This is a genomic window from Rhodospirillum rubrum ATCC 11170 (assembly GCF_000013085.1).
In the GTDB taxonomy this organism is placed as follows: domain Bacteria; phylum Pseudomonadota; class Alphaproteobacteria; order Rhodospirillales; family Rhodospirillaceae; genus Rhodospirillum; species Rhodospirillum rubrum.
The window spans coordinates 3531818-3647160 of record NC_007643.1 but is presented as its reverse complement, the minus strand read 5'-3'; the positions used below and the strand labels follow the sequence as shown (position 1 = coordinate 3647160).

Below are 115343 nucleotides of genomic sequence, written 5' to 3'. Positions count from 1 at the left end.
CAACGCCCGAACCAACCCCGGCGCCGCCGGCCGCCGCGCCCGCCCCCCAACCCGATCCTTTGCCTGATCGCGCCGAGGGTTCGCCGCCGCCACCGGCCGAGGCGGCCCCCCCCGAGGTTAAACCCGAAGCGCCGCCGCCGGCTGCGCCAGCCAAGCCCAAACCGCCGATAACGGCGGCCAAGCCGCCGGCCAAGGTCGCGCCCCCCGCCCCGGCCCCAGCCGAACCGCCGGCCCAGCCCGCCTCGCGGGCGGCTTGCGAGCCGTCGTGGTCGCCGGGCCGCGAGCCGCGGATGATCTTCGTCGTCGATGGCTCGGGCAGCATGAGCGAGGGCATCGCCGGGGCGCCTTCGCGCATTTCGGCGGCCAAGCGCTCGATCCGCGATACGGTGAACGCCCTGCACAAGGATATCCGGGTGGGCATGGTATCGTTCAGCGATTGCATGGCGACCCAGAACAGCAAGTATTACTCGGCCGCCGAGCGCCCGGCCTTTCTCGCCGGGGTCGATGCCATCACCCCCGAACGCGCCACCTCGCTCGCCGCCTCGATCCGTCGCGGTGGCGCCCTGGCCACCCGGCGCTCGGAAACCGTGATGATGGTGGTCAGCGATGGCGAGGATACCTGTGGCGGCGATCCTTGCGCCGCCGCCCGCGCCGTCAAGGCCGAGAAATCCAATGTGATCATCCATGTCATCGATTTGAGCGGCGGCGGCAACAGTGGGGTCGCCCGCTGCATCGCTTCGGCCGGCGGCGGTCGGGTCTTCACCCCCGGCTCGGCCGCCCAGGTGACCAGCAGTCTGCGGACGGCGACGGGCCAACCCGACGCCAGCGGATGTCAGTAACGGCGACGCCGGGCGGGGGGACCTGCGGCCCGGCGTCCGACCATGGCCCAAAGCACGGATGAATGGCATGAAGCAAGGCAGGATCATTCTCGAGGCCAAAGGCGATCGCTATCGGCCGCTGGGCGTCTTCGGTCAGCCGGTCCACCGGGCCCATATCCAGTTGCGCGCCGCCATCGGTCAAAGGTTGGGTGCCCGCTACGCCGATTTTTTCGCCCGCCCGCAGTGGGACGAGGCCGGCGACACCGTGCGTTGGGTCGCCCCGATCCCCGGCGAGGTGCGCTCGTGGCAGGATCTGCCGCGCGAGGAACAGGCCGACCGCGCCCTTGATCTTCAGATCATGCGCGGCGAGTTCCAGGCCTATCTCAAGGAATTGCAATCCGATCCCGATCGCGGCAAGGGGCGGGGCGGCGGCGAGGCCTTTTCGTCGGTTCTCGAACAGGCCCTGCGCACGCCCAACGACGGCCATTTGCATTTCATCGGCACTCAGCCGATCGCCACCTTCTGGGGATTCACCGAACACGATGGATCGTCGTTCGATCCGCTGTCGGCCGCGCCGCCGCCCTTGCCCGCCGCCGGTCCGGGGGCGGTTCCGCCGCCGCCCGCAGCGCCGGTGATCGAAGAAAGGCGAGGGGGACGCTGGCCGTTGTGGCCCTGGTGGCTGTGGCTTCTGCCGCTGCTTGCCCTTTTGCTGCTGCTTTTGCTGCTGTGGTGGTTCTTCTGGCGCCCGGTACTGCCGCTGCCCTTCGGCCTTGATTTCGGGGCGGGGATCGAACAGCAGGACAAGACCGGCGAGCCCCCGCCCCTGACCGAGGAGCAAAGGCGCGGCTATCTTGAGCGTATCGACAGCCTGCGCATCGACCGCCTGGGGCGGGTGATCGGTCCCGATGGCGCGGTGATCGAGGGAGTGACGCCCCAGGATCTGGGATTGATCCCCGAAGAGGGCCCGGCCCGCCTGGACAAGGACGCGGCCCAGGCCGAGCCGCCCAAGCCGAGTGGGGAGACCGCGCCGCCGCCCGAGGCCCAAACCCCGCCCGAGGCCAAAACCCCGGAGGAGAAAGCGCCCGATCCGAGCAAGCCCGATCCCGCCAAGCCGGACACGGCCCCGCCCGATCCCAAGGCCGCCGAACCGCCCAAGCCGGAGCCGCCCAAGCCGGATGCGGCGACCCCGCCCAAACCGGATACGACGCAGGCGCCCGAGGAACCTTTGGCCCTGCCCGAAAGCGCCACGGCGCCGGGGGCCTCGGGCAAGGCCGATCTGGGCTTCCTTGCCGGCAAATGGCGCAGTTCCTCGGGACTGACCGATGAAAGCGGCAAGCCGGTGGATCAGACCTATGAATTCGACGCCAAGGGCCAAGGGCGTTCGGTGGTGCGCCGGGCCGATGGCGTCACTTGTTCGGCCCCGGCCCAGGGGACGATGGAGAACGGCAAATTGCGCGTCGTCGAACGCGAGGATCTGCGCTGCTCGGATGGTCAGGTTTTCGAGCGCTCGGAAACCGCCTGCGAACGCGACGCCAAGGGCGTGACGCGCTGTCAGGGCGTTTATAAGGAGGGGGGGCCGGGCTATGAGGTGAAGGTCAAGCGCGCCACCCCCGCGCCCTAATCCGATCGCGCCCCTCCAGCCCCCTTTCCAGGGCCTCCCTCCCGCGCCTCTCACGCCGCCATCGCTCAAGGACGACGCCGACCATGTCACTGGCTCCCCTTCTGAAATATCCCCCGGTCGTCTGGCTGACGCCGCGCAGCGGCATTCAGTTTCTTGATCTGGGCTTCCGTTTGGCGGGCGACCGCGAGAGGGTCAGCCAGTGGAGCTTCTATGACGGCCCCGACATGCCCGCGCCGCGCATCGTTGGCCGGGGCGGCGAGGCGGCCAGGGGGCGGGTGTCTTACGAGGTCGATTGGCGGGGCGTTCTGGAAACCTTCGGCCGGGTCTGGGTGCCCGTTCCCTTCTTCCGCCGCGAACAGGCCGGCGGCCATGCCGATGGCCCGATCAATTGGGCGCGGGCCCAGGTGATCGCGCTCGACCAGCCCGATGATCTTGGCAATGACCACCGGTTGGTTCTGGCCTTTGATACCAATCTTGGCGAACACCACGCCGACATGGCCTATCTGGCGCCGACTAACGAGGATACTCAGCGCGGCGCGCAATTCGGCTTCGCCGCCAATGAGCAGGCCGTTTTGTGGTATGCCGGGCGCGACTGGATCGGCCAATGGTGCCGCAAGGCCTTCACCGAAATGATCCTGGCCGAGGAGCGCAAGCGCAGCCGGGCCGAACCGGTGATCGATGCGGCGATGATCAATGAACGGCTGGCCGGCCCGCGCGAGGATGTGGCGCGCTATGTCGCCCTGCTCGATTTCATCGGCGCCTTGAAAATCACCCCCAATCTTGGGCTGATCGACCGCGTCAGCAAGCCGCGCGCCACGCCGATCGACGTCGATCTGGTGCTTGATCTTGGCAATTCGCGAACCTGCGGGCTGCTGATCGAAACCCATCCCGACGAGACCAGCGTCGATCTGGCCCAGGCGGTGCGCCTCAGCCTGCGCGATCTGGGGATGCCCGAGCGGCTTTACAGCGATCCCTTCGACAGCCGGATTGAATTCAACAAGGCGGCCATCGGCTGGGACGACATCTCGTTCCTGTCGGGCCGCGCCGATGCCTTCGGCTGGCCGACGGTGGCCCGCGTCGGCGTCGAGGCCCAGCGGCTGGCGGCGCTGCGCCGCGGATCGGAAGGCGCGACCGGCATGTCGAGCCCCAAGCGCTATCTGTGGGACGAGACCCAGCGCCGCGACGGCTGGCGCTTCAACACGCCGGGCTTGGTCGGGGCCAGCCCCTTCGCCATGGGGGTCGAGTTCACCACCCTGGTCAATGACGCCGGCGAGCCCTTGCACAGCGTGCCCGAGGGCGTGCCGATCAATGATGACGCGCGCTTCCCGTCGATCCGCGCCCTCTATGCGCGCTCGCATCTGATGACCTTCAGTCTGGCCGAGATCCTGCTGCAGGCCTTATGCATGATGAACGCCCCGGCCCATCGCCTGCGGCGGGGCAACGCCGATCTGCCGCGCCGCCTGCGCCGGGTCATCCTGACCGTTCCCACCGGCATGCCCCAGGCCGAGCGTCAGATCCTGGAGCAGCGGGCCCAGGCGGCGCGCGATCTGATCTATATCTGCCTGGGTCTGGGCGAGGTGGTCAGCGATGGCGAGGACGCGACGCAAAAGGTCCGCGCCACCGAGGACGATCATCCGCTGCCCGGCGTCATCATCAAATGGGACGAGGCCAGCGCCACCCAGGCGGCCTATCTGTACAGTCAGGTCGCCATCGCCTATGGCGGTGACGCCAAGGCCTGCTTCGCCCGTTTGCGCCGGCCCGGACGCCCGTCGCCCGACGAGGCGATCCGGCTGGCGACGCTCGATATCGGCGGCGGCACCACCGATCTGGTCATCACCGGCTACCGGGTTGACGGCCATGGCGCCAATGTCACGCTGTTTCCCAAGCAGATCCTGACCGAGGGCATTTCCCTGGCCGGCGACGACGTGGTCAAGGCCATCATCGCCGAGCATGTGCTGGGACCGATCCGCGCCGCGCTCAGCCTGCGCGCCTCGGAAGAGGCGGTCAAATCGGTCATGGCCCGCATGTTCGGCGGCAATCGCGGCGATATGGACGTGGAGGAGCAATTGCGCCGTCAGCAATTCGCCGCCCATATCGGCTATCCGCTGGCCCTGCGCATGATCGTCGCCTATGAGGGCTGGGACCGCCTGTCGGGCGATAACCGCCGCGATCCCCTGGTGCTCAAGGATGTGGTTGGCGAGGTCATCGACCGCTCGCTGGTGGCGCGGGTGGACGAGGACTTCCGTCGCCACGGCTTCACGGATTTCTCGCTGCGCGACCTGCGCTTCGAGATCGACCTCAAGGATATCGACCGCACCACCCGCAGCGTGTTGACCGATATGCTGCGCGGCTTCGCCGAGCTGGTTCACCGCAACGAGGCCGATGTGCTGATCTTGTCGGGCCGCCCCTCGCGCATGCCCGCCGTGCGCGATATCCTGACCGAGACCTGCGGCCTGCCACCTCACCGCATCGTGCCGCTGCATGAATTCCGCGTTGGCCAATGGTACCCCTTCCGCGACCACGAGGCCCATATCGCCGATCCCAAGACCACGGCGGCGGTCGGGGCGATGATCTGCGTTCTGGGCGAGGGCCGGCTGCGCAACTTCAATTTCCGCGCCGATCATCTGGTGCCGCGCTCGACCGCCCGCTTCTTTGGCAAGCTTGATTCCAACAACAAGCTGGCCGACCAGGACGTGTTCTATTCCGATCTCGATTTCGACGATCCCGACTACGAACTGCCCCAGCAGACCTTTGAATTCCGCACGCCGATGTCGCTTGGCACCCGCCAGTTCGCCGTCGATTGGTGGTCGGGAACCCGGCTTTATTCCATCGATTACGCCTCGCCCGAAGTCGCCGAAAGCCTGAACAAGCGCACGCCTTTGAAGGTCGAGCTTCAGCGTGTCCAGGGGCGCGGCGGCAAGGGCGTGATCGACGCCTTGAAGATCCGCAGGGTCGAGGATGCCGAGGGGCGCTCGCTGGCCTCCAACCAGATCCGCCTGTGGCTGCAAACCATCGAAAATCAGGACGGATACTGGCTCGACACCGGTATCTTGCAGGAGAATTAGGCCATGGCCGATACCACCAAGGATCTGGGACGGGCCATTGACGCTCTCGACAAGGGGGCCGAGAAGGCCCGGTTGTGGATCGACGCCCTGCGCGAAAGCGCGCCGTCGGTTTCCCTGCAGGCCGAAAGCCTGAGCAATGCGGCGCGCCGCGCCCGGCTGGCCTGTAAGCGGCTGGCCCATGCCGCCGACCGCAACAATTGCGTGGGCGTCTTTGGCCCCAGTCAGGCCGGAAAATCCTATCTGGTCTCGGCCCTGGCCCGCACCAAGGGCGGGCGGCTGACCATCCGCCTGGGCGCCGAGAGCCGGGATTTCCTGCGCGAGATCAATCCGCCGGGCGATCGCGAGTCCACCGGGCTGGTCACCCGGTTCACCATCCATGCCAATGACATCGACCCGGCCTATCCGGTGGAGCTGCGGCTGCTGAGCGAAACCGATGTGGTCAAGATCCTGGCCAACAGCTTCTTTCAGGATTTCGATCCCAACAGCATGACCATCGCGCCGCTGGAGGAAGACGATATCCGCGCCGCCCTGCGCGAGGCGGCGGCGGCGGCGACCGCCAAGCCGGCGGCCCATCTCACCGAGATCGCCCTGTTCGAACTCGATGAATATTTCCATCAGAACTTCAAGAAGCGCATCGGCGCCCTTGATCGCGCCGATTTCTGGGCCGGGCTGATCCGCCATGGCGGGCGCCTGCCGATCGCGGCGCGGGCCCGGCTATTCTCGGTGCTCTGGGGGCGGGTGGAGGCCTTCACCAAGCTGTATATCCATCTGGCCGGCGCCCTGGAGGCGATCGGCAATCCCGAAGAGGCGCGCGCCGCCATCAGCGGCCTGATCCCGCGCGAGATCGGCTCGCCGCCCAGGGCCAATTCGATCATCGATGTCGCCGTGCTCAACCGCCTGGGCACCAGCGAAGACGGCTCCGACCCCATCGCCCTGCTGCCGGTGGTGGCCGGCAAGTCCGGCGCCCCGGTCAGTCTGCCGCGCGCCACCCTGACGGCGCTGATCGCCGAAGTGCGGCTGGTCATCGAGCACCAGCCCTGGCCGTTTTTCGAGCATACCGACCTTCTGGACTTCCCCGGCGCCCGGTCGCGGCTGAAGCTTCTTCAGATGCCCAAGGAGGCCGAGGAAGAGGCCCGCCAGACCCGCGAACTGTATCTGCGCGGCAAGATCGCCTATCTGTTCCAGCGCTATACCGACGAATTGGAACTGACCTCGATGCTGCTGTGCATGCCGCCCAGCGTCGCCGAGGTCAAGGATCTGGCCATGATGGTAAGGTCGTGGATCAACGTGACCCACGGCGAAACCCCGGCCAAGCGCAAGGCGGTGCGCAACGCCTTGTTCCTGGTGCTGACCAAGCACGATCTGGAATTTCTGGAAAAGGGCGGTGAAACCCCGGACTCGCGCGCCGGCAAATGGGACCGCCGCCTTCACGCCTCGCTGCTGGAGCTTTATGGCAAGGACGACTGGCCCGGCGATTGGGACGGCAAGCCCTTTGACAACACGGTGTTCCTGCGCAATCCCAGCATGAAGCAGGTGCATCTGATGCGCTATCGCGACGAGGCGACGCTTGACGAGGAGGGGCCCGTCGATAGCCCGGTGTTTCGCGAATACCGCGACGCCTTCCTGGCCTCGGCCGACGTCGCCCGCCATTTCGCCGATAAGACGGCGGTGTGGGACGCGGCGATGACGGCCAATGACGGCGGCGTCGCTTATCTGGTCGACCGGCTGGTCGCCGTGCTTGATCCCGGCTTGAAGAGGCATCAGGCCTCGGAACGGCTGGCGACCACCGCCCGGGCGCTGGAAGAGCCCTTGCGCGCCTTCCATTACGCCGAGGGCGACGAGGCGAAGCGCGCCAAGGACGCCGCCCTGGTCGATCTGCGCCGCCGGTTGTTCAGCCAAATCCGCGAAAGCGACCATCGGTCCTTCGCCGCCCTTCTCGCCGGGCTGATGGCCGATCCGGCCCAAGTGCGCGGCCTCTACATGAATGTCGCGGAGATGCGCGAGGACGAGTTGAACGAGATCGCCGACGGGGCGGTTGCCGATGAGCCGGTGGTCGAGGACGACGACGATCCCTGGGCCGAGGCCGGCGCCGACCCGGTTCCGGCCAAAAAGGCCGCTCCCCCCCGCCGCAAGGACCGCCCCGAGGTCTTCGCCAGTCAGGTGATGAACCAGTGGGCTGGCGGCTTGCGGGCCTTTCAGCGCAACGAGGTCGCCCTGGCGGTTCTCGGCCTGAGCGCCGCCACCGTCGGCCCGATCATCGACGAGATGCTGGTCGGGGCCAATCGCCTGGGGCTGCAAGAGCGCATCGCCGAGGCGGCGCGCGAGGAAACCCGGGCGGTGGGAACGCGTTGGAGCAGTGTCGCCGACCGGGTCACCGGGATCGCCGCCAATACCATCAACGATTTCGTCGCCTATCTCGATTATGCCGCCCTGCCGGTCGATCAGCGCCCGGGGGTTCCCGAACCGCCGAAGGAGCGCAAGCGCGGGATCTTCACCACCGCGTCGTTGAAGCACCCGGGGCCGGTCTTGGGCGACGAGCCCGAAGAGATCGAGAAGGCCTTTTTCCTTGATTGGGGCGTGGCCCTGCGCGCCTTTGGATGCGATAACGTGGGCCATGCCGCCGGACGGGAAATTTCCGATGAGAAGAACCGGGAATTGGGGGCCATCCTCGACATGATCGACGTGTCATGGCTGGTTGCGGCCGAATAGGGATTTTCGGGAAAAGGATGGGGTGATGCGGGTAATCGTCGAACAGCCGGCGGAGATGCGGGCGGGCCATGTCCGCCTGCTGTGCCATGGCGTTTCGGGGATGGAGACCGGGGCGCTCAAGGTCAGCCTTGCCACCCTCGATCCCGGCGGCGCCCGCTATCTTGATCCGACGGGCGAGGGCGCCACCAGTTGGACGGCGGGCGAACACTGGTTCGCCCCGCGCGTCGTCGCCGCCATGGACGGTGGGGTGAGCATCGAGCTTGGCCCCGAGGCGACTTGGCATCTGCGCCCCCATACCCCTTATGTGCTGCGCGTCGGCGGCGGCGCCGGCGGTCCCGAGGAAACGCGGTTGAGCTGGCCGGTGGTGCGTTTGCCCTCGCAAGCCCCCGCGCCGCTGCCCGTCGTCGCCCCCGCCAAAGAAGACCCCGTCGTCGAGCCGACGCCCGAGGCCCCGGTGATTGATGACGACCGGCTGACCATTCGCCCCGAGCGTCCCCCGCTTTACGAAGCCGATCCGCCCAAACCCCGGCGCTGGGGGGCGCTGATCGCCGCCCTGGTGGTGGTGGGGCTGGCCGGCGGCGGCGTGTGGTGGTGGTTCCTGGGCGGCTTGCCGGCCCTGCTGGAAACGGCGGCGGAACCGGCGAAACTGGAAACCACCTTGCCCGCCGCCCGCGACTATCTGCGCAAGCAACCCGCCGCCGCCGATGCCCTGGGCGAGGCCAAGCGCTTTGACGCGGCGGGGGTCGCCGATGGAGCCTTCCTGCTGCGCTCCTATGCCGCCCGCGAAGGCAGCGCCGAGGCGGCCGCCGATCTGGGCAGGCTTTACGATCCCGATGGTTTCCAGCCCGGGCCGGTGGTCAAAATGGCCGATGGCGATCGTGCCGCCAATTACTATGAACTGGCCGCCAAGCGCGGCGATGTCGAGGCCATGACGCGCTTGGCCAAGGTGCTGCGCTCGGGCCGGACCTCGCGGGCCGATGGCCCGGAAGCCGCGGTGTTTTGGGAAAACGCCGCCGCCAATGCGCCCACCGCCCCCGTCGGAGCCGCCAAGCCATGACCTCCCTTGCCCGTAGCCTCGCCCTGATCGTCTTTGGCCTGGGGGTGGCGCTGTCGCTGCCCGAGGCCCACGCCGAGGCCCGCCATCCGCTGCTGATCGAGGGCAAGACCGAGCTGTTCCAGCGCGTATTGACCCGTCCGGGCGCCCAACTGACCCCGGTGGCCGGCGCGCCCTCCAAGCTTGATCCCTTCACCCCGCTGTTCGTCTATGGCCGGCAGCCCAAGGACGGCGGCGCCGCCCTGCTGGAAGTCGGCACCGACGCCAAGGGCACGGTGATCGGTTTTCTGCCCGAAACCGACGCGGTGGAATGGTCCCACGCCCTGGTCCTGGCCTTTTCCCAGCCGATCGGCCGCGAGCGCACCTTGTTCTTCAAGGACAAGGCCGGGCTGGAGTCTTGGCAGGATTCGCCCGAGCTTCTGGTCAAGGCCCGCGAGGCGCGAAGCCTGATCGATGCCGGAACCCTGCCCGCCGGTAGCCCGGTTGTTTCGATCGAACCCAAGGAATTCATCGACTTCGAGAAGAATTTCTACATGCTGCCGATCCTTCAGGCCGAGCGCAAACGCCTGAACACCGGCTTTCGCGTGCGTAATGTCGAAGTCGCCAGCGTGACCAGCGAGGAAACCAGCGAAAGCCGCGAGCGGCCGCTCAAGCGGCGGATGAATGTCGCCGCCATGGCCGATTTCCGCGCCGGGGTGGTCTTTGTCATCGACGCCTCCAGCTCGATGGATCCCTATATCGACAAGACCCGTCAGGTAATGGACGACGTGCTCAAGCGCGTTCAGGCCGAAGGTCTGGCCGACAAGGTGCGCTTCGGTCTGGTCGCCTTCCGCGACGACCCCAAGAAGGTCAAGGGTGTCGAATATCTGACGCGCACCTTCGCCGATCCCAATTCCACGGCTGATGCCAAGGCTTTTTCCAAGGCGATCGCGCCGCTGAAGGCCACGCCGATTTCCACCCGGGCCTTCGCCGAGGATTCCTTCGCCGCCATCGATACGGCGCTCAACACCATCGACTGGAGCGGCTTCGCCGCCCGCTATCTGATCTTGGTCACCGACGCCAGTTCGCGCGGCGCCCGCGCAGAGATCGTCGATGGCAAAACGGTGCCACCCTCGGCCACCTTGCTGGATGTCGAGGGGATGAACCAGCTTGTGCGCGGCAAGAAGGCCGCCCTTTACGCTTTCCATCTGAAGACCCCGGCGGGGGCTGCCGATCATGCGCGGGCCGAGGCCCAATACCGCATCCTCAGCCGCTATGAGAATGCGCCGTCGCTGTATTATCCGGTTCCCGCCGGCGACGAGGCCGCCTTTGGCGCCGCCGTCACCACCCTGGCCGATGCCCTGGTCGCCCAGGTGCGCGACGCCGAGAAGACCCTAGCCGAACCCGACGCGGCGCAAGATCCCAAGCCTGTCGCCAAAGGGCCCCTTGATCTGACCCAATCGGCGCGCATGGTCGGCCGCGCCATGGCCCTGGCCCATCTCGGCCGGGCCGAGGGGGTGGCCGCGCCGTCGATGTTCCGCGCCTGGGCCTCGGATCGCGATTTCGCCAATCCCGACACGGCCAATTTCTCGGTCCGCGTTCTGCTCTCGAAGAACCAGTTGTCCGATCTGCAAAAGACCCTGCAGCTGACCGTCGAGGCTTTGGAGAAAGGCCAGATCGATCCGGGTGATTTTTTCAATCAGCTGCGCTCGGCGGCGCTGTCGGCGGGGCGTGACCCGTCGAAGGTTGGCCAGGGCACGGCGCGCAATATGGAAAGCGCCGGACTGGTTTCCGAATATCTTGACGGGCTGCCTTATCAAAGCCGGCTGATGGGGCTGTCGCAAGACGACTGGATCGCCATGGGCGTGGCCGAGCAGCAGGCGATCATCGACGCCACCTATGCCAAGGTTCAGCTTTATCAGAAATACCATGATGATAACGACCACTGGATCGCGCTGACCCCCGGGGCCGAGCCGGGCGATACGGTGTTTCCCGTTCCCATCGATTCCCTGCCCTAAGCCATGGATCGGGTGGTTCTGCTTGATGGGGTGGTCGCCGGCAAGGGCGAGCGCTTCCGCGTGCGCATGAGCGGTTTTCGCGTCGGCGCCGGTGAAACCGTGGCGATCGTCGGCAAAAGCGGCTCGGGCAAAAGTACCATCCTTGACACCATCGCTGGCATCTTGCGGCCGATCGAGGTCAGGGCCTTCCGGCTGATGAGCGGGGCGGCGAGCGTTGATATGGGCAAGCTGTGGGCGGCCGATGACCAACGCGCCCTGCGCGCCGCCCGCGCCCGCCATATCGGTTATGTGCTGCAAACCGGCGGCCTCGCCCCCTTTCTCAGCATCGAGCAGAACATCGCGTTGCCGCTGTGGCGCGACGGCGGACAGGATCCGGGCTGGACCCGCCATCTGATGGAAAAGCTGGGCATCGCCGGGCTGGCGCGACGGCTGCCCCGCGACGTTTCGGTGGGCGAGCGCCAGCGCGCCGCCATCGCCCGCGCCCTGGCGGGCAAGCCCGATCTCGTGCTGGCCGACGAACCCACCGCCTCGCTCGACAGCGCCCAGGCCGAAGCGACCATGGCCCTGTTGACGGCGCTCGCCCGCGAAACCGGGGTGGCCCTGCTGATGGTCACCCATGACCGCGCTTTGGTCGAGCGCCACGGCTTTCGCATGGCGATCTGCCAATCCGCCGACAACGGTCAATCCGATCTGCTTTCCGATCCGGCTGCCGAGGGGGTGCCATGACAGCGGGAGCCTGGCGTTATCTGCCGCGCATCGCCTTTGCCGAATTGCGCGGCGAATGGCCGGTCGCCATCGCCATCTGTCTGGCGATCATGGCGGTTACCGCGCCCTTGCTGGTGCTGGGCGGCCTGCACAACGGCGTGATCGGCGGCATTCTTAGCGGCCTGCGCAACGATCCCGGCGCCCGGCTGATCCGCTTGCAGGCCACCGGCGCCTCGCGCTTCGACGCGGCGTGGTTCGCCGAGGTCGGCTCGTTGCCCGAGGTCGGCTTCATCGCCCCGGCCACCCGCTGGGCGGCGACCCAGGCGGCGATTCTCGATGTTACCGGCGCCAAGGAACAACAGGCCTCGCTGCTGCCGACGGCCGGCGCCGATCCGGTGTTCGACGCTTCGACCCCGCCGCTTGCCGGGCCCTTGCAAGCCCGCCTGAGCGCCGATCTCGCCCGGGATCTTGGGGTGGGGACGGGCGATGGCGTTCTGATCGAGATTACCCGCAAGATCAAGGACCGCGAGGAGCGGGCGAGCGTGACCCTGGAGGTTACCGCCGTCGCGCCGCCGGCCAATTTCGCCCGCAACGCCGCCTTCATCTCGCTTGATCTGCTGGGCCAGATCGAGGACTTCAAGGATGGTTTCGCCGCCCCCTTGTTGGGAAAAACCGGCACGGCGGCCAAGCCGCGTGCCCATTATCCCGATTTCCGCCTTTACGCCCGCACGGTCGAAGAGGTGCGACCGCTGATGGCCCGGCTGGCCGCTCCGCCCTATGGCCTGAGCCTGCAGGCCGAGACCGACCGCATTGATTTCGCCCTCGCCCTGGACCGCGATCTCGCCCTGGTGGTTTCGGCGGTCGGAGGCTTGGGGGCCTTTGGCCTAATGGGCGGGGTGGCGGCGATCCAATGGAGCATGGCGGCGCGGCGGCGGCGGACCATCGCCATCCTCGGCCTGATCGGCTTTGGCAAATCGACGTTGATCGGCCTGCCGGTCGTTCAGGCCGCCCTGGTCGGCCTGATGGGGGCGATCGCCAGCCTGGGCGCCGCCCTGGCCTTTCAGGCGCTGATCAATCACAAGCTGGCCGCCACCGTCTTCGCCCATGCTCAGGGCGTGCCCTGCGTCATAACCCTTCCCCTGGCCCTGGCCGCCATCGGCGGCATCCTTGTTTTGTCCATCGTCCCCGCTCTGGGGATCGGCATTCACTATGCGGCCCTGGAGCCCGCCAATGAAATTCGTGAAACCTGACCCTCTGGCGCTGGCGCTGGTTCTGTCTCTTGCCCTGGTCCTTCCCGGCGTCGCCCCGGCGGCGACCCCGACCGCGGGGGCCGGCGACTGGCCGGTGGACGCCTTCAACCGCAAGCCGGCCGAGGGCGATCTGGCCCTGCCCATGCCCTGCGGCGGCACCATGGTCTTTCGCCCCGTCGATGTGCCGGGCGGGGCGGTTTTCGCCGATCAGAAGATCACTTTGGGCGGAGGCTCGCCCGACCGCGCCTTCATTGAAAACGCCCATCCCGATTACCTGAGCGGGTCCTTCGCCGAGAAGAACGCTTGGCGCTACTACATCGCCAAATACGAACTGACGGCCGCCCAATACGCCGCCATCGCCGGGCCCTGTCCCGATGCCAGCAAGATGGACCTGTGGCTGCCCAAGGTCGGCATCACCCCGGGCGAGGCGACGGTGGCGGCCGAAAGCTATTCGGCCTGGCTGTTTGCCAATGCCCGCAAGTCCCTGCCCGGAGACGGCAAGGCCCCGGGCTTCGTCCGCCTGCCGACCGAGGCCGAGTGGGAATACGCCGCGCGCGGCGGCGCCAAGGTTGGGCCGTCGGATTTCGACGCCCGCCACCCGCCGATGGATGGACCCGAGTCCGGCGCCATCTGGTATGACGGTCCCGAGTCCGCCGACAAGGAATTGCAGCTTGTCGGACTGCTGGCGGCCAATCCGCTGGGCCTGCACGATATGCTGGGCAATGCCGCCGAACTGGTCCAGGACCTGTTCCGGCTGAACCGGGTGGGTCGCCCGCATGGGCGGGCCGGGGCCTTCGTCAAGCGCGGCGGCGATTACCGCACGCCCTTGGCCGAGATCCATTCCGGCCTGCGCCAGGAATTCGACCTGTTCGACGCCAAGGGCCTGCGCCGCGAGGCGACGACGGGAACCCGCTTCGTTCTGGCCGCCGCCGCCTTGCCCTCGCGCGATCGGCTGGAGGCCCTGCGCCAAGGCTGGACGGCGCTGACCGAACAGAGCCACAGCCCCTTGGCCGAACAGCAGTCCGATCCGCGCGCCGAGCTGAAAACGCTTTCCGAGTTCACCAGCCAGCTCGATTTCCCCGAAAAGGCCGAGGTCAAGCGCCGCCTGCTCAATTTGGCCGGAGTGATCGACGCCAATATCGCCAGCCGCAACGAGGAACGCGACCGCGCCGCCCGCGAAATGCTGCGCGTCGCCGTGTTCGCCGCCGGCCAATTGCCCACAGCCCTGGACAACGCCGAACGCTGCGGCAAGCTGATGGCGCTCAACGCCGCCCAGTACAAGGAACGCTGCGATCGCGTGCAAGCCGATTCAAAATTCGATTCCCAGTATTATCTTGATCACGTCACCCGCATGCTCGCCGAGTTTCCCGTGCCGATCCTGGAGGGCCAGTTGGGCACCCTGGGCTCGGACCTTCACGCCCAGGGCATGCTTGACGCCGAGGGTCGGGTTGATCATGTCTTTTCTGACCTGAAGACGCTTCAGGCCAAGGGCGCGACCGCCCATAAAGGCATTCTCGGCGGCTGGAAAGGGCGCTGATACCGTCAAAAGGAGAGGGGTATTCGCTCTCTTTAGGACTTGCCTTGAGTGTTCCGCAATCGATAGGTTTAGCCGATACTTGGCCCGGGGAAGGATTTCCCCGGGGCGTAATCGCCGATCCTCGGAGGGGCAGGGATGTTCATAGCCAAAAGCATGCGTGTTGTCGTTGTGGCGTCCTTTGCCCTCAGCCTCGCCGCCTGCCAGACGACGGGCGATCGCAACCGCTTTGGGTCGAACGGTCCGGCGGGGTCGGCCACGTCGGCCGATTACCCGATGACTTCGGCGGAAAAGCAGCTTGCCGAAGACAACCAGATCTATAACGAGACCATCTTCGGCGGCGCCGCCACCGGCGCCGTGGCCGGGGCGTTGCTTGGCGCCCTGGTCGGCTTCGCCACCGGCGATGCCAAGAACGCCGCGATCTACGCCGGGGTCGGCGCGGTCGGCGGCGGTCTGGTCGGTGGTCTTGATGGCTATATGGTGGCCAAGAAGCAGGAGGCGGCGCGGGCCAAGGTGCGCGAAATCCAGTTGGTCACCCGCGATGTCGAAGCCGAGAACGACCGCATCGCCAAATCGATCGCCAATATGGATCTGGTAATCGGCCAGACCCGCACCAGCCTGGAGCAGGGCCGCAAGGACTTCAAAAACGGCAAGATCAATGCCGTCCAGGCCAAAAAGACCGAGGATCGCGCCAAGCGCAATCTGACGGCGGTGGATGGCCTGATCAGCGGCATGGAAACCCGCAATAAGGAATACACCGACGTGTCCAAGCAGCTTAAGGCCCAGGGCGAGAATACCGCCCAGCTCGACAAGCAGATCGCCGACGCCAGGACGCAGATCGAGCGCAAGAAGAAGGAACGCGATTTGTTGGCGCAGGATCTGGAACAGGGCCGCATCGGCTGAGTTTAGCCTTTTCGCGGCACGCGCCCCCCAAACAATCAAAGGCAGGACCCATGATCAGGACGTTACTCGTCGCCGCCATCGCCCTTTCCGTTGCCGGCTGCTCGACCTATCAGCGCGAAAAGGCCGATCTGACGATGGGCGGCGGCCAGTCCTATCGCCAGCAGCAGGCCCAGGAACGCCTGGACGAGGCGCGGGCCAAGAACACCTCGATGCGCGAGGAAGAGGAAATGGCGCGGACCGAGCTGGCCGACGTTCAGGCCAAGCTCAAGGAAGTCCAGCGCGACGCGGCGGCGCAGCAGAAAACCCTGCTGGCGGCGCGCAAGTCATCGAAGATCACGGCGGCGCGCCACGATCAGCTTAGCCGCAAGCTCGATGACACCACCTCGGATTACTACGCGACCGCCCTGGAACTGCAGTCGGCCGAGGCCGCCGGATCGACCGCGACCTCGGCAAAGAAGAAGCGGGAACTGGCCGAGCTGGAAAAAGAGCTTAAGAAAATCGACGCCGAGATTTCGATCCTGGCGAAATAAGATCGGCCTTGGGGAGCGTCACGCTCCCCAAGGCGCTGTTCTTAAAACGGATGGTACTGATAGACCCAGCTTTCGCTGAGCGTCTTATCGCCGTTGCGCAGGAACAGCCGCATCTCGACCGGTTCGCTGCCCGAAACGGTCAGGTCGAACTGGGCGCGCCAGTGGCCGGGAACGTCATCGGGAACGGCTTCGGTGAAGATATACGAGAACGTGCCGCGCGACGACCACAGCACCGCTTCGGGCATCACGCCATAGGGCAAATCGGCCAGCGGCGCGCCCTGGAATTCAACCATGAACTTGCGCACGCCCTTGGGCCGGGGCTGGCCGGGCTGGCCGCCGTTGCCCATGCGCGTGGCGACGCAGCGCGCCAGATCGGTCGGCGTCGGCTCGTCGGCCTGCCAGTGCAGGCGATAGGCGAGATCAAGGGACTCGCCGGCCTTGATCGGCTTTTCGGGCACCCACATCGCGACGATGTTGTCGTGGATTTCATCGTCGGTCGGGATCTCGACCAGCTGCAGCGTGCCCTTGCCCCATTGGCCCTTGGGTTCGACCCACAGGCTGGGGCGGCGGTCGTAGTAAACGCCATCGAGATAGTGGTCGAAAACACGATCGCGCTGGAGCAGGCCGAAGCCGCGCGGATTGGTGTCGGAAAAGGCCGAGGCCATGGTGCGCGGCGGATTGTTGAGCGGCCGCCACAGCCGTTCGCCCTCGCCCGTCCACATCGCCAGACCATCGGAATCATGGATTTCCGGGCGCCAGTCGATGGCCGTCGCCTTGCGGGTTTCCGAGAACCAATACATCGAGGTTAGCGGCGCGATGCCAAAGCGCGTGATATCAGCGCGCAGGAACAGCGCCTGCTCGATGTCCATGATCACGCCGGCGCCGCGCGTCATGACGAATTTGGTGGCGCCGACGATCGACGGCCCTTCCAGCAGGGCATAGACCGTCAGGCCGTTTTCGGGCGCCGAGTTGTCGATATAGAACTTGGTGAAATCGGGGAATTCCTCGGCCTTGTCGGGCAGGGCCACATCCAAGGCCACCGCCCGGGCCGAAAGCCCGTATTGGTGCAAGGCGCCGATCGAGCGGAAATAGGCCGCGCCCAGGAAGGCGACCCAGTCGTTCTTGCGCCAGTCCAGCGCCCCGTCCTTGGCTTCCTGGATGCGCAGGCCGGCGAAGCCCGCGCCATTGGCCAAGCGATGGGCCGGGGAATCGGCGGGCATGTCGAACAGGGCGGGATCATAGATGATCTCGCGGGCGGCGCCGCCCTCGACCACATGCATCTCGACCGCCTTGGCAAAGAACTTGCCCAGGTGGAAGAAGCTGACGGGGAACCGCCCCGGGCCATCGGCATAGAGCGCCTTGTCGAGATCGAATTTGATCTTGCCCCAGGCGTCGTAATCGATTTGCTCGACAACCTCGGGAGCGGGCTTGGCCGGCCCGACATAGGGCTCGTGAACCATGCGCCGGGCGGTTTCCTTCAGAAGCTCGAAGGAGAACGGCTGCGCGGGGCCGAAGGTGAGGCCGGGCACGCCATCTTGCGCCCGGGCCGCGGGGATTGCCGTGTTCAACAGGCCAAGCGCCGCGGCGGCTGCCGTAGCCTTGAGCATCGACCGTCGGTTTAAAAGTGTCATTTGGGGAGGGGGCCGAGCGCCAGAGGAAGGGAAGAGTGCGGGTGAGCCGGCCGCAGCGGGCCGGGGCCTCAAAATAATTCTGCTCTTCCTTAGCGTAAAGGGCGAAATGACGGCGCCTCCCATACCGGTGGATTGGCGGTGGCGAAAGGAAAAAACGCTTTTTAACGAGACCAACTATTATCCCAGGCTATTGTTTTTTAGAAAATCCCGCTATGGATCAGATCCCCGAGTGAACAAGTGGGATACCGATGCGGCGCATCAGGCGGATCATCGCGGACAGGCTGAGCGGCGGCGCCCTGGGCGTTCTGCTGGCCTATGCGCTGGTGATCGCGCCGCTGCTGGCGGGTTGGGCGGCCGAGGTCCGGGCCGGGCCGGCGATGGGTCTCGCCCATGCGATCTGCGTCACTCCTACCGCCGCCCCCGATGGTCCGCCGGCTGATCACCCCGCTCCGCCGTGTCCTTGCGGCGTGCTGTGCGCCCAGGGGGCGGGCGGGCCGCTGCCCGTTTCGCCGGATCTGGGCGCCGCCCCGCTCGGCCCCCGCGCCCTTGGTGGCCAGCCGCCCGTCGGCCGCGAGGGGATCCTTCTTCCCCCCCGGGCGCGCGGGGTTCGCCCCGATGGCCGCGCTCCCCCCCTGGACGGTGATCTGACCCGCCGTCACCCATCGTTGTCCATCAGCCCCATCGTCCGCCTTCGCCTTGGGCGCGGCGGAAGGGGCCAGGGGGTTTTCCATCATGACACGCGCTTTTTCCCAACCGTCGGCCGCGCCGCCGGCCAAACCCGCATCCGGCGATCTTTATCGCGCCGTCTGGCGCTGGCATTTCTATGCCGGGCTGCTGGTGCTGCCGTTCCTTATCTTGTTGGCCGTCACCGGCGCGCTCTATCTGTTCCGCGACGAGATCGATACCGCCGTCCATGCCGATCTCAAGCGTGTCCCTTATGAAAGCGGGGCGGTTCTTGCCAGTCCTTCGGCCCTGGTCGCTGCCGCCCTGGCGAATACGCCGGGAACGGCGGTGAAATACACCACCCCCGCCCAGCCCGATCTTTCGGCGGAAGTCACGATAAAGACGGCGGCGGGCGACAAGCGGGCGGTCTATGTCGATCCCTACCGCGCCCAGGTGCTGGGCACGCTGCCCGATCGCGGCACGGTGATGTGGACGGTGCGCCATCTCCATAGCCTGCGCCTGTTCGGCCCGGTCACCCGCGGCCTGATCGAAATCACCGGCGGCTGGACGATCCTGCTGATCATGACCGGGATTTATCTATGGTGGCCGCGCGGCCAGGGGGGCGGCGTGGTGAGCCTGCGCGGCACGCCCAAGGCCCGGGTGTTCTGGCGCGATCTGCACGCGGTCACCGGGCTGACCATCGGCGCGATCTTGCTGTTTCTGGCGGTGACCGGCCTGCCGTGGTCGGGGGTCTGGGGGGCGAAGGTCAACGAATGGGCCAATGGCAATAATTTCGGCTATCCGGCCGGGGTGCGCGTCGCCGTGCCGATGTCCGACGAGCACCTGAACCATCTTGGCCATACGACATGGTCGCTCGATCAGGCGAAGGTTCCCCAATCGAGCGCTTCGCCGACCCAGACGACGGCGATCGGTCTGGACAACGCCGTGGCGATCTTTGACGGGCTTGGCCTTTATCCCGGTTACGCCGTGGCCCTGCCGACCACGCCCACCGGCGTCTATAGCGGTTCGGTCTATCCCGATGATCTGTCCCGCCAGCGGGTGGTCCATCTTGACCAGTACTCGGGCAAGCCGCTGATCGATATGAGCTATGCCGATTACGGCCCGTTGGGCAAGACCCTCGAGTTCGGCATCAACGTTCACATGGGCCAGCAATTCGGGCTGGCGAACCAGCTGATCTTGCTCGTCGTCTGCGCCGGGATCGTCGTGCTCGCCGTTTCGGCCGGTGTGATGTGGTGGAAGCGCCGGCCGCGGGGATCTTTGGGCGTGCCGCCGCTGCCCGCCGATAAACGGGTGCTGCGCGGATTGGTCGGCCTTCTGGTTCTCGGCGGCCTCGCCTTTCCGCTGACCGGGCTCAGCTTGCTGGTGATGCTGGGCCTGGATTGGCTGATCACCCGTCGCCCGCGCCGACGGCTGGCCTAAGCCATTCCCTAGTGCGGAAGCAGGGCGGCGACCTGATCGGGGGTCAGGGTGCGAACGGGCTTGCCGGCCAGCAGCAGGGCAAGCTTCGCCGCCTCTTCCAGTTCCTCGGCGGCATTGACGGCATCGACCAGGGTGGCGGCTGAGACCACCGGTCCATGGTTGGACAGCAAGACGGCCCGGGCGGTCGGGGCCTCGGCGCAGATGGCGGCTTCCATCGCCGGATCGCCGGGGCGGAAATAGGGAATGACCGGCAGGCGGGCGCCGATGCGCATGAAGAAGTAAGGGGTCAGGGCGGCGATCGGCTGGTTGGCATCGGCCTCGGCCAGACAGGCGATCGCCGTCGCCATGGTCGAATGCAGATGAACCACGGCGCCGGCTTCGGGGCGGCCCTCATAGAAGGCGCGGTGCATGACCACCTCCTTGGACGGCGGGTCGCCGCTGACGGGGCGGAAGGCGCTATCGAGCTTTGACAGCCGCCCGGCGGCCAAGCGGCCCAGGCTGGAATTGGTCGGGGTGATCAAATAGCCGCCGTCGGCGGTGCGGGCGCTGATATTGCCCGCACTTCCCACCGAAAAGCCGCGCTCGAACAAACTGCGGGCAAGGGCGACCATCTGGTCGCGCAATAGGGCTTCATCCATCGCTGTGATTTTCCGCTGCGGTTAAAGGGGCAGCCCAAGGGCTTCAAGAAAGAAGGTGGCGCTACCGAAGTTCCCCGATTTTAGGGCAAGGCGCAGCGGGCCTGCGGGATGATCGGCCAGCGTCCACGGCACCCCTGGGGCGATCTCGGCGCCAACGCGCAAGCTGGTGATGCCCAGGCGCGAGACCACCGCGCCCGAGGTCTCGCCCCCGGCCACCACCAAGCTGCGGATGCCGCGCTCCACCAGATCCTCGGCCAGTCCGGCCAGGACGGTTTCGATCAACGCCCCGGCCGGGCCGGCGCCCAGGCGCTTTTGCAAGGCGGCGACGGCCTCGGGCGCGGCCGAGCCGACGATCATCAGTGGCGCGCCAGCCGGTTGGGCGTCGATCCAGGCGCGGGCGATGGCCATCAGCGCTCCGGCTTCGGGCGTGGCCAAAGGATCAAGGATCAGGGTCGGCAAATGGGGGCGGGCTTGCGCCACTTGCTGACGGGTGGCTTGCGAACACGATCCGACCAGCACCGCTGCACCGCCATCGACCTTGGGCAGGCTGGCCGAATCATCGCGGAAAGGCAAAAGCCCCTGACGGCGGAAGTTTTCGGGCAGACCCATGGCCACCCCCGAGCCGCCGGTGATCAGCCGGTGTCCGGCCGCCGCCGCGCCGATGGTGCGCAGATGGTCGTCGGTGAGCGCATCGATCACGCCATAGCGGACGCCTGTGGCGCGCAGGGCTCGCAGGGCCTCATCGATAGCCGGAACGCCAGCCTCGACCACCGGCAAGGCGATCAAGCCGACGCGATGGGGCGTTTGGGCGGCAAGCAGGCGGACGACGCTGGCATCGCGCATCGGTGTTAGCGGATGGTCGCGCATGCCGCTTTCGTTCAACAAGTGATCGCCGACGAAAAGATGTCCCTGATACACCGTGCGGCCATTGGCCGGAAAGGCCGGGCAAACCAGGGCGAAATCGGTCTCCAGGGCCTCGGCCAGGGCATCGGCGACCGGACCGATATTACCCTGCGCGGTGCTGTCGAAGGTCGAGCAGTATTTGAAGACGATCTGCCGCGCCCCCGCCGCGCGCAGCCATGTCAAGGCGTCCAGGCTGTCGCTTACGGCCTGAGCGGCGGGGGTGGTGCGCGACTTCAGGGCCACCACCACGGCATCGGCCTTGGGACTCTCGGTCGCCGCCTTTGGCCGGCCCAGCATCAAGACGGTGCGCATGCCATTGCCGACCAGCATCGCGGCAAGATCGGTGGCGCCGGTGAAATCATCGGCGATACAGCCAAGAAGGGGCATCGGGCGGGCTCCTTGAAAGGGGAGCGTCCGCCCCGTTTAGAGGACAATAAACGGGGCGGACGGAGGGCTCTGGCGAGCCGGTGATCGCGGGGACCGATCAGACGGGAGAGCGCCAGAGGTCATAAAGGGCCGATCCTTCGAGATCGAGCATCGCCGGCGTAATCAGGGTGCCGGCGGCGACATCGGTCACCAAGGTGCGGTTGGCGGCCAGATAGAAGGGCGCCAGCGCGGTGCTTTGCGGATCGGCGGGCAGCAACAAGGCGGTGACATCGGCCACCGTGTGGTGGTGGCCGCCCATCGCCAGCCGTTCGCCGGCGCGAAAGGCCCGGTCGGTGCGCATGGCCATCACCGCATGGCGGACGATCTTCATTCCGCCGGACGGCCGGCCGTGGAGCACGGCCGAGAACAGGCTGATCGGCGTTTCCAGGCCCATGATGTGATAGGGCAGATAAAGGCAGGCGTATTTGCCGTTGCGGCTGACCACATGGCCCTTCTGGCGCAGCACCTCCCAGGAGTCGGCATCTTTGACGCGAACGACGACGAAGACGCCGCCGCCGAAGCTGGCTTCATCGGGGCGACGCAGGCAGTTGAAGACGTCAACCACGCCGCTGCGGTCGAGCAGGCCGCCATCGGCACGGGGGGCGAAGACATCGGCCAGTTCATCGGCGCGGCACAGCGGATAGCTGAGGGCGTCGCAGGCCGGGGTAAGCCCGGTGGAATCGGCGACCACGTTCATTTCGCAGTAATCGGGAACGGCGCTTTGCGGCAAGCGGGCGATGGCGGCGGAACGCGCCTTCATCAGGGCCGGCACGTCATCGCCCAGCGTCCACAGATCGCGGAGGGCCGGAACATCGATGGTCTGGCCCGAATAGGTCAGTTGGGCGCTTTTGGGATCGAAGACATAGTCGTATTCGCTCGATTTGCCGGCGGCGACGATCTCGAAGCCCAGGATGCGCGCCCAGGTGACGAGACCGATCAGATTGCTCGGCTGGTCGCCGTCGGCGGTGGTGTAAACGACGCCATTGTCGCGGGCGATCTTGAAAAGCTGCGGGCCGACGACCGAATCGGTCTCCTTCGAGACCATGGCGACATGGACTTGGCGGCGGAGGGCGGCCAGGGCGATCTGCATGCTGATCTCGGGATTGCCCGTCGCCTCGACGACGATATCAAGGGCCAGACCATCAAGCAGACGATAATCGGCGACCAGGGCGATGCGCCCTGACGCGGCGGCGGCGGTGACTTCGATCGGGGTGGCGCAGATGGCATGGCTGTCGGCGGGAAAGCCCAACGACTCCAGCAGGGCGGCGGTGCCCGCGACATCCAGGTCGCACAGCGCCGACAGGGTGATCTGCGGGATCATCTTGCATTGGGCCAACAGGGTGCGCGAGAAGCCGCCCTTGGCCCCGGTCAAGGCGATATGGATGCGGCGGTCTTGGAGGTCGGCGAACAGGTGTTCGTAGTTCATCGGGATCTCGATTCTCGAACAAAAGGGGGATTTAGCGGATCACCGCGTCGATCAGCAGAACACCGGCCAGACCAAGCGCCGACTGGACCGAGACCATCAACGTCCAGCTTTTCAGCGTCTGGGCGACGGTGAGTTGGAAGTATTCCTTGAACAGCCAGAAGCCGCTGTCGTTGAGGTGGGAGAGCATCAGCCCGCCGGTGGCGACCGAGATGGTCATCAATTCGGGGCTGATTTCGGGGTGGAGCGCCTGCACCGGCGCCATCAACCCGGCGGCGGTGACCGTGGCGACGGTGGCCGAGCCGACGGCGATGCGCATCAGGGCGGCGATCACCCAGGCCAGCACCAGGGGCGAGATCGCCCATTGCGCCGCGCCGCTGGCGATCATGTCGCCGATATGGGTGCCGAGCAGCATTTCCTTGAGACCGCCACCGGCGCCGACGATCAGGATCACCCCGGCGGCCGGGGCCAGGCTTTTGCCGAGCAGCTTCTGGATCTCGCCCAGCGAACGGCCCGAGCGCACCCCAAGGGCCCAGATGGCAAACAACACGGCGATGGCCAGCGAGACGATGGGATTGCCGATGCCATCGAGAAAGGCCCGGGCGGCGCCTTCGGGAACATGGTCGGCCAACAGGGTGCGCAACAGCATCAAACCGGGCGGCAGCAGGACGGTCAGCAGAACCACCGGCAGTCGGGGGGCGTTATCAAGCGTGGTGACATCGCTCCGTCCGGCCGCCGTCATGATCGGGCTATGGGTGATGTCGATCGGATCCTTGAACCAACGCATGGCAAAGGAGGTGAGCAGCGGGCCCGAGAGGATGGCCGTCGGGATCGCCAGCAGGAAACCAAAGAGGATCGCCCGCCCGGCGTCGCCATGATAGATGGCCAAAGCCAAGGTCGGCGAGGGATGGGGCAGCAAGAAGCCGTGCGAGACGTAAAGCCCCGCCGCCATCGGCAGGCCGACACGCATCAGATGGCTGCCGGTGCGCTTGGCGATGGCGAAGACCAGCGGCACCAGCATGACGAAGCTGACATCAAACAGATGGGGCATGCCGATCAGCAAGGCCGCCGCGCAGATCGATGTGGGCAGCCACACCGTCGAACCGCGACCGACGAAGGCGTTGGCGATGCGATCGGCACCCCCGGTGTTGAGCAACAGGCCGCCCAACATGCTGCCAAGGCCGACGACCAGGCCGACCGAGCCCAGGATATTGCCAAAGCCCTTCTGGAAGGTCTTGACCGCATCGGTCGGCGCGAGGCCGCTGGCCAGCCCAAGAAAGGCGGCGGCGACCATCAGGGCCAAAAAGGGGTGAAGCTTCAGGCGGGTAACCAGCAGCACCAGAAGAACGATCGAGGCGGCTGCGATAAGGATCAGCGTTGTATCGGGGTGCATCTTGGCACCTCTCCCTAATGCGACAGGCGCGGCGGAAAGCCGGCGGCTGCGGAGTCGCGGCGACACGGGCGGGGAAGGAAGCGGGCAAGCCTCTCCCTTCCGACGGCACGGCGTCGGCGATCCAATCCTAAGGGGTCACGGAAGACGGAGAAAGCGGCGGCTAGCGTCGCGGCGTCGTTTGGTATGCCAAAATACCCTCGACTCGGCGGCGGGGGCTCGCAGGGATGGAGAGGGGCATTTGTGGTTTCCTCCTGCCGAATATCCGGCTTTTTTATGGGGTTTCGTTGGGGCTCGCGGGTGTTTTTCCCCCGCTTGGTTCAGCCTCGGCGAAAGGCGTGATTAATTTGGTATGCCAAATTTCACCCATAATCAAGCAATCCACGCAGGAGTTCGCCTCTTCTTCCGGCTCTGGCCTCGGGTCGAACGAAATGGCATATCAACGGCGATAGCAAACGGATGGGGCATGGCGGTGATCAAGACGGGCGATGATGGGGACCTTGGCGAGGACGCGCGGTCCGGAGCGGCGGGGGAGGCGGGATCCGAGGCGGCTTGGGCTCCGGCCCTGTTGTCGCGGCAGATCGCCCAAACCCTGCGGACAATGATCGCCACCGATGACCTTCCCCCCGGGGCCCGTCTGCGGGAAAGGACCCTGGCCGAGCGGTTGCAGGTCTCGCGGACCCCGCTGCGCGAGGCGCTCAACATCCTGCGCGGCGATGGGCTGGTGACGCTCACTCCCAATCGCGGCGCGGTGGTGACCGTGCTTTCAAGCGCCCAGGTCCAGGAAAAATTGGCGGTTCTGGGATTGATCGAGGGGTTTGGCGGCGAACTGGCCTGTCAGAACGCCAGCGAGGACGAAATCGCCGAGATCCGCGCCCTGCATTATGATATGGCCGCCGCCTTCGAGCGCCGCGACCGCGCCGTGTATTTTCGGACCAATCAGGCGATTCACCGCGCCATTCAGGTCGCCGCCCACAATACGACCCTTCTTGAGGTCTTCGAGCAGATCAACCGACAGATTTATCGCTACCGCTATCAGGGTAGTCTAAACGCCCAAACGTGGCATACCGCCCTGGCCGAGCACGAGGAGATCATCCGCCTGCTCAGCGCCCGGGCGGCCGAGGCGCTGGGCGCGCTGTTGCGCGCCCATGTCCATAGCACCTGGGACAAGATCGATTGGGCCGCCCTCACTCCTGCGGTAAAGTAGGGGCCTGATTCGGGAGTGCTGGCCATCGCTGGCTCGGGCTCGCTGGGGTGCTGGGCAACCGGTGCGCGCCTGCGGCGTTGACGGCGGGTCGGGGCGGACTCGATCGATCCCCGCGCCCGTGGGGGTGGGGCAGGAAAGGACGGGGATATGGGGTGGGATGGTTTGTCGCTGGGGCGGCGCCGGATGGTGGCCGGCCTCGTCGTCGCCGGACTGGCGCTCGCCGCTTGTGCGCCGCGTTTTCCCTCCTCGGCTCCCCCGCCTCCTGGCCCCCCACCGGCTCGGGCGGAGGGGAGCGGCGCCGAACGCCATCCTCCGGCCGATGGGCCCTTGACCGTCGCCCTGCTGCTGCCGCTGTCGGGCAAGGCCGGGGCGGTCGGCGGTCGCTTGCGGACGGCGGCCGAAACCATGGCCGAGACGACGCCAAACCGGCTGCGGCTGATCGCCTTTGACACCCAAGGTCCGCAAGGCGCGGTCACGGCGGCGCGGGCGGCGATCGCGGCCCATGCCGATCTGATCGTTGGTCCGCTGTTTGGCGGCGACGCCCAGGCGGTGCGGCCGATCGTCGAGGAGGCGGGCCTGACCGCCCTCGCCCTGACCAACAACGCCTCGGCCGGCGGGGCGCGGTTGTGGGCCCTGGGCCATGCCCCCGAACCCCAGGTCCGCCGGGTGCTCGCCCTGGCGGCCGGTCGGGGCGAGGGGCGGGTCATGATCATCGGCCCCGATACCGCCTATGCCCGCCTCGCCCTGGCGCAGGCGCGGGCGATGGCGGCGGAGGCGGGCGGCGTCACGGTGGTCGGCGCCAGTCTCTATCCCCCGGGGACCCCTTATGGAGCCCTGGCCGAAAGCCTGCGCGGCATGGTTCGCACCCCGGCCGATGTGGTGCTGATCCCGGCCGGCGGCCTTGATCTGATCGCGGTATCCTCGGTCTTGGCCTATTACGGCGAGACGACGGGCCATCGACCGGTCGGCACCGATTTGTGGGAGGGCCCAAGGCCGCTGTCGCGCGAGGCCAGCTTGCGCGGCGGCTGGTTCACCTCGGCCAATCCCCTTTCCGCGGTCCCGCCCTCCGCCGAGACCGTCGCCGGGCCGCCAGACGGCGGCACGCCGCAACGGCGCGATCCCGATAAGCTGGAAGCCCTGGTGATGGACGGGGTGGCGGTGGCCCAGGCCTGGGACCGCGTCACGCCCCTGGCCGAATTTCTTGAACGCCCGGGCGGGTTCTCCGGGGCCAGCGGAGTGTTTCGCCTGGGCCCCCAGGGGGACGTCGAGCGCGCCTATGGGGTGATGGAAATCGGCTCGGGCGAAACCGCCGTCCTTGATCCGCCGCCCGCCGTGTTTCCGGCGGCGGGGGCACCGCTCGGCCTGGGGCGCGCGACCTTGCCACCCGAAGAGTCGCCCGCCAGCGAAGTGCCGCCGCCCAACGCCCCCATCCCCGGCGTCTGAGGGCGGGGCGCCGGCCCCTTACGGCCCGGGCGCGATACTGGGAACCAGGTCCGGGGGCGTCGCCGTCTCGAGTTTGGCGGTGCGCAGGAACGTGGTGAATTCCGCCGGGGGAAGGGGGCGCGAGTACAAGAACCCCTGGAAATTCTGGCAATCGCGCGAGCCGAGGAATTCGGCCTGCTCGATCTCCTCCACCCCTTCGGCGACGACGCTGAAGCCGAGATTGCGCGCCAGGGCGATGATGGTCGAGACGATGGCGGCGTCCTTGCCGCTATGGAGCACGTCGCGCACGAAGGTCTGGTCGATCTTGAGGGTGTCGATGGGAAAGGTCTTGAGGTAATTCAGCGACGAGTAACCGGTGCCAAAATCATCGATCGACAGGGTCACCCCCAGATCCTTGAGGGCGCGCAGGGTGCCCACCGCATGTTCCACATCGCCCGTCATCACCGTTTCGGTGATTTCCAGATCAAGGGCTTCGGGTTCGAGACCGGTTTCCACCAGGATCTGGCGCACGGTTTCCACCAGGGTCTGATCCTGGAATTGGCGGGGGCTGACATTGACCGAAACGCTGGGGATGGTCAGTCCCTCGGCCCGCCAGCTCATCACCCGGTCGCAGGCTTCGCGCAGGGTCCAGCGGCCGATGGGCAGGATCAGCCCGGATTCCTCGGCCAAGGGAATGAAATCCCCGGGATTGATCAGGCCCTTTTCCGGGTGGCGCCAGCGGATGAGCGCCTCGGCGCCGATCAGCGTCAGGTCGGCGCGGACCTTGGGCTGGAAGTGCAGTTCGAATTCGTCGCGCGCCAGGGCATGGCGCAGGTCGCTTTCCATGGTCAGCAGGGCCAGCGAGCGCCGGGCCATATCGGGGGTGAAGATGGCATAGCGCCGCTCGCCGCCCTGCTTGGCGTGGTACATCGCCACATCGGCGTTGCGCAGCAGATCGGGCGCGGTTTCGCCGTGGTCGGGGAAATAGGTGATGCCGACCGAGGGAATGCAGAAAACCTCGGTGCCGCCGATGGGAAAGGGCTCCGACAGCGAATAGAGGATCTTTTCGGCGATATAGGCCCCAGCGTGTTGGTCTTCGACATTGGACAAGATGACGATGAATTCATCGCCGCCCAGCCTGCCGACCGAATCGGAGATGCGGACGCAATTGCGCAGGCGCCTGGCCGTCAGCTTCAACACCTCGTCGCCGGCCGAATGGCCATAGGAATCATTGATCTGCTTGAAGCGGTCGAGATCGAGGAACATCACGCAGACTTGGCGGCCGGTCCGCTGGGCCTGATGCATCGCCTGCTCCAGCCGGTCCATGATCAGATGGCGGTTGGGCAGATGGGTCAGCATGTCGAAATTGGCCTGGAAGCGGATGTGCTCCTCATCGCGCTTGCGCTTGGTGATATCGGTGATCGCGGCGACGTAATGGGTGGTCTCGCCGGCGCGGGTGCGCACGGCGGTCACCGTCATCTCGCCGCTATAGGGCGGCCCCTCGCGGCGCTCTCCCCAGATTTCCCCGCGCCACAGCCCGGCGCGGTCGACCTCGGCGGCGACGGTGGCCAGGAAGTCGTTCTCGTGCAGCCCCGAGGCGAACAGGCGGGCGGGGCGGCCTTCCATGTCCTGGCGCAAAAGGCCGGTCATCGCTTCGAAAGCCGGGTTGACGGTGCGCACGGTGAGATCGCGTTCCAGCAGCACGATGCCCTCGGCGATCGAGGTGAACACCTTGCCGAGCAGCCGCATGGTTTCTTGCGACTGGCGCTGGGCGGTGATGTCTTCGACCGTGCCCTCGTAGTAGAGAACCTCGTTGTCGGGGCCACGCACACAGCGGGCGTTTTCGGTGATCCAGATGGTATGGCCGTCGCAGCGCCAGACCTCGGCGGTGAAATCGCGAACCTCGCCGGTCTCGCGCATCAGCCGCTGGAACTCGCCGCGCTTGGTCCCGTCGACATAAAGCTGGCTGGCGATATCGGTGAAATGGGCGATCAACTCGGCCGGCGAGGCATAGCCATAGATCCGCGCCAGGGCCGGATTGACATCGAGATAGGTGCCGTCGGGGGTGGATTGATAGATGCCCTCGACGGCGTTTTCGAAAATCGCCCGGTATTTGCCTTCGGCGGCGCGCAGGGCGTTCTCGGCGGCGACCTGGGCGGTCATATCGCGGGTGATAACGACCAACAACGGATGGGGGCCGTTATCAAGGGGGGAAAAGCGCAAGCTGTAAACCCGCTCGCTTCCCGATATATGGCGGATATGGGCGATCCGGCGCACCGGTACCCCGCCGTGCAGGGCGATGGCCCCCTCAACGACCTTCTGTACCGCCAGGGCGTCGGCCGGGGTCAGATAGCTGGTCAGCGGGCTGCCGATCAGGGTGTCGATCGTCTCGCCGATCTGGCCGGCCAGGGTGGCGTTGGCATGGACGATGACGCCGTCGCGCAGCAGCGCCGTGCCCACCGGCAGGGCTTCGACCACGGATTGGAACAGCGCCGCCGAAAGCCCCTCGGCGATCGACGGCGCGGGCCCGTCGCCCGCCTCGCGGTCCTCGGCGGCGGAGGCGTGGTCGGCAAAGCCTGTCGGAGGGGGCGGGGGGACCTGAACCATCAAAAAGCGGACCTCGGGAGCGACCGGGCGGGAGCCGGGTCTGCTGGCAGTATAGTGTAGACCGAGGGCCCGGAGGGTCGCAACCGCCGCCGGGGGGCCGCGTCGGGTCGGCGTCGCTTCCCCGATGGGAAAGGGGACGCGGGCGCCGTGGTATCGGGGATGACACGACGACGCGGCTGGCCCATACTTCGCCCATGTTCGTCGTCGCCGTCGCCAATACCAAGGGCGGATGTGGCAAGACCACCCTTGCCACCCATCTTGCCGCAAGCTTCGCCTGTCGGGGGTATGCCACGGGCTTGGCCGACCTTGACCGCCAGAAAAGCGCGCTGGGCTGGCTAAAACGCCGGCCCGAGGGAGCGGCGCCGATCCAGGGGATCAATCTCGCCCGCGAAGAGGACATCCCCGAGGGCATCGAGCGGCTGGTCGTCGATGCCGCCGCGGCGATGGACAAGGACGTGGTCAAGGATATCGTGCGCCGCGCCGATCTGGTGGTGGTGCCCGTTCTGCCCGGAGTCTTCGACGAAGATGGAACGGCGCGCTTCGTTGGCCATCTCGAATCGCTGAAATCCATCCGCAAGAACCGCCGCGACGTGGCTTTCGTCGCCAATCGGGTGCGCCTCAACACCCGGGCGCTGACCCGTTTGGGCGGCTTCCTTGAAGAGCTGAGCTTTCCGGTGATCGCCCGCCTGCGCGACACCCAGCATTATACGGCCGCCGCCGCCGAAGGGCTGAGCCTGTTCGATCTGCCCGGCGGCCGCGCCGCCGATTATCGCGCGGAATGGACGCCGTTGCTTGATTTCATCGAAATCCGCGTGCGCGGGTAGAGCGCTACCCTTTGGGATAAACTCCCCGGAAATCCCGCTCGCTTCTCCCCTTACCCACAAAGTTATCCACAGGGTTCTCCCCCGGGAGATCGGCGGATTTCCTTGATTTCGGATCCGAACGACCTGGGGGCGGTGGATTTTTTCCCGAATTATGGGGATAGCTTGAAAAAGGGCAGTGAAATGAACGGTCTCGACCCATCGAGGCCGGGGGAATAACCCGGCCGGGGGCGGCCGTTGGCTTACACCAGCAGTTCAACCGCCGGGGGATGCCCGAGAAAGGCGCTCGGGCTAGCGCTGGCCCCATAGGCGCCAGATTGGAAGATCGCCACCAGATCGCCCTCGGCCGCCGCCGGGATCGCCAAAGCCTCGGCGAAGACATCGAGCGGGGTGCACAGGCAGCCGGTGATCGTCGCCCGCTCGCTTACGGGCTCGCCCATCCTGGTGGCGATGACCAGGGGATAGGGCCGTCGCACCACCTGACCGAAATTACCGGTGGCCGCCTGATTGTGGTGCAGCCCGCCATCGGTCACCAAAAACAGGTTCCCGCGCGAGCGCTTGCTTTCACGGATGGCGCAAACATATACGCCGGCCTCGCCGACCAGGAACCGGCCCAACTCGAGGCCCAGGCTCACCCCCGGCAGGTGGTCGCCAAGCAGGCCGGCGGTCTCGGCGACGGCGGCCCCGGCGCGCGCCAGATCAAGCGGCGCGCTGGTCGGCGTGTAAGGGATGCCAAAGCCGCCGCCGATGACGATCTGGCGTGGCGGCCGCGGGCCGGCGAGGTCGAGCAGGGTCTGGCCGACCACGGCGAAGGCGCGGGCGATGCGTTCGGCGTCCAGCGCCTGCGAGCCCCAGAAACAATGCAGGCCCTGATAGTCGAGATCATGGGCGGCGATGGCGGCCAGCACCCCGGGCACCTGATCGGCGTCGATGCCAAAGGGACGGGCGCCGCCACCCATGCGCAAGCCCGCGCCCTGGATCTCGGCCTCGGGGTTGACGCGGACCAGGACGCGCGGGCGCAGGCCGCTGGCGTTTCCGGCCTGGGCGACCCGTCCGACCTCGGCCAGGCTTTCCACGACCACCAGCGCCCCCGCCGCCACGGCGCTAAGAATATCGGCCGGGCTTTTTCCCGGGCCGGCGATCGACAGCGCCGCCGGGGCCATGCCCACGGCCAAACCGGCGCGCAGTTCGCCGGCCGAGGCGGCATCGAAGCCATCGACTAGCGGCGCCATATGGGCGAGCAGGGCCGCCATCGGATTGGCCTTGAGGGAATAGCGGATCGCCATCCCGGCCGGCAGCGCCGCGCGCAGGGCGGCGATGCGCGCGCTCACCGCGCCCCGGTCATAGGCGTAAAACGGCGTGCCCCCGGCGATCCGCGCCAGGTGCGACACCCTTTGGCCGCCGATTGTCAAGTCGCTTCCGCTCACGCCGAAGCCGGGGGGCGGGGAGGCGGTCATGGCGGAGACTCCTGGTCCTTGAGCATCCTCGCCCGCGCCGCCGCCCGATCGGCCTTGCCGCTGGCCGTGCGCGGCAGGCTGTCCACCTGGGTCAGCAGGGCCGGTACCAGATAGGCTGGCAACTGGGCGCGCAGATGGCGGCGCAAGGCGTCGAGGTCGACGGGCGCGCCGCCGGGCGGGGCGGTGACCACCAGGGCCAGCCGCTCGCCCAGAAGCGGGTCGGGCAGGCCGAAGGCCACGGCGTCTTCGATCAGGCCGCTGGCATGGGCCGGCGCCTCGATCTCGGTCGGGCTGACCCGATAGCCCGAGGTCTTGATCAGCCCTTCCGAGCGGCCGACGATGGTCAAATCGCCCTCGTCGTCTTGCCAGCCCAAATCCCCCGACCAGACGGCCAGGCCCGGGCGCGACGGCTCGCCGGGGTGGGGGGGGATCGGGCGGAAGCGCCGCGCCGTGCCCTCGGGATCGTTCCAATAGCCCTTGGCGACGAAGGCGCCGCGATGGACGATCTCGCCGATCTCGTTCGGGGCGCAGCGGCCGCCATCGGGGTGCAGCACCAGAACCTCGGCATTGGCGACCGCCCGGCCGACCGAGCCGGGTTTGCGGCCAACGCGCTCTGGATCGAGCGTCGTCGAGCGGAAAGCCTCGGTCAGGCCATACATCAGATGGATGCGCGCCAGGGGCGCCAGGGCGCGCAGGCGGGCCAGCACCGCTGCGGGCATCGCTCCGCCGGTGCTGGCGAGAAAACGCAAGGAGGCGGTGGCGGCGGGCGGCCAGTCGAGGCGGGCGAGTTGGGCCCAGAGCGGCGGAACCCCGGTCAGCCCGGTGATGCGGTGGTGGGCGCAGGCGGTGATCACATCCTGGGGCAGCAGGTAGTCATGCAAAACGGCCTCGGCGCCGACGGCGAAGGCGGTGGTCAGTTGACTGAAGCCGGCGTCAAAGCCCAGGGGCAGGGCGGCGAGCAGGCGGTCATCGGGGCGGTTGTCCAGGCGGCTGGCGACGCTTTGCGCCCCGGCGATCAGGTTGCGGTGGGTGACGACCACCGCCTTGGGCAGGCCGGTGGAGCCCGAGGTATAGAAAAAGCAGGCCGGATCGTCATCGACGACGGGGTGGGCGGCGATCGGATCGCCAGCCCCGGCCAGCGCGTCGAGATCAAGGCTCTCCCCCCCGGGGGGCGGATCGGGGGAGGCGGGCGCCGGGTCGCCGAAGCGGAGGAGGGTGGTGAGCGAGGGCGGCGGCGTATGGTCGAGCAAGGCCAGCCGCAGAGCCGGGGCGACCAGGATTTTCGCTGCCGAATCGGCCAGGATATGGACGATCTGCGGGCTTTTCAGCACCGGGTTGATCGGAACGAAAACGCCCCCGGCATGGGCGACGGCAAACATCGCCGCCACCGCGTCAAAGCGTTTTTCGGCGATCACCGCCACCCGCTCGCCCGGCCTCAGCCCCAAGGCTTTGAAGCCGGAGGCCAAACGGCACACCCGGTTGAACAACCCTTCATAGGTCAGGCAGGGCGGCGCTGAGCGGCTGATCGCGCCGGCTTGTGACAGGGCGGTGGCCGCCGGGGTGTGGTCGCAGGCGCGGGCGAGAAGATCGCTCAGACCAAAAAGCGCTCTCACGGGTGGCCAACCCCTCCGGCGCCGGGGCGGGTCGGGCGGCGCGGCGGGAGGGAGCGGGGCTTGTCGTCCCTGTCGGCGGAAGGCTCGTCCACGGCGCGCATGCGCAGCAGACCGGTTTCGTCGCCAGGGGTCGGGGCGCCATCGTTTTTGACGGCCCAGTAAACGATGTAAACGATCGCCATCAGCGCGATCAGGAAGAAGATCGAAAACACCGGGCGGTTTCCCTTGACGGCTGAAAAGGAGCGGGCCTGTCGGGTCGTTGCCCCATAGAACTATTTTTTTGCCCGGTTGTCCCGGGAAATGGCGGACTGTCGGCCTTCCGTATCGTGGCAGATCTGATTGCGTCCCCGCTTCTTGGCCCCGTAAAGCGCCCGGTCGGCCCGCCGCAGAGCTTCGCTCAGGGCGAACTTCGGATCCTCGAAGGGGCAGGGGTGGGCGATGCCGATGCTGATGGTGATCTTCACCACCACCGAGGAGTGTTCCCAAGACGGCGCGGTGACCGCCATTTCGCGCACCGCCTGACACAGGCGGTCGGCCACCGCATAGGCTTCGGGCCCGTCCATTTGCAAAAGAACGGCGAATTCCTCGCCGCCGAGCCGACCGATCAGATCGCCATCGCGCAACACCGAGCGGCCGACGATGGCGAGGTGGCGCAAGACCTCATCGCCGGCGGCATGGCCGAAGCAGTCGTTGATATGCTTGAACAGGTCGATATCGATCACAAGCAGCGTGCCCGATCCCGGTTTGTTTTCCAGCAGGCGGGTCGCCAGGGCTTCGAAGGAGCGGCGGTTGGCCAAGCCGGTCAGAGGATCGGTCGCCGCGGTCCGCGCCAGTTCCAGTTCCTGGGTCTTGCGGTCGTTGACTTCGAGGACGATGCCGGTCATCCGCAAGGGAAAGCCGTCGAGGGGGCGGGTTTCGGTAACATCGATGATCAATTCCCACCACAAAAGCGTTCTATCGTGGCGCCAAGCGCGGACATCCAGACGGAAAGCCGGCAGGCCCTCGCGCATGCAGCGGCGCGCCGAGGCCATCACAAGCGCCCGGTCCTCGGGCAGGATGTGGCGCAGCAGGCGGCGGATGGTCAGGCGGGCGCAGGGCGGGGGATAGCCAAGCAGATGGAACAGCGTTTCCGAACACCAGACATCGCCGCGCAGAACGTCAAGCTCCCAAAGACCGCCCCCGGTGGTGCGCTCCATGACGGCGACTTGCTGGCTGCGCACCCTTTGGCGCTCGCGGTGGATCGAACCGGCGATCAAGCCGGCGATAGTCTGGAGGAATTTGATGGTGGTCGCGTTCCAGTCCGCCCCGCCCTGACAATCGTCCAGGCCGATGGTTCCCCACCACTGGCCCTCGACCAGGATCGGCGCGCTCAGCATGGCGGCGGTCTTTTGGCGTTCGAGCGAGGCCTTGAGGAAGCCCGGGGCAATCTCCGCCGTCACCAGCAGCGACGGCAGGCCCCTTTGACGGTCGCGGACCAGATCATGATAGTCGGGCGCGGACAAGGCGGTGCGGAAAAGCCGGAAGCGCTTGCGCAGCTGAAGTTGCCAGCAGTCCTCGCTGATATGTTCGAACAGGTGATCTTGGATGACATGCTGATCGGTTAGCGTGATCGTCTGGAAAACCCAGGTCCTGGTCGCTCCGCTCGCCTCCCCGACCAAGGCCAGGATCTGCTTCATCAATACCGGCCAGGTGTCCGCTCCATCAAGGCGCGTACTGCACTCCGCGAGGCAGGTGAGGAGGCGATCGGCGGACATGGTTTCCTCGGAATGCAAGGGGAAGGTGGCATTCAAAAAACGGAAGAGGAAAATATTTTTAAATGAACTGACTCATTTTTGGTCAGTTTATAATGAATTTTAATCTTCGCCGGAGTTTGCCGCAAGAGGATTTTTTGTTTTTCGAACAAGGGGTAGTCTTGATGTATTCCTTTAGTAAACAAATACAAATTTATGTATTTACCCATATAATTTTGTTGTTAGTTATACTTCTGTATTTCTGTGTGTTCGTTGTCGATGGTTTTTTGTGGTCGGCAAATGTCTGTTATTTTAATATGATCTTCAGCCGAAGGTCCGTGGAAATTCGCGTTTAACAAGTTATCCCTTTATCTATATGCTGGGGCCAATTGTTGTTTCGCGTCGAAAACGGAGGCGTTGAACGCCGGTCGGCTTGCCTTGCCAATTACGGCGGGTAAGCTTCTTAACGGTACTCTATTATTGCGCGTAAAGGTCCAGAGCAAGCTCTGTTCAAAGGGATGTTCTGCAAGTAATGGTTATAATTTTAACCAAATACTTTCTTTTTCGGGAGTCCTCGCGCCTGTCGATCCCCGCGGAAACCTTTTGCGCCCCCCGATACTGTCGCCTGTGAGGAAGGCCCTGATCCGTGGAGACATCATGATCGGAGAATATCTGGCCGCCCTTCTGGGGTTCACCGCCCCCGATCCGAACCTCATCCAGGGATACGTTGAAGGGGATTACCTTTACGTCGGCAGCACGACCGCCGGCAGGCTGACCGCCGTCGATGTGCGCGAGGGCGATCGGGTCGACGCCGGGGACAGGTTGTTTGGCGTGGACGAGCGCGCGGCCCTGGCCTTGCGCGATCAGGCCCGGGCGGTTCTGACCGAGGCCGAGGCCCGCCTGGGCGACCTGCGCAAGGGCAAGCGTCCCGAGGAACTGGCCATGTTGAGCGCCGCCGTCGACGAGGCGAAGGCGGCTTTGGCCTATTCGCTGCGCGATCTCGGGCGCCAAAGGGGGCTGGTCGGTTCGGGGGCCGCTTCGGCCGCCACCCTTGATCAGGCGCAATCCCTGGCCGATCGGGATCAGGCCCGGTTCGACCGGGCGATCAGCGACTATGCCCTGGCCCTGCAAGGCGGGCGGGCCGATGCGATCAGCGCCCAGCAGGCGGTGGTGGAGCAAAGCCGGGCGGCGCTTGCCCGGGCCGAGGTCGATCTTTCCGAACTCAGCCGCCAAGCCCCCGGTCCGGCCCTGGTCGAGGATATTCTCTATCGCCCCGGGGAAGTGGTGGCGGTGGGCACGCCGGTGGTGGTTTTGCTGCCCCCTGAAAACGTCAAGGTGGTGTTCTTCGTGCCCGAACCAAGGCTGGGCGCCCTGCGCATCGGCCAAGAGGTCGCCTTCGCCTGTGACGGCTGTCCGTCCGCTTTGCGCGCCACCATCGGCTTCGTCAGCAGCCGGGCCGAATACACCCCGCCGGTGATCTATTCGGTCGAGACCCGGGCCAAACTGGTCTATCGCGTCGAGGCGCGGCCCCTGGGGCCGGTCCAGGCCCTTCACCCCGGCCAACCGGTGGATGTGAGGCTGGCGGCGGTCCCGGCCCCTTCGGCCGTCCGGTCGGACGAGGGGGTTCGCGGCCCCCTGGTGGTGCCGCCCAAACCGCCAACTGATCGCCCGGGCGGCGGGACGACACAATGAGCACGACGCGCCGGGACGACGCGATGAGCACGACGCGGGCGGTGATCGCCGTTGAGGATCTGGTCAAGCGCTTTGGCGAGCGCACGGTGGTCGACCACGTCAATCTTACGGTGGATCGCGGCAAGATCTGCGGTTTTCTCGGACCCAATGGCAGTGGCAAGACCACCACCATCCGCATGCTCTGCGGCCTGCTGACCCCCGACGGCGGTCGGGGGACCTGCCTGGGTCATGACATCTTGCGCGAGAGCGACGCCATCAAGCGTCGTGTCGGCTATATGACCCAGCGCTTCGGCTTTTATGAAGACCTGACGATCGCCGAGAATCTGGATTTCGTCGCCCGGCTTTACGGACTGTCCCAGCGCCGCCGCCGGGTGGACGAGTCGTTGGAGTCGCTGGGGCTGACCTCGCGGCGCGCCCAATTGGCCGGGTCGCTGTCGGGGGGATGGAAGCAGCGGCTGGCCCTTGCCGCCTGCCTGCTCCACGAGCCCGATCTGCTGCTGCTTGACGAGCCGACGGCCGGTGTCGATCCCAAGGCGCGGCGCGAGTTCTGGGATCATATCCACGCCCTGGCCGGGCGCGGCCTGACCGTGCTGGTCAGCACCCATTACATGGACGAGGCCGAGCGCTGCCATGAAATCTACTATCTGGCCTATGGCCGGCTGAAGGCCCACGGCACGGTGGAACAGGTCATCGCCTCGTCGGGGCTGTCGGTCTGGCAGGTGCGCGGCGCCAACGTCGCCGGCTTGGGCGAGCAATTGAGCAGCGATCCGGCGGTGATCTCGGTCACCTCCTTTGGCACCACCTTGCATGTGGTCGGCACCGATCCGCGGGCCCTGGAGCGGGTGGTCGGCCGCTATCGCCATCTGCCCGGCACCACCTGGACCGCCGTCGAGCCCGGTCTGGAGGATGTGTTCATCCATCTGATGGAGGGGGAATCGGGGCAGTGAGTCGGTATTTTTCGTTTTCGCGCATGGCGGCGATCTTCTTCAAGGAACTGATCCAGATGCGCCGCGACCGGTTGACCTTTGGCATGATGCTGAGCGTGCCGATGCTGCAGCTGATCTTGTTCGGTTTCGCCATCAACACCGATCCCAAGCATCTGGCGACCGTTCTCAATATCCAGTCGCCTTCGGCCTTTTCGCGCGACCTGACGGCGGCGATGAGCAATTCGGGGTATTTCGACATCATCGGCGAAGTGTCGAGCGAGGCGGAAATCGACCGCCTGCTGGATATGGGCGAAGTCCAGTTCGTGCTGACCATCCCGCCCGAGTTCTCAAGCGAATTGCAAAAGGGCAACCGCCCGGTGGTGCTGATGGAGGTCGACGCCACCGATCCGGCGGCGACCAGCAATGCCCTTCACGTGATCGGCCAATTGGCGCGCACCGCCTTTGACCGCCATCTGGTCGGGCCGCTGGCTCCCTTGAAGGTGGGCGAGGACCCGATCGATCTGCGCATCCATTCCCGCTACAACCCCGAGGCCAACAGCCAGTACAACGTCGTGCCCGGGCTGATGGGGGTGATCTTGACCATGACCATGGTGATGATGACCTCGCTGGCGATCACCCGCGAACGCGAGCGCGACACCATGGAAACCCTGCTGTCGATGCCGGTGCGGCCGCTGGAGGTGATGATCGGCAAGATCCTGCCCTATATCGGCCTGGGCTATATCCAGATTATCGTCGTGCTAATCGCCGCCCGCTTGCTGTTCGATGTGCCGGTGGTCGGTAGTCTTGGCCTGCTCGCCCTGCTGCTTTTGCTGTTCATCGCCGCCAATCTGGCCATCGGCCTGACCTTCTCGGCGCTCTCGGCCAATCAGTTCCAGGCCATGCAGATGAGCTTCTTCTATTTTCTGCCCGCCCTTTTGCTCTCGGGCTTCATGTTCCCCTTTCGCGGCATGCCGGTCTGGGCCCAGGTTCTGGGCGAGATCCTGCCGCTGACCCATTTCCTGCGGGTGGTGCGCGGCATCCTTCTAAAGGGCAACGGCTTTTGGCAGGTCTGGCCCGAACTCTGGCCCCAGGCCCTGTTCACCCTGGTCGCCTTCGCCATCGCCCTGAAGGTCTTCCGCAAAACCCTTGATTAGAAACGCCGGCGATAGACTGCCGGGGTTTCCCCGAAGGTGCGGCGAAACAGGCTGATGAAGGCGCTGGCCGTCGCATAGCCCAGATCCAGGGCGATGGTCGTCACCGGCAGGTCGGTGGCCAGCATTTCCAATGAGCGCATCAGCCGGGCGCGTTGGCGCCATGCGGTGAAGGTGAAGCCCGTCTCGGTGACGAAGCGTCGGCCCAGGCTGCGCGGACTGATCGCCGCCCAACGGGCCCAGGCTTCGAAATCGCGCTCATCGGCCGGATCGGCGATCAGGGCGCGGGCGATCCGCTCCAGTCGCGGGTCGCGGGGCAGGGGCAGGCCGAAGGGTTCGACCGGCAGGTTCCTTATTTCATCAAGCAGCACGGCGGCCACATGGGCCTTCTGTTCGTCGAGCGGGACGAAGGGCTCCAGGGGCCATGTCGCGGCGCGCAGGACCGCTTCGCGCAGCAGGCCCGAGGTGCGGATGGTGCAAGGGCTGCTTGGCAAATCCTGGCAGGCCGCCGGGGCGATATAGACGCTCCAGCCATCGAACGGCCCGTGGGACCGGCCCCAATGGACATGGTTGGGCGGCAGCCATACCGCATGGATGGCCGGGACAACCCAAACCCCGGCCTCGACGGAGACCGACACCAGCCCGCGCGTCGATCCGAACAGTTGCCCCCGGGCGTGGTGATGGGGGGGCGAAACCAGTTCGCGCCCCTGACTCCCGGCCGCGGCGATCACGATCGGTCCATCGGCGACATCGACGAAAGCGAACGGTAGCGTGAGATTGGGCATGGCGGCATTTCGCTATCAAATGGCGCCCATAGCTTACAGTCGCCAAAAATCTTGCGCTAGCCTGGGCGAAGAAAGCGGATAACCCAGTGCTAGAGAGGCGTTTTGAGTATGGCGATTCCCGATGAGACGGGCCAAGGCCCGAGCGATACCCCCAATCTCGACGAGCTTTACGCCCAGCCTTCCGAGATGATTCAGAAGGCCGTGCTCGACCATCTGGTGGAGGCCCATGCGGCCTACCTCAAGGTCGCGACGTTTTTTTGTCTCGCGACGGCGGGTGGGGCGGGGCTGGACGCCTCGCCGCGTGGCGGTCCGCCGGGATTCGTCAAAATGATCGATGCCCATAGGGTGGTCTTCGCCGATTGGCCGGGTAACAACCGGATCGAATCGATGCGCAACCTGGACCAGGATGATCGCGTCGGCATGCTGTTCCTCTTTCCCGGTCTGGACGTTTTCCTGCGCATCAACGGTCGAGCCCGGCTGACGACCGAGCCGGCGCTGTTGGCAAGCTTGGCCGAGGGGAACCGCCCGCCCAAGGTCGCCACCGTCGTTCACGTGACCGAAGTGCTTTTCCACTGCGGCAAGGCGGCGCATCGGGCCCATTTGTGGGACGGGCCCTCGAAGATCGGCCCCGGGGTCGTGCCGACGGTTGGCGCGGTGATGGCCTCGTTCAGGCTGCTTGGCGAGGCCCAGGTTGCCCAGGTCGACGCGGCCTATGCGCAAGCGGTCAGGACCGAGTTGTATTGACCGGGCGAAGGGATCGGCGCAGGCGGCCCAGGCCGAGGCGGGCGCAGCCGATCAGGCCGCGCGCCGTGGTCGGAGACTGGATCTCCAGCCCGACCACCGGGCGCTCCGCGGTCATCCAGTCGCGCTTATAGGGCTCGTCGCCCAGGCCGAAGTCGATCTCGCTCACGCCGTCGCGGTTGATCACCTCCTCGGCCAGGGCTTGCGTGAGCAGCGAGCCGACCGACAGGTCATCGAAACGCGGATGGTGGGCCAGCTTGTAGATGGTCGCCCGCCCGGCCGAGACCAGCCAGATCTGGGCCGCCGCCGGGGCGCCGTCGATGTGGAGAACCCCCAGGCGCAGGGCCCCGGCCTTGGCCGCCGTGACGGCCAGGGCGCGTATAAAGTCCGGTGACGCTTCGGCCGGCTTCCAGCTTGCGCCATAGACGGTCTCATAGGCGGCCAAAGCCCCGGCATCGGCGGTGCGGTGGAGGCGCAGGGTCATCGTGCCCTGGCGCTCCAGCCTCGCCTTTTTGCGGGCCAGGGTGTGGCGCAGGCGCGAGGGACGGGCGGCGGCGTAAGCGCCATAGGCCCCAGCCTCGACCGGCGCATACCAGTTTTGCCATTGGGCGAAGCGGCCGTGGACCAGCGGCGGTCGGCGCAACCCGCGCTCCAAAGCCGCCAGATCGGGCGAGTCCGCCCGCAGATAGCGCAGTTCCAGCGATGGCGCGCCCCGTCGCCCCAGCTTTTGGGACAGATGACGGCCAAGATCTTCGATGATCGCCGCCCGCTCGCCGCCGCCGGCCGGGCAACTGGCGGTGTAGTCGGTGGTGTAATAGCTGGTCAGGCTGCGCAAGATGCCGTTCTGGCGGCGCAGGCAAAATAGCGCGGCCCGGGGACCCTCCTGATCGAGGACGAAGATCGCCGGGGTCGCCCCGGCGTCGGCGGGTTCCAGGCCATGGGCGAACAGGCAGGCGAACCATTCGGGGGAATGAAAAAAGCCGCCGATCGTGCCGACGTTCAATGCGGCGCCGAAGCGCTCGTTGAAGGCGGCGAAGGACGAAAGCTTGATCAGGCTCATCGCCCGCTCCGCCGGGCGGGGGGCGGCGTCTTTTGCCTTGTGCGAGGCGGAGGCCTCGCCGACACTCCGCCGGTCACAGACGTGGCGCCCGCCGCGCGCTGGGCGTCGAGGAGGACAAGATGGCCGGACTCTCCCGCGATCGGCGCAAGATACTGCACGTTTTTCCGTCCTTCGAGGTCGGGGGAGCGCAAATCCGCTTCAGCCGGATCATAGCCGGGCTGGGCGAGGACTTCGAGCATGGGGTTATCGCGCTTAACGGCAACAGCGAGACCCTGTCGCGCCTGCCCGCCGGCGCGCCGGTGCGGCTGCTGGCGCTGGACTATGACACCAAGGGCGGTGTAGGCCGCTTATGGCGGTTCCGCAAAACCCTGGCCAGCGAGCGCCCCGATCTGCTGGTGACCTATAACTGGGGGGCCATCGAATGGGGCTTGGTCAACCTGCTCGCCCCCTTGTGCCCCCATGTCGATATCGAGGACGGCTTCGGCCCCGACGAGGCGGCCGGGCAATTGCCCCGGCGGGTGGCGCTGCGCCGCTTGGTCTATGGCCGGGCGCAGCGGGTGATCGTGCCCTCGCGGGTGCTTGAGCGACTGGCCCGCGATCGCTGGAAGGTGCCGGTCGAGCGGCTGTGCTACCTGCCCAATGGCGTGCCGGTGGACAGCTTCGGCGCCCCGCCCGAGGCGTCGCTGGTGGCGCGGCTGGGCATCGATCGCGACCAGCCGGTGATCGGCACCCTGGCCTCGCTGCGGCCCGAAAAGAACCTGTCGCGGTTGATCGAGGCTTTCCGGCTGGCGGTCTGCCAGCCCGGCCGGCCCGGGCAACTGGTGATCATCGGCGATGGGGTTGAACGGCCGGCCCTGGAAGCCCAGGCGGCGGCCGCCGATCTGGGCGCGCGGGTGATTTTTACCGGCGCGCTGGACCGCCCGGCCCGGCTGCTGGGCGCGCTGTCCCATTACGCCTTGTCGTCGGACACCGAGCAGATGCCGCTGAGCTTGATCGAGGCGATGGCCGCCGGTCTGCCGGTGGCGGCCACCGATGTCGGCGATGTCGCCGAGATGGTCGCCCCGTCCAACCACCCCTTCGTCGTCGGCCGCTCCACCGAGGATCTGGCCCGCTCGCTGGCCGGGCTGCTTGAGGATGCCGAACGGGCCAAAGCCATCGGCGCCGAGAACCGCGCCCGCGCTTTCGCGCTGTTTGGCGAGGACAAGATGATCGAGGCCTATCGCCGGGTGTTTCGCGGGCAAGCGCCCGATTAGGGCTCTGGCGGCAGGGCTTTGAGCCACTGGGTGGTGATCTCGCGCAACCGCTGTTCATGGCGCGGGTCGGAAAAGGTGTGATCGGCCCCGGGGAGAGAGGTGACGGTGATCCCCGGCCAGCGCCGTGAGCCGAGCACCGAGGCGGCGAACAGCCCGGCCGTCACGTCCTGATCGGCTAGAATGACGAGCAGCGGCACCTTGTGCCGGGCAAGGGCGGCGCGCAGGCGGCAGGCCAGACCGCCTTGCGCGGTCTCATCCCCGCGCGGGGCGCGCTTGAGCAAGCCGCCCAGCCCGCGCAGGGCCGAGCGCCAGGGCAGGTCGCCGCGCAGCAGCTTGCCCCAGAACGCCTTGGAGCGCAGTTGGCCACGGTAATAAAGCCGGTCGCGCAAGGGCGCCTGCTCGGCCTCTTGGGCCCAGGGGTTGACCAGGATGGCGCCAGCGAGCGGCACATGGTCGAGATCGAGCAGAACGGCGCTGGCGCCATCGCATAACCCCCAGGCGACGATCTGGCGCAACGATGGCACCCACGCCCGCAGGCCGGCCAGGGCGGCGGTGATATCGGCGCGGCTGGCCTCGAACCCCGGCGCCGTTCCCTCGCTATCGCCCATGCCGCGCAGATCGAAGCGCAGCACCGGAAAGCCGGCCTCGGCGACATGGCGGGCAAGGCGGACATTCTGGCGATGGGCGCCCACCCGGTACTGGGGACCGCCGACGACGATGATCAGCCCGACGGTGGGGTGAGGCTTGGCCGTGGGATGGAAAACGCCGATCAGCGACGAACCCTCGCAGGTCAGGGACAGCGCTTCTTCGGCGGGGGCGGGAAAGCGATCGACGGTCACGATACGGACCACAGGGCGGTGGTGCGCGCGATCAGTTCGGGGGCGGCCTGTTTGCCTTCAAGCATCCAGAAGGCGGGGGCGGGAAAGCGATCGACGGTCACCTGCGCCTCCTCCTCCACCCCACCGGCCCCTTCGCCGCTTTCTTCCCGGCTGCGAAAGAGGTGGATCGGGCAGGTCTTGGGCAAGGGGGGGGCGAGACGGCGCAGATCGCTGGCGAAGGCGGCGGTCAGCACGCTGCCCGAGATCACCAGATCCTCGCCGGCCAGCAGGCGGGCCTCCAGGCTGGCGGCGGGCTCGGCGCGCTCGCCGCGCAGGCGGCGGGCGATGGTACGCAGGCGCAAAAGATGGGCGAGCTGGGCCTGCCCCGACAACAGGGGCTCCCACAGCACCAGACGCTTGGCGGCCAAGGGGTTGGCCATGTCGACGGCAAGGGCCGCCCCCAGGCGCAGGCCCATCAGGCCGAGCAGGGGATGGCCGGCGGTTTCCAGCCACAGCGCCGCCGCCGCCACATCCTCGCGCCACACCGGCCAGCGCTGCGCCGTCTCGTCGCCGGCGCTGTCGCCGGTGCCGCGCGGATCAAGGGCGAGCAGGCCGATGCCGCCGGCGGCCAGGGCGCGGCCAAGTAGAAAGATCGAGCGCCGCGCCCGGTTCATTTCCTCGCCAAAGGGCGGCAGATAGACAACCACCCCGCCCCCCACCGTCGGCGGAGGGTGGAAGAGGGCGAACACCCCATCGAGGAACAGGCCACGCGCCGGGGGCAAGGTCAAAATCAGCCGACCTTTTCTTCGACGAAGCGGCAGAGCGTTCCCACGGTTTCAAAGGTGGCGGCGCTGATGTCGCCATCCTCGATCACGATCTTGAAGCGATCTTCCAGCCCCATCAGCAAGGCGGCGATGGCCATGCTGTCCAACTCGGGGATGGCGCCAAGCAAACAGCTCTCGGCGGTCAAGCCGTCGGCCCGCTCGCCGATCTGCAAGGTCTCGCGCAACAGGGCGATGACGATGCCGGCGGTTGGCGACGGGGCGGTTCCCAGGGGGGCGCCGGGGGTGGTCATGCGCTCATCCTTGCCGGCAGGCAGGCCGCGCCGACATGGGCGGTCAGGAAATCATCGAGCACGATCAGCGCATAAAGCGCCGCGCCATGATCCCAGTTCCCCCCCAGGTGCTGCTCGACCAGCTTTGCGACGGCGGCGCCATCGAACAGGCCGCTGGTCACCAGGGCCGATCGGCCGGCCAGGGCGCGGGTCCGCCCCGACCACGGGCCGCGCAGCCAGTCGGTCAGCGGAATGGAGAAGCCCATCTTGCGGCGATAAAGCACCTCATCGGGCAGCAGGGGCCGCAGCGCCCGTTTGAGCAGGTATTTGCCCGTTCCCCCCGACAGCTTGAGGTCGGGGGACAGGCCGGCGGTCCATTCGACGAAGCGGTGATCGAGCATCGGCACCCGGACCTCCAGACTGGTGGCCATGCTGGCGCGATCAACCTTGGTCAGGATGTCGCCGGGCAACCAAGTTTTGAGATCGACATATTGGGCGATGGACAGCGGATGATCCGCCGGCGCCCGCGTCATATGGCGGCGCAGAACCTCCGAGGCGCCATAGCCGGCAAGCTCGGCCCGCATGGTCTTGCTGTACAAGCCGCGGCGCAGGCCGTCGGGGATCACCGAAACGGCGTTGAAATAGCCCTCCACCCGGTCGCGGCCCAGGGCCTGGAAGGTGGATTTGGCGCGCAGAACCTGGGGGGCCCAATCAAGCTTGGGATAGACGCGGCCCAGGGCGCCAAACAGCGGCCCACGGGCGGCCTGGGGCAGGATGCGGCGCACCGCCTCTTCGGCGGTATGGAAGCGGTAGCGGCGATAGCCGGCGAAAAGCTCGTCCCCGCCATCGCCCGACAGGGCGACGGTCACGGTTTCGCGCGCCGCCTGACAGACCTTGAGGGTCGGCAGGGCCGAACTGTCGGCGAAGGGTTCGTCGTAGATCGCCGTCAGCGGCCCGACCTCGCTCAGCGCCTGGGCGGGCAGGGTATGGACCCGGTGGTGGGTGCCATAGCGCTCGGCGACGGTTTTGGCATAGGCCGATTCGTCGAAGCGGGCCTCGGAAAAGGCGATCGAGCAGGTTTCCACCGGGCGGTCGGTGGCCCCGGCCATCAGGGCGACCATGGCGCTGGAATCAACGCCCCCCGACAGGAAGGCGCCGACGGGAACATCGGCGACCAGATGACAGCGCACCGCCTCGTCCAGGCGGTCGATCACCTCGGCGCACAAGTCGTCGGTCTTGGCCGGGCGGCTCGGGGTGGTGAAGCTGACATCCCAATAGCAGTGGGGCCGGCCCGGCGCCTCGCCCCGGCGGAAGGTCAGGGTATGGCCGGCTTCAAGCTTGAGGATATCCTTGAAGATCGAGCGCGGGTCGGGAACATAGCCATAGGCCAGGAAATCCTCGATCGCCAGGGGATCGACGACCTTGGGGATATCTTCGACACCGGTCAGGCTTTTCAGCTCGGAGCCGAACATCACCCGGCCATCGGCCAAACAGGTGTAATGCAGCGGCTTGATGCCTAAGCGGTCGCGGGCCAGGAACAAGGTCTGGCTGCGGTCGTCCCACAGCGCATAGGCGAACATGCCGCGCAGATGGCGCACCGAGTCCTCGCCCCATTCCTCCCAGGCGTGGATCACGGTCTCGGTGTCGCTGGCGGTGCGGAAGACATGGCCGGCGGCCTTCAGCTCGGCCACCAGCTCGGCATTGTTGTAAAGCTCGCCATTATAGACGAGCACCACGCCGCCGCCGTCGTTGGTCATCGGCTGGCGGCCACCGCCCAGGTCGACGATCGACAGGCGGCGATGGCCAAGGCCGATGCCCGGCCCGATGAAGACGCCGCCGTCATCGGGACCCCGGTGAAACTGGCGCTGGTTCATCGCCTCGACCAGGGCGCGATCGACCGGCCGGGAGGCGGTGGGATGGTAGATGCCGACGAGTCCACACATGCTCAGCGGTCCTTCTCTTGGGCGAGGGCGAGGCCCGGGCCGAGATCCCCTTGGCCGGCGAGGAAGCGGCCAAGCAGGGCCCGGGCGTCGTCGAGAGCCTGGGGGGATGCCGGGGCGGCGGCGAGCGGGACCGAGATCATCACCAGGGCGGCGGCGGGCTGGCCGCCGGGCAAGACGCCCAGCACCTGGAAGATCTTGGCCGCCTTGGCATCGGTGGTGAAATGGCCACCGACCCAAAGCCACGACCAGACAAGGCGCTGGCGGCCCGGTCCGGCGATCACTCTTTCGCGAACCGCCGCCAAGCCGGCGACGGGGTCGGTAAGGGCGACGACGCGCTCGCCTTGGCTGACCATCTCCAGCCCGGCCGGATCGATGGTGGCCGAAACGGCCTCGGCGCCTTGGCGCTGGTGGGTGAAATAGGCGATCACCCGGTCCACCGCCCGGCCGCCGATCAGGAAGGCCCGATGATCAACGAGATCGGCGCCGGGGATCTGGGGAGTCCACAGCGGATCGGCGGTGCTGGCTGGGCCCGGCGCCGGCAGGATCAGCGCCGCTGGGGCGAGGCGGCCGGCCAGCGAGGTCTCGATCGCCGCATTGGCCGCGACCGGGGTGGCGGCCAGGGCGAGAACCGCGATCCCCGTCCGCAGCGGGCGCAAGGGGCGCGCCGAAGACGGCGGGTGCGCGCCCTTGCGCCGGAGCGGTCGCGGCGGCTCGCGCGTCAGCCAGCCAAGGGCGAAGATGAAGACGCTGACCAGGCTCAGGAAAACCCAGCCATAGATGACATGATCGAAAGCGGCGGCGGTTTCGTGGCCGGCGTGTCGGGCCAGTAAAATGATGCCGATCACCCTCAGGCCATTGGCCAGAACGGGCACGATAGCGCAAGAGAGCAAAAACAGCGCCCGTCGCCACGCCGAGCGGTGGACGACGGCGCTGATCACCGCCCCGAAGGTCAAGGTGGCGACCAGGAAGCGCAACCCCGAGCATTCCTGGGCGACCTCGAAATTGCCAAAGGGCGTGATCAGGAAAACCCCGTCGTGAAAGACCGGCACGTCAAACAGCGCCAGACCGTTGGCCGCCAGCGAGGCGGTGATGGCCTGGAGCGAGGGGATCAGGGCGTCGCCGATGGGCAGAAGGAAGATCAGAAAGGCCAAAGGCAGGGCCATCGCCTTGGCGAACCCTTGGCCAAGGGCGGCGATCAGGGCGCTTTGCAGCAGCAAGATCACGCCGAGATGCTCGACGAACTGCACGCTGCCCAGGCGTCCGGCCAGCCAGAGCAGGGCGGCGCCGACGACCGCCAGGAAGGCCAAAGGCCAGGGGGCGAAGGCCACGCCGCGCACCAGGTCGCGCCGCTCCCACCCCAGCCACAGGGCGCAGGGGATGACGGCGAAGGAATGATGGTAATCGGCGATGGTCGCCCACAGCCCGATCATCGAGCCGAAGGTCTCGAAAAACAGCAGAAAGATCCCCAGGCAGATCGCCGTTCCCAGGGCCAAAGCCGAAGCGTCCGCGCCGCCGATCGCCCAGCGGGGGGCCAAAGGCGCGGTTGCGACCAGCGGTTCTCTTCCCCTGTTCATCGGCTTCCCCGCCATCGCCTATTTGTGCCCGCCATCGCTTATTTGTGAAGGTAATATTCGTAGGGCTTCGAGCGGGTCAGCGACGACAAGAAGCGGGTTCGGGTGGCGTTGAGCACCACCGAGACGCCCTCGTGGTCGCCAATCATGTCGAGCGTGGCGCGGACTTCCTGCTCGGTCGTCCGCTCGGCTTCGACGACGAGAAGGATCTGACCGACCTGAAGCTTCAGGGCCATGCCCTCGCTGCTGACCAGGAAGGGGGCGGTATCGATCAGGATCAGGCGGTCGGGATAGCGTTCGGCCAGTTCGCTGATCACCGACAGCGCCCGCTGGCTGGCCAGCAATTCCGGTCCCATGCGATGGGGCTGGCCGCTGGGAATGATGCCGAGGGTGGGAATATTGGTCGGGCGCAGAACATCGGCGATATCAAGGCTGGGATCGGACAGCAGGTCGCTGAGGCCGGGCAGGGCCTTCATGCCAAGGGTCGGCGATAATCCCGGACGGCTGAGATCGGCATCGACGACCAGAACATGCAGATCGATCTCCTTGGCCAGACTCATCGCCAGATTGATGGTGACGAAGGTCTTGCCCTCGCCCGGCATCGAACTGCTGACCATCACCGCGTTCATGTGATCCTTGGGATCGGCGGTGAAGGCCCGTTCCAGAAGCTGGCGCTTGATCAGCCGGAATTCGTCGGTGATGCGGGCCCGGGGGCTGTTGGGTGTCAGGAAGCCGCGCTTTTCCAGGGCGGCAAAATCGATGGTGACCGGGTCGGGCCGGGGACGTTGCGGCTTATCGGCCTCGGCGGCCCGGGCGGCGGGTGCGGCCGGCGGCGGCGCCCGCTTGAACGGCGGCGGCGGGGGAACCGGCTGGGAGCGGGCAGCGCCGTCGGGCGAGGCGATGGGGGGCGCGGCCGGGGGAGGGGGGATCGGACGGGGGGGGAGCGGCGCCGAGGACGCGGCGTCGATCAGCAGCCGGGCGGCTCGCTCGACGGTGGAGAGAGGGCGCGGCGGCTGGGTCGTCTTATCCAGGGTATCCTCCTTGCTCATGGCATCAAACCGCCGGCTGTGCCGGGAGGGAATGGCCACTGGCGAGCGACGCGGTCATCGGGAAGGAGAACTGGTCTTGCAGCCGCTGCGGCAGCAAGGTGGGCAGTCCCCATTGGTATTCCACCAGCATCAGGGCCATCCAGGCGACGACCAGCAGCAAGGCGCTGGCGCTGAACGAGCCGAGGGCCAGCTTGGAGCCAAGGGTTCGCCGGGGGGCGATGAACGAGATCGTTCCGATCACCGGCACGCCCAGCGCATGGATGATGCGATAGGGACTATAAAAGGTCGATTGCATGGCGCTGATCAGGAAGGTCAGGGCCAGCCCCAGGCCAAGGCCGCCAAACAGCACCGCCGTAATCAGCAAGGACCGCTTGATGCCCGAGGGATGCTGGGCCTTCTGCGGCGGGTTGATCACCCGGAACTGGACCTTTTCGGCTTCCATTTCCCGACTTTGCGACAGCTTGGCCGCCTCCTGGCGGGCCTGGAGCTCCTCGAACTGGCGGCGGACCAGCTCGGCGTCACGGGTCAGTCGGGTAAACTCGGCCTCGACCTCGGGAACCCGGGGCGCCTTCGCCTCCAGTTGGGCCACTTCCTCGGTCTTGCGGGTGAAACGGTTTTCCAAGGCGGCGATCTGCGCCGTCAGGGCGACCTTTTCCATGCGGACGTTCTCATAGACCGGATTGGGAATGGCCCCCATCCCGCCGGCGGACGATCCGCCCTCGCTGCGCAGGCGATCTTCAAGGATCGCCAGTTGCCGGCGCGTCTCCTCCATCGCCGGATGCTTTTCCGTATAGCGCAACTTAAGATCGTCGAGCGAGGCTCGCATCTGCTCGACCCGCATCTGCAGCGGCGACATCGCCGCCGCCCCCCCTGAGGGAACCATCGGCTTGAGATCGCCAAGCTGGGTGGTCATCGAGGCGACCTTGGCCTTGGTATCGGCGATTTCGGCGGCGATCGCCGCCGTCTCGCGGCGCAGGCCGTCGAGATACTCGCGGTAGGTCGAGGCCCCGGGCAGGAACTCGGTGTTCTCGCGCTTGAAGTCGGCAAGTTTGCGCTCGGCCTCGGCGACCCGCTCTTCGTATTCCTTGACCTGCTTGCCGATGAACTCGCGGGCGACGTCAAGTTCCTGGCGGGCGAAGCCAAGATTGCTTTCAACGAAGATGGTCAACAAGGTGTCGACGACGCGGAAGGCGACTTCGGGATCGCGGGCGCCATAGGAAATAGTGAAGGTGTTATTGCGTTCCGACATGCGGACCGAAATATCCTTTTGCACCTTGGTGACCGCCGCGTTGAAATCGGCGGGCGAGGAACCGCCGAGGCCGACCACCCGCACCACCTTTTCCAGGTTGGGCCGGCTGGTCAGGGTCTGGTTCATGATGCGGAGCTTGTCGGTGCCGACATCGATGGTCATGCCCTGGAGCAGCGGGCGCAACAGGGACTCGGTTTCAACATAAACCGTCGTCGCCGTCGAATAGACATTGGGGATGAGGGCGACGGCGCCCCAGCCGACAAGGCACGCCACCCAGGCCACCACCATGACGATCCAACGGCGGCGCCACATGGCGGGAACATGGGAGAGAAGGGCCTCGAAAATCGCGTTCACTCAGAGTTCCCTTTTCGAGGATGGGCGAAGGGCGGGCGGTCTCGGAGACTTAATTTTCACGGATCGAACTTATCATTGCGTCTTTTTTTCGAGAAGAGGATATTCATAGGGAATAGTCTCTTCGTCGGGAGGGGTGTTTCAGTATAGCGCCCCATTGTATTAGTTTATACATGGAAGGGCATTACGAAGTACGGTAAAAAGTGCGGGTAGAATTGATTTATCCTTTATGAGGATGAGATCCTAATCTATTGCCGTTAACGGATTGCCTTGGTGTGGTTCCATTCTCTGATTCATTTTGGGGGCGATATAATATGATACGCGCGTGCATTGTTCGGAGGCTTTCTCTTCTTTTCGTAGGGGTGGCGTTTCTTGGCGGCCTTGCGGCCTGTTCGGGTTTGGATGCGCCGCCGGCGACCGGATTCGAGACGGGAGAGCGACCGGTCTATGTGGTCGGCCCCGGGGATTCGCTGGATGTCTTCGTCTGGGGGCAGCCCGATCTGTCGCGCTCCATCGTCGTTCGCCCCGACGGCCGCCTGACCCTGCCGCTGGTCACCGATCTGGTCGCGGCGGGCAAAACGCCCTCTGAATTATCGGCCGCGATCACCGAGCAGCTGCAGACCTACGTGCAAAATCCGGTGGTTTCGGTGATGGTCGTCAATTTCGCCGGCCCCTTCGACAAACAGGTCCGCGTCGTCGGCGAGGCCGCCACGCCCAAGGCCCTGCAATACCGCGACCGCATGACCACTCTGGACGCGATGATCGAAGTCGGCGGCTTGAAGCAGTTCGCCGCCGGAAACCGCGCCGTTCTGGTGCGCGGCCAGCCGCCCGAGGCCAAGTCCTACCGCGTCCGTCTGGAAGATCTGATGAACGACGGCGACATCACCGCCAATGTGCCGTTGATGCCCGGTGACGTTCTGATCATTCCGCAGAGCTGGTTCTAGGCGATTCGCATGGATGCGGTTGGGGGTCCATGGGAAATGTCGACACACCGGATGAACGCGGTCGGCGGCGGGGCCTCGCGCTCCGCCGGCGACCGGCAAGGGGGGGCGGTTGGCGGGGCCGGGCACCGCGCCAAGGCGTCACCGCGCCCCGGTCTGCCTTTGGTGCTGCTGTCGGGGCTGGGCGCCTGGGCCATTCCCCCGGCCGCCGCCGAGGTCGATATCACGCCGAGCCTCTCGCTCGAGGAAGCCTATACCGACAACGTCTATATGACCGAATCGGGCAAGGAGGGCGATCTGATCTCCACCGGGACGGCGGCGATCGACCTGCGGTCGCTGTCGCGGCGCTTGAAAGCCTCGTCGAACTATTCGATCAGCCAGGATCTGTATCTCGACCATTCCGAGTTGAACGGCTATCAGCAGTCGTTTTTGGGGGTCAATCAGGCGACGGTGGTCGAAGAGCATTTTTTCGTCGATGCCCGTGGCGCGCTCAGTCAGCAGCAGACCTCGGGGGTCGGCGATCAGACGGCCACCAATCGCACCAATCCCGGCGGCGGCCAGACCCAGGTGCTCAACGTCTCGCTGCGCCCTTATTATGTCCAGCATTGGGATGACTTGGTCGTCAGCACCCTGTCCTATCGCCTCAACACGGTGCAATACCTTTCGCCGTCGTCGGGTGACAGCGGCGAGACGCCCGAAGGCAGCGTTCAGCACCAGACCTCGATCGAAGTCGGCAATGGCACCTTCTTCGACCGCACCTTGTGGGCGGCGCGGGTGGAAGACGACCGCTCGGTCGGCGGATCGAAGGAGACGACCTCGCAAACCTATGAGGGGCGGGGCGAGTACCGTCTGACCCGCATGGTCGGGCTGCTCGCCACCGTCGGCTATGATTCGTTTTCCGATGGCGGGGACTCGGAGGACTCCGAGGAGACCACCGCGCTTTATGGCCGATCGAACAGCGACCAATACTCGGGGGCCTTCTGGAACGCCGGCGTGCACCTGACGCCGGGGCCGCGGACGGATCTATCCGTCCGCTATGGCCAGCGCTACAACGAACCCTGGTGGAGCGGCGATCTGACCTATCGCCTGTCCGAGGCCCTGACCTTCCGGGCCAGTTATGGTGTCGACGTTCAGAACCAGCAACAAAATCTGGCCTCGCGGCTTGATGCCGTGCGCTTCGATGGCGATACCCTGGATCTGGTCGATGGCGCGGGCAATCCGGCCGATCCCAATCGCACCGATTCGACCCTGGTCGATGCCGTCTCGCGGACGGAAACCCTGCGGGTGGGATTGAACGGCGTTCTCGATCGCAACAGCTTCGAAGTGCAGGGGTCCTATATCCAGCGCGATTACGGATCGTCGTCGCTGCGTCCGAAAGACAATACGCTTCAGGTCTCCGGGTCTTATCGCCGCACCCTGTCGCCGCTGACCGGCGCCGGCGTGCGGGTGTCTTATTCGACCCGGGATGGCGAGTTCAGCGGAACCACGTCAAGCAGTTCTTCGGCCTCAAGCGCCTCGGCGTCGAAGAACACCCTGATGATGTCGGTGAATATGGACCACAAGCTGAGTGACACTTTGCGCGGACGGGTGGAAGTCAGCCGCCTGGAACGCAGCGGAGGCAGCGAGGTCACCGAAAACGCCGTGTCGCTTTTCCTGAAAGCCTCTTTCTGAGAGAAGCTCCCCCATGTATCTGGATTTCTACGGTCTTCATGCCCATCCCTTCCAATTGACGCCCGATCCCGCGTTCTTTTTTGGGGCGAATGGGCATACGCGGGCGAAATCCTATCTGATGTTCGGCCTGAGCCAGGGGGAAGGCTTCGTCGTGGTCACCGGCGATGTCGGGGCGGGCAAGACCACTTTGCTGTCGCATATGCTGCGATCGCTGTCGGATCGGAGCATCCGCGTCGCCCGGCTGTCGACCACCCAGCTCAGCGCCGATGACACGGCCCGGGTGGTCGCCCGCGCCTTCGGCCTTGCCGAGCCCGCCCATCCGAGCAAGGGGGCTTGGCTGGAGGCGATCGAAGTTTTTCTCACCCAGGTCCGCGCCGCCGGCGAACGCTGCGTTCTGATCGTCGACGAGGTTCAGAACATGGGCTTCGCTGCCCTGGAAGAACTGCGGATGCTGGGCAACTTGGGGATCGACGACGGCCATTCGGCCCTGCAGACGATCCTGGTCGGCCAGCCGCAGTTCCGCAACACCCTGGCCGGTCCCAGCCTCGATCAATTGCGCCAGCGCATCGTCGCCTCGTGTCATCTGGGGCCGATCGAGCCCGAGGAGGTCGGCCACTACATGCGCTATCGCCTGACCCAGGCGGGATGGCGGGGCGATCCGTCGTTCGAGGAGGCGGTGTTTCCGGCGGTCTATCGCCACAGCGGCGGTTTGCCGCGGCGGATCAATATTTTGTGTTCGCGGCTGCTGCTTGCCGGCTTCCTTCAGGAACGCCACGACCTGCGCGCCCAGGATGTGGAAGAGGTCGCCGCCGAACTGGAGGCCGAGGCCGGCGAGGTGATCGGGGTGGCCGGGGAGACCCGGGCCGGCGCCCGGCTGGACGGCCGCTTCATCGACGCCGGATCGCTGGCCGATCTTGAGGAGCGGGTGCTGGGCATCGAGGAACGCCTGCGCAAGGTCGATCTGGTGGTGCGGCGGGGCTTGCTCAATTTTTCCGATTTCGTCTCTGAACTGAACGCTGTCTGGAAAGGCCGGCCCTGATGGATGTTCTAGTCTCCCCCCCCCGCGCCGTCCCCGGCGTTCGAGCCGGTGGTCGCCCCGCCCCTGCGCCGCGACGGACGCATCGTCAATGCCATGAGCGTCGATGTCGAAGAGCATTTCCAGGTCCAGGCCCTGGCTGGGCGGGTATCGCGCGATCAGTGGGATGGTCTGGAAAGCCGGGTGGAGGCCAATACCGGGCGCGTCCTTGATCTTTTCGCCCGTCACGGGGTGACGGCCACCTTCTTCACCCTGGGCTGGATCGCCGAGCGCCATCCGGGGCTGATCCGCCGCATCGTCGCCGAGGGGCACGAACTGGCCTCCCACGGCTGGGCCCACCATCTGGTGACCAGCCAGACGCCCGAGCAGTTCCGCGCCGATGTGCGCCAGACCAAGGCCCTGCTTGAGGATATCGGCGGCGTCGCGGTGCGCGGCTATCGGGCGGCGACCTTTTCGGTCTGTCCCTCGACCCTATGGGCGCTGGGGATCCTCGAGGAGGAAGGCTACGCCTATAGCTCGAGCATCTTCCCGGTCCACCATGATCTTTATGGGATGCCCGACGCGCCGCGCTTCGCCTTCCACCCCCTGCCCGGCCGCGCCTTCATCGAATATCCGATGACGACCCTGCGGCTGGCCGGGCGCAATCTGCCCTGCGGCGGCGGCGGTTATTTCCGGCTGTTGCCGCTGGCCCTGTTCCGCGCCGCCCTGTCGCGCATTCAGGCGAGCGAATCCCAGCCGGGAATCTTCTATTTCCACCCCTGGGAGATCGACCCCGACCAGCCGCGCTTCGATGGATTGCCGCTGAAGTCGCGCTTCCGCCATTACGTCAATCTCGATCGGATGGCCGGCAAGCTCGATCGTCTGCTGGGCGCTTTCGCCTGGGACCGCCTTGACCGGGTGTTCGGCGTGGCGCCCCAAGGCGATCCCCCGGCGCCGCGCCGCCCTTCGGCCGATCGCGCCGTGTCATGATCATTCGCCAACTGACCCCCGCGGCCTCCGCCGCCTGGGACCTCTTTGTCGAAAGCTGCCCGCAGGGAACCTTCTTTCACCGCGCCGGCTGGCAGCGGGTGATCGATCAGGCCTTTGGTCAGACCAACCACTTTTTGTATGCCGAACAGGATGGGGCGATCGTCGGCGTCCTGCCTTTGACCTATGTGCGCAGCCCGCTGTTTGGCAATCGGCTGGTCTCGACCGCCTGGTGCGTCGGCGGCGGGGCGGCGGTGGTCGAAGCGGCGGCGGCCGAAGCCCTGGAACGGGCGGCGGTCGATCTGCTCATGGCCGGGCCGGCGCGCTATATCGAAATCCGCGATCCCGCCGTTCCCCATGGCGAAGGCTCGGGCTGGCAATGCAAAGAAGGCCTTTACGCCGCTTTCGAGCGGCCGATCGCCGCCAGCGACGAGGCCTGTCTGACGGCGATTCCCCGCAAGCAACGCGCCGTGGTGCGCAAGGCGATCGACAGCGGCCTGCAAGGGCGCTTTGACGACGATCCTTCGACTTTTTATGAGTTATACGCGCTGAGCATGCGCAATTTGGGAACGCCGGTGTTCTCGAAGCCCTATATAACCCTGCTACGCGATGTCTTCGGCGTTGATACCACCACGATTTATACGGTTTATGGCGATCAGCGGCCGCTCTCTTCGGTTTTGAACTTTACCTTTCGCGATAAGATCATGCCCTATTATACGGGAGCCGACCCCGAGGCCCGTAAACAGGGCGCCGCCGATCTGATGTATTACGGCGTGATGTGCGCGGCGCGGGCGCGCGGACTGGGCGTGTTCGATTTCGGGCGCAGCAAGGTGGGAACCGGGCCATTCGCTTTCAAGAAGAACTGGGGGTTCACCCCCCGGCCGGTGATCCACGAGTATCTGGTCAAGGATGGCGGACCGATGCCCGATGTCAATCCGACCAATCCGAAATATCGGGCGATGATCGCCCTTTGGCGGCGACTGCCCCTTGCTGTGGCCAATACGCTTGGCCCTTGGATCAGCCGCCAAGTCGGCTGATCGTCGTTTTATGCTGGAGGATCGGGTCTTGACCCTTCACGCCTTCCTTGAGGGCGCGCGCGCCCTTCTTCCCCCGGCCGCCATTCTTTTCGGCGAGGCGGTGACCCCTTTTCTTTCCTCGACCAGCGGCCATCGCCGGCGGGTGCCGCTGCTCGTGCGGCCGACAAACACCGGCGAGGTTCAGGCCCTCGCCCGCCTTGCCACCACCTGCGCGGTGACGCTCTATCCGATCAGCAAGGGGCGCAACTGGGGCCTGGGCTCGCGGCTGCCCGGCTGCGAGGATTGCGTGATCCTCGATCTGGGCGGGCTCGACCGCATCAATGCCATCGATGAACGGTTCGGCATCGCCGTCATCGAACCCGGGGTGACGCAGGCCGCCCTGGCCGACGCTCTGGCGGCGCGGGGCTCGGCCTTCTTCCTTGATGTGACCGGATCGGGGCGCGAGACCAGCGTGCTTGGCAATACCCTGGAACGCGGGGTGGCCTATAATTCGCTGCGCGCCGAATTGGTGCAGTCGCTCGAGGTGGTCCTGGCCGATGGCAGCTTGCTGCGCACCGGCTTCGCCCATTATCCGACCAGCCGCCTGGGCGGGCTCAGCCGCTTCGCCCCCGGGCCCGATCTGAGCGGGCTGTTCGTTCAATCCAACCTGGGCATCGTCGTTGGCGGAGCGGTGGCGCTGTTGCCAAGGCCCGAGCGCCAGATGACCTTCATGGTCTCGGTGAAGGACGAGGCGCGGCTTCCCGCGTTCTTCGACGCCCTGCGGGCCCTGCGCCGCGAGGGAACCCTGAGCAGCGTCGTTCATGTCGGCAACCGTCGGCGCAGCGAAATCACCCTGACGCCGCTGGTCCATGCCGAGATGGCGGCGCGCGGGCGCGATCCGACGCGGGCCGAGGCCCAAAAGCTGACCGATCGCTTCCTGACCGGCCGCTGGAGCGCCATCGGCTCGGTGATGGGGCCGGCCGCCCAGGTTCGGGTAGCGCGCCGCCGCATCGCCCGGGCTTTGGGCGGCCTTGGCGCCGTGCGCTTCCTGTCGCCGGGCTTTCGCCGCTTCGCCAAGGCGCTCAGCGCCCGGATCCCGGGGCTGGGCGACGTCAATTGTTTCCTCTGCGCCGTCGATCCCTTGCTTGACCTCACCAGCGGCCGGCCGACCAACGCGGCGCTGCACAGCACCTATTGGCCCCATGCCGATCAATCCGAGGCGGCCGCCGATCCCGATCGCGGGCCGGGCGGCATCGTCTTCGCCGCCCCCGTGGTGCCCTTGGACGGCGCGGCGGTGCGCGAGGCCGTCGACCTGACCTATGAGCTTTGCCGCGCCCACGGCTTCGAAGCGGCGATCACCCTTAATCTGATGAACGACCGCACCCTGGAAGGCGTGGTCAGCATCGATTTTCGCCGCGACGACCCCGAGAACTTGGCCGCCGCCCATCGCTGCCTGCGGGCGCTCAACCAGGGTTATGTGGAAAACGGCTTCACCCCCTATCGGGTCGATATCGATTCGATGGATCTGGTCGTCGATCCGGCCGATCCCTTCTGGGCCACGGTGTCGCGCCTCAAGCAGGCCCTGGATCCGGCGGGGGTGGTGGCGCCGGGCCGCTATTGCCCGCCATGAGCAACGAAGGCGGACTGCTTGCCCTGCTGCGCGGCTGGTTCGGCGGCGTCTCGGCCAAGCGCTGGCGGACGCCGCCCTCGACCCGGCTTTACGCGGTGGGCGATATCCATGGCCGCGACGATCTGCTTGAACGGCTGATGGCGCGCATCCTGGAAGACGGGCGCGCCGGCGCCCCCGAGCGGCGGGTGGTGGTGTTCCTTGGCGATTATGTCGATCGCGGTCCGGGAAGCGCCGATGTTCTCGACCTGCTGGCGGGCTGGGCCCCCCCCGATCTCCAGGTGGTCTGCCTGAAGGGCAATCACGAGGCGATGATGATGGCCTTCCTGGCCGAGCCCGAAGGCGGCAAGCGCTGGATCGCCTCGGGGGGGGCGGCGGCTTTGGCCAGCTATGGCATCACCCTGGCCTCGACCAAGGGCGGCGATCTGCGCCGCGCCGGCGAGGCCCTGAACCGGGTTCTTCCCGCCCACCACCGGCGGTTTCTGGAAGGCCTCGCCCTGTCGCATGTCGAAGGCGATTACTGTTTCGTCCATGCCGGCCTGCGCCCCGGGCGCGCCCTCAAGGATCAGGATGCCGATGATCTGTTGTGGATCCGCAAACCGTTTTTAACCTTCGAGGGGACCTTCCCCCACATGGTGGTCCACGGCCACACCCCGTCGCGGGAGCCGGTGATCCGGCCCCACCGTCTTGGCATCGATACCGGCGCCTGGACGAGGGGGATGCTTACCTGCGTCGTTCTGGAAGGCTCGGAACGGCGTTTCCTCAGCGTGAAAGACGACTGAGAGGAGTGGAATTATGGGTGTTTCCCCTTTTCCGGGCGCGCTGTGGCCGACTTTGCGCCCGCGCTCGCCGGCCTTTCTCGCCCGTCTGGGCGATCTGGCGCCCCTGCAGACGCCCGCGGCCGGCGACCAGCCGTTGTTCCGCCGCGGTGATCTGATCGAAGGGCTGTGGTTGATCGAGGCCGGCGCCCTGCTGATCGGCGAGGGCGCCGGCGAGGGCGCGGGCGCGGGCGCGGGCGACATCCCCGCCGGCTCGATGGTCGGGGCGCTTCAGGGCGATCCCCCCCACCGCTATCCCTGCGAGGCCCGGCCGGGGGCGGGCTGCCGTTTGCGCTTCCTGTCCTTGGCCGACGCCGCGATCCTCGCCGCGCTCTGGCCCGCCGACGGGGCCGGGCTGGCGGCGGATGTCGAGCGCGCCATGGCCCGCCTGTCGCTGCTGATCGCCTTTGGCGACAGCATCGTCTATCGCGGCCTGCCCACGCCGCTGCGCGTGCTGTTGGCCGAAAGCGCCGAAATCGTCCACCTGCGGGCCGGCGAACGTCTGGTCAGCGCCGGCGAGCGGCTTTCGGCGATGGTCATCGTCGTCAGCGGCCGCCTGCGCACCCAGCGCAACGACCCGCGCTATGATGGGGGGGATGCGCGGGGCAGGGGATTGAAGAACCGCACCCAGGAATTCGGACCCGGTCAAAGCCTGGGGGAACGGGCGACCATTCTGGCCGAACCCCAGGCCGAGGAGGTGGTGGCGACCCGCGACACCGTTTTGGCCAAGGTGCCCGAGGCGGCCTTCCTTAACGCCCTTCACCGCTTTCCCGAAGATATCCTGCGCTGCACCCTTGGGGTGGCGGAGCAAAACTTCGGCAAGGCGGCCCGTGGGCGTCGGCAATCGGGGGGAACGCTGCCCTCGCTGGCCCTGGTCGCCGCCGATGGCTCGGTCGATCTCGCCTTCGCCGCCCGCGCCCTTGGCACGGCGCTTGAGCGCCGGGGCAGCCTGCGCATCATGACCCGCGACGACGTGATCGCCGCCGGCTTCGGTCCGGCGGTGCGCGATTATCCCCAGGTCATTCCCGCCGTCGGCCTGCTCGACTGGATCAGCGATCAGGAACGCCAGCATTCCTGCGTGGTCTATGTGGCCGGAGCGCCCACGGAGTCGTGGACGCGGCTTTGCGTCGCCCAGGCCGACCGCATCGTCGTTGTCGCCACCAACCGCTCGGGGTCTCCGGAACCGATCAAGGCCCTGCTCGCCCCCTTTTCCGAGGGCGCCGAGCGCGAGGTGACCCTTGCCCTGCTCCGCCCCCCCGGTCAGCGCGGTTGGCCCGGGGCCGAGGGCTGGCTGGGCGCCCTGGGCGTCGAGTCCTTCCAGCCGATGACCGAGGGCGATCCCCGCGACTGGCATCGCATGGCCCGCTTCCTGACCGGGCGGGCGGTGGGCGTGGTGCTAAGCGGCGGCGGGGCGCGCGGCTTTGCCCATATCGGCGTGTTGCGCGCCCTGGAAGAGGCGGGGGTGCCGGTCGATGTGGTCGGCGGCACCAGCATCGGCGCCCTGGTCGCCGCCCTTTATGCCAAGGGGATGGGGCTTGACCGAATCACCGACGCGATCATGGCCATGGTCAAGCGCAGCGAGCAGATCACCTTGCCGATGGTGGCGCTGACCTCGGGGCGGCGCTTCACCCAGGGCCTGCGCGAGTTGTTCTCCGACTTGCTGATCCGCGACCTGGACCGCACCTTTTTTTCGGTGTCGTGCAATCTCACCACCGCCGAAACCAAGGTCCATCGCGACGGACCGGTGTGGCAGGCGGTGCTGGCCAGCAATTCGCCGCCCGGGCTGTTTCCGCCGGTGGTCATCGACAACGAGCTTTACGTGGATGGCGGCCTGCTCAACGGCCTGCCCATCGACGTGATGATGCAGCTGAACGAGGGTGGCCGGCTGATCGTGTCCGATGTCAACGCCAATGCCACGATGGCGGCGGCCGAATGCCACGAAGACGGCCTGTCGGGCTGGGAGGTGGCTTGGCGCAAAGCCAACCCCTTCCTTGATCCCGTCGCCATGCCCGGCATCCGCGAAATCATCGGCCGCTCGATGGCCATCGGCAGCCTCGCCCAGCGCAAAAAGGTGCTGCGCCGGAAAACCGACCTGAAACTCTGCCCGCCGGTCGGCGGCTTCCCGATGCATGGCCACAAGAAAGGCGTCCAGATCAGCGATATCGGCTACATCTCCACCCGCAACGACATCGTCGACTGGTGGGCCCGCCAGACGATCACCTAAGGACTCCCCCCATCCCTTCCCATCACACCGGCAAGGCCCGGGGGGGCAGGGGTGGGGGAGGGGGGGGAAGGGAGGTTGCGGCGTTGAGGCGGGCGACCGCTTCGGCCAGCGAGCCGACATGGTCGGCCGAGAACATGCTGCCGTGGAAGCCGCTGGCGTCTTCCCAGGCCAGCCGCTTGGCCCGCAGCCGCCAGGGCCAGAACAGCACCGCCGAGAACGGACGGGCGGCGCGCGAGCGGACCACCGTCACCGTGCCACCGAATTTTTGGCGGCAATAGGCCGCCGCCTTCAGGTGGGCCGACAACCCCTCGTCCATGAAGAACCGCCGCAGCCTGCGGCCGAAGGCGAAGCGCATCAGGCGGTTGGTCCAGCGGAAGGTCACCATGGCGCGCAGCAGGTCGTGGAGCCTTAGGTTGAGCTTCATCAGGAAGGGGAAGACCGAATCAAGCAGTACCAGATGGTCGATGGCCAGCCCCTCGGCTCGCAGGGTGGCGGCCAGTTCCAGGCCGATGACCCCGCCCACCGAGAAGCCGGCCAAAGCGAAGGGCCGGGCGCCGAAGCGCTGGAGCAAAATCTGGCGATAGGCGGCGATCAGCTCGGCCAATCCGGCCGGGCCGGCCGAAAGCAGGGCGGGGGGGAACAACCCCCAGACATTGGCCCGGGGGCCCAGGGCGTCGGCCAGGGCCTTGAGGCGGCGCAGGTCGCCAAAGCCGGCGGCGATGCAAACGAAATCCGGGCCGCTGGCGGTGGTCGACAGCCGGGTCAGGGTGGGCGCCTTGTCATCCCGGCCGCTATTGCCCGCCAGGATGGCGCGCGCCTGCTCGCGGACGCTGACATTGCGCAGCAAGGGATCAAGGGCGATGACCCGGGCGCTGATGTCTTCCACCATGGCGCAGACGCGCAAGGCCAGCAGCGAATGACCGCCGCGTTCGAACAGATCGTCGGTCACCCCCAGGTCGGGTTGGGCGAGCACCTGTTGCCAGCAGCGCAACAAGGTGGCCTCCAGCGGTTCCTGCGGTCCCAGCGGCGCGGTGGCGGCGGGCAGGGCGGGGCCGGTCGCCTCGGGGATCTGGCGGTCGAGGGCGGCGCGATCGATCTTGCCATTGGCCAGGCGGGGCAATCCCGACACCGCGCGCAGCGTCGTCGGCCGCATCGCCGGCGGCAGGCGGCCGGCCAGATCCTTGCGTAAAGCCTCGCTATCGATGTCCTGGTCGCCGGTCACGAAGGCGTGCAGGGTGCTGACCCCGGCGCGTTTGGCGGCGATGACGGCGGCCTCGCCGACCAGGGAATGGGCAAGCAGCACCGCTTCGACCTCGGCAAGGTCGATGCGAACCCCGCGGATCTTGACCTGGGTATCCTGGCGGCCCAGCACCTCGATCCGGCCATCCGATCGCCATCGCCCCAGGTCGCCCGAGGCGTAGACCCGGCTCTCGCCGTGCTGACGGAAGCCGCCGCCCGTGCCGATCACCGCGCCATCGGCGCCAAGATATCCCAAAGCCAGACCGATGCCCGACAGGTCTACCATGCCGATGACGCCGGGCGGGCAGGGGGCGCCGGTGAGATCGACGATCGCCACCCGCGCCCCGGCGACCGGTCGGCCGATGGGCAGGATGCCGTCCTCGGGCAAGGTGTCGGCGGGGCCGACCCCCTGATGGGTGCAGAAGATCGTCGCCTCGGTCGGGCCATAGAAATGCTCGATGCGGGCGCCGGTCTGCTCGACGAAGGCGCGGGCGACGGCGTTGGGCAGGGCCTCGCCGCCGGCGACGATGCGGCGGAGCGCCAGATCATCGCCCTTGCCTCCCAGACCCGCCAGAGCCTGCCCCAAGGGGCCCACCATGCCGGAAATGCAGGTGGCGACGGTGATCTTGGCCGATAGCAGGGTCTCGGCGAGCCGGCGGGGCGAGGAACGCACCTCGGGATCGGCGATGACCAGGGTGGAGCCGGCGAGCAGCGGCGCCAGGGTCTCCCACAAGGCGGGATCGAAGATGGTCTGCATGCTTTGCAAGACCCGCTCGCCGGGGCCGAGGTCAAGGGCTTCGATTTTCCACAGCAAGCGGTCGCGCAGCCCGCCCTGGGCGACGACCACGCCCTTGGGCTTGCCGGTCGAGCCCGAGGTGAAGATGACATAGGCCGGGGTGGCGTCGACCTCGCTCAGGGCAACCAGCAGGGTCGACAAGGCCGGAGTGCGAGCATCGGGGTCGGCCGGGACCAGGGTCGGCAGCTCGGCGAGCGGGGGGAGGCCCGGGGCGGCCATCACGACCTTGGCCCGTGCGCCTTCGAGCAGGGCGTGATTGCGTTCGGCCGGGTGGCTGGGATCGAGGGTCAGAAACGACAGGCCGCGAACCAGCGTGGCCAGCAGGCAGGCCACCCACAGCGGGCCCGCCGCCATATGCAGGGCGACGACATCGCCCGGCCGCAGGTCCAGGTCCTGCAACTGGCTGGCGATCGCCGCGACCTGCCCGCCCAGGACGTCATAGGTCCAGCGCGTCCGCCCCGCCTCAAGGGCGACGCGGGCGGCGTGGTCGCGGACGGCGCGGACGAACAGCGCGCCCAGCGACCAGCCCTCCTCGCGCAGGGCGAGGGCGGCGCGCGGGCCGCTTTCCCATTGACCCATGCGCTCAAGGACCGACGCGGCCATCGCCGGCACCCCCGACAGCGGCAGATGGGGCGCCTCGGCCAGGGCGGTGGCCAAATTCCCGATCATCGTCGGCAGGGCCTGACCGATGGCGGCGGCGACGGCGCCATCGTCGATGGCCAGATCAAGGCGGGCGCCTCCCCCGCCTTCGACGAAGGTCAGGGCAAGCGCCGCCTCGCCCTCCTGGGGACGCAGCAGGAAGGGAACCGGCCGGTCTTGCGCCACGGCCAGGGCGCTGGCCAGATCGCCCTGGAAGCCCTCATCGACCCCGACATGGGTGAACACGCATTGGAGCAGCCTTTGCGCTTCGCCGGGGCGCACGGCGGCGCGGACGATTTCCGAGAAGGGCAGCAGCCGGTGATCGAGCGTCGTCGACAGGGCGGCCATCGCCTGGATCAAAACCCGGTCGAGCGGGGCCGTCGCCTCCAGGCCAAGATGCAGGCGGACGGGCAAAGGATTGGCGAAATAGCCGATGGTCATCGCCTGCCCGGCCGGGCGATTGGTCGAAACCACGCTGACCACCAGATCGTCGCGGCTGGTCAGACGGGCGAGGGCAAGGACGAACAGGCCGAACATCAACCGCGCCGGCGGGCTGCCCAGCACGGCGGCCGAGCGCTTGAGCCCGGCGAGGCGGGACGGGCTTATCGGCAGGGAAACGATGCGCGGCCGGGGCGCCGGGCGGCCGTCCCAGCCGGCCGGGGCCAAAGGCAGGGGGTCGGGAAGATCGGCCAGCGACTGGCGGAAAAAGGTCAGGGCGCGCCAAGCCTCGGGGCGGCAAAGATAGGCCTCTTCCTCGCCAACGGCTTCGGCGAAGCGATCGGCGGCGGGGGCGTCGTCCGGGGCGGCGGTCGTCCCGGCGTCGATCTCGGCGGCCAGGGCCTTGCCAAGCAGGACCAGGGCGCGGCCATCGGCCAGGATATGGTGGAGGGCCAGCACCAGCAGGGTCGATCGCCCGTTGCGCAGCAAACCGGCTCGCCAGGGGGGGCCATCCTCCAGGACGAGCGGTTGGCGCAGGAAGGCGTCAAGCGCCTCCTCCCGCCCTTCGTCCTCGCCGTGCCAAACGATGGGCGCGATGGTCACCTCCGGTTGGGCATGCACCACCCGCACCGGATCGTTTTCGCGCAGCCGGAAAACCGAGCGCAGCAGCGGATGGGCCAGCGAAAGCCGGTCAAGGGCGCTCTGGAGCGTTTGCGGCGGCGTCTCGCCGACCACCACGCCCAACGACAGGGTATTGCCAACGCTCTCGGGCGCCCGGCGGGCGGCGACCCACAGGGTTTGCTGGCCGCGTGTCAGCGGAACGACGTCGCGGGCCACGGCGGCGGGGGGCGGAAACAGCGCGAGGCCGCCGGATTGCGGCGAGGACCCGATCGCCCGGGCGATCTCGGCCAGGGTGGCGGTCTCGGTGAAGAAGGTCGAAAGCGGCAAGCTCGTGCCAAAGGTCTCGGCAACCCAATCGGCCAGTTCGGCGGCGCGCAGCGAATCAATGCCGAGCGCCACCAGCGGCGTATCGGCCATCGGCGGCTTTTCCAGGCCAAGCAGGCGGGCGGCTTCAAGACGCAGGCGTTCGAGCGGCGGCGTCTGGGGATCGGCCGAAGCTGGCGCCGGCCCGGCCTCTTCGCCCTCGGCGGGACGGCCACCCCGGTCGTCGTGCACGATGGGCAGGGCGTCGCGGGCAAGCAGAAGGCCGGTTTCCCGTCGCCGGATCTTGCCGCTGGTCGTGCGCGGGATCGAGCCGAAGCGGACGAAGGCGATGCGCGAGAGGGCGGTTTCGGTGGCGTCGGCGACGGCGGCGCGCATCTGGGCGCCGAGCAGCGGGAAATCGCGCGCCCCTTGGCCGCGCGCCACCTCCTGAACCAGAATGACGCCGCCCTCGTCGGGCGCGGCCAGGGCGACGGCCGATCCCGCCACCTGGATCGGCGAGACCAGGGCCGCGTTTTCGATATCGTCGGGGGGAATATTGCGCCCGCGCAGGATGATCATGTCATCGGCGCGGCCGACGACGAACAACTGGCCGCGATCTAGGAAGCCGACATCGCCGCTGCGCAACCAGCGATCGCCGCGCCCGGCCAAGCGGGCGCCGAAGCGCTTGGCCGTCATCTGCGGCTGGTTCCAATAGCCTTCGGCCAGATTGGGCCCCGACAGCCAGATTTCGCCCACGCGGTTGTCGGGCAGCGGCTGGCTGGTGGCGGCATCGACGATGGCGATCTCCATGCCCTCGACCGCCGGGCCGCAGCTGGTCAGGGCCTCGCCGTCGTCGCTCTGGCGGGCGATGCCGGCGAACAGGGATTGGCGATCGTAGCGCCGCACGTCGAGGGACTGGGTCACCGCCTGAACTGAAACGATCAGCGTCGCCTCGGCCAGACCATAGCAGGGGCGCAGCGCCTCGCAACGAAAGCCGCTGGCGGCGAAGACCCGGGCGAAGCGTTCAAGCGTCGCCGCCCGCACCGGTTCGGCCCCCGAATAGGCGGTGGTCCAGCTTGATAGGTCGAGAGCGGCCAGATCGGCGGGCTGGGCCCGTCTGGCGCAGAGATCGAAGCCGAAATCCGGTCCGCCCGAGGCCTGCCCCCGGTAATCGGAGATCGCTTGAACCCAGCGGATCGGCTTTTGCAGGAAGGACGACGGCGCCATGAAGCTCAACTCGCCGCCGACTGCCACGGTAATCAGGATATTGCCAAACAGGCCCATGTCGTGATGGACGGGAAGCCACGACACCAGACGCGCCCCATCGGGGGCGCGCATGCCGGATTTTTGCTGGGCCAGATTGATCAGGGCGTTGCGATGGGAAATCACCACGCCTTTCGGGGTGCCGGTCGAGCCCGAGGTGTATTGCAAAACCGCGATATCCCCGGGGGCGACCGCTTCGACCATAGACGGATCGGGGGTGGCGCAGGCGGGGATATCGGCTACGCGAACCCACTCGGTTCGGGCGAGCGGAGCGTCGTCGCCGCCGCCCAGGCGGTCGATCTGCGGCGGCTCGACGACCAGGGCCAGCGGCGGCGCGCAATCGGCGAGAATGCCGCGGATGCGCGGCAAGCCGCGCGTTCCGGTGGGTGGCGGTGCCGGCACGGCGATGGCCCCGGCCAGAAAACAGCCAAACAGGGCTTCGACGAAGGCCATGCCGGTGGGCAATAAGATCAGCACCGGCCGCTTGGCGCAGCCCTTCGCCAAAAGAAACGTGGCGATATCAAGGGCGCGGCTGGTCAGCGCCCGATAGCTGCGAACCTCCGGCCCTCCCCCTCCGTCATGCAAGAAGCGATAAGCGCAGCTTTCTTCAAGAGAAGCTGCGCGATCGAGAAGCATGGCGCCCATGGTGGCCCAGCGGGGGGCGGGCATGGAAGGGGACTGGGCGCTACCGGACAGGACGGGGGGGGAAGGGGAAGGGATCACGGTGCTGACGCCTATGGAGTTGGGGCCAAGGTTGCGGCGGGGGGAGAGATCGACAGCGTCCGCGCCAACCCGGCGCGCAAAGCCACCGCCGGCTTGGGCAGGATGCGGGCCAGGAAATCGGCCTTGCCGTAGGAATGTTCGATATCGGCTTCGCGCGGCGGGGCGTGAACGACGGGAACGCTGCGGCCGTGGACCTCCATGATCGTCCGGGCCAGATCCATCACGGTGGTCGGGCAGCCGGTGCCGACGGTTTCCACCGGTCCGCGGACGCTGGCCTCGTTCCAGGCGGCGAGCAGCCCCTCGATGACATCGCCGACATAGACGAAGTCGCGGCTTTGGGAGCCGTCACCAAAGACGGTGATCGGCTGACCGTCGCGGAGCTTGCGATTGAAGAGGGCGATGACGCCGCTATAGGGCGAATCGTCGGATTGCCCCTCGCCATAAACGTTGAAGAAGCGCAGGCCGAAGCTTTTCAGCCCATAAAGCCCGCCGGCCACCCGGGCGTGGGCTTCACAGGCCAGCTTGTCGACGCCATAGGGCGAGATCGGCCGCGTTGGCGAGGCCATGGTCAGCGGCAGGGCGACCGGATCGCCAAAGACCGCCGAACTCGAGGCGTAGACCAACCGCCCGCCGCCGTTATCGCGCAGACCTTCGATCAGGCGCAGGGTTCCCGTCTGGTTGACGGCATGGCAATCGACCAGGGCGCTGACCGACAGCGGCACCGAGGCGATGGCGGCAAGGTGGAAGCAGCCTTCCGTTCCTTGCAACGCCTTGCGCACCAGAGCCGGGTCGGTGACCGAGCCGACGATCAGGCGGACCCCCCGGGGGACCGTGTCGCGGCGGCCGGTGCTCAGGTCGTCAAGAACGACGACCTCGGCCCCCAGGCCAACCAGGCGTCGGCACAAATGGCCGCCGATGAAGCCGGCGCCGCCGGTGACCAGCACCCGCCGGCCACGCCAAGCGGCATGGCGGGCATCGATCTCTGTGAGGGCTGTCATGGTGATCTCCTTATGATTTTTTGTCCCTGCGCGTCGCGGTCCCGCTGTCCCTTGGTTTGGGATCTACCGCGGCGCGCCGGGGGGATCGTCCGCTGCCCGGGAGGAAGGGCGGGCCGCCGTCGGACCAAGGGGCCCTGCCGTTCCGGCGGCGGGGCGCCGGCGGGGGCAGGCGAGAAGCGCGGCTTGGGCGAGGGCGACGACCCGGCGGGCGTTGTGATCCCAGGTCAAGCCAAGGCGGGCGATCGTCGCCCGGGCGCCTTCGGCCAGACGGCGGCGCTCCTCGGGGTTGGCGATCAGGCCGTCGAGCGCTTCGGCGAAGGCTTCGCCGCGCTCGGCGTCGAACAGACGGGCGTTCACGCCATCGGTCAGGATCTCGCGCAGATTGGGCTGGTCGGGAGCCAGAATGGTCCGCCCCATCTGAAGGTATTCAAAAAGCTTGAGCGGCGAGGCATAGGCGGTGACCGCCGGCTGCAGGGCGATATCGAAGGCGGCGACATGGCCGGCGATGCGGGCGTGGGGCAGCACGCCGGTAAAGCTGACGCGCTCGCCAACGTCCATCTGCTGGGCGCGGGCGAGCAGATCCTGGCGCGCCGGGCCGTCGCCGACGATCAGCAGATGGGCCTGGGGGGTGCGGGGCAGCGCCTCGATCACCCGGTCCAATCCGTGCCAATCGCGGACGAAGCCGGTGAAGCCGAGAACCAGTTTGCCCTCCAGACCAAGGGCGGCCTTGGCTTGGTCGCCCTCGGGCAAAGGGCCGAAGGTTTGGGGATTGATGCCATTGGCGATCACGCTGATCCGCCCTTCGGCCACGCCGATGGCGCTGATCTGGCGGGCGAGCACGGCGGTGACCGGCAGCACGCGATCGGCGCCTTTCCATGACACCCGCTCGGTCCAGCCGGCCAGGGCGCCCAGGGCCAGTCCGCCGTGCCGGGCGCGCTCCTCGCGCAAAGGCGAATTGACCTCGAGGAGAACCGGCAGGCCGCAGGTTCGGCGAATCCAAGTGCCGGTCGGCATGAAAAGGCTGTAGCGTTCATAAAGAACGTCGGGGCGGTGGGAAAACACCGCGCGCAATAAACGAAAATAAGCAAACCCGGAATACAGGAACTCCAGAGCTTCAAAGGCGGCCTTGGGAAGTCTTTTGCGCAAAGTGGCGATCAGCCCGCCCGTGGTCTTCTCGGCCGAGGGTTCGCCCTTCGCCACCGCCGGCGCCACCACCACCACCTCGTGACCGTCGCGCCGCAGGGCGGCGATCATTTCGGTGATATGAACGGCGCATCCGTCGTTGGCCTGGGTTCGGTGGTGATAAAGGATTTTCACGATAGCGCCCCGGTTGAGGGTGAATGGATCACAGTGCTGACAAGAATCCCGGGTCAGATGGGGCGACTGGCGCGAAACCGGGGTTTCCGGGCCGTCGAAAACTTTAACTAGAATAATATAAGAATTGAGTCTGGGATTTGAATTCCCCTTTACGTTTCTTGCCCGAACAGACAAGGTGTTCTCATGTCACTTCCTGATAGGGACCCGCTTTCCCCGCCGGTGGCCGCGGCCCCTTTGGGCGATCGAATCAAAGCGCGCTCTTCACAGGATCGGGCCGTCGGTTTGTTTGCCGTTTTTCTGCGAAGCTCTTGGGTTTGGCTTTGCATTGTGCTCGCGGTGTTGACGATCACCATCGGTTCCCTTGCTCCGAACATGGGGCCGCCGCCCACCTTCGGCTTTGACAAGATCATTCATGCTTCGGCCTATGGCGGCTTGGCGCTGCTGTTGGCCTGCCGCTTGCCGCCCTGGTTGGCGGTGTGCATGGCCGCCGGGCTTGGTGGCGGGTTGGAGATCGCCCAAGGCTCGATCCCCGGTCGACTTGGCTCGTGGGGCGACTTCGCCGCCAATGGAACGGGCGCGCTGGTCGGTGTTTTTGTCCGCGTTCTTTTGCAGAAGCTGATGCGGCGGAGCTAGACCGGCGAGCCTCCATCGACGGGGGGGCGCCATCACGGCAGGCCAAGACAGGCGCCCAAGGGGGCGATGGTCCGCTCCCAGGCGAAAGCATCAAGCAGATAGCGCCGCGCCCGCTGGCCGAGGGCGGCGGCTCCGGGGGCCAGGGCCTCAAGCGTGGCATCGGCGAAGCCCCGGGGTGAAAGCGGGGCGACCAGAAGCTCGGCGCCATCGCCCGCGCCGATCCCTTCCACCGCTTCGGCCGAAACCACCGTCGGCCGGGCCATCGCCATGGCTTCCAGAACCTTGTTCTGAATGCCCCGGCCGAGGAACATCGGGGCGACGGCCACATCGGCATGGGCGAGATAGGGGCGGATATCGGCGACGCGGCCGGTGACCGTGACCCCGGGATGGCGGTCGAGGGCGCGCACCGCCGACGCGGGATTGGCGCCGACGATCCAGAATTCGGCGGCCGGCCGGGCGGCGCGGACCAGCGGCAGGACCTGGGAGGCGAACCAGCAAACCGCCTTGACGTTGGGCTCGTAATCCATCGCTCCGGTGAAAACCAGCACCGGTTTGCCCGGGGAATAGGGATCGGCATAGGTCAGGGTCGGATCGAAGAAAACGGTATCGATGCCGTTGGACAGGGGGTGGATGCGCCCGGCGCTTTCGGGCGCCAGCGTGCCAAACAGATCGGCCTCGGCTTGCGAAACGAACAGCGAGGCATCGACCCGCGCGGCGATCTGGCGGTCGTACGCGAGCAGGCGTTTGGCCTCGCGGGCATAGACCCAGCGCCGTGGCCCCTGGCGATCGCGGGCATAGGCCGCCCATTTCTCGGAATCGACATCGACGAAGTCCATCACCACCCGGGGCGGGGCGGCGGGATGACCGACCACATATTGGGCCATCGCCGAGGAAAACAGGAAGGCCGCCGCCGGGCGGCGGGCCAGCACCCCGTCGACCCAGCGCTGCATGCGGCGATCGCGGTAAAAGGCGATGCTGAGCGGGGTGGCGCTGGGCAGCGCCAAAAGCGCCCGCCCCGTCGCCACCCGGCGATCCAAGGGCAGCACCAGGGCATCGGCGCAATAGCGTTTCAGATCGGCCTCGAAGCCGCGATCTTCGGGATCGTCGACGAAGGTGCCAAGGTGAATGCGGTGGCGGCGCGCGAGATGGTCAAGAATATGGAACGAGCGGATCTTGTCCCCCTTTGTGGGAGGGAAGGGGATGCGCTGGCACAGGAAAAGAATATCGGCCATCACTGAACAGTCCTGATGTCCCGGCCTGATGTCCCGGGGTCATTAAACGTGAATGTTATGGGTCTCGATCAAGTCGTATAAAGTCGGTCGGCTGATGCCGAGATACTTGGCCGCCAGCGAAAGATTATTGCCCGCCAGCAACAGGGCGGTGGTGACCGCCTGATAATCGGCCCGACGGCGGCTCTCGCGCAGGGTGGGCATGGCGCCGCCGACCAGATCCATATCCTTGGCGGTCACCAGCCGTCCCTCGGCCAGAACCACCGCCCGTTTCACCCGGTTTTCCAGTTCGCGGACATTGCCCGGCCAGGGATGGGCCGACAGGGCGACCTGGGCGTCGGAGCTGAAGCCGGTCACCTTGCGGCCCATGCTGGCGGCGAAGGAATCGAGAAAATACTGGGCGAGCAGGGGGGCGTCTTCGATGCGGTCGCGCAAAGGCGGCAGGGCGATCTTCACCTCGTCGAGGCGGTAATAAAGATCCTCGCGGAACTCGCCCTTTTCGATCAAGGCGCCAAGATCGCGGTTGGTGGCCGAAACGATGCGGACATCGACCTCCAGGCTTTGCCGGCCGCCGACCCGCTCGATCACCCGGCTTTGCAGGAAGCGCAGCAACTTGGCCTGAAGGGGTGGCGGCATATCGCCGATTTCATCAAGGAACAGGGTTCCGCCATTGGCCTGCTGGATCTTGCCGGTGGTCTGGCGCAAGGCCCCGGTGAAGGCGCCCTTCTCGTGGCCGAACAACTCGCTTTCAAGCAGGTTTTCGGGGATGGCCGCGCAGTTGATGGCGACGAAGGGTTGGCCGGCGCGGCCGCTGAGCTGATGGAGGGAATGGGCGAAAACCTCTTTGCCGGTGCCGCTTTCGCCTAGCAACAGCACGTTCACCGTGGTCGAGGCGACGCGGCGCACCATCTGGCAGACCGCTTGGATGGCGGCGCTTTCGCCGATGACATTGGCCAAGGGACCGGCGTGGCCGGCGCGGGCGAGCTGGCGGTTTTCCTCTTCAAGGCGGCGCAGATGGGCCGCCCGGGCGGTGATCAGCCGCAGATGCTCGATGTCGACCGGCTTGGGATAGAAATCATAGGCCCCCAGGCGAATGGCCGACAGGGCATGGCGGTGGTCCTCATTGCCGCTTGAGACGATGACCTTGGTCAGCGGATTAAGCGAGATCAGCCCTTCCAGGGTCGCCAGCCCCTCGCCCGCGCCATTGGGCTCGGGGGGCAGGCCTAGATCGAGGATGACGATGGTCGGCGGGGTGCGCGCGGCGATCTCGAGCGCCTTGGCCCGATCGGCGGCGACATCGATCAGCCACTCGTCGGAGAAGCTCCACTTGAGCTGGGACTGCACACCCAGATCATCCTCGACGATCAGCAGGCGGGGGAGCGGTTCGGTCATGCCGCACCTCGGCGGGCCTGGGCGGTCCTATCGGGCAGCAACACGGTCATGCGGGTGCCCCGTCCCCGGTCGGAGGTGACGGTCAACTGTCCGCCCATGCGGCGTACGATCTCGCGGCACTGGAAGGCGCCGATTCCCAAACCCGTTGATTTGGTCGAATTCAGCGGTCGGAACAGGCCGTCGGCGATAAAGGCGTCCTCCATTCCCGGCCCCTCGTCGGCGACTTCGACGATTGCCTGACCGCCGCCTTCGCGATGGGACAGGCGCACCGTCCCTCCGGTGGTGGCGACGGCGTCGATGGCGTTTTGCAAAAGGTGATCGAGAACCGATGCCATCTCGCGCCCCGAGCAGACGATGGCCGAGTTCGGGGCCCAATCCGGGGCCAAGTCGACCAGCAGGTCGGGTTTCAGGGCCCGCCAGCGCTCCCCGGCCTCGCGCACCACCTCGGCCAGCGGGACGGCGGCGGGGGACAGGGCCGCCGGGTCGGGGGTCTGGCCGGCGGCCTTGAGATCTTGAAGAAGTTTCTGAAGGCGATCGGCGGAATGAACCACGGTGGCGATCATGTCCTTCTGGAAATCCGGGTTGTCGCCAAAGCGCTCGGCGTTTTTGGCCATCAGGCACATCTGGCTGACGACGTTTTTGATGTCGTGAATGACGAAGGCGAAGCGGCGGTTGAAGGCGTCCAGGCGCTGGGCGTCGGACAGCCGGTTGAGGGCGCGTTCTTCCGACAGATAGCCCGCCGCGTGGCAGCCGACGGTTTTCAATATGTCGAGGTCTTCCCACACCAGCTTGCGCGGCGCCCGCAAGGGGCCGAGCACCAGCACGCCTTGCAGTTCCTCGCGCAGGATCAGCGGCACGCAAAGCCCGGCGCGGGGATGCTCGGCCAGCCAGTCGGGCAGCGTCAGGCCGGGGTAGCGGTCGGGGAAGGTCAGGGCCTCGGAAAGGTCGACCACCCAGGCCTGGCTTTGCAGATAGCGGCAGAGCGAGGAGTCGAGGGGAATGGCCGGCAGCGGCGAGGCCCCCATGTTCCAGCGGGCGGTCGGCAGCAAAACGCCATCTTCGACGCTGCGGGTCCACAAGGCGCCGCCGGTGCTTTCGATGATGGCGGCGACCGCCTTGACGATGCGCTCGTGCAATCCTTCGCTGCCCGCCCCGGTGATGGTGGCGGTGAAGCCCAGCCATTCGTTGCGGTAGTCATAGCGGTATTTGAAGAAATGCTTGCTGACGATCACCCGCAGGCGGGCGCGCAGCGCGCCCGAGGACAGGCCGATGCCGAGAAGCGCCAGAGTGGCGAAGAAAAAGACGATCTCAAGCGGCCCGCCCCAGGCGCCGCCGATATGGCGCAGGTAGTAGCCGATGGCGGCCATGCTGACCAGATAGAGGCCACAGGCGACCAGGATCATCGATTGGAAGGCGGCGCCATGGGACAGGTGCAGGCGTTCGGAATGGCCGTTCAGCCGGCTGATCGAAACCGTCGCCATCAGCGCCAGAAAAGCCGCGACGTAGCCGCGCGCCGTCAACAGATCGATATCGAGGCCCCCCATGACCAGGGCGGTCGAGAAGAAGTAAAGATCGAAGCCGAAAAAGCAGACCAGGGCGATCGAAAGATGCTTGATCATCCATTTCTGCTGCTCGCGGGCCGAGCGGTAGAGTTGCTCGAGCAGGACGAAGCCGGCGATGGTGTAGAGCAACAGGCTTGATAAGGTCAGCGACCAGAAGGCGTCGCGATCGTGCAGGGCGGCGTGGAGGATGACGGCGCCGCCGCCGAGGACGATGGTCAGCAACGAGACCGCCAACAGCCGCCGCTCGCGGTTTTCAAGAACGATGGCCGCCAGCAGGCCGATCCAGCAGGCGGCGCGGCCGATCTCGGCCAGGACGAAGGCCCAATCGGGCAGGGGAACCACGGCGCGGGCCGCGGTCACCCCCGCCCACAGGGCGCCGGCGACCAAAGGCATGGCCAGAACCAGCCTTTCGCGACCGGTCCGCCTGCGCCCGCTGACCGCCTGGACGATCAGCACCAGGAACGCGGCGCAGGCCAGGCAATATCCGACGACCATCACCATCAAGCGCCCCTTTCCTTAGCGGACGACCGCCCCGGCTTTCTCCTTCGATCCCTCCGGCCATAGAACGACGCGGAAGGTTTGGAACAAGATGATGATGTCGAGGAACAGCGAGCCGTTCTTGATGTAGTAAAGGTCGTAAGACAGTTTCTGTTTGGCGTCGGCGACCGAGGCGCCATAGGGATAGTTGATCTGGGCCCAGCCGCTGATCCCCGGGCGCACCGCGTGACGCTCGCCATAGAAGTCGAGTTCCCGGCTGAGCTCTTCGACGAAGACGGGGCGTTCGGGGCGGGGGCCGATGAAGCTCATGTCGCCGCGCAGCACGTTGAAAACCTGGGGGATCTCGTCGATTCGCGTGCGGCGCAGCAAGGAGCCGACGCCGGTCGCCCGCTTATCCTTGACGGTGCCCCAGACCGGGCCGTTCTTTTCGGCGTCGATCGGCATGCTGCGGAACTTGATCAGGTTGAAGGGCTTGCCGTTCACCCCGACCCGTTCCTGGCGGTAGAAGACCGGTCCCGGGCTGCTCAGCTTCACGGCGATGGCCGCCGCCACCAGCACCGGCAGGCTGAGGATGACCAGCAACAAGGCGGTGATCACGTCGAAGAAGCGCTTGGCGATCATCCGCCGGCTGCTGTTGCGAAAGCCTTCCGAAAAGATCAGCCAACCCGGCCGCAGGTGATCAAGATCGATGCGTCCGGTCTCGCGCTCCCAGAAGGAGGCGTATTCGGCGACATGAATGCCCATCAGCCGGCATTCCAAAAGATCCCAGACCGGCAGGCCGAAGGTGCTGGAATTGGCGCGGCGGCGTTCGCTGGCGGCGAAGATCACCTCGTTGATGTTGTGGTCGGCGCAGATCTTCAGAAGATCGTGGCGGGTTTCGATGCAATTGCGGTCGAAGACCCGCCATTTTTCGCCAAGGGGTGCGGGGTCGTCGCCCAGGGCGACAAAGCCGATGATCTCGTAATGACGATAGGGTTGCGAGGTTTCCAGCGCCGCCAGCCGATCGGCCATTTCGCCCGTGCCCAAGACCAGGATCCGCCGACGAAACGCCTTGATCCCCGGAATGCGGAAGCAGATTCCCCGGCCGAGAACGACCAGGAGCAGGGCGGCGGGAATGCCAAAGGCGGCGGCCAGATAAAACGGCGATTGATCCGTGGCTGTTATCTCGCCGTAGGCGAATGAAACAAACAATACAGCCAGAAGGATAAGAGGTAATGTTAAAGCAATGCGCCAGATGAATTCTTTAAAGTCTCCAAAGAGCCTTTGATTGTATAGGCCAAGGGATCCGGCGGCTATAGTGGCGGTCAGAGCCAAAAGGATGACCATAGAAAGCTTCTCTGGAACAGGTATGTTAAAAAAGAAGCTCATTATGAAAATAAAGGAATAGAGAACGCACATGAATATGAGCGTCTCATACAGGGCTAGGGTTATGGATAGTGTGGATATGTGGTGACCGAGAATTTTTATCATGGATATACCTTTCTCTAATCTTCCATATCGCGTTTGCGGGGGCGCTCGCCGTATGGCAATGGCTGAAAGGTATCGATTCGATTCTCGAGAGGTATCAGGAGATATCGAGTCGATTTGCCGCATGATATAGGAGAGAATGCTCAGAGAAAACACTATTTATTTTATAGTTCCGCTTAAGAAAGGGATTGGAATCTTTGTTTTGTTTCAGACGTCTTTATTAGCCTTTGGTAAGTTTTCTCTAAGTCGATTTTTGCTTAAGGAAATATTTATACGAAAAGAAATTTTGGTAGCGAAATGATACGCCAGAAGAAGGGGCGGCATCCTCAGGGCATGGCCTCGGATATAAAGAAAGGCATTGCCCAGACGGGCGCCTATAGGTTGATCGGCGGGCAGGTTCGGCCAAAATGTCTGGGTCAGAATGCCGTCGAGGATCGGCCTTTTCTGCGGCGACGCAGCACGCGTATCGAGGGGGCCGACGGTGAGAGGGAACAACCGGGCAGCGTGAAACAGCGCATGGGCTACAGGTTTTTCGACTCCGCTGGCGCGGGCGACCTCGGCCAGGGTCTCCAGCCAGCCCCGATCGCCCCGTCGCCCCTCGCCGAGAAGCAAGGCGATATCAGAGAGATCGCGCAGTGCCCGGTCGAATTCGCCGCCGTCAAACAGGTGAACGGCGCTGTGGACCACGAGATCGGCAAGGGTGGGGTGGCGAACGCCGTCAATCGCCGTGGGCCGGGCGCGGGCCATCAGGGCGGCGGCGTCGACCGGGCGGCGCGCCGTCAAAGGGGTCAGCGCGTGGTGGACATCGATGACCGTGCCGCGAACGGCGTGGCGGAGCGGTGGGATCTCGTGCATCCAGCGGCGGTAATAGCCCCGGTCATAGGCGTTTTTTTCCGTTGGATGCCAGCCGGCGATGATCAGGGCGTTTTCGACCTCGGCGAGGCGGGCGCGCGGTACGCAGAAATCGATATCCTGGAACGTGCGGCCCCAGCCCGCCGGCAGGGCGGCCTGCACATAGGCAGCACCTTTGAGCAGGACCAGCGGAACGCCCAGCGGCCGCAGCGCCGCGGCCAGCTCGGTGATCTCGAAATGCACCTCGCGCTGATGGCGTTGGGCAAGGAGCAGGGCGCTACGCAGATGGCGCGCCGGCGCCGCCGGCAAAGCCGGGGTCAGGCCGGCGGCATCGATCAGATACCCCAGGCGGCCCAGGACTCCGGCGTGGCGGGCCAAGGGAATCAGCCGGTCCCAGGTGGCGCCATCAAGCTCGCCCGCCCGGCGCGGGTCGTCAAGAAGCGCGGGCAGCAGGCGCGACGGCGTGGTGGGAAGCGGCGAAAGCAAGGGGGGCATCGCGGTCATCGGGTCACCGCCAGACCGGCCAGCCGCTCCAGGGCCTCATCGAGATCGCCATAGGCGAGGTCAAAGCAGGCGCAGCCGCCGACGACATCGGCCAACCGGTCGAAGCCCGCCTGTCCATGGACGGCAAGGTTATAGCAGTTGCGCAAGACATCGAAGGTGGCCGAGGCCATCGGCCGGGGCGTCAGGGTCAGCGGCGCGCCGGCTTGCCAGCGCGGAAACAAGATCCAGGCCGGGGCCACCCGATGGCTGCGGCGGACGATGGCTTCGCGCGGCGGGCGCATCAGGCCGATGGTGCCCTTGGGCGTGCCGGGGATCGACGGGGCGAAGGTCGCCCGCGGGGCGCGGGCGCGAATGACTTCGATCGAGGCGTTCTTGAGGCTGACCGGCCGGGGAATCGGGCTGAGCAAGCCATCCGTCACGCCGATCAAAGCCATTTCATCCGACAGCAGGCGCCAGCCGGCGGCGACCATGCCGGCGCAAAGCGTGCTTTTGCCCGAGCCCGGGGGGGCCGGCAACAGGGCGGCCCGGCCGTCTTTTTCCAGCACGGCGGAATGAAGAATGACGTGATCATGGGCCAGGGTGGCGATGCACCAGTTCAAGGCCCATTCGAATAGGATGGGGGCGTGGGCCTCGGGCAAAGGCTCGAAGGTCGACAGGCCATCAAGCCGAAAGACCGCCTGGCGCCGCCAAGGGCGCAGCCAGCCGCGGGGGGCGGCGATGTCGATATGGAAATCATGGAAGGCGTCGTCGCTCAAGGGGGCGTCGTCATAGAGAAGCCGCAGGCTGCGCAGCAGGGAGGGAGCGCGGGTTTTCAGGCGGACCTGATAGGGACCGATGACAAGGCCAAGCCCCTCGCCGCCGGCCCGCCGGCGTAACACCCGGTCGCTCAGGTCGCCTAAAACGGCGATGTCGTCTAAGGGGGGGGAGCCTAAGGGGGGGGAGATCGAAGGATCCTCCGTCTCAGCAGATCGTCAAAGGCCTGGGAAAACCAGGTGACCACCTCCTCCGTCCAGCCATCGGCCAGGGTTCGGGCGCAGTCTGCGCCCTCCAGGGTGTCCCGGGCGATCGCCGCCATCGGCAAGTCGGCGTCAAGGGGCGTCGCCTGGGCTAGGGCGGTCAGGTCGTTATCAAGCAGATGAACGTCGCCCGACAACGGGTCATAGACCACCGCCCCATCGGGCCAGATCCGCCACGACAGATCGGCGCGACGGCGGACCCTCTGGTCGAGGGGGCCGGGGCTGTCTTCCGCCACGGGCGTCGTCACCCCCGCCGATAGGTGTTGTCGAGGAACTCCTTGACCTCGGCCAAGCTCCACGACTGGCCGGTCGAGCGCAGGAAATAACCCCGGCGATGGGGCGAACTGCGATGGCTGAAGGCGCCGGCCATCGTCCGCAACTCGCCCAGCGGCAAGGTGATGGTGCCGCGTTCGATGTTGAGATAGGCGGCGCAAAGCGCCTTGCCGAAATCATAGCGGTCGCCGACCTTGCCGGTCAGAACATCGGTGAAGGTGACGGTGCGGTCCCAGTCTTTTTTGCCATCCCCCCAGGTGGTGCCGAGCAGGCTGGCGAAAACATAGCCGTCATAGACCGAGCGGCCCTCGCGGCGAATCGACTGCCCCAACTGACGCGGCGAGGCTCCGCCCACGCATTGGTCGCTGTGATCGAGCGAGGTTCCCCCCGGCGCGGTGATCGACCCATAGGCCGAAGGCGTGCAGGCCGGGCCACCGGGGCTTTGGGCCATCGCCGGCCGGTTGGACAGGGTGGCGACCAGTGGTGGAACAGCCAGGGCGACGCCGACGAAGCGTCGGCGCGATAGGGCGCCGGCGCCCGGCGGGACGGTGGTCGGGGTGGCGGCGTCAAGGCCGCCGGGCGGATCGGAGGCGGTCGGCGGCAAGCCGGTCGCTTCGAAGGATGGGGGCGTGATGTCGGTCATGGGTGCTCCGCTTTATCGCAGAAGGATCGACAGAAAGGCATTATGACGCCCGTTCCGCGGGAACGTCATCCCTGCAACTCGGATAAAAGCGCCCGGGCCTGTTCGGCCCCCTCGAAGGCGTTGTTCTTGTCGAGCAAGGCCCGCAAACGCTCGCCGGCCTCGTCTTTCTTGCCCGCCGCCGCCAGGGCCTGGGCGAGGTGCAGGCCATAGGTGGGCGGGGCGTTGCGATCGATCGTCGCCAGCCGCAGGATCTCGACGGCCTCGCTGGCCTTGCCCATCTTGAGCAGGATCTGGCCCTCGGTATCAAGCAGCGCCGGCTGTGGTCCCCCCGAGCGTCGGGCGATGACGATCTGGTCATAGGCGGCCGAGGTCTGGCCAAGACGGAGCATCACCTCGGCAAGGTTGTTGCGGGCGATCCAGTCGTTGGGAACCCGCTCCAGCCCTTTTTCCAGGGTCGTCTTGGCCTTTTCCAACTGATTGGCGGCGATCTGCTGGGTCGCCAGCGACAGGCGGCCGGGGTAGTCATCGGGGTTCTTGGCCACCCAGTCTTCAAGCAGGCTGCTTGCCTTGGCGCCATCGCCCTTTTCATTATAGGCCGAGGCCAGCAGCATGACGAGATTGCGCGGACGGGTGTTGGGATCGGTCAGCGAGGCTTCAAGGAAGGTGATGGCGCTGGCCGGCCCCTCGGCCTTGGCCAGATAGCGGGCGCGAACCTCCTGGGCCCGGGGATCGCCCGGGAAATCCGTGGTCACGCCCTCGACGGCGGTCTTGGCGTCGCTCAAAGACCCGCCATCAACGATCATGGTCGCCAGCATCACCCGCGAATCGACATGATCGGGCTGCAGCTTGACCACCGACTCCAGGGCCTCCTTGAGGCGGGGCGGGTCGTTGAGATTGAGATAGGCGGTCGCCAGCAGATAATAGGTCAGCCCGCTGGGTTTGATCGCCACCGCCCGGCGCAGCACATCGGCCGCCGCCGTATAATCGCCGATCAGCAATTGGGCCTTGCCCAGGGCTTCCATCACCGCCGGAGTATCGGGAGAAATCCGCAGGGCGTCCTGGGCGACGATGATTGCCGCCTGGGGACGGGAGGTCGAGGTCAGCAGCGACGCCAGATTGCTGGCGGCCTCCATGTTGGCCGGATCGCGCTCCAGGGCCTGACGCAGCCATTTTTCGACGGCGACCAGATCATTGCGCTTATTGGCCACGGCGGCGGCGATCATCGCCATCGCCGAATCCCCGGCATTAGTCCGCAGATAGCCTTCGACCACGCCGCGGGCGCCTTCGGTATCGCCCGACTGCAGGGCGGTCAGGGCCAGATTGCGCACGGCGTCACCGGCCGTTGGCTCTTTGCGAACGGCGGTTTCGAAGGCGGCGCGCGCCATGGCGGTGTCGCCCCGGCTGGCCTGGATCATGCCGTCCATCGTCCAGCCCCAGGCGCGATCGGGATATTTCCGCTTGGTGTCCCCGGCCAGGGCCTCGGCCTTGTCGAAGTCCTTTTTCTGCAGCAACGAGGAGAACAGCAGCAGCAGCGCCTTCTTGTCGTCGCCTTCAAGCTCGGCCGCCCGGTTCAAGGTGTCTTCGCCGGCGGTGGTGTCGCCGCGCGCCAGTTTGACTATGCCGAGATTGGTCAGCAAGGCGGGGTCGTCGGGGCGCAGAACAACGGCTTTCTGGTAATAGCCTTCGCTGTCGGCCATGGCGGCGGCTCCTTGGGCGGCGACGGCGGCCATCGCGTAAAGATCGGCGGTTTCGCCGTCACCGGCGGCCAAGGGGCGGAGCAGACGATAACTTTCGTCGTCGCGGCCCAGTTTCAAAAGGGCGGCGGCGCGCACGGCATCGGCGGTCTTGTTGCTTTTGCCCTCGGTCTCGGTCAGCCCGGCAAGCAGCCGCGAGGCCTGTTCGTATTCGCCGATGTTGTATTTGACCACCCCGGCCAGGAAAATCGCCGGGCGCAGGGTCTTGGCCAAGGCCAGGGCAGCGGTCAGATCCTTGTCGGCGGCGGTCATATCGTTGGTGCGATAGGCGGTGAGGCCGCGCAGGTACAGCGCCCAGGGGTGGGCCGGAATATCGGCCAGCACCGTATTGAGCGTCTGGCGGGCCTCGGCGTTCTTGCCGGCCTCGATCTGGGCCTGGGCCAGCGACAGGCGGATCAGCGGGTTGAGCGGCAGACGGGCCGCGGCCTGGGAGAAAAGCCCCTCGGCCGCCGCCGGATCATTGGCGCTGAGCGCGGTATCGGCCTGGGCCACCAGCACATCGACATCATCGGGCGCCGCCGCCGCCGCTCGGGCGAGCAGGGCGCGGGCGGCGTCCTGATGGCCGGCCATGGTTTCGATCTGGGCCGCGCCGATCAGGGCGTCCTTGTCGGCCGGGTCGATGTCGAGGGCTTTGTCCAGGGCCAGCCGCGCCGCCCCGTCCTGGCCTTTGCCAAACAGGGCGAGGCCTTCGATGGTCTTTACCGCGCCGACCAGCTCGGTTTCCGGGATGGAGCGGGCAAGAGTCAGGGCTTCGTCAAATTTCTGCTGAAGGATTAGGGATTTGGCCAGGGGACGCAGCCATGTCTCGGCCGGCGCCCCACCGTCGCGGACCTCCTTGAGCAGCTTTTCGCCCGACCAGACATCGCCGCCCGAGAGCGTGATCTCGCCCATCAGGATCTTGGCGTCGCGGTTGTCGGGCGCCGCCTTGAGGGCGTTGCTGACATGGATCAGCGCCGCCTTCTGGTCGCCGGCCCGCCAAGCGGTGATAGCGCTGTCATAGGCCTTGGCCGAGGCCCGCGCCTTGTCTTTGGCCTCGTCGTTGCAGGCGGCGAGCGCCAGGACCAGGGCGAGGGCGCTTGTCGTCGACCAGAACCGTTTCAGTGACCGTGCCATTATCGCTCTCCGCTCCTCATGATCCAACGCGTGCGGGGGAAACCGCCGGTTGCCCGGAGACCGGGACCGGACGGCCGCTCACCCGCGAAAACAGGGCCGCCAGACCGCTTGCGGTCTCATCCCAGGAAAATCGTTCGGCATAGGCCCGGGTCGCTACCCGGGGGGGCGGCGCGGCCAGCAGCCCCGCCACGCTTTGGGCGATGGCCTCAGCCGACCGCTCTTTCAATAACACGCCGGCGGCGGGGGTTGTTACCACTTCCGGTGTTCCCCAGATGTTCGATGCCACCACCGGCGTGCCGCAGGCCATGCTTTCAAGCAGGACATTGGCCCAGCCTTCGCGCGACGAGGCGAGCACCAGGGCGTCGGCGGCGCTGTAAACCGCGCTCAATCCCTCATGGGGGACGCGGCCAAGGAAGCGCACCCGCGCGGCGACGCCCAGGTCTTTGGCCAGATCCTCCAGCCGATCGCGTTCGGGACCTTCGCCGGCGATCACCAGCCTGAGCGTGGGCAGGGGGCCCTTGATCAGGGCGGCCAGGGCTTCGATCACCAGATGGTGGCCCTTGCGCTCGATCAGATGGCCGACGCTGGCGATCAGCGGTCCCTCCTCGGCCAGGTCAAGGCTTCGGCGCGCCTGGGCGCGGTCAAGGGGCTGAAACACCCCAAGATCCACGCCATTGCGCAAAACCGTGATGGCGCCCTCGGCGATGCCGATAGCGACCATTTCGTCTTTCAACGCCTTGCAGACGGCGACCATCGCCGCCGCCTGACCGGCCGCCCACACGATCATGCGCCGGGGCAGGCGATACTGCGGGATCACCGAGATATCGGTCCCACGCGCGGTAATGACCAGGGGCTTATTGAGACGGCGGGCGAGAACGGCGGCGGCGACGCCGTCGGGATAGGCGTAATGGGCATCGATGACATCGGGCGCCGGTCCCTCGGCCAACAGGCGCTCCATCCCCGGCCACAGCGCGCCGGCCATCAGCAGCGGCGCCAGGGTCATGCCGATCTTGGGCAGCACCGGATAGCGCGGGTGGAAAACCGGGATGCCGTGGCGTACCTCGCGCCGGGGAACGGCGGCGTAATCGGCATAAGCGCCCCAGCGCGGATGGGTGGAGGGGAACCAGGGAACCGGGGCGATCACTTGCGCCTCGAAGCCGCCCCGGTCGATCAGGGCGCGCAGACGGTTTTCAACGAAGACCCCATGGTGGGGGTGGATCGCATTGGGATAGAGCGTCGAGAAGACCAGCACCCGAAGCGGCCGCGCGCGATCTCCCCTCTCCGCCGGGCGGAGGGCGGGCGTTTTTTCGGCGGCGGGGCGACGGGTCGACGGCACGGGCGATCCCCTTAAGGCCTGGGGTGGAGGAACTGGGCGGATGGTCAAAAAAGCAGTGGCGCGGACAAGGTCGAAAGACCGGGACAGGACTGTGCGAGGCTTTCACCGCGGCGTCCAGAGCCCTTCATCACCAGTCCCCTTTGCTGACTTTTCCCGTCTTAAGGGCCCGATGACCCTGGTCTTTGATCCAACGAAACGCCGACGCCCTGGGGACGTCGGCGTTCTTAGTGCTCGTCACGGAAGAGCGGCGACTCAGGCGCCCAGGCCGCCCTCTTCGCGACGACGCAGCCGCAGCAGCGCGCCGACCAGAAGGATGCTGGTTCCCAGAAGCGCCGGCACGCCGGGCTCGGGGACGGTGGTCGAACCGGCCGATACCGAGGCGGTCTGAACGATGGAGAGCGTCCAGGAACCGGGGGCGAGGGTGCCAAGCCCCAAGGCGATGCGGCCCGGCGTGCTCAGATCCAGACTGTCACTGGTTCCGTTCAGCGAGGCATTGACGGTGGGGATCGAGGTGCCGCCAAGGATGTCGTTGATATTGAGTTCCCGCACGACCGTCGTGTCGTTCGCCTTGGTCAGACGCAGGACCAGATTGGCCGAAGCGGTCGCGTTGTTTTGGCTGTCGGGTTCGCCGGTGATCGCCACATAGAGCGACAAAACCGCGTCAAGCTGCAGGGTCAGATTATTGTAGGTGTCGCCGTTCAGGGTGAAGTTGAACGAGATGCCACCCGAACTGCCGGTCGAAGCCGACGCGGCCGTGTTGTTGTCGCCCGTCAGGCGGGTTTCGGCGACGGTCTGCGAGGCCAGGAAATTGCTGTTGGGGAACGAGGCCAGCGAGCCGGTGAGGCGCGAGTCGGCGCGGGTGAACTCGTTGCCCGGGGTAACGGAGGCCCGCCCGAAATTGTTCTGACCAAAGGCGCCCGAGCCGATGACGGCCATTTGGGGGTCGATGTTCAGATTGCCGGTGCCGCCGCCGATCCCCGACTTGTAGTCATTGAGAGTTCCGGCCAGCGCAACGTTCACCGCATTGTTGGTGATGCTGCCGGTATTGACACCGAACCCGCTGTTTGAAGCCGGCAATTGGGTCAGGCCGCCGACGGAATTGGTGTAATACAGGCCGGCGTTGGAGATGCTGAAGCTGCTGTAGGCGACCACATCGGCTTTTGCCGGCGCGGCGGCTGACAGGGCGACGGCGGCGATGATACCGAGGCCGCTCTTGGACAGTAGACGGGTCATGGTGCCTCCTCGCATGGGCTGAGGCCGATGGGCGACCTCGATGGGATTGTTTCTGCACCGTTAGGAATGCACCCGTCGTGCCAAAGAAAATAACACCTTAAAATTCAATAAGTTGACAGAAATAAGAAGCGAAGTGGGGGGCGAGTTTGTAAAGTTTTCCGACAGCGGAAAGCCGGCAAAACGCCTTTCCGGCCAGAACCAGCCAGGGTTTCCGCCGATTCACCGCTGTTCGGCGCGGTTGTAAAGAATTCCGACAAAATCGAGAAATCCGCAAAAAGTCTTTTAGAGCAAAGGATTGGCGTTTATTTGGCCCATCGGGGCCCGCGAGGACATGGCCGTGCCGGCTTTGGCTTGGAAAAACCGCCCCACCCCCCTGAAATTGGCGATACCCTTCTGTATTCGCTTGGGGAATACCGCCGTTTCTCCTTTGGGGTCCCGGCTTTCCCCGGGCTTGGGGAGCTCTCTTCCCTTTCACCGGAAGAACGCCTTCCGATAAGCTGGCGCAGCGCTCGATGCGGGATCGAGACGACTCCACCCGCCGACGGGGGAGGGGAAAAGGACAGGGCATGCGGGATCTGCTGCTCGCGCTATTGCTGGTTTCCAGCCTGCCGTTGATCATCGTCCGGCCCTATGTGGGCGTGTTCGTCTGGTGCGTCGTGTCGCTGATGAACCCGCATCAGATGGCCTATGGCTTCATTTCATCGGCGCCGGTCGCCTTGCTGGTCGCCGGATCGACGCTGATCGGGCTGCTCGCCTCGCGCGAGCCCAAGCGCCTGCCCGGCGATCCCATCGTCATCTGTATCCTGCTTTTGGCCTTCTGGGTGTCGGTGACCACGGTCTTCGCCCTGCGCCCGGACGTGGCCTTTCCGTTGTGGGACCGCACGATCAAGATGTTCCTGATGGTGCTGGTCGGTCTGGCGCTGATCCGCAGCCGGCAGCGCCTGCACGCCCTGGTGTGGATCCTGGTCGTCAGCATCGGCTTTTATGGGGTGCGTGGCGGCTTGTTCACCCTGGTCACCGGCGGTGGCGGGCGGGTGGTCGGTCCGCCAACGACGATGATCGGCGACAACAACTCCCTGGCCGCCGCCCTGATCATGACCCTGCCCCTGATGCGCTATCTGCATCTGCAATCGGCCAACCGCTGGATCCGCCTTGGCTTGGCCGGGGCGATGGGGCTGACGGCGCTGTCGGTCCTTGGTTCGTTTTCGCGCGGCGCCCTGCTGGCGTCGGTGGCGATGTTTTTCTGGATGCTGGTGCGCTCGCGCAAGCGGCTGATGATCCTGGCTTTGGGGGCGACCTTCGCCATTGGCGGGCTGTTCCTGATGCCCGAGAGCTGGCACGACCGGATGAACACCATCAGTGATTATCAGGAGGACGAATCGGCCATGGGCCGCCTCGACGCCTGGACCTTCGCCTTCAATCTGGCGGTGGAGCGGCCCTTGGTCGGTGGCGGGTTCCGCATCAATGTCGACCGGGATGTGTTTTTGCGGTTTTCCCCCGAGGCCGGGATCAACCGGGCTTTCCACAGCATTTATTTCCAGGTTCTGGGCGAGCATGGCTTCGTTGGCCTGGGGTTGTTTCTGGCGACCCTGGCGCTGGGGTTTTTCAAGGCCGGCGCGCTGTCGCGTCAATGCGCCGGTGATCCGAAACTGGCCTGGGCCCGCGATCTTGGCGCGATGTCCCAGGTCAGTCTGGTTGGCTATGCCGCCGGCGGTGCCTTTCTCGATCTGGCCTTCTTCGATCTTTTCTATTTCGTCGCCCTGTTGCCGGTGATGGCCAGTTGGGTTCTGGCCAACCCGCCGCCGGTCGTCTGGAAACCGAAACCGGTGAAAAGCCAAGTCCCGGGGCGCGGCCGGCCGCGCCGCGCCGCCTTGCCGCCGCCGAGGGATGCCCTGCCATGACCGGCGGCGGGGCGAAAGGCCGGGCCCTGGTCGTCGGCGCCGCCCTGGCGATGGTGGCCTTTGTCGTCGAGGTGGTATCGGCCTTCTTTCTGATGCCGTTCCTGATCCATGCCCTGGGCCCCGAACGTTATGGGCTATGGGCGCTGATCGGCACCATCATCGCCCAGTTCTCGTTGCTTGATTTCGGCCTGTCGGCCACGGCGCAGCGTTACATGGCCGGGGCTTTGGCCCAAGACGACCGGGCGCGGGCGGGCGAGATCTTTTCGGCCGCGGCCCTGCTGTTCCTGATCGCCGGAGGGGTCGCCTTCGCCCTCAGCCTGATCCTGGCCGGCGGCGCGCCGCTGGTGATGGCGCCGGGCCCCGGCCGTGACGAATTCGCCCTCGCCCTGGCCATCATGGGGGGGATGGTCGGTCTGTCGCTGCCGCTCAACGTCGTCCGCGGAACGGTCATGGCGCGGATGTCGTTCGCCTGGCTCAGCGTCATCGAGATCGGCCGCGCCCTGCTGCGGGTTGGCGCGGTGGTGCTGGTCATCGACCAGGGGCGCGGGCTGGCGGCTTTGGCGGCGATCACCCTGGCGATCACCGTTCTCGAGGCGGCCGCCTTGCGTCTTTTGCTCGCCCGGGTTCTTCCCTGGCTGTCGGTCCGCCCGGGCGGTGTGCGACGGGCGACGTTGATCGAGCTGTTTCACTTCAGCAAGCATGTCTTCGTGGTGAAGATCGGCGATATGGCGCGCTACCGGATGGATAATTTCATCATCGCCCCGGTTCTGGGCCTAAGCGCCGTCACCCATTATTCGGCGGCCTCGCGGCTGGCCGATACCTTCATCTCGCTGATCGATCGCGTTTTCACGCTGTGCGGGCCGGTGTTCTCGGGCTATGCGGCGCTCGATGACCGCGAGAACATGCGCGAGAAGTTCTTGCTGTTCACCCGCTTCGCCACCCTGGCGACCGCTTGCGCCGCCGGCGGCGTGCTGAGCGCCGGATGGATCTTTATTCCGTTGTGGCTGGGGCCCGAGTTCATCGACAGCTATCATGCCATGGCCGCCCTGACCGTCGGTCTGACGGCCCTGCTGATCCAGGCGCCGACCCGCGAGGTTCTAAGCGCGCTATACAAGCATCCCTTCGACGCCTGGACCAATCTGGCCGAGGCGGTGGCCAATCTGGCGATCAGCCTGCTGCTGGTGGGCGATTTCGGCATTCTCGGGGTGGCCTTGGGCACGGCGATCCCGATGGTCGTGGTCAAGATGGGCGTGCTGCCGGTCTATGCCTGCCGCAGGATCGGCCTCGGCGTGGGCACCTATTATCGTCTGGTGGCGGGCGCTCTGGCGGTGGTGGCCCTGTGCCATCTGCCGATCGTCGCGGTGATGGTCAGCATCCCCCATAGCTTCCCCGCCCTGTTCACCGCCGCCCTGGTCTGTTACGGCCTGCTGGGCATGGTTTTGTTCCGTTTCGCCCTTCCCCGGGAGATCCGCGCCCTTCTTCTGGCCAGCCTGCGCCCGGCGCGGGTGGCCGCGGTTTGAGGAGCGAGGCGATGGACCGGGAGAAGGCTTTGGCGCCCTTATCCGAGATCGGCCCGGCTTGTCGGTTTTTTCGCCTTTTTCGGTGCGAGGCCGCCCGACGGCTCCGCGCCCGTGCGCTTTGTCCGGGGCTTTGCCCCTCCATCGGCCCCACCGCTCGCTGTTTCTGGCGAGCGGGGGACCCCATGAACGGCAGGTTTCCCATGCGACACCACGATCAATCCCCGATGCTCGCCCTCACCGCCGTCCGCCCCCGGGCGTCATGGGGATGGAAAGCCGCCGCGCTCGGCCTTGCCGGCCTGCTGGCGGTGCCGTCGCTGGCGGCGGCTCGCACCCTCACCGTTGGTCCGACGGGGCAATACGCCTTGCCCTCCCAGGCGGCGGCGGCGGCGGTCAATGGTGATACGGTCGAGATCCAGGCCGGCGATTATGGCGCCGATACCACGGTGTGGAAGCAGAACGATCTGGTGATCCGCGCGGTTGGCGGGCCGGTGGTGCTGGTGGGCGGCGCCTCTCTCACCCAGGGCAAGGCCATTTGGCTGACGACCGGCAACAACGTCATCATCAGCGGCATCAATTTCTCCAAGGCCGCCGTCCGCGACCGCAACGGCGCGGGGATCCGCCATGAGGGCGGTGATCTGCGGATCATCGGCTGCGTATTCCACGATAACGAAAACGGCCTGCTGGCCACCTCGCGGGCCGGGGCGAATATTCTGATCGAAAGCTCGGAATTCTATGCCAATGGCTATGGCGACGGCCGCTCCCACAACATCTATATCAGCACGGCGGCGCGCTTCGTGATGCGCTACAGCGCCAGCTACGGCGCCAAGGTCGGCCATCAGATCAAGACCCGCGCCGCGGCGAATGAAATCGCCTATAATTTCCTGGCCGATGGCGCCAACGGCACCGCCAGCTACACCATCGATTTGTCCAACGGCGGGGACAGTCTGGTGGTCGGCAATGTCATGCAAAAAAGCGCCAAGGCCTCGAATGGCACCTTCGTGATGTATGCGGCCGAAGGTCAGAAGGTCGCCGGAAGCCGTCTCACCGCCATTCACAACACCCTGGTCAACAACCGTAGCGCCGGCGGATTCTTCGCCAATCGCGATACGACGACCCCCGCCGTGCTGTCGAACAACTTCATGGTCGGCCAGGGCACGGCGGTCAGCGGTCCGGCGGAACTGGCGGGCAATCTGCAGCTGCGCAGCGCCGGGCTGCGCGAAAAGGCGACGGGCCTGCTCAAGGCCCTGGATGGTCAGGCGGCGGCGGCGACGCCGGGGTTGACGGTGACGGATGGCGATCCGGGGTTCGTCAATGCCGATGTGCTTGATTTCCGCCTGACCTCGATTTCGCCGGCGGTCGATGCCGGGGCGGTGTTGCCCGCCGCCCTGATTCCGACGGCGGAATACCTATCGCCGCTGCTTGGGCGGGCCCGCGTGCAGATCGGCGCGGCCGATGTTGGGGCTTATGAATATCGGCCGGCGCAGTAAGGGGACTTCAGCGCGTGAAGAAAGGCGACACCATGGGGCGCGGGCGATCCATCCTGTTTCTGTCGAGCAATTTCCCGCCGGTGATCGGCGGGTCCTCGGTGGTCTACGACCAGATTTGCCGCAACGCCTCCGAGCAGGTGGTGGTGCTGGCGCCCCGGCGGAACCATGAAACCGGCCAAGTCCACCCCGGCACCGACAGCCATGACCGCGCCTGCGGCTACCCGGTGCATCGCGTCGATTACCTGCGTCCGCCCATTCCCCAAGGTCCGCGATCCCGGCTGGGGCATCTGACCGATGCCCTGCGCTATGACCTGCCGGTGATGGCCAGGGCCCTGGCGGCGGCGATCGGGCTGATCGTGCGCTACCGGGTCAAGGTGGTGTGCATCGGCGAGCTGGTGCAGAACGGTTGGATGGTTTTGCCGCTGCGCTATCTTCTGGGGCGGCGGGTGGTTCTTTATACCCACGGCGAGGAAATCTCGGAGGACGGGCTGGGTCTGTTGATGGCCAAGCGGGCGATTTGGCTGCGCCATGCCCATAAAGTGGTGGCGGTCAGCCTGTTTTGCAAAAGCATGATCGTCGCCCGCTTCCACATCGATCCGGCCAAGGTTTCCGTTATTACCAATGGCGTCAATCTGGGGATTTTCAACCGCGAGGGGCCGCTCGATCCGCGCGCTCTGCCGGCGGCGGCGGTGGGGCGCAAGGTGGTGCTGGCGGTCTCGCGTCTGGTGGAGCGCAAGGGCATCGACCGCCTGATCCGTGCTTTTCCCGCCATCGCCGCCAGCATCCCCGAGGCCCATTTGGTCATCGCCGGCAGCGGGCCGCTGGGCCTGTCGCTGGAGGAACTGGCCCGCGCCCTGGGATTGGGCGAAGACCAGGTCTCCTTCCTGGGGCCGATCAGCCAAGAGCGGCTGGTGGCGCTTTATCGCTTGGCCGATGTTTTCGCCTTGCCCTGCCGCACCCTGGCCAATGGCGATACCGAAGGCTTCGGTCTGGTGTTCCTGGAAGCCAACGCCTGTGGCACGCCGGTGGTCGCCGGCGGGGCGGGGGGAACGGTCGAGGCGGTGGTCGATGGCGAGACCGGGCTGATCGTCGATGGCGGCGATCCCCAAGCCATCGCCCTGGCGGTCAACACCCTGCTCGCCGATGCCCCCGGCGCGGCGCGGATGGCCGAGGCCGGTTGGAAAAGGGCCCTGAGCTATGGTTGGCCGGCGGTGGCGCGCCGTTTCGTCGAGGTTAGCCTGAACGCCCGCAAAGACGCGCCCGAGCCGGCCTATCAGCCCGGTGACATTACCTCCCTTAGCCTGGACGGGCCGACCCGGCTGCTGGTCAGCGTCGATCTGGAAGAGGCCTTCGACTGGTCGACCTTTTCGCGCGAGGGCTATCAGATCAAAGGCTGGCAAGCCCTGGAGGAGTTTCATGCCGGATGCCGGGGGCTTGGGGTGTCGCCGGTCTATCTGGCGACCTATCCGATGCTGGGCGATCCGGTGATCTGCGCCTTCCTGCGCCGCTGCCTTGAGCGTGGCGAGGCCGAGGTCGGGATCCATCTGCACGGCTGGGTGACGCCGCCCTATTGGGAGCATCCAAATGTCTTCAACAGTTATCAGTGCAATCTGCCCGAACACGTGGAGCGGCGTAAACTCGAGGCGCTGATCGCGCTGTTTACCGAGCGCATGGGGCAGGCGCCCTTGCTGCACCGCGCCGGGCGCTGGGGCGGCGGGGCGCGGACGGCGGCGCTTCTTGCCGAGATGGGGCTACGGGTCGATCTCAGCCCCTGCGCCGGTTTCGGCGCGAGCCCGCAGGGCGGGCCGGATTTCTCGGCTTTGAGCGGCGCCCCCTTCCGCGCCGGACCCGGGCGCGACGTGCTAACGATCCCGGCCACCACCTTGCGCTTCCTGCGCGGCCCGCTCGCGCTGTCCCAGGCGCTTTTCCGCTGGTCGGGGCGGCGTGGACCGAAGGGATGGGCCTCGCCGCTGGCGTCGCTGGGCACCCTGGTGCGCTTTTCCTCGGAAGATCTGACCACCGCGCAATTGCGCGCCTTCGCCCATGAACTGACCCTGCGCAAGGCGCCGATCGCCACCTTCACCGTTCACCACACCTCGCTCTATGGCGGCGGCAACGACTATGCCCCCGATGAGGCGGCGGCGCGGGCCGTGCGCGAGCGGGCCTTCGCCACCTTGGCCTATGCCATCGACACCTGCGGCATGCGGCCCACGCGCTGCGCCGATTTGCTGGCGGAGACCCGCATGGTGTCGCCGGAGCGCTCCGCCGATCTGCGCTCCGACGACGCGGCCCTGGCGCCGGCAAGGCCGCTGGCCGCCCTGCCATGAACCCGGGCGGCGCCGAGGTGTCGGTGGTGATTCCGGCCTGGAACGCCGAAGCCACCCTCGGCCGGGCCCTGGCCTCGGTGCGGGCGCAAACCCTGGCGCCCCGTCAGGTGATCGTGGTGAACGACGGATCGAGCGACGCCACGCCCGAGATCGCGGCGCGGATGGCCACCAAGACCTTCCCCGTGACGGTGATCGACCGCACGGGGCGGGGGAGCGGGCCGGCGGCGGCGCGCAACGCCGGCATCGCCGCCGCCGGCGAACCCTTCGTCGCCTTTCTCGATGCCGACGACGTCTGGCTTCCCGACAAGTTGGCCCGGCAGATGGCCGCCTTGCGCGCGTCGCCAGACGCCGTGCTCTGCTGTTGTGATGCCCAATGGGTCGGCGAGGACGCGCCCGCGCGGACCGCCCATCCCACCATCTATGAGGATCGCCCGATCAAGGGCGGGGCCGAGGCCTGGAAGGAGATCTTGCTTGATTGCTACGTCGGCACGCCCTGCGTGGTCGCCCGCCGCGCCGCCCTGATCGAAGCCGGCGGCTTTGATGAAAGGCTGGTGGTTGGCGAGGATCAGGATCTGTGGATCCGCCTTGCCCTGCAAGGGCCGGTGATCGCCCTGCCCGAGGTTCTGGTGCGCTACGGCCTGTCCGCCGACAGCCATATGGCCCGCCACCGCGCCCTGGCCGCAAGCCTGTGGTTGCCCCATTTCGAGGCCCTGGTCAGCGGGTTGGGCGCCCGGCTCTCGGCGGGGGAACGCGATGCCATCCTCCGCGCCCGTCTGTGGCGGATGGCGCGGAGTGTTTATCTGGATGGTCGGAAAGATCTGGGGCTGAGTTTGATGGCCAGGGCGGTCGCCCATGGGCTGCCCCGGCGCGCCCGGATGGTATTCCTGGCACGCGCCCGTCTCCGCTCCGCCTTGGGGCGGAACGGCTGACCCGGGCGGGGATGGGGCGGGTTACTCGATATTCTTGGCGGCGGTCATGGCGACGATCAGCACCATCAGCAGCACGGTCAGGGCCAGTCCGACGAACAGCATGATCGTCATGAACGGCATGGCGATGGTCGAGCCGACGACATAGATGCTGAGATAGAACGCCAGCCCGACGACGGCGACGACGAGAATGCCCAAAAGCTTGGCGGTGACCATTCCTTTAAATCCCCCTCGAGTGCCTGAATCCGGCGGACGATGCCCTGTGAAGGAGGGGCGTCCGCCATGGGTAATGGAACGGATATACGCTGCTGATTTCATCCTGTCCAGATCATGGCTTATCCAGATCTCTGGAATTTGACAAAACTGCTTTTCAGCCGCGGACCAGCTTCATCCGGTGTTCGAGCGCCTCGATCAGGTCGAGCAGGCCTTCGCCCTGGCGCATGCGGTGGGTACCGGCATAAAGGCTGAAGGTCTGGGCGGCGGCCGAGGCGCCGGCGTCGCGGCGTTTGACCACGGTGAACAGCGGTTTTTCGCCGGCATGGCGGAAGACATGGAAGCGGGCGACGGTATCGTCATGGTCGATCGCATAGTCCCGCCAAAGACCTTTGGTCACCTGACGGCTATAGAGCGACAGCAACTGATTGATTTCCGTGCGGCTGAAATGAACGACCTGCGCCGAGCGTCGAAAGTCGACCAGCCTCAAGACCTTGTTCATCGCCTCCCTTCCATCCGGCAGCGACTGCGCCGGACGGCGTGGAGCTAACCTCCGATCCGTTCGGCCCGCGAACTGATGACTTGCCCCGGCGGGGCGACCTGCTGATTGCGACGACGGGGTTGGGGCGTATCATAGCAGGTCACGGTCGCAAGGGAACGGTAACAATAAAGCGCGACCAGCACGGCCCGGTTGTCTGGCAGGATCTCGCGACAGTAATAGTCGCCGTCCATGGCGTAGATGGTTGAGCAATCCTTGCCGGTGATCAGCGAATAGACGTTATCGACGATGGTCTTGTCGGTGAGGATCAGGGTCGAGAGGTCGGCGGCCATCAAAGGGACCGGATACCAGTCCACGGCGCCGGCGGCCACTTGCATCGGATTGCTTTCGCAAGCACCCAGGGTGGCGAGCGCCATCACGGCGGCGATGAGGACGCGACGGCCCGATCGCGAAGACCGGGGGCGCTTCGCGGCGAAAGCGGCGCATCCGTCAGAAGCTGGTCTCGTCATGCAGGGCCCTATCTTCCGCTGGCGCCGACCCGCTTGGCACGGGGGGCGGCGGCTGCCGCTTGGGCAACCAATGGGGATCATTAAGTCTAGGCTGGGCGGGTTAAGGATCTTTGAACATCGCCTTATTATGGCACGAAGCCAGCGCGCGCGGGCGATTGCCAAGGCGCGAGGCTGTGGCTATGGTGACGCGCGTTCGTCCGCCCGGACCCTATTGCCGTGCCTGCCCCTAAGGAGAGACGCGTGGCCAAGCCGCCAGCCGATACCGATCCCCAACAGGATGCCCTTTTCCGCGAGGTCGAGGAAGACCTGCGTCATGAACGTCTGGCCGAAATCTGGAAACAGTACGGCGGGCTGATCATCGCGGCCGCCGTGGTGGTCGTTCTGGCGGTCGCCGGTGTTCAGGGCTGGCGGGTTTATCAGGCCGATCAGCGCGCCGAACAGGCCGCCCGTTTCGATGCCGCCCGCGACCGCCTAGCCAAGGGCGACAGCGCCGCGCTTGAGGATCTGGCCGCCCTGGCGGCGGACCGCTCTTCGGGCTATGCGCCGCTTGCCGCCTTGCGCCGCGCCGCCGCCCTGGCCGACGAGGGCAAGACCGACGAGGCGATTCAGGGCTATCGCGGCCTGATCAACGATAGCGCCGCCGATCCGGTGTTTCGCGATGCGGCGCGGGTGCTGGCCGTGCTTCACGGTCTGACCCTGCTTGATCCGGCCGAGATCGGCGGGTTGTTGCAGCCGCTGCGCGACGGTACCGGCCCCTGGCGGCCGCTGGCCGAGGAACTGGCGGCGGTGTCGAGCCTGCGCCAGGGCGACAGCAAGGCGGCGATCGAGATTTTGCGGGGGATCCTGGGCGATCCCCAGGCGCCGCGGGGCGTGCGCCAGCGCGCCGGCGGTCTGCTGGCCGCCCTGGGCGCCAGCCCGACTCCGCCGGCGGAGTCGGGCGAGAGCTCGTCTTCGGGCCCGGCTCCGGCCGCCCCCCCTGCCGGAGGCGGGAATGGCGGCTGATCGGGCGATGGGTCGGCGGTTTGCCGCTCTGGTGCTAAGTGTGACCTTCAGTCTGGCCCTGGCCGGCTGTTCGGACACTTGGCTGGGTGATTCCTGGTTCGGCTCGGATGACACGCCGCCGCTGGCCGGCGAACGGGTTGCCGTTCTCGGCCAGGATCGTGGTTTGTCCGAAGCGACCAAGGACGAGCACGGCGTTGAATTGCCCGCCCCCGAGGATAACGACGACTGGCCGCAAAGCGGCGGCTATTCCCACCACGCCATGCAGCACATGGTGGTCGGCGAGTCCCTTCAACGCCTGTGGTCGACCAGCATCGGCGCCGGCGGCACCAGCCGCGACCGCCTGCTCAATGGTCCGGTGCTGGCCGACGGCCGTATCTTCACCATCGATCGCGAGGCGACGGTCCGCGCCTTCAACGCCGAAACCGGCAAGGAATTATGGCAGGCCGCCCTGCCCAATCGCGACGACGACGAAGACGACGGCGCTTTCCTGGGCGGCGGGCTGGCCTATGACCGCGGCCGCATCTTCGCCTCGACCGGCTTTGCCAAGGTGGTGGCGCTGCGTGCCGATACCGGCCAGGAACTGTGGCGTACCGAGGTTGACGGCCCGATACGCGCCGCCCCCGCCGTCAATTCGGGCCGGGTAGTGGTGCTGACGGTCGATAATCAGGCTTTCGCCCTGTCGGCCGTCGATGGCCACAAACTGTGGAGCCATTCCGGATCGCCGCAGACGGCGACCATCCTTGGCGCCCCGACTCCGGCCATCGACCAAGGCGTGGTGGTCATTCCCTATTCCTCGGGCGAATTATTCGCCCTGCGTCTGGAAAGCGGCACGGAAATCTGGTCGGACGCGGTGACCGCCGTGCGCCGCACCGACGCCACCGGCTCGCTGCAAGACATCCGGGCCAATCCGGTGGTCGACGCCAACCACCTGTACGTGATCGGCAACAGCGGGCTGATGGTCGGCATGGATCTGCGCTCGGGCGCGCGGGCTTGGCAACTGCGGGTGGCGGGCACCCAGCAGCCCTGGCTGGCCGGCGATGTCTTGTTCCTGATCAGCGCCGAGGCCGAACTGGCCGCCGTCAACGCCAAGACCGGCGCCGTCATCTGGACGACGCCGCTGCCGCGCTATGAAAGCCCCGATAGTCTGGCCACGCCTTTGCTGTGGACCGGTCCGGTGCTGGCCTCCGATCGGCTGATCATCGGCTCGTCCGATGCCTCGGCCTATGCCGTATCGCCCTACACGGGGAAGATCCTCGGGCGGATCGAACTGCCCGACGCGATGGCCTCGGCGCCTATCGTCGCCAAGGGCACCCTTTATTTCCTGACGACCACCGGCGAACTCGTCGCCTATCGCTGATCCCGTTTTCCGCCCCATATGCAAAGGGCGGAAAAGGGGCCGGGTCGGACGGCCGTTCCGGGGCGGGACCCCGGAACCAATGGATATCTGAAATATGTTCACTGTCGCCATCATCGGCCGGCCCAATGTGGGCAAGTCCACCCTGTTCAACCGGCTGTGCGGTCGCCGGCTGGCCATCGTCCATGACATGCCCGGCGTGACCCGCGACCGCCGCGAGGGCAAGGCCTCGCTGGCCGATCTGGTCTTCCGGGTGGTCGATACCGCCGGTCTGGAAGAGGCGGGCCCCGAGGTGCTGGAAGGCCGCATGCGCCAGCAGACCGACCGCGCCCTGTCGGAGGCCCATGTCGCCCTGATGCTGATCGACTCGCGGGCCGGGGTGACGCCGCTCGACGCCCATTTCGCCGAGATTCTGCGCAAGGCGCCGATCCCGGTGATTCTGGTCGCCAATAAATGCGAAGGCGGGGCGGGCAAGCCCGGTTTCTACGAATCCTACAGCATGGGCCTGGGTGATCCGGTGCCGTTGTCGGCCGAGCATGGCGAAGGGCTGTCGCTGCTCTATGAAGCCCTTATGCCGATCTATGACGCCCATATGGCCCAGGAGGCCAAGGACGAGGCCGACGCCGTGCGCGCCGCCTTCCTGGAAACCGAAGCCGCGAGCGCGGCCAAGCCCTATATCGATTTCGCCTCCCTCGAACCCGACGAGGTTCCCGAGGACGACGACTCCGATCCCTCGCAAGATCCCGAGGATGATTTCTCGGTCGAGGCCTTCGATCCGCGCGGCGAACGGCCGATCCAAATGGCGATCATCGGCCGGCCCAACACCGGCAAGTCGACCCTGATCAACCGCCTGATCGGCGATGACCGGCTGGTCACCGGCCCCGAGGCCGGCGTGACTCGCGATGCCATCGAGGTCGATTGGGAATGGGGCGGCCGGCGGTTCCGGCTGGTCGATACCGCCGGTCTGCGGCGCAAGGCCCGGGTCGAGAACAGCCTGGAAAAGCTGATGGTGGCCGATACCCTGAACGCCATCCGTCTGGCCGAGGTCTGCGTGCTGATGCTCGACGCCAATATGGTGATGGACCGCCAGGACCTGACCATTGCCCGGCTGGTCATCGACGAGGGCCGGGCCCTGGTCATCGCCGTCAACAAATGGGATGCCTGCGCCGATCGCAAGGCCGCGCTGCAGCGGCTGGCCGATCGGCTGGAAACCTCGCTGGCCCAGGTGCGCGGCGTTCCCTTCGTCACCCTGTCGGCTTTGGAGGGCCATGGCCTCAATCGCCTGATGGACGCGGCGTTGGAAGCCCATGCCAAATGGAACCGCCGGGTGCCGACCAGCCGCTTCAATCGCTGGCTGAAGGGCATGATCGACCGCCATCCGCTGCCGATGGGCAAGCATGGCCGACGCCTGCGCATCCGCTATGGCACCCAGGCCAAGATCCGGCCGCCGACCTTCGCCCTGTTCATGACCCGGCCCGATGATCTGCCCGAATCCTATGTGCGGTATCTGAATTCGGGGCTGCGCGAGGATTTCGACATGGCCGGCACGCCGATCCGCCTGCTGTTCCGCGCCACCAAGAACCCCTACGCCGATAAATAGCCGGTGGTAACCCGGGGGTGACTCCTTGGCAGAGAAGGAAAACGGCCCCAGATCACCGGGGTCTTTTTCTTTTTTGAAAGGGGGGGTCCCATGGGGTCCTACCGCGTCGCCGTTATTGTCGGCAGCAATCATTCCGCCTCGATCAATCGCAAGCTGGCCCAGGCCCTGGTCAGGCTTGGCGGCGAGACCCTGGAGTTCGAGTGGATTCGCATCGACGATCTGCCGCTCTATTCCCTTGACCTGGAGGGCAGCCGCCCGCCCGAGGTCACCCGCTTCACCGATCAGATGAAGGCCGTCGATGCGGTTCTGGTGGTCACGCCCGAGCATAACCGCTCGCTGCCCGCCGTGCTCAAGAACGCCATCGACTGGGGATCCAAGCCCGCTCCCGACAACGTTTGGCGCGGCAAGCCGGCCGCCATCACCGGCACCTCTCCGGGCGCCATCGGCACCGCCCTGGTCCAGCAGCATCTGCGCCAGATCCTGGGAATCCTCGGCGCCCATGTCATGGGTGGCGAGGTCTATATCTCGTTCAAGCCCGATCTGATCGCCGAGGACGATACGGTGACCAACGAGAGCACCCGGGTTTTCCTTGAAACCTTCATGGGCCAGTTCGCGACCTTCGTCCGCAAACTCGCCGCCCCCTGATCAAACCCCCGCGCCCGCTTTTTGGTAGACGGAGCGGGCGCGGGGTCGACACGGACTGTCCGATCGCGGCCTTAATCAAGACGGGCGGTCAGAGTCACCCCCAATGCCCGGGCGACGCCCAGAAGGGTTGTCAGGCGCGGATCGCCGTCTTCGCTTAGCGATTTATACAGCGCCTCTCGCGTCACGCCCGCCTCGCGTGCCACATCCGTCATTCCGCGAGCCCGGGCGATCACGCCAAGGGCGTCGGCGATATAGGACGCGCTGCCGCTGGCGAAGGCATCGTTAAGCAGGTCTTGCTGGGCTTCCGGCGAGGTCAGATGACGTGCGGCATCGAAGGGCTTGGTTTTGATCATTCAGCTTTCCACTTCTGCGGCCATCGCCTTCGCTCTGGCGATATCACGGCGCTGGGCCCCTTTGATGCCGCCACACAGCAAGATGATGAGGGTCGTTCCCCGTTGTACGAAGTACAACCGGTAGCCTGGGCCATCGTCGACTCGCAGCTCCGATACCCCATCGCCCACCGGCTTCACATCGCCGAACAGGCCGTTGCGCAGTCGCACGATGCGTTGAGCGATGCGCGCGCCGGCCTTTTCATCGGCCAAGCCCGCGAGCCACTCTTCAAACGCCTCGGTCTGGCGGACATCAAACAAGGTGTAATTTATACGTTACACATGGGGGATCGTAAAGGACGTCGCAATGCCGGGGCCCGCTGAATTTCCCCCGATGACCTCCATCCATCGTGTGCCGTCGATATCAAGGATGATCGGCAAGCTGGCTCCAGCCATCCTGATCGCCATAGGGAGTGAGGCGAGGGCGTTGACCATCGCGCCCGCGACTCAGGGGGCGAGGCGGAGCAGGAGGGCGGTGAGCAGGGCGGCGGCCGCCGCATTGAGATAACGACCACGGCCGATCAGGATCAGCGTGTAAAGCCCGGCCAGGGTGGTGGCGGCGGCGGCCAGACAAGCCTCGGTCGTCCAGGCGGCGCGGTCGCCGGCCTCGACGATCAGCCAGCCGGTCGCCACCCCCCACAGGGCGTAGACGCCAAGCGCCGGAGGCTGGCGAAACAGCCCATAGGTGCCGTCGCGCACGGCGAACAGGGCGGCGGCTGTCGCCAGGGCCAGGGGGGCGAGACCGGGCAGGGCGGCAAGGGCGGCGGTGTCGTGGAGCGCGATCAGGCCGATCGCGCCGATCAGCCACGCCGCCAGCCCGCTATTGGCCGGATCGGCCCGTTCATTCCACAACCGGCCGAGCGCCGGGGCGGCGAAGAGGGCGGTCGGCCATAGGACCAGCAGGGCGGTCGGCGCGACAAGCGCCGGCTCGCCGGCCATCGGTGGCCAGAGCGCGGTTCCTAAGGTCCCTTCGGGCAGGGCGGCCAGCCACGGACCGATAACGGCGGCCAGGAAGATCACCCCGGGGAAGGGACGCAAGGGCACCAGCCAGCCCAGGCTCCGGCGCTCCGCCGATATCAGGGCGAGGAAGGCCACCGCCAGCAGCGGCCACGCCAGCCCCTGGGTCAGCAGGGCGGCGCCCAGCACGAACCAGAAGCCATGGGCCATCCACAGCGCCATCGGCGCCCCGCCTTTGGCCTGGAGATGCAACCGCATCAGCAGATCCATCAGCGCGAGGCCGGCCAGCGCTCCGGGCGCCCCGGCGCCGGCCCGGGTGCCGATACCGTCCAGGGCCAGGGAGGCGGCGAACAAGGCGCCGGCGACCAGGGCGATCTTTTTATTGAAGACGGTGCGGCCGATATCATGGACGACCAGCACGCCGAGCACGGCGCAGAGCAGATCGGGCAGGCGCGTTCCCCACAGCGGGGCACCTTCGCCGCCGGCCCATAAAACGAGCAGCCCCAGCCAATGGGCCCCCGGCGTGGCGATCGGCTCGCTCCCGCCCCCGGCCAGCGTCCGGGTGTCATCAAGAAAGCGCGCCTCGTCAAAGCCCAGGGGGGCGCCCAGGACGGCGGGCAGCAGCAAGGCAAGGCTGAGCAGGGTCAGCAGGGCGAAGGGATGCCAGCGGGTGATCAGGCGGTGCATGGGGGCTCTCCCGGTCCAGGGGGCACCCTTGGGCGCCCAAACGAACACCGGGGACGGCCCCCGTCTGGGCGCCGTCCCCGGTCGTGGTCTCCTGATGATCGCGCGGCTTAACGGGTGGGAACGGGGGTCTCGCCCGAATAGTCATAGAAGCCCTTGCCGGTCTTGCGACCCAGCCAGCCGGCTTCGACGTATTTCACCAGCAGCGGGCAGGGCCGGTATTTGGTATCGGCCAAACCCTCGTGAAGAACGTGCATCACCGCCAGACAGACATCCAGACCGATGAAATCGGCCAGCTCCAGCGGGCCCATCGGATGGTTGGCGCCCAGGCGCATCGCCGTATCGATGGCATCGACCGATCCCACGCCCTCATACAGGGTATAGACGGCCTCGTTGATCATCGGCAGCAGGATGCGGTTGACGATGAAGGCGGGGAAATCCTCGGCCGAAACCGGGATCTTGCCCATCTTCAGAACCAACTGGCGGATCAGAGAAAAGGTTTCCTCGCCGGTGGCGATGCCGCGGATCAATTCGACCAGCTTCATCACCGGCACCGGGTTCATGAAATGCATGCCCATGAACTTCTCGGGGCGGTCGGTCGAGGCGCCGAGACGGGTGATCGAGATCGACGAGGTGTTCGAGGCGACGATGCACGACGGCTTGAGCACCGGGCACAACTCGGCCAGGATCTTGCGCTTGACGCCTTCGTCCTCGGTCGCCGCCTCGATCACCAGATCGCAGTCGTCGAAGCTCTTCATGGTCGAGGTCGGGGTGATCCGCGCCAGGGTGCTTTCAAGATCTTCCTGCGAGATCTTGCCCTTGGCCTGCTGGCGTTCGAGATTCCTGCGCAGCGACCCCATGCCACGTTCGAGCGCGGCCTCGTTCACGTCCATCATCTGGACCTGATAACCCGACAAAGCGCAGATATGGGCGATACCATTGCCCATCTGGCCAGCGCCGATCACGCCAATCTTTTCGACCATCTTGGAGCCTTTCCGCTTGCGGGGACGGATCGTCCCCCGGGATTATTTGTCTAATGCGGCGGTCAGCGCGGGCACGGCCTGAAACAGGTCGGCGACCAGCCCGTAGTCGGCGACCTGGAAGATGGGAGCTTCCTCGTCCTTGTTGATGGCGACGATGACCTTGCTGTCCTTCATGCCCGCCAGATGCTGGATGGCGCCCGAGATCCCCACGGCGACATAAAGATCCGGGGCGACGATCTTGCCGGTCTGGCCGACCTGATAGTCGTTGGGCACATAGCCGGCATCGACGGCGGCGCGGCTGGCGCCGACGGCGGCGCCCAGCTTGTCGGCCAGGGCTTCGATCAGGGCGAAGTTCTCCCCCGACCCCATGCCACGGCCGCCGGAAATGATGACGCGGGCGCTGGTCAGCTCGGGGCGGGCCGATTTCGACAGTTCCTGGCCGACGAAGCTCGACAGGCCGGAGCTGGCGGTGGCCGAGATGCTTTCAACCACCCCCTGGCCGCCGTCGGCGTTGGCCGGATCGAAGGCGGTGGTGCGGACGGTGATGACCTTGGGGCTGTCGGCGCTGCGCACGGTGGCCAGGGCGTTGCCGGCGTAGATCGGCCGCACGAAGGTATCCTCGGCGATCACGGCGGTGATGTCGGAAACCTGGGCGACATCGAGAAGGGCGGCGACTCGCGGCAGGATGTTCTTGCCCGTCGTCGTCGCCGGGGCGAGGACGTGGGAATACTCCCTGGCCAGCGACACGATCAGCGGGGTCAGGCTTTCGGCCAAGGGATGGGCATAGACCGCGTCGTCGGCGACCAAGACCTTGGTTACCCCGGCCACCTTGGCGGCGGCCTCGGCGGCGGCGGCGCAGGTCTGGCCGGCGACCAGAACGTGAATGTCACCACCCAACTGGGCGGCGGCGGCCACCGTATTGAGGGTGGCGGGCTTGAGCGACGCGTTGTCGTGTTCGGCGATTACCAGCAAAGCCATGTCAGATCACCTTCGCCTCGGTCTTGAGCTTTTCGACCAATGTGGCCACGTCGGGCACGCGGACGCCGGCCTTGCGGCTGGCGGGCTCTTCCACCTTCAGCGTGGTCAGCCGGGGGGCCGGATCGACGCCCAGATCGGCCGGAGACAGGGTCTCGATCGGCTTTTTCTTGGCCTTCATGATATTGGGCAGGCTGGCATAGCGCGGCGTGTTCAGCCGCAGATCGGCGGTCAGCACCGAGGGCAGGGTCAGCGACAGGGTTTCAAGGCCGCCGTCGACTTCGCGGGTCACCGTGGCCTTGCCTTCGGCCAGGGTCAGCTTGGACAGGAAGGTTCCCTGCGACCAGCCGAGCAGGGCGGCCAGCATCTGACCGGTTTGGTTGGCGTCGTCGTCAATCGCCTGCTTGCCCAGAAGGATCAGATCGGGAGCCTCCTTTTCGACCAGGGCCTTTAGCATCTTGGCGACGGCCAGCGGCTGCAGCTCGACATCGCTTTGCACCAGAATACCGCGATCGGCGCCCATCGCCAGGGCGGTCCGCAAGGTTTCCTGGCATTGCGCCACCCCCAGCGAGACGGCCACGACCTCGGTCACGGTGCCCGCTTCCTTCAGCCGGATGGCTTCCTCGACGGCGATTTCATCGAAGGGGTTCATCGACATCTTCACGTTAGCCAGTTCGACCCCCGTGTTATCCGCTTTAACGCGGATTTTCACGTTATAGTCGACGACCCGCTTCACGGCGACCAGTACTTTCATGGATTTCCTGTCTTTCGAGCGTGGGTTTTCCAGGCCGGGCCGTTTCGTCTTCGCAACGACCGGGCCTCCCCGCCCCGGTCTCCGGGCCCCCGTCTTTTCGGGGGTCCAGACAAAGAGATAACGCCCCGGTTCCGGCTATGACCGGTTGCGGTGCAAAATACGGAACCGTCTAGCGGAAGTCAACGAAACCGCAGTGGAACAGGCGGTCAAAGCGGCTTTTTGGGCGGGCTGTCAGGCGCGCGGGCGGGCGCCCGGACGCAACCACAGCACGTCGGCCACGCCGCGGTCATTGACGAAACGGGCGAGAACCAGAAGGTAGTCCGACAGCCGGTTGACGTAGCGCAAGCCAAGGGTGTCGGCCTCGCTGGTGGCTTGATCCGATCCGTCGGGGTTGAGTTCGGCGATCAGTCTTTCGGCCCGGCGGGCGACGGTGCGGGCGTGATGAAGGTGGGCGGCGGCCGGCCGGCCGCCGGGCAGAACGAAGTTGGCCAAAGGCGGCAAAAGCGCGCTTAGGGTGTCGATTTCACTTTCCAGGCGGGTCACCTGGGCCTGGGTGATATGCACCGCCTCGACGCGGGCCGGGGCGTCGCCATCGACGCGGGCCGGGGCGTCGCCATCGACGCGGGCCGGAGCGTCGCCATCGACGCGGGCCGGAGCGTCGCCGTCGGCGCGGGCGAGATCGGTTCCCAGATCGAACAGGTCGTTCTGGATGCGCTCGAGGGCGGCTTCGGCCGGCTCCTCGCCGCTGGCCGTCGGGATGACCTCGCCGGCGACATGCAGGCGGGCGATGCCAAGGATGGCGTTGATCTCGTCGACGGTGCCATAGGCCGAAACCCGGATCGCGTACTTGGGGACCTGGGTGCCGTCGCCCAGGGATGTCTTGCCACTGTCACCGCTTCGGGTGTAAATCCGGGTCGGCTGTTCCATGTCTTTCGCTCCTTGGCGCCCGGGTCTTTGATGGACCCTTCGAGGGCGCTGTCCATAGGGGGATGCGACGGAACCCCCGCTTGGGTCCGCCGACGGTCGCCTTGGCATATAGGGGCGCCGACGGGGGTTTGGCGAGGGTCAAGGACGCGGGTCGCGCGGGCCACGAATGAACAGGGCCCCTGGCCGATCCCCTTTCCTGGACCGGGGGATCACGCCGGACGGGGCCCGCCAAGGGCCGGCGTGGGCCCGTTTAGCCGCGCGCCGAACTGAACCTTGGGGCCGATGCGCATCTATCGAACGCTTACCACCTATATTGCCCGGACCTATCTGACGGCGCTGGTTGGAGCGACCCTTGTGGTTGGCGCCCTCTTGATGCTGTTTGACGTCATCGAGATCACCCGGCGCAGCGGATCGAAGGCCATCGGCATTGATGTGGTGCTGGAAATGGCCCTGTATCACCTGCCGATGAGTTTGCAATCGGCGTTGCCCTTCGTGTTCATGGGCGGGGCGGTGATGATCTTCTGGAAGCTGGCGCGCTCGAGCGAGCTGGTGGTGATCCGCGCCGCCGGCCTGTCGGTCTGGCAGTTCCTGGCGCCGGTGATCGCCGTGGTGGTGGTGCTGGGCATCGCCAATGTCACCCTGCTCAATCCGCTCGCCGCCCATCTTTATACCAAATACGAACGCATGGACGCCGGCATGGACAGCGGCGTCGCCAATCCGCTGGCTTTGTCCGACGGCGGGCTGTGGCTGCGCGAGAACAATCCCGAGGGTCAGGTGGTGATGCATGCCCAGGGGGTGCGTCAGGTCGACAACGCGCTGCGCATGACCGGGGTGACGATCTTCCGCTATGGTCCCGATCGGCGCTTCGAGTCGCGCATCGACGCCGAGACCGCCGGCCTGCGCGAGGGCGCCCTGGTGCTGACCTCGGTCGTCACCACCTATCCCGGCCGGGTCGGCGAGCGCGCCGAGACCCTGGAAGTGCCGAGCAATCTGACCCTGCCCAAGATCCAAGACAGTTTTTCGCCGCCCGAAACCGTGTCCTTCTGGGAATTGCCCGCCTTCATCACGTTTTTCGAAGCCGCCGGATTTTCCGCCCATGCCCATCGCCTGCACTGGCATTCGCTGATCGCCTCGCCCCTGCTGCTGATCGCCATGGTGCTGATGGGGGCGGTCTTCTCGCTCAAGCCCAGCCAACGCTCGGTCAACTGGCTGTTTCGCATCGTCGGCGCCGTGGCGGCGGGGTTTGGCGTGTTCTTCTTTTCCAAGATCACCTACACCCTGGGCCTGTCGCAGACCTTGCCGGTCAATCTGGCGGCCTGGAGCCCGGCCCTGGTGACGACGATGGTCGCCCTGGCCGCCTTGTTCCACTTGGAAGACGGCTGAGCCCGCCCATGGACGCTCCCTGGATCCAATGCGCCACGGGAACGGCCGATCGCGGCCGGGCGCTGTTGTATTCCCGCTGGGTCGGGCTGGCGGTGCTCTGCCTGCTGTGCCTCGTCCGCCTGTTGCTGAGCGCCGGCGGCACCATCCCCCCCCATCCCGACGAAGCGATGCTCTGGGCCGCCGGTCAGCCGTTGGGGGCCGTCCTGGGCGGCGACCACCCTTTGGTTTCGCTGATCCTGTCGGCCAGCGTCGAGCTTCTGGGCAATACGGTTTTCGCCCTGCGCGCCCCCGGGGTGATCGCCCTTGGCCTTGCCAGCATCGCCGTCTGGCGGCTGGCCGGGCTGCTCTATGACGCCCGGGTGGCTTTTTGGGCCGCCGTGGTCTTCGCCACCCTGCCGGTGGTCTCCTATGCCTCGGCCATCGCCGGAACGGCGGGGTTCCTGCCGCTGTTCTGGGCGGTGGCCCTGCATGGGCTGCTGCGCGGCCTGAAGAGCGATTCCCTGGTTTGGTGGCTTGTTTTGGGCACGGCCTTCGGGCTTGGCCTGTTGACCGACGGGGCGATGGCGCTTTTGGTGCCGTGCTTCCTGCTCTATGGCCTGCTGTCGCCCGAATACCATGCCCTGTGGCGGCGCCGGGGCCTGTGGCTGGCTTTGGGTCTGGGCTTGGCGATCGCCGCCCCCGCCTTTTGGGCCGGTCTTCTGCACGCCGATCTCACCCCCCAGCCGACGCCGGCGGCGGGCTTCGCCTTCCTGGTGGCCCAGGTCGCGGTTTTCGGGCCAATTCCGGCCACCGTGCTGGCCTGGGTGGCGCTGCATCCCGGCGGCGGGGCGATGATCGGCGGATACGGGCCCGGTGACGAGCGCCGCGCCGCCGACGAGCGGGCGCGGCGCGGCTATCGCATCCGGTTCTTTCTGTCGTTCAGCCTGCCGGTGGTGGCCCTGGCCACCCTCGCCGCGGCGATGGGCGGCGCCCTGCCGGCGGAGGCGGCGGCGGTGGCCTATGTCGGCGGCGCCATCCTGGTGGCCTCGTGGCTGCTGACGACGCCGTTGCGTCGCGGCCTGCTGCGGCTTTGCGTGGCGCTGCATATCCTGGGCGCCCTGCTGTTCTTCAATCTGGATGGCCTGCTGCGCGACAGCGGCCTGCGCCCGCCCGCGGGGCTTGACCCCTTCGCCGATCTGCGCGGCATGGACCGGGTGGCGGTTTGGGGCGGTGAACTGGCGGCGCGCTATCCCGGGGTGCCGATGATCTTCGATGACCCGGGCATTCTGGCCAGCCTGCGCTTCCAGAGCCATCCCCGCTCCACCGTCATGGTGCTGGCCAGCGCTCTGGGCGGAGCGGATGCCATCGGTTTGGGACCGGCGCCCAACGGCATTCTGGTGATCACCCGCGCCCCGACCGGGCCCGATACGCCCACTCCCGATACGCCCGCCGCCGATACTTCCAATGACGAGGGCGGGCGCGATGCCGGCTTCGTTGATATCGAAGCCGTTCCCGGGCGGTGGATATCGCTGCGCGCGCGCTTTCTGCCGCCCGCCGGAGAGCAACCATGAACGCGCCGCTTGACCGGGTAAGGGACCGGCTGGGGCGCGTCGGAACGGCGGTGGTTGGGGCGGCCGCCCGCCACCCGGCGGCTTGGCTGCTCGCCCTAGTGCTGGGGTTCGTGGCCTTTCCCGGGATCGATCTGGGCTTTTCCGGGCTGTTTTATGACGGGGGGCGCGGCTTCTTTCCGGCGCGCGGTCCGTTCTGGGGCTTCATGGTCAAAGCGACGCCCTGGCTTGTCTATGGGTCTTTGATCTATCTGACCCTGGTCTGGCTGGGCGGGCGGCTGGTCGGTCTGGCCTTTAGCGGTCTTGATGGCCGTCGCCTTGGCTTCCTTTACGCTTCGCTGCTGTTCGGCCCGGCGCTGCTGGTCAACCTGATCTTCAAGGAAAATTGGGGACGGGCGCGGCCCAGCCAGATCCTTGAATTCGGTGGTCAGGCCCATTTTACTCCGGCCTGGATGATGGCCGACCAATGTCTGTCGAACTGCTCGTTCACCTCGGGTCACGCCTCGCTTGGCTATTGGACGACGGCGCTGGCCCTGCTGGTGCCGCCGCCCGGCCGGGTGTGGGCGATGACCGCCGCCCTGGCCTTCGGCAGCGCGGTTGGTCTGTCGCGCATCGCCGTCGGCGGCCATTTCCTGTCGGACACGGTGTTTTCCGGGGTCTTCGTCATCGCCATCAATCTCATTGCCTATCGCTGGATTGTCGAGCGTCGGCCGGCCTGAGTTTGTCGAGCGAGATCCCGTCGTCCTGGCGGTCGCCGCCGGGGCCACCCTCGATCCTCAGGTGAACGGGCGGTGCGGCGCCCTGACGGTCGGTGCCGAAATAAACGGTGGTATGGGGGAACGGGATCTCGATGCCGGCGGCATCGAAGGCCTGTTTCATCATGCGGTTGAATTCGCGGCCGACGAACCACTGTTTGATCGGCCGCGTCTTGATCCGCGCCTTGATGTTGACCGACGAGGCGCCGAAGCTGTCGACGCCCAGAATTTCCAGCGGCGCGAGGATCTCGGCGGCATACTCGGGCTTGGCCCGCAAGGCTTCGTCGACCTTGGTCAGCAGGGCGCAGACGGCATCGGTGTCCTCGCGATAGGCTACGCCGATGGTCATCACGTAGAAGCTGAAATCCTTGGTCAGATTGGTCACGGTGTCGACGCTGCTGAAGGGAATGGTATGGACGCTGCCGCTTTCGTCGCGCAGGCGCAGCGAGCGGATCGACAGCCGTTCCACCACGCCGCTATGTCCGGCGACCTGAACCACGTCGCCCACGGAAATGGCGTCGTCGATCAGGCAGAAGGCGCCGGTGATGACATCTTGCACCAGCTTCTGGGCACCGAAGCTGATGGCGAGGCCGAGCACGCCGGCACCGGCCAGCAGCGGCCCGATGTTCATGCCCAGTTCCGACAGCACGATCAGCGTCACCACCACCACCAGGAAAATCATGATCACCGTGCGGGCGAGGGGGATCAGCGTACGCACGCGCTGGCTGCGCTGGATGGTCTGACCATGGGCGTCGATGTTGCTCAGGTAGCGTTCGGTGGCGTTGATCACCACCTCCCAGGCGACCAGTCCGGCGAGCAGGATGAAGCCGATCGAGCTGACGGCGCCGATCAGCCGCGCCCCCGGGCCGGTGACCCAGGCGATGCTGTTGGCGCCCCAGGCCTGGAGCACCAGAACCAGGGCGACCAGGGTGATGATCCCTTTCACCACCGTCTTCAGGCCGGAAAGATAGCGGTTGGCCCGCAGAGTGAGGCCGGGATGGCGCTTCTGGAGATCTTCCGAGATCGCGAACAACCGCTCAAGCAGGTTTGCCGATAGCCGCATCGCCAGTCCGGCTCCGGCTATGGCGAGCAGGGTCTCAACGGTGGCCAGGGTGGCGAAACGGAAGCCGCCGGGGATATCAAGGAACCAAGTCAGGAACAGCGCGCAGACATAGACCAGGGCCAGCACGTGCCAGACCTCGGCCAAGCGCCCCAGGGCCTTGGCGGTGCGGCTGCCCTTGCCCAGGCCGAGGATGCGCAGGCGGATCGTCGAGGCGACGGTTTTGCGGCTTTGCAAGATCAGCACGACGGCCAGACCCAGCATGACTAGGCCGAACAGCTTGGCGGTCAATTCGCGGGTGCCGACCGGCAGGCCGAGAACCTCCAGCGTTCCGACGACAAAAACCCCCAGCGCGGCGAGATTGGTCATCCGCCGGATCCAGATATACAGATAGGCGCCGCTTTCCGGGGTGAAGCGGACCAGGGCCAGGGCCGGAGTCGGCGGGGTCAGCACGATCGCCGCCGTGTGATGAACAAGGCGGGCGGCGACAAAGGTATTGATGGCGAGGCCAGCGACCAGACGCACCGGCAGCGTCGCCTCGATCAGCGGCAGCGCCAGATTGACGCCGATGGCCAGGGCGGCGACCGGCAGCATGGTCAACAGCAGCCGCAGCGGAATCAGCAGCCAGCGCCCGACCGGTGGCAAGCCTTCCGCCGCCAGATCGATCCGGCGTTTCGGCCGCTCGATCAGCATATGGATCAGCCAGCCCGTGGCGATACCGGCGCCGAGCGCCAGGGTGGCTTGCCACAGGAAGGTCAGCCACGCGGCTTTTTGCCCGCTGGCCGTTTGTTGGCCAAGCCACGCCCGGATCTGCGGAACGCTCTCGAAAACCCGCAGGCCCGAAAGCAGCGAGGTCCAGGTCGCGGTCAGGTGGTTGGCGACATCGGAGATAACCGTGGGATCGGCGGGCGCGGCGGCCGGCGTGTCTCCGGCCCCGGCGGTCGCCGGATCGGCCGAGCGGCGCAGGGCGTCAAGCAGGGCGGCGCGGGCCTGGGGATTATCAAGCACCCGCCCCAGGGTTTCCACATCCTCGGCCGCCAGGGCCGGCGGCGGAGCGGCTTCGGAGGTCGGGGCCGAGGACAGGGAGGGGAAGGCGGCCGGCTGCGCGGAAGCCGGATCGGCGATGAGCAGGAAAAAGCCAAGAACAGGCCAAAGCGGGCCGGAGCGGGGATAAGGGGGGGGCATGGGCGGGCTTCCTGGGTCGGGGCGGCGAACAGGCTACCCCGGGGCAACACCCGTCCCGGCGAAAGGGTTGCATCGCGGTACGGTCGCCGACGCCCCCGGCTCAGGCCTTTGGCCGCGCCCTTGCGGCCAAAGGCGGGCCGATGCCGGTGGCGAGCAGCACGCCCAGACCGGTGATCGTCCCCCCCGCCAGATCGCTTGGCGTCGGCGCTTCGCCCAAGAACGCCCAGCCGCCCAGGATGGCCAGAACCGGCACCAGGGCGCTGAAGGCGGCGGCCGGCGTCGCCCCCAGGCGGCGGACGGCCACGCCGTAACAGAGGATGGCGATAAAACCGGAAAGTACCCCCTGGATCAGCGTTTGCGTCAGGAGATCGACCAAGGGCAGGTGAAGCAGGGCGGTGCCGGCGACGGCGGCCAGCCCCAGGTGCAGGGCCAGCGACCACACGGCGACCAGCCCGGCCGCCTGGGGGGCGCTGAGACCGCTGCGGCGGAAGGCATGGGTATAGGCCGCCCATAACGCCCCCGCGCCCAGCAACACTCCCTCGCCCAAGCCCCCGTTCCCCCCGGCGACGACGGGAAAGGCCAGAACCAGGGCGCCCAGGCCGATCAGGACAAGACCGCCCAGGCGCAGGCGGCCCGGTCGCTCGCCCATCAGGGTGATGCCGATCAGCCCGGCCCAGAGCGGCATGGTGCCGGGCATCAGCGCCCCGGCATGGCCGGCCGGGGCAAGGCTCATGCCCATGGCGCCGAGCAGCAGGAAGGGCGCCCCCGATCCGATCACCATCACGGCCAGCAGGCCGGCGGGAAGGCGCCGGGGCAGGGGGCCCAGCCGTCCCCAGGCCGGAAGCAGCAGCAGGGCCGGCACGCCGTAGCGCAGCAGGCCGATGTCGATCGGGCCCAGGTTGGTGCTGACCGAATGGCGGGTGGCGACGATCCAGCCGGCCCAGATCAACACGGTGAGAAGGGCGGCGCCGATGCCGATCAGCCGGGTGGCGGCGGACGACGAAGGGGAGGGCGGCGGGGGCGGCGGGGTGGACATGACCGGTCTCCGGAAGCGGCGTTTGCAGATCCAGGATGCCCGGAGAGGCCGGGGCATGTCCTTGCGAAGATCCTCCCGCCCTTCGGCGTTTTGGCAAGAAATGCTACGATGATCGCGGTCAAAGGAGCCGATTATGCCAAAAAGTGATCTTGATGCGACGGATAGGCGCATTCTGGCCGCCCTGCAGCGGGACGGCCGCCTGAGCAATGTCGAGCTTGCCCAAGACGTCGCCCTGTCGCCCTCGCCCTGCCTGCGCCGGGTTCGCCGCCTGGAGGACGAGGGCGTGATCCGGGGCTACCGGGCCGATCTTGATCGGCTGAAGGTCGGGCTGGGGTTAACGGTTTATATGGAACTGAAGGTCGGGCTGCATTCCCGGGCCAATGCCGAGGGACTGGCCGCGGCGCTGGCGGCCATGCCCGAGGTGGTATCCTGCGCCATGGTCTCGGGGGATGCGGATTTCGTCGCCGAGGTGGTGGTGCCCGATCTGGAACGCTATGAACGCTTCTTGACCGAGCATATCCAGACCCTGCCGATGATCGCCTCGATCCGCTCCAACTTCGCCCTGCGCACCCTGAAATCCGCCGGCCCCTTGCCTTTGCCCGCAGCGTGATCGGGCGGGGCGGATCGGCTTCACCTTCCCCGAGGGAGAGGCCGATGACGCCCTATTTTGGCACATTGGCCCGGCTGTGGCTGAACCTCCAGGCGGTTTAAGACCTTGCGATCACCCAAGCCAAAGAAGGGGCTCCTAATCTTTCCTCAGTTTGGGAATCCCCGCACGTGAGTCAGAGTCGGTGCCGCTTGGTCTTAAGGGTGAGATTGGATGGGGGAGAGAGTCTGCTATCGGGTCTGAAAGACTAGTTTTCTGAGGTCGTCAGCCTATCTGATTTACAGATAGCCAATGTCAGGTTACGTTTGGAGGATGATAAAAACCGCAGCCGACAAGCGCACGGCCAAGTTCCTTACCGGACAGCGGGTATCGGACTTCCAGGCTTTCGAGCGCCAAGCACAGCGACGGGTGGCCATCCTTAATGAAGCCACCTGTATCGAAGACCTGATGAAACTCCCGTCCAACCGCTTCGAGGCGCTAAGCGGGGGGCGCGACGGCCAGTTCAGCATCCGCATCAACGACCAATGGCGGATTTGCTTCACCTTCCACGAGGGAGATGCCTATGACGCCGAAATCGTCGATTATCATTGAGGCCGTGGCGCTGCCGCCCCTGCATCCGGGTGAATTTCTGGCCGATGAACTAACCGAGATCGGCGTATCGGTATCGGCGCTGGCGCGCGCCCTTGATGTACCCCAGAGCCGCATGGCCGATATCGTCGCCGGCAAGCGATCGGTTACCGCCGACACGGCTCTGCGCCTTGCCGCCTATTTCGGCACATCGGCCCGGCTGTGGCTGAACCTCCAGGCGGCTTACGACCTTGCGATCACCCAAGCCAAAGAAGGCGCCCATATCGCCTCCGTCGTCCGTCCCCGGGCGGCCTGATGGACGGCCGGTCCGCTGGCGGCTACGCTTGTGAACCCATCGGCTCCGTCTCCCTTGCCTGTGGGCGGGGGTGGCTTATCTGCCGGGGTCGACCATCGCCAGGATAAGCCGCTTCAGTTCGCTTTGAGCCTGTTGCTTGGTGAGGTCGCCCCGGGCGGCGGCTTCTGAAAGGGACTCGGCTGCTCCCAGCATCGCCCAGAGACCGGCCGCTGAAAGACCCTGTGCGCCGCCAAAGGGCGCAAGCGTCGCCGCGCATTTGTCGATGAAGGCTTTCTGATAGTCCCGCTTTATCGCGGCCAATTCGGGCGACCCGCTCAGCGTGGCCAGCACGGCCTGAATTTCCCGCCCCTGCGTCAGGACACAGTCGACATAGCTTGAGGCGATGACCTCGGCCTTGTCTTGCGCTGTCGGACGGCTGGTGGCGAGGGCCGAGTCGAACAGGTCCGTCTGGCGTTTGTCATAGTCCTGATAGAGGGCGGCCAGCAGCCCGTTGCGGGTGCCGAAGTGGTCATAGACCACCGGCTTGCTGACACCCGCCGCTTCGGCCAGCCGCCCCAAGGTCAAAGCGTCCGTCCCCTCCTCGCCGATCAGCCGCCACGCCACATCGAGAAGCTGCCGGGTGCGGTCTGCCCGGGACAGGCGAAGGCGGGGTGTCGTATCGGAAGAAGGGGACATGGGGCCTTGTTTCACGAGCGGGAGGAAAAGATCCTGCTCCCGATGACCTCCGCGGCGTCCAGATGGGCGCGGGGGAAACCGGGATCAGAGGCAAGCATCAAGTCCGATGTTACGACGCGCGGGCCGCAATAGCCGAATATACCGTGGTCGATCTGAGTTTTCATCGCGTCAACATAGCCATGCCGGGCGATTGTCCGCTGATCGGCGCCACCGATGGCGATCAAATGCACCTCCAGGCGCCGCAGCTTCTTTATGACCTTGCCACCCTCCTCCTCCTCATAGGCCCATCCATTGGTGAACACCCGGTCGATCCACCCCTTGAGCAGGGCGGGGAAGGACCACCAATAGAGGGGATAAACCAGCACCAGCGCGTCGGCGCGGTCCAGGCGGGCGTGCTCGGCGGCGATGTCGACCGGGGAATCGGCCCGCTTGTGGAAGAAGGCAAGGTCTGCCTCGGTGAAGCGGGGATCGAAGCCTTCCGCCGCCAAATCGGCGAGTTCGACGGAATGTCCGGCGGCGGCGGCGGTGAGCCCTTGCGCAACCTGCTGGGCGACGGCGTGGGTGAGGGACGTCTGGTCGGGATGGGCAACGACGATAAGGGCATGCATGGCGGGTCTCTCCAGAAGACGGTTTCCTACCTTTAGTAACCTACTTATGGTAGGAACTCCAGGGGAGAGAATCGAGGGGCGTTCGATCCCGGAAGGGGCAAAGCGAGGGCCTGGGCGGTCGACCCTTCCCAAGGCCCATGAAAATATTGGCGATTCTATAGGATCAGACGGCGCCCAAAGCGTTCTGGACGGCATCGGGCGCACGGTCAATGACCAGAAGATAGGCGCGGCTCGGGCCTTCCGGCTGGCGTTTGCCCTGTTCCCAATGGCGTAGGGTGTTGACGCTGAAGCCAAAACGACCGGCGAACTGTTCTTGGGTCATGCCCAGCTTGGCGCGGATCGCCCGCACGTCGATGGGGGCGGGGATGTGGACGGCGTACCCGCTGCCATCGGTCTCGCCCTTGGCGTAGATCAGGGACTCTTCCAGACCTCGACGGATGCTGTCGGCAAGGGGGCTCATCGCGGTTTTCTCCCATGGCTGTGAGCCTGAAAATCGGTCGGCCGCCGGCAATCCCATCGGTCTTGCCGAGCAAATAAGACTCCTGCCGCACCCGCCTAAGCCCGGCGCGCAAAAAAAAGGCCGGGGAGGATCTCCCCGGCCCCAAGGCGGG

At 66.6% G+C, this 115343-nt stretch carries 92 protein-coding genes (1 of these 92 cut by a window edge); 44 read left to right on the top strand and 48 right to left on the bottom strand.

Annotated features, from left to right (window positions below; genetic code table 11):
- From RRU_RS16285 to RRU_RS16235, 11 genes are all read left to right on the top strand, one after another.
- Window positions 1–839 carry the 3' end of a vWA domain-containing protein gene (locus tag RRU_RS16285; protein WP_014626526.1) on the top strand. 862 nt of this gene lie to the left of the window's left edge, so 839 of the gene's 1701 nt are visible here — the last part of the coding sequence; its start codon lies off the left edge, out of view; it ends in the stop codon at window positions 837–839.
- Between the two features lie 67 nt (window positions 840–906).
- Complete coding sequence (locus RRU_RS16280; protein ID WP_014626525.1) at window positions 907–2439, top strand: SrfA family protein; 1533 nt, start codon at window positions 907–909, stop codon at window positions 2437–2439.
- Window positions 2440–2522: 83 nt separating this feature from the next.
- Entirely contained in the window at window positions 2523–5504 is a 2982-nt protein-coding gene (locus RRU_RS16275) for a virulence factor SrfB (RefSeq protein WP_011390902.1), read from the top strand.
- A 3-nt stretch (window positions 5505–5507) separates the two neighbouring features.
- On the top strand, window positions 5508–8213 hold the full coding sequence (locus RRU_RS16270) for a putative virulence factor (RefSeq protein ID WP_011390901.1): 2706 nt from the start codon (window positions 5508–5510) through the stop codon (window positions 8211–8213).
- A 25-nt stretch (window positions 8214–8238) separates the two neighbouring features.
- Window positions 8239–9270, top strand: a complete 1032-nt coding sequence (locus RRU_RS16265; RefSeq protein WP_011390900.1) for a hypothetical protein — start codon at window positions 8239–8241, stop codon at window positions 9268–9270.
- Window positions 9267–11264, top strand: coding sequence for a vWA domain-containing protein (locus RRU_RS16260; RefSeq protein WP_011390899.1), 1998 nt, complete (start codon window positions 9267–9269; stop codon window positions 11262–11264). Before RRU_RS16265 ends, RRU_RS16260 begins: the two co-directional genes overlap by 4 nt.
- A gap of 3 nt (window positions 11265–11267) precedes the next feature.
- The gene (locus tag RRU_RS16255; protein WP_011390898.1) at window positions 11268–11990 is read left to right on the top strand and encodes an ABC transporter ATP-binding protein; all 723 of its coding nucleotides are present in this window, start codon (window positions 11268–11270) and stop codon (window positions 11988–11990) included.
- Entirely contained in the window at window positions 11987–13219 is a 1233-nt protein-coding gene (locus RRU_RS16250; RefSeq protein ID WP_011390897.1) for an ABC transporter permease, read from the top strand. Before RRU_RS16255 ends, RRU_RS16250 begins: the two co-directional genes overlap by 4 nt.
- The gene (locus RRU_RS16245; RefSeq protein WP_014626524.1) at window positions 13200–14756 is read left to right on the top strand and encodes a formylglycine-generating enzyme family protein; all 1557 of its coding nucleotides are present in this window, start codon (window positions 13200–13202) and stop codon (window positions 14754–14756) included. Before RRU_RS16250 ends, RRU_RS16245 begins: the two co-directional genes overlap by 20 nt.
- Window positions 14757–14909: 153 nt before the next feature.
- Window positions 14910–15656 (top strand): glycine zipper domain-containing protein, encoded by a 747-nt coding sequence (locus RRU_RS16240; RefSeq protein ID WP_237703783.1) that lies wholly within the window; start codon window positions 14910–14912, stop codon window positions 15654–15656.
- 50 nt (window positions 15657–15706) lie between these two features.
- Complete coding sequence (locus tag RRU_RS16235) at window positions 15707–16186, top strand: hypothetical protein (protein WP_011390894.1); 480 nt, start codon at window positions 15707–15709, stop codon at window positions 16184–16186.
- A 41-nt stretch (window positions 16187–16227) separates the two neighbouring features.
- Here RRU_RS16235 and RRU_RS16230 read toward each other — a convergent pair whose 3' ends face one another.
- Window positions 16228–17793 carry a glucan biosynthesis protein gene (locus tag RRU_RS16230; RefSeq protein WP_014626523.1) on the bottom strand — a complete coding sequence of 522 codons (1566 nt, stop codon included), beginning with the start codon at window positions 17791–17793 and terminating at the stop codon, window positions 16228–16230.
- A gap of 756 nt (window positions 17794–18549) precedes the next feature.
- Between RRU_RS16230 and RRU_RS16225 the strand changes: the two genes are divergently transcribed.
- The gene (locus RRU_RS16225; RefSeq protein WP_011390892.1) at window positions 18550–19920 is read left to right on the top strand and encodes a PepSY-associated TM helix domain-containing protein; all 1371 of its coding nucleotides are present in this window, start codon (window positions 18550–18552) and stop codon (window positions 19918–19920) included.
- A gap of 8 nt (window positions 19921–19928) precedes the next feature.
- On the opposite strand, the gene RRU_RS16220 is transcribed toward RRU_RS16225, so the two are convergent.
- The 4 genes from RRU_RS16220 to RRU_RS16205 form a co-directional block, all read right to left on the bottom strand.
- Entirely contained in the window at window positions 19929–20558 is a 630-nt protein-coding gene (locus RRU_RS16220; protein WP_011390891.1) for an aldolase, read from the bottom strand.
- Window positions 20559–20579: 21 nt separating this feature from the next.
- Window positions 20580–21848: a 3-oxo-tetronate kinase gene (otnK, locus tag RRU_RS16215; protein WP_011390890.1), complete on the bottom strand. Its 1269-nt coding sequence runs from the start codon at window positions 21846–21848 to the stop codon at window positions 20580–20582.
- Window positions 21849–21945: 97 nt separating this feature from the next.
- On the bottom strand, window positions 21946–23313 hold the full coding sequence (locus RRU_RS16210) for an NAD-binding homoserine dehydrogenase (RefSeq protein WP_011390889.1): 1368 nt from the start codon (window positions 23311–23313) through the stop codon (window positions 21946–21948).
- A gap of 31 nt (window positions 23314–23344) precedes the next feature.
- Entirely contained in the window at window positions 23345–24703 is a 1359-nt protein-coding gene (locus RRU_RS16205) for a gluconate:H+ symporter (protein ID WP_011390888.1), read from the bottom strand.
- 463 nt (window positions 24704–25166) lie between these two features.
- Here RRU_RS16205 and RRU_RS16200 point away from each other — a divergent pair, with 463 nt between their 5' ends.
- Both RRU_RS16200 and RRU_RS16195 read left to right on the top strand, forming a co-directional pair.
- Window positions 25167–25907, top strand: coding sequence for a GntR family transcriptional regulator (locus RRU_RS16200; RefSeq protein WP_014626521.1), 741 nt, complete (start codon window positions 25167–25169; stop codon window positions 25905–25907).
- A 147-nt stretch (window positions 25908–26054) separates the two neighbouring features.
- The gene (locus RRU_RS16195) at window positions 26055–27350 is read left to right on the top strand and encodes a penicillin-binding protein activator (protein WP_014626520.1); all 1296 of its coding nucleotides are present in this window, start codon (window positions 26055–26057) and stop codon (window positions 27348–27350) included.
- Window positions 27351–27368: 18 nt separating this feature from the next.
- On the opposite strand, the gene RRU_RS16190 is transcribed toward RRU_RS16195, so the two are convergent.
- Window positions 27369–29936: a sensor domain-containing protein gene (locus RRU_RS16190; protein ID WP_011390885.1), complete on the bottom strand. Its 2568-nt coding sequence runs from the start codon at window positions 29934–29936 to the stop codon at window positions 27369–27371.
- A gap of 194 nt (window positions 29937–30130) precedes the next feature.
- On the opposite strand from RRU_RS16190, the gene RRU_RS16185 reads away from it, so the two are divergent.
- Window positions 30131–30760 (top strand): ParA family protein, encoded by a 630-nt coding sequence (locus tag RRU_RS16185; RefSeq protein ID WP_011390884.1) that lies wholly within the window; start codon window positions 30131–30133, stop codon window positions 30758–30760.
- 239 nt (window positions 30761–30999) lie between these two features.
- On the opposite strand, the gene RRU_RS16180 is transcribed toward RRU_RS16185, so the two are convergent.
- The 4 genes from RRU_RS16180 to RRU_RS16165 are packed head-to-tail and all read right to left on the bottom strand — an operon-like array spanning window position 31000 to window position 35581.
- On the bottom strand, window positions 31000–32214 hold the full coding sequence (locus tag RRU_RS16180) for a pyridoxal-dependent decarboxylase, exosortase A system-associated (RefSeq protein ID WP_011390883.1): 1215 nt from the start codon (window positions 32212–32214) through the stop codon (window positions 31000–31002).
- Window positions 32211–33827 carry an acyl-CoA ligase (AMP-forming), exosortase A system-associated gene (locus RRU_RS16175; RefSeq protein ID WP_011390882.1) on the bottom strand — a complete coding sequence of 539 codons (1617 nt, stop codon included), beginning with the start codon at window positions 33825–33827 and terminating at the stop codon, window positions 32211–32213. The genes RRU_RS16180 and RRU_RS16175 overlap by 4 nt, the downstream gene beginning before the upstream one ends.
- On the bottom strand, window positions 33824–34039 hold the full coding sequence (locus RRU_RS16170) for a hypothetical protein (protein WP_011390881.1): 216 nt from the start codon (window positions 34037–34039) through the stop codon (window positions 33824–33826). Before RRU_RS16170 ends, RRU_RS16175 begins: the two co-directional genes overlap by 4 nt.
- Window positions 34040–34099: 60 nt before the next feature.
- Window positions 34100–35581: a sensor domain-containing diguanylate cyclase gene (locus tag RRU_RS16165; RefSeq protein WP_011390880.1), complete on the bottom strand. Its 1482-nt coding sequence runs from the start codon at window positions 35579–35581 to the stop codon at window positions 34100–34102.
- Between the two features lie 633 nt (window positions 35582–36214).
- On the opposite strand from RRU_RS16165, the gene RRU_RS16160 reads away from it, so the two are divergent.
- From RRU_RS16160 to RRU_RS16150, 3 genes are read left to right on the top strand one after another with little or no spacing between them, the layout of a single operon-like run.
- Window positions 36215–37249 (top strand): HlyD family secretion protein, encoded by a 1035-nt coding sequence (locus RRU_RS16160; RefSeq protein WP_011390879.1) that lies wholly within the window; start codon window positions 36215–36217, stop codon window positions 37247–37249.
- Window positions 37246–38196 carry an ABC transporter ATP-binding protein gene (locus tag RRU_RS16155; protein WP_011390878.1) on the top strand — a complete coding sequence of 317 codons (951 nt, stop codon included), beginning with the start codon at window positions 37246–37248 and terminating at the stop codon, window positions 38194–38196. Before RRU_RS16160 ends, RRU_RS16155 begins: the two co-directional genes overlap by 4 nt.
- Window positions 38193–39329, top strand: coding sequence for an ABC transporter permease (locus RRU_RS16150; protein ID WP_011390877.1), 1137 nt, complete (start codon window positions 38193–38195; stop codon window positions 39327–39329). Before RRU_RS16155 ends, RRU_RS16150 begins: the two co-directional genes overlap by 4 nt.
- Here the strand turns inward: RRU_RS16150 and RRU_RS16145 are convergent.
- Window positions 39326–40111, bottom strand: a complete 786-nt coding sequence (locus RRU_RS16145) for an AraC family transcriptional regulator (protein WP_011390876.1) — start codon at window positions 40109–40111, stop codon at window positions 39326–39328. The two genes, RRU_RS16150 and RRU_RS16145, sit on opposite strands and share 4 nt — an antisense overlap.
- Window positions 40112–40219: 108 nt before the next feature.
- On the opposite strand from RRU_RS16145, the gene RRU_RS16140 reads away from it, so the two are divergent.
- Window positions 40220–40855, top strand: a complete 636-nt coding sequence (locus tag RRU_RS16140) for an MSMEG_1061 family FMN-dependent PPOX-type flavoprotein (RefSeq protein ID WP_011390875.1) — start codon at window positions 40220–40222, stop codon at window positions 40853–40855.
- On the opposite strand, the gene RRU_RS16135 is transcribed toward RRU_RS16140, so the two are convergent.
- Entirely contained in the window at window positions 40836–41912 is a 1077-nt protein-coding gene (locus tag RRU_RS16135) for a GNAT family N-acetyltransferase (RefSeq protein ID WP_011390874.1), read from the bottom strand. The genes RRU_RS16140 and RRU_RS16135 overlap by 20 nt on opposite strands.
- Before the next feature lie 119 nt (window positions 41913–42031).
- Between RRU_RS16135 and RRU_RS16130 the strand changes: the two genes are divergently transcribed.
- On the top strand, window positions 42032–43165 hold the full coding sequence (locus tag RRU_RS16130) for a glycosyltransferase family 4 protein (RefSeq protein WP_014626518.1): 1134 nt from the start codon (window positions 42032–42034) through the stop codon (window positions 43163–43165).
- Here RRU_RS16130 and RRU_RS16125 read toward each other — a convergent pair.
- From RRU_RS16125 to RRU_RS16095, 7 genes are read right to left on the bottom strand one after another with little or no spacing between them, the layout of a single operon-like run.
- Window positions 43162–44004, bottom strand: coding sequence for a hydrolase 1, exosortase A system-associated (locus RRU_RS16125; protein WP_011390872.1), 843 nt, complete (start codon window positions 44002–44004; stop codon window positions 43162–43164). The genes RRU_RS16130 and RRU_RS16125 overlap by 4 nt on opposite strands.
- The gene (locus RRU_RS16120) at window positions 44001–44771 is read right to left on the bottom strand and encodes a hydrolase 2, exosortase A system-associated (protein WP_011390871.1); all 771 of its coding nucleotides are present in this window, start codon (window positions 44769–44771) and stop codon (window positions 44001–44003) included. Before RRU_RS16120 ends, RRU_RS16125 begins: the two co-directional genes overlap by 4 nt.
- A gap of 2 nt (window positions 44772–44773) precedes the next feature.
- Window positions 44774–45058, bottom strand: coding sequence for an acyl carrier protein (locus tag RRU_RS16115; protein ID WP_011390870.1), 285 nt, complete (start codon window positions 45056–45058; stop codon window positions 44774–44776).
- Window positions 45055–46980, bottom strand: a complete 1926-nt coding sequence (locus RRU_RS16110; RefSeq protein WP_011390869.1) for an XrtA/PEP-CTERM system amidotransferase — start codon at window positions 46978–46980, stop codon at window positions 45055–45057. Before RRU_RS16110 ends, RRU_RS16115 begins: the two co-directional genes overlap by 4 nt.
- 2 nt (window positions 46981–46982) lie before the next feature.
- Entirely contained in the window at window positions 46983–48554 is a 1572-nt protein-coding gene (xrtA, locus tag RRU_RS16105) for an exosortase A (protein ID WP_011390868.1), read from the bottom strand.
- A gap of 38 nt (window positions 48555–48592) precedes the next feature.
- Entirely contained in the window at window positions 48593–49600 is a 1008-nt protein-coding gene (locus RRU_RS16100) for an XrtA-associated tyrosine autokinase (protein WP_011390867.1), read from the bottom strand.
- Window positions 49601–49604: 4 nt separating this feature from the next.
- Window positions 49605–51203, bottom strand: coding sequence for an XrtA system polysaccharide chain length determinant (locus tag RRU_RS16095; RefSeq protein WP_011390866.1), 1599 nt, complete (start codon window positions 51201–51203; stop codon window positions 49605–49607).
- A gap of 359 nt (window positions 51204–51562) precedes the next feature.
- Here RRU_RS16095 and RRU_RS16090 point away from each other — a divergent pair, with 359 nt between their 5' ends.
- From RRU_RS16090 to RRU_RS20140, 8 genes are read left to right on the top strand one after another with little or no spacing between them, the layout of a single operon-like run.
- Window positions 51563–52144, top strand: a complete 582-nt coding sequence (locus RRU_RS16090; RefSeq protein ID WP_014626516.1) for an XrtA/PEP-CTERM system exopolysaccharide export protein — start codon at window positions 51563–51565, stop codon at window positions 52142–52144.
- Between the two features lie 36 nt (window positions 52145–52180).
- Window positions 52181–53812, top strand: a complete 1632-nt coding sequence (locus RRU_RS16085; protein WP_011390864.1) for a TIGR03016 family PEP-CTERM system-associated outer membrane protein — start codon at window positions 52181–52183, stop codon at window positions 53810–53812.
- Window positions 53813–53825: 13 nt separating this feature from the next.
- Complete coding sequence (locus RRU_RS16080) at window positions 53826–54851, top strand: XrtA/PEP-CTERM system-associated ATPase (protein WP_011390863.1); 1026 nt, start codon at window positions 53826–53828, stop codon at window positions 54849–54851.
- A gap of 48 nt (window positions 54852–54899) precedes the next feature.
- Window positions 54900–55817 (top strand): XrtA system polysaccharide deacetylase, encoded by a 918-nt coding sequence (locus RRU_RS16075; protein WP_011390862.1) that lies wholly within the window; start codon window positions 54900–54902, stop codon window positions 55815–55817.
- Complete coding sequence (locus tag RRU_RS16070) at window positions 55814–56851, top strand: FemAB family XrtA/PEP-CTERM system-associated protein (RefSeq protein ID WP_011390861.1); 1038 nt, start codon at window positions 55814–55816, stop codon at window positions 56849–56851. Before RRU_RS16075 ends, RRU_RS16070 begins: the two co-directional genes overlap by 4 nt.
- Window positions 56852–56879: 28 nt before the next feature.
- Entirely contained in the window at window positions 56880–58460 is a 1581-nt protein-coding gene (locus RRU_RS16065; protein ID WP_237703782.1) for an FAD-binding oxidoreductase, read from the top strand.
- A complete protein-coding gene (locus tag RRU_RS16060; protein ID WP_011390859.1) occupies window positions 58457–59239 on the top strand; it encodes a metallophosphoesterase family protein in 783 nt (260 codons plus the stop codon). The genes RRU_RS16065 and RRU_RS16060 overlap by 4 nt, the downstream gene beginning before the upstream one ends.
- A gap of 13 nt (window positions 59240–59252) precedes the next feature.
- The gene (locus RRU_RS20140; protein WP_011390858.1) at window positions 59253–61499 is read left to right on the top strand and encodes a cyclic nucleotide-binding and patatin-like phospholipase domain-containing protein; all 2247 of its coding nucleotides are present in this window, start codon (window positions 59253–59255) and stop codon (window positions 61497–61499) included.
- A gap of 22 nt (window positions 61500–61521) precedes the next feature.
- Here RRU_RS20140 and RRU_RS16050 read toward each other — a convergent pair whose 3' ends face one another.
- The 3 genes from RRU_RS16050 to RRU_RS16040 all read right to left on the bottom strand — a co-directional run bounded on the left by RRU_RS16050 (window position 61522) and on the right by RRU_RS16040 (window position 69836).
- Window positions 61522–67467 carry an AMP-binding protein gene (locus RRU_RS16050; protein ID WP_011390857.1) on the bottom strand — a complete coding sequence of 1982 codons (5946 nt, stop codon included), beginning with the start codon at window positions 67465–67467 and terminating at the stop codon, window positions 61522–61524.
- Between the two features lie 65 nt (window positions 67468–67532).
- A complete protein-coding gene (locus RRU_RS16045; protein ID WP_011390856.1) occupies window positions 67533–68519 on the bottom strand; it encodes an NAD-dependent epimerase/dehydratase family protein in 987 nt (328 codons plus the stop codon).
- Window positions 68520–68582: 63 nt separating this feature from the next.
- Entirely contained in the window at window positions 68583–69836 is a 1254-nt protein-coding gene (locus tag RRU_RS16040; RefSeq protein ID WP_014626514.1) for a glycosyltransferase family 4 protein, read from the bottom strand.
- A gap of 327 nt (window positions 69837–70163) precedes the next feature.
- On the opposite strand from RRU_RS16040, the gene RRU_RS16035 reads away from it, so the two are divergent.
- Window positions 70164–70469 (top strand): VanZ family protein, encoded by a 306-nt coding sequence (locus tag RRU_RS16035; RefSeq protein ID WP_162470629.1) that lies wholly within the window; start codon window positions 70164–70166, stop codon window positions 70467–70469.
- A 32-nt stretch (window positions 70470–70501) separates the two neighbouring features.
- On the opposite strand, the gene RRU_RS16030 is transcribed toward RRU_RS16035, so the two are convergent.
- From RRU_RS16030 to RRU_RS15980, 11 genes are all read right to left on the bottom strand, one after another.
- The gene (locus tag RRU_RS16030; protein WP_011390853.1) at window positions 70502–71701 is read right to left on the bottom strand and encodes a TIGR03087 family PEP-CTERM/XrtA system glycosyltransferase; all 1200 of its coding nucleotides are present in this window, start codon (window positions 71699–71701) and stop codon (window positions 70502–70504) included.
- A 42-nt stretch (window positions 71702–71743) separates the two neighbouring features.
- Window positions 71744–73090: a PEP-CTERM-box response regulator transcription factor gene (prsR, locus tag RRU_RS16025; protein WP_011390852.1), complete on the bottom strand. Its 1347-nt coding sequence runs from the start codon at window positions 73088–73090 to the stop codon at window positions 71744–71746.
- The gene (prsK, locus tag RRU_RS16020) at window positions 73087–75153 is read right to left on the bottom strand and encodes an XrtA/PEP-CTERM system histidine kinase PrsK (RefSeq protein ID WP_011390851.1); all 2067 of its coding nucleotides are present in this window, start codon (window positions 75151–75153) and stop codon (window positions 73087–73089) included. The genes prsR and prsK overlap by 4 nt, the downstream gene beginning before the upstream one ends.
- A 15-nt stretch (window positions 75154–75168) precedes the next feature.
- Complete coding sequence (locus tag RRU_RS16015; protein ID WP_011390850.1) at window positions 75169–76620, bottom strand: TIGR03013 family XrtA/PEP-CTERM system glycosyltransferase; 1452 nt, start codon at window positions 76618–76620, stop codon at window positions 75169–75171.
- Between the two features lie 204 nt (window positions 76621–76824).
- On the bottom strand, window positions 76825–77973 hold the full coding sequence (locus RRU_RS16010; RefSeq protein ID WP_011390849.1) for a nucleotidyltransferase domain-containing protein: 1149 nt from the start codon (window positions 77971–77973) through the stop codon (window positions 76825–76827).
- Entirely contained in the window at window positions 77970–78851 is an 882-nt protein-coding gene (locus RRU_RS16005) for an HprK-related kinase A (RefSeq protein WP_011390848.1), read from the bottom strand. The genes RRU_RS16010 and RRU_RS16005 overlap by 4 nt, the downstream gene beginning before the upstream one ends.
- A 50-nt stretch (window positions 78852–78901) precedes the next feature.
- Entirely contained in the window at window positions 78902–79225 is a 324-nt protein-coding gene (locus RRU_RS16000) for an HPr-rel-A system PqqD family peptide chaperone (RefSeq protein WP_011390847.1), read from the bottom strand.
- Between the two features lie 8 nt (window positions 79226–79233).
- The gene (locus RRU_RS15995; RefSeq protein ID WP_011390846.1) at window positions 79234–79905 is read right to left on the bottom strand and encodes a hypothetical protein; all 672 of its coding nucleotides are present in this window, start codon (window positions 79903–79905) and stop codon (window positions 79234–79236) included.
- 65 nt (window positions 79906–79970) lie between these two features.
- The gene (gene prsT / locus RRU_RS15990) at window positions 79971–82772 is read right to left on the bottom strand and encodes an XrtA/PEP-CTERM system TPR-repeat protein PrsT (protein WP_011390845.1); all 2802 of its coding nucleotides are present in this window, start codon (window positions 82770–82772) and stop codon (window positions 79971–79973) included.
- A gap of 16 nt (window positions 82773–82788) precedes the next feature.
- Complete coding sequence (locus RRU_RS15985; protein WP_011390844.1) at window positions 82789–84108, bottom strand: glycosyltransferase family 4 protein; 1320 nt, start codon at window positions 84106–84108, stop codon at window positions 82789–82791.
- A 252-nt stretch (window positions 84109–84360) separates the two neighbouring features.
- The gene (locus RRU_RS15980) at window positions 84361–85341 is read right to left on the bottom strand and encodes an EDSAP-1 family PEP-CTERM protein (RefSeq protein ID WP_011390843.1); all 981 of its coding nucleotides are present in this window, start codon (window positions 85339–85341) and stop codon (window positions 84361–84363) included.
- Between the two features lie 566 nt (window positions 85342–85907).
- Here RRU_RS15980 and RRU_RS15975 point away from each other — a divergent pair.
- The 5 genes from RRU_RS15975 to RRU_RS15955 all read left to right on the top strand — a co-directional run bounded on the left by RRU_RS15975 (window position 85908) and on the right by RRU_RS15955 (window position 93505).
- A complete protein-coding gene (locus tag RRU_RS15975) occupies window positions 85908–87242 on the top strand; it encodes a putative O-glycosylation ligase, exosortase A system-associated (RefSeq protein WP_011390842.1) in 1335 nt (444 codons plus the stop codon).
- A complete protein-coding gene (locus RRU_RS15970; RefSeq protein WP_011390841.1) occupies window positions 87239–88762 on the top strand; it encodes a lipopolysaccharide biosynthesis protein in 1524 nt (507 codons plus the stop codon). The genes RRU_RS15975 and RRU_RS15970 overlap by 4 nt, the downstream gene beginning before the upstream one ends.
- 224 nt (window positions 88763–88986) lie before the next feature.
- Window positions 88987–90249, top strand: a complete 1263-nt coding sequence (locus RRU_RS15965) for a right-handed parallel beta-helix repeat-containing protein (RefSeq protein WP_014626511.1) — start codon at window positions 88987–88989, stop codon at window positions 90247–90249.
- 14 nt (window positions 90250–90263) lie between these two features.
- On the top strand, window positions 90264–92576 hold the full coding sequence (locus RRU_RS15960; protein WP_011390839.1) for a glycosyltransferase: 2313 nt from the start codon (window positions 90264–90266) through the stop codon (window positions 92574–92576).
- Window positions 92573–93505, top strand: coding sequence for a glycosyltransferase family 2 protein (locus RRU_RS15955; RefSeq protein WP_011390838.1), 933 nt, complete (start codon window positions 92573–92575; stop codon window positions 93503–93505). Before RRU_RS15960 ends, RRU_RS15955 begins: the two co-directional genes overlap by 4 nt.
- Window positions 93506–93526: 21 nt before the next feature.
- On the opposite strand, the gene RRU_RS15950 is transcribed toward RRU_RS15955, so the two are convergent.
- From RRU_RS15950 to RRU_RS15940, 3 genes are all read right to left on the bottom strand, one after another.
- Window positions 93527–93718 carry a hypothetical protein gene (locus RRU_RS15950; protein WP_011390837.1) on the bottom strand — a complete coding sequence of 64 codons (192 nt, stop codon included), beginning with the start codon at window positions 93716–93718 and terminating at the stop codon, window positions 93527–93529.
- 154 nt (window positions 93719–93872) lie between these two features.
- On the bottom strand, window positions 93873–94217 hold the full coding sequence (locus tag RRU_RS15945; RefSeq protein ID WP_011390836.1) for a DUF2794 domain-containing protein: 345 nt from the start codon (window positions 94215–94217) through the stop codon (window positions 93873–93875).
- A gap of 44 nt (window positions 94218–94261) precedes the next feature.
- Window positions 94262–94723 carry a hypothetical protein gene (locus tag RRU_RS15940; RefSeq protein ID WP_011390835.1) on the bottom strand — a complete coding sequence of 154 codons (462 nt, stop codon included), beginning with the start codon at window positions 94721–94723 and terminating at the stop codon, window positions 94262–94264.
- Between the two features lie 240 nt (window positions 94724–94963).
- Here RRU_RS15940 and RRU_RS15935 point away from each other — a divergent pair, with 240 nt between their 5' ends.
- From RRU_RS15935 to RRU_RS15920, 4 genes are all read left to right on the top strand, one after another.
- Window positions 94964–95725 (top strand): tetratricopeptide repeat protein, encoded by a 762-nt coding sequence (locus RRU_RS15935; RefSeq protein WP_011390834.1) that lies wholly within the window; start codon window positions 94964–94966, stop codon window positions 95723–95725.
- Window positions 95715–97082 carry a PQQ-binding-like beta-propeller repeat protein gene (locus RRU_RS15930; RefSeq protein ID WP_011390833.1) on the top strand — a complete coding sequence of 456 codons (1368 nt, stop codon included), beginning with the start codon at window positions 95715–95717 and terminating at the stop codon, window positions 97080–97082. Before RRU_RS15935 ends, RRU_RS15930 begins: the two co-directional genes overlap by 11 nt.
- 94 nt (window positions 97083–97176) lie before the next feature.
- Window positions 97177–98679: a ribosome biogenesis GTPase Der gene (der, locus tag RRU_RS15925; protein WP_011390832.1), complete on the top strand. Its 1503-nt coding sequence runs from the start codon at window positions 97177–97179 to the stop codon at window positions 98677–98679.
- Between the two features lie 90 nt (window positions 98680–98769).
- The gene (locus RRU_RS15920) at window positions 98770–99324 is read left to right on the top strand and encodes an NADPH-dependent FMN reductase (protein WP_011390831.1); all 555 of its coding nucleotides are present in this window, start codon (window positions 98770–98772) and stop codon (window positions 99322–99324) included.
- A 71-nt stretch (window positions 99325–99395) separates the two neighbouring features.
- Here the strand turns inward: RRU_RS15920 and RRU_RS15915 are convergent, their stop codons facing one another.
- The 7 genes from RRU_RS15915 to RRU_RS15885 form a co-directional block, all read right to left on the bottom strand.
- Complete coding sequence (locus RRU_RS15915) at window positions 99396–99677, bottom strand: addiction module antidote protein (RefSeq protein WP_011390830.1); 282 nt, start codon at window positions 99675–99677, stop codon at window positions 99396–99398.
- Window positions 99678–99974 carry a type II toxin-antitoxin system RelE/ParE family toxin gene (locus RRU_RS15910; RefSeq protein ID WP_011390829.1) on the bottom strand — a complete coding sequence of 99 codons (297 nt, stop codon included), beginning with the start codon at window positions 99972–99974 and terminating at the stop codon, window positions 99678–99680.
- Window positions 99975–100160: 186 nt separating this feature from the next.
- Window positions 100161–101357 carry an ArnT family glycosyltransferase gene (locus RRU_RS15905; protein WP_011390828.1) on the bottom strand — a complete coding sequence of 399 codons (1197 nt, stop codon included), beginning with the start codon at window positions 101355–101357 and terminating at the stop codon, window positions 100161–100163.
- A 107-nt stretch (window positions 101358–101464) separates the two neighbouring features.
- Window positions 101465–102337, bottom strand: a complete 873-nt coding sequence (locus tag RRU_RS15900; RefSeq protein WP_011390827.1) for a 3-hydroxybutyryl-CoA dehydrogenase — start codon at window positions 102335–102337, stop codon at window positions 101465–101467.
- 42 nt (window positions 102338–102379) lie between these two features.
- Window positions 102380–103315, bottom strand: coding sequence for an electron transfer flavoprotein subunit alpha/FixB family protein (locus RRU_RS15895; protein WP_011390826.1), 936 nt, complete (start codon window positions 103313–103315; stop codon window positions 102380–102382).
- A gap of 1 nt (window position 103316) precedes the next feature.
- Entirely contained in the window at window positions 103317–104066 is a 750-nt protein-coding gene (locus RRU_RS15890) for an electron transfer flavoprotein subunit beta/FixA family protein (RefSeq protein ID WP_011390825.1), read from the bottom strand.
- A 231-nt stretch (window positions 104067–104297) separates the two neighbouring features.
- The gene (locus RRU_RS15885) at window positions 104298–104993 is read right to left on the bottom strand and encodes a cob(I)yrinic acid a,c-diamide adenosyltransferase (protein WP_011390824.1); all 696 of its coding nucleotides are present in this window, start codon (window positions 104991–104993) and stop codon (window positions 104298–104300) included.
- A 282-nt stretch (window positions 104994–105275) separates the two neighbouring features.
- Here RRU_RS15885 and lptG point away from each other — a divergent pair, with 282 nt between their 5' ends.
- The 3 genes from lptG to RRU_RS15870 are packed head-to-tail and all read left to right on the top strand — an operon-like array spanning window position 105276 to window position 108642.
- The gene (gene lptG, locus RRU_RS15880; RefSeq protein ID WP_011390823.1) at window positions 105276–106376 is read left to right on the top strand and encodes an LPS export ABC transporter permease LptG; all 1101 of its coding nucleotides are present in this window, start codon (window positions 105276–105278) and stop codon (window positions 106374–106376) included.
- Between the two features lie 8 nt (window positions 106377–106384).
- Window positions 106385–107926, top strand: coding sequence for a glycosyltransferase family 39 protein (locus RRU_RS15875; RefSeq protein WP_011390822.1), 1542 nt, complete (start codon window positions 106385–106387; stop codon window positions 107924–107926).
- Window positions 107923–108642, top strand: coding sequence for a phosphatase PAP2 family protein (locus RRU_RS15870; RefSeq protein WP_011390821.1), 720 nt, complete (start codon window positions 107923–107925; stop codon window positions 108640–108642). Before RRU_RS15875 ends, RRU_RS15870 begins: the two co-directional genes overlap by 4 nt.
- Here the strand turns inward: RRU_RS15870 and RRU_RS15865 are convergent.
- Together RRU_RS15865 and RRU_RS15860 are read right to left on the bottom strand one after the other, a co-directional pair.
- On the bottom strand, window positions 108602–110923 hold the full coding sequence (locus RRU_RS15865) for a mechanosensitive ion channel domain-containing protein (RefSeq protein WP_011390820.1): 2322 nt from the start codon (window positions 110921–110923) through the stop codon (window positions 108602–108604). The genes RRU_RS15870 and RRU_RS15865 overlap by 41 nt on opposite strands.
- A 100-nt stretch (window positions 110924–111023) precedes the next feature.
- Complete coding sequence (locus tag RRU_RS15860; RefSeq protein ID WP_011390819.1) at window positions 111024–111959, bottom strand: DMT family transporter; 936 nt, start codon at window positions 111957–111959, stop codon at window positions 111024–111026.
- Between the two features lie 133 nt (window positions 111960–112092).
- On the opposite strand from RRU_RS15860, the gene RRU_RS15855 reads away from it, so the two are divergent.
- The 3 genes from RRU_RS15855 to RRU_RS15845 all read left to right on the top strand — a co-directional run bounded on the left by RRU_RS15855 (window position 112093) and on the right by RRU_RS15845 (window position 113449).
- On the top strand, window positions 112093–112569 hold the full coding sequence (locus RRU_RS15855; RefSeq protein WP_011390818.1) for an Lrp/AsnC family transcriptional regulator: 477 nt from the start codon (window positions 112093–112095) through the stop codon (window positions 112567–112569).
- A gap of 309 nt (window positions 112570–112878) precedes the next feature.
- Window positions 112879–113157, top strand: coding sequence for a type II toxin-antitoxin system RelE/ParE family toxin (locus RRU_RS15850; RefSeq protein WP_011390817.1), 279 nt, complete (start codon window positions 112879–112881; stop codon window positions 113155–113157).
- Window positions 113129–113449: a HigA family addiction module antitoxin gene (locus RRU_RS15845; protein ID WP_014626507.1), complete on the top strand. Its 321-nt coding sequence runs from the start codon at window positions 113129–113131 to the stop codon at window positions 113447–113449. Before RRU_RS15850 ends, RRU_RS15845 begins: the two co-directional genes overlap by 29 nt.
- A 75-nt stretch (window positions 113450–113524) precedes the next feature.
- Here the strand turns inward: RRU_RS15845 and RRU_RS15840 are convergent, their stop codons facing one another.
- From RRU_RS15840 to RRU_RS15830, 3 genes are all read right to left on the bottom strand, one after another.
- Window positions 113525–114124 carry a TetR/AcrR family transcriptional regulator gene (locus RRU_RS15840; protein ID WP_011390815.1) on the bottom strand — a complete coding sequence of 200 codons (600 nt, stop codon included), beginning with the start codon at window positions 114122–114124 and terminating at the stop codon, window positions 113525–113527.
- An 11-nt stretch (window positions 114125–114135) separates the two neighbouring features.
- Window positions 114136–114732 carry an NAD(P)H-dependent oxidoreductase gene (locus tag RRU_RS15835; protein WP_011390814.1) on the bottom strand — a complete coding sequence of 199 codons (597 nt, stop codon included), beginning with the start codon at window positions 114730–114732 and terminating at the stop codon, window positions 114136–114138.
- 163 nt (window positions 114733–114895) lie between these two features.
- The gene (locus RRU_RS15830; protein ID WP_011390813.1) at window positions 114896–115192 is read right to left on the bottom strand and encodes a helix-turn-helix domain-containing protein; all 297 of its coding nucleotides are present in this window, start codon (window positions 115190–115192) and stop codon (window positions 114896–114898) included.
- Between the last annotated feature and the right edge of the window lie 151 nt (window positions 115193–115343).

Coding starts and splice junctions, on each gene's coding strand:
- RRU_RS16180 (WP_011390883.1), bottom strand. CDS start 32,214: ATGACCGCCTCCCCGCCCCCCGGCTTCGGCGTGAGCGGAAGCGACTTG.
- RRU_RS15860 (WP_011390819.1), bottom strand. CDS start 111,959: ATGTCCACCCCGCCGCCCCCGCCGCCCTCCCCTTCGTCGTCCGCCGCC.
- RRU_RS16015 (WP_011390850.1), bottom strand. CDS start 76,620: ATGATAAAAATTCTCGGTCACCACATATCCACACTATCCATAACCCTA.
- RRU_RS15850 (WP_011390817.1), top strand. CDS start 112,879: ATGATAAAAACCGCAGCCGACAAGCGCACGGCCAAGTTCCTTACCGGA.
- RRU_RS16160 (WP_011390879.1), top strand. CDS start 36,215: ATGATCGGAGAATATCTGGCCGCCCTTCTGGGGTTCACCGCCCCCGAT.
- RRU_RS15950 (WP_011390837.1), bottom strand. CDS start 93,718: ATGGTCACCGCCAAGCTTTTGGGCATTCTCGTCGTCGCCGTCGTCGGG.
- RRU_RS16110 (WP_011390869.1), bottom strand. CDS start 46,980: ATGTGTGGACTCGTCGGCATCTACCATCCCACCGCCTCCCGGCCGGTC.
- RRU_RS20140 (WP_011390858.1), top strand. CDS start 59,253: ATGGGTGTTTCCCCTTTTCCGGGCGCGCTGTGGCCGACTTTGCGCCCG.
- RRU_RS16275 (WP_011390902.1), top strand. CDS start 2,523: ATGTCACTGGCTCCCCTTCTGAAATATCCCCCGGTCGTCTGGCTGACG.
- RRU_RS16045 (WP_011390856.1), bottom strand. CDS start 68,519: ATGACAGCCCTCACAGAGATCGATGCCCGCCATGCCGCTTGGCGTGGC.
- RRU_RS16270 (WP_011390901.1), top strand. CDS start 5,508: ATGGCCGATACCACCAAGGATCTGGGACGGGCCATTGACGCTCTCGAC.
- RRU_RS16225 (WP_011390892.1), top strand. CDS start 18,550: ATGACACGCGCTTTTTCCCAACCGTCGGCCGCGCCGCCGGCCAAACCC.
- RRU_RS16100 (WP_011390867.1), bottom strand. CDS start 49,600: ATGAGCAAGGAGGATACCCTGGATAAGACGACCCAGCCGCCGCGCCCT.
- RRU_RS16235 (WP_011390894.1), top strand. CDS start 15,707: ATGATCAGGACGTTACTCGTCGCCGCCATCGCCCTTTCCGTTGCCGGC.
- RRU_RS16240 (WP_237703783.1), top strand. CDS start 14,910: ATGCGTGTTGTCGTTGTGGCGTCCTTTGCCCTCAGCCTCGCCGCCTGC.
- RRU_RS16010 (WP_011390849.1), bottom strand. CDS start 77,973: ATGACCGCGATGCCCCCCTTGCTTTCGCCGCTTCCCACCACGCCGTCG.
- RRU_RS16255 (WP_011390898.1), top strand. CDS start 11,268: ATGGATCGGGTGGTTCTGCTTGATGGGGTGGTCGCCGGCAAGGGCGAG.
- RRU_RS15870 (WP_011390821.1), top strand. CDS start 107,923: ATGAACGCGCCGCTTGACCGGGTAAGGGACCGGCTGGGGCGCGTCGGA.
- otnK (WP_011390890.1), bottom strand. CDS start 21,848: ATGCCCCTTCTTGGCTGTATCGCCGATGATTTCACCGGCGCCACCGAT.
- RRU_RS15840 (WP_011390815.1), bottom strand. CDS start 114,124: ATGTCCCCTTCTTCCGATACGACACCCCGCCTTCGCCTGTCCCGGGCA.
- prsK (WP_011390851.1), bottom strand. CDS start 75,153: ATGGTGATGGTCGTCGGATATTGCCTGGCCTGCGCCGCGTTCCTGGTG.
- RRU_RS16205 (WP_011390888.1), bottom strand. CDS start 24,703: ATGCACCCCGATACAACGCTGATCCTTATCGCAGCCGCCTCGATCGTT.
- RRU_RS15980 (WP_011390843.1), bottom strand. CDS start 85,341: ATGACCCGTCTACTGTCCAAGAGCGGCCTCGGTATCATCGCCGCCGTC.
- RRU_RS16050 (WP_011390857.1), bottom strand. CDS start 67,467: ATGCCCGCCCCCCGCTGGGCCACCATGGGCGCCATGCTTCTCGATCGC.
- RRU_RS16185 (WP_011390884.1), top strand. CDS start 30,131: ATGTTCGTCGTCGCCGTCGCCAATACCAAGGGCGGATGTGGCAAGACC.
- RRU_RS16200 (WP_014626521.1), top strand. CDS start 25,167: ATGGCGGTGATCAAGACGGGCGATGATGGGGACCTTGGCGAGGACGCG.
- RRU_RS16085 (WP_011390864.1), top strand. CDS start 52,181: ATGTCGACACACCGGATGAACGCGGTCGGCGGCGGGGCCTCGCGCTCC.
- RRU_RS16190 (WP_011390885.1), bottom strand. CDS start 29,936: ATGGTTCAGGTCCCCCCGCCCCCTCCGACAGGCTTTGCCGACCACGCC.
- RRU_RS15845 (WP_014626507.1), top strand. CDS start 113,129: ATGACGCCGAAATCGTCGATTATCATTGAGGCCGTGGCGCTGCCGCCC.
- der (WP_011390832.1), top strand. CDS start 97,177: ATGTTCACTGTCGCCATCATCGGCCGGCCCAATGTGGGCAAGTCCACC.
- RRU_RS15915 (WP_011390830.1), bottom strand. CDS start 99,677: ATGATCAAAACCAAGCCCTTCGATGCCGCACGTCATCTGACCTCGCCG.
- RRU_RS15995 (WP_011390846.1), bottom strand. CDS start 79,905: ATGACCGACATCACGCCCCCATCCTTCGAAGCGACCGGCTTGCCGCCG.
- RRU_RS16145 (WP_011390876.1), bottom strand. CDS start 40,111: ATGCCCAATCTCACGCTACCGTTCGCTTTCGTCGATGTCGCCGATGGA.
- RRU_RS15865 (WP_011390820.1), bottom strand. CDS start 110,923: ATGCCCCCCCCTTATCCCCGCTCCGGCCCGCTTTGGCCTGTTCTTGGC.
- RRU_RS15970 (WP_011390841.1), top strand. CDS start 87,239: ATGACCGGCGGCGGGGCGAAAGGCCGGGCCCTGGTCGTCGGCGCCGCC.
- RRU_RS16280 (WP_014626525.1), top strand. CDS start 907: ATGAAGCAAGGCAGGATCATTCTCGAGGCCAAAGGCGATCGCTATCGG.
- RRU_RS16165 (WP_011390880.1), bottom strand. CDS start 35,581: ATGTCCGCCGATCGCCTCCTCACCTGCCTCGCGGAGTGCAGTACGCGC.
- RRU_RS15920 (WP_011390831.1), top strand. CDS start 98,770: ATGGGGTCCTACCGCGTCGCCGTTATTGTCGGCAGCAATCATTCCGCC.
- RRU_RS16080 (WP_011390863.1), top strand. CDS start 53,826: ATGTATCTGGATTTCTACGGTCTTCATGCCCATCCCTTCCAATTGACG.
- RRU_RS16245 (WP_014626524.1), top strand. CDS start 13,200: ATGAAATTCGTGAAACCTGACCCTCTGGCGCTGGCGCTGGTTCTGTCT.
- lptG (WP_011390823.1), top strand. CDS start 105,276: ATGCGCATCTATCGAACGCTTACCACCTATATTGCCCGGACCTATCTG.
- RRU_RS15975 (WP_011390842.1), top strand. CDS start 85,908: ATGCGGGATCTGCTGCTCGCGCTATTGCTGGTTTCCAGCCTGCCGTTG.
- RRU_RS15835 (WP_011390814.1), bottom strand. CDS start 114,732: ATGCATGCCCTTATCGTCGTTGCCCATCCCGACCAGACGTCCCTCACC.
- RRU_RS16115 (WP_011390870.1), bottom strand. CDS start 45,058: ATGACCACCCCCGGCGCCCCCCTGGGAACCGCCCCGTCGCCAACCGCC.
- RRU_RS15855 (WP_011390818.1), top strand. CDS start 112,093: ATGCCAAAAAGTGATCTTGATGCGACGGATAGGCGCATTCTGGCCGCC.
- RRU_RS16135 (WP_011390874.1), bottom strand. CDS start 41,912: ATGAGCCTGATCAAGCTTTCGTCCTTCGCCGCCTTCAACGAGCGCTTC.
- RRU_RS15900 (WP_011390827.1), bottom strand. CDS start 102,337: ATGGTCGAAAAGATTGGCGTGATCGGCGCTGGCCAGATGGGCAATGGT.
- RRU_RS15875 (WP_011390822.1), top strand. CDS start 106,385: ATGGACGCTCCCTGGATCCAATGCGCCACGGGAACGGCCGATCGCGGC.
- RRU_RS15895 (WP_011390826.1), bottom strand. CDS start 103,315: ATGGCTTTGCTGGTAATCGCCGAACACGACAACGCGTCGCTCAAGCCC.
- RRU_RS16230 (WP_014626523.1), bottom strand. CDS start 17,793: ATGCTCAAGGCTACGGCAGCCGCCGCGGCGCTTGGCCTGTTGAACACG.
- RRU_RS15905 (WP_011390828.1), bottom strand. CDS start 101,357: ATGCACCGCCTGATCACCCGCTGGCATCCCTTCGCCCTGCTGACCCTG.
- RRU_RS15965 (WP_014626511.1), top strand. CDS start 88,987: ATGCTCGCCCTCACCGCCGTCCGCCCCCGGGCGTCATGGGGATGGAAA.
- RRU_RS16130 (WP_014626518.1), top strand. CDS start 42,032: ATGGCCGGACTCTCCCGCGATCGGCGCAAGATACTGCACGTTTTTCCG.
- prsT (WP_011390845.1), bottom strand. CDS start 82,772: ATGGCACGGTCACTGAAACGGTTCTGGTCGACGACAAGCGCCCTCGCC.
- RRU_RS15830 (WP_011390813.1), bottom strand. CDS start 115,192: ATGAGCCCCCTTGCCGACAGCATCCGTCGAGGTCTGGAAGAGTCCCTG.
- RRU_RS16140 (WP_011390875.1), top strand. CDS start 40,220: ATGGCGATTCCCGATGAGACGGGCCAAGGCCCGAGCGATACCCCCAAT.
- RRU_RS16250 (WP_011390897.1), top strand. CDS start 11,987: ATGACAGCGGGAGCCTGGCGTTATCTGCCGCGCATCGCCTTTGCCGAA.
- RRU_RS15885 (WP_011390824.1), bottom strand. CDS start 104,993: ATGGAACAGCCGACCCGGATTTACACCCGAAGCGGTGACAGTGGCAAG.
- RRU_RS15890 (WP_011390825.1), bottom strand. CDS start 104,066: ATGAAAGTACTGGTCGCCGTGAAGCGGGTCGTCGACTATAACGTGAAA.
- RRU_RS15945 (WP_011390836.1), bottom strand. CDS start 94,217: ATGAACAAGGTCTTGAGGCTGGTCGACTTTCGACGCTCGGCGCAGGTC.
- RRU_RS16210 (WP_011390889.1), bottom strand. CDS start 23,313: ATGAACTACGAACACCTGTTCGCCGACCTCCAAGACCGCCGCATCCAT.
- RRU_RS16195 (WP_014626520.1), top strand. CDS start 26,055: ATGGGGTGGGATGGTTTGTCGCTGGGGCGGCGCCGGATGGTGGCCGGC.
- RRU_RS15930 (WP_011390833.1), top strand. CDS start 95,715: ATGGCGGCTGATCGGGCGATGGGTCGGCGGTTTGCCGCTCTGGTGCTA.
- RRU_RS16070 (WP_011390861.1), top strand. CDS start 55,814: ATGATCATTCGCCAACTGACCCCCGCGGCCTCCGCCGCCTGGGACCTC.
- prsR (WP_011390852.1), bottom strand. CDS start 73,090: ATGACCGAACCGCTCCCCCGCCTGCTGATCGTCGAGGATGATCTGGGT.
- RRU_RS16220 (WP_011390891.1), bottom strand. CDS start 20,558: ATGGATGAAGCCCTATTGCGCGACCAGATGGTCGCCCTTGCCCGCAGT.
- RRU_RS16260 (WP_011390899.1), top strand. CDS start 9,267: ATGACCTCCCTTGCCCGTAGCCTCGCCCTGATCGTCTTTGGCCTGGGG.
- RRU_RS16060 (WP_011390859.1), top strand. CDS start 58,457: ATGAGCAACGAAGGCGGACTGCTTGCCCTGCTGCGCGGCTGGTTCGGC.
- RRU_RS16265 (WP_011390900.1), top strand. CDS start 8,239: ATGCGGGTAATCGTCGAACAGCCGGCGGAGATGCGGGCGGGCCATGTC.
- xrtA (WP_011390868.1), bottom strand. CDS start 48,554: ATGAACAGGGGAAGAGAACCGCTGGTCGCAACCGCGCCTTTGGCCCCC.
- RRU_RS15955 (WP_011390838.1), top strand. CDS start 92,573: ATGAACCCGGGCGGCGCCGAGGTGTCGGTGGTGATTCCGGCCTGGAAC.
- RRU_RS15940 (WP_011390835.1), bottom strand. CDS start 94,723: ATGACGAGACCAGCTTCTGACGGATGCGCCGCTTTCGCCGCGAAGCGC.
- RRU_RS16030 (WP_011390853.1), bottom strand. CDS start 71,701: ATGGCCGATATTCTTTTCCTGTGCCAGCGCATCCCCTTCCCTCCCACA.
- RRU_RS16155 (WP_011390878.1), top strand. CDS start 37,246: ATGAGCACGACGCGCCGGGACGACGCGATGAGCACGACGCGGGCGGTG.